This is a genomic window from Streptomyces sp. NPDC047000 (assembly GCF_040644295.1).
Taxonomy (GTDB): Bacteria; Actinomycetota; Actinomycetes; order Streptomycetales; family Streptomycetaceae; genus Streptomyces.
Genome location: NZ_JBEYWE010000010.1, coordinates 46,008 through 161,350, shown reverse-complemented (window position 1 = coordinate 161,350; position 115,343 = coordinate 46,008). Strand labels below are relative to the sequence as shown.

Below are 115,343 nucleotides of genomic sequence, written 5' to 3'. Positions count from 1 at the left end.
TCCGGTGGCCATCTCCACCTCGGCACCCTCAGACGGTGCGCCCGGCACCGACCCCCCGGCCGGGACCCGGACCGGCACCGGCGGGGACCGTCAGCGGCGCAGCACGCTGCTGCACCGCCTCGACCTCCGGGGCGCCCCGTACGCCTTCATCGCCCCGTTCTTCGCCGTCTTCGCCGCCTTCAGCCTCTACCCGCTCCTCTACACCCTGTGGATCTCCCTGCACCACGTCGAACTGTCGACCCTGAACCTCATGGAGTGGGTCGGCTTCGACAACTACACGGCCCTGTGGAACGACGACCGCTTCTGGAACGCGCTGTTCAACACCTTCACCATCGGCGTCCTGTCGACCGTGCCGCAGTTGCTGATGGCGCTCGGGCTGGCCCATCTGCTCAACTACCGGCTGCGCGGTTCGACGTTCTTCCGCGTCGCCGCCCTGACGCCCTACGCCACGTCGGTGGGCGCCGCGGCCCTCGTGTTCACGATGCTCTACGAACGCGACTTCGGCATGATCAACTGGATGCTGAGCCTGTTCGGCGTCGACGGCATCGACTGGGAGAACAACAAGTGGGCCGCGCAGACGGCCATTTCCACGATCGTCATCTGGCGCTGGACCGGCTACAACGCCCTCCTCTACCTCGCCGCGATGCAGGCGATCCCGCGTGACCGGTACGAAGCCGCGGCCATCGACGGCGCCTCGCGGTGGCAGCAGTTCCTGACGGTCACCGTCCCCGGCATCCGTTCCACCATCATGTTCACCATCGTCCTGTCCACGATCGGTGCCACCCAGCTCTTCGGTGAGCCCCTGATCTTCGGCCAGGGTCCGAACGGCATCACCGGGGGAGCGGACAACCAGTACCAGACGCTGGGACTGCTGCTGTACGAGGAGGGCTGGAAGAACTACCAGATGGGCCGGGCCGCCACCGTCGCCTGGGCGATGTTCCTGCTGCTCGTCGTCGTGTTCGCCGTCCAACGAGTCGTCCGGCGCGTCGTGGCGCGCAGGGCCGCCTGACCGGGAGATCTCCGTGACCACAGACAGCATCCCGGTCCGAGCGGCGGACGTACGCTCCGAAAACGCGCGGAGAATCCGCAAGGGCACCCCCTCCGGCGGACGGCGTCGGCGGCTGTTCGCGCACCCGCGCGCCGGACGTCAGCACCACGCGGGTCCCGTCGCGTACGTCCTGCTGGGACTCGCGGCGGTGTTCTCCCTCTTCCCGCTCTACTGGACGATGGTGGCGGCGTCGACCGACAACACACGCGTCACCCAGACGCCTCCGCCGTTCCTGCCCGGACCCCACCTCCTGGAGAACCTCGGCAAGGCGTGGCGGGACGCCGCGCTGGGCAAGGCCATGCTCAACAGCATGATCGTGGCCGGTGTGATCGCCCTGTCCACGGTGCTGTTCGCCACCCTCGCCGGTTTCGCGTTCGCCAAACTCCGCTTCAAGGGCCGCAACGTCCTGCTGATGCTGGTCATCGGCACGATGCTGGTGCCGCCCCAACTCGGCGTCGTACCCCTGTTCATGATGATGACCGAGCTGGGCTGGGGGCAGAAGCTGCCCGCCGTCATCTTCCCCACGCTCGTCAGCGCCGTCGGTGTGTTCTTCATGCGGCAGTATCTGACCGAGGCGCTGCCCGACGAACTCGTCGAGGCCGGGCGGGTGGACGGTGCGCACTCCCTGCGCATCTTCTGGAGCATCGTGCTGCCGATCGCCCGGCCCGCCATGGCCGTACTGTTCATGATCACGTTCGTGCACGCCTGGAACGACTTCTTCTGGCCGTTCATCGTGCTCGACATGACCAACCCGACGGTCCCCGTCGCGCTCACCCAGCTGAGCGCGGGATATGTGCGCGACCAGTCGCTGATCATGGCGGGCGCCCTGCTCGGCACGCTGCCCCTGCTCGCCATGTTCATCGTCTTCGGCCGTCAGATCGTCGGCGGGATCATGCAGGGGGCGGTCAAGGGATGAGCGTCCGGCCGTCCCCTCGCTGCCGCGGCCCTTCGGCCTCCGCGGCCCCCGGCCTCCGTCGCCCCCCGACTGTCTCTCCCCCGACTGTCTCTCCCGCCCCGCAGCACATCTGGAAGGACCTACGTGACCACCGTGACCCGACGTGTCGCCCCCGCCCCGGAAAACCCCGCCGTCATCAGGTTCCCGCAGGGATTCGTCTGGGGCACGGCGACCGCCGCCTACCAGATCGAGGGTGCCGCCCGCGTCGACGGACGTACCCCTTCGATCTGGGACACCTATGCGCACACGCCCGGCCGGGTGCGCAACGGCGACACCGGTGACGTCGCCACCGATCACTACCACCGTTGGCGCGAGGACGTCGCGATCATGGCCGATCTCGGCGTGAACGCCTACCGGTTCTCGCTGTCGTGGCCGCGGGTGCAGCCGACCGGCCGCGGCCCGGCCGCCGAGAAGGGGCTCGACTTCTACCGCGCCCTGACCGACGCCCTGCTGGAGAAGGGCATCGAGCCGGTCGTCACGCTCTACCACTGGGACCTGCCGCAGGAACTGGAGGACGCGGGCGGCTGGCCGGAGCGCGTCACCACCGACCGGTTCGCCGACTACGCGGCCCTGGCGGCCCGTGCGCTGGGCGACCGGGTGAAGACCTGGATCACCCTCAACGAGCCCTGGTGCAGTGCTTTCCTCGGATACGGTTCGGGCGTCCACGCACCCGGCCGCACCGATCCGGTCGAGGCCCTGCGCGCCGCGCACCATCTCAACCTCGCCCACGGCAAGGCCGTTCAGGCCCTGCGCGCCGAACTGCCCTCCGCCGCAAGGACGTCCATCACCCTCAACCTCCACCACGTCCGTGCGCTGACCGAAGCCGCCGACGACCTCGACGCGGCCCGCCGGATCGACGCGCTGGCCAACCGCGTCTTCACCGGCCCTCTGCTGGAAGGCCGTTACCCCCAGGATCTTCTCCAGGACACGGCCGGACTGACCGACTGGGCCTTCGTACGGGACGGCGACACCGCCGTGATCCACCAGCCGCTGGACTTCCTGGGCGTCAACTACTACACACCCACCCTCGTCTCCGCCGCCACCGGCGAGGGCGGCCACGGCTCCGACGGCCACGGGATGAGCGAGTACAGCCCCTGGCCGGGCGCCGACCGGGTCGCCTTCCACCGCCCGGCGGGCAGCAGCACCGCGATGGGATGGGCGGTCGACCCCAGCGGCCTGTACGACCTGCTGACGCGGCTCAAGGCGGACTTCCCCGCGATGCCTCTGATGATCACCGAGAACGGGGCGGCGTTCGACGACTACGTCAACCCGGACGGCGAGGTGGCCGACCCCGAGCGCATCGCCTACCTCCACGGCCACCTGTCGGCCGTGGAGCGGGCCATCTCGGCCGGAGTCGACGTGCGGGGCTACTTCCTGTGGTCCCTGCTGGACAACTTCGAGTGGGGCTACGGCTACAGCAAGCGCTTCGGTGCCGTCTACGTCGACTACCCGACCGGCAACCGCATCCCCAAGGCCAGTGCGCGGTGGTACGCCGAGGTGACCCGCACCGGCACGCTGCCCTAGGTGTTCTGTCCCGGGAGGTTGTGGACAGGTGAGCCAGATCTCAGCTGAGGGATCTTGAACAGGTGAGGGTCTTTCGGGGTCGGCGTGGATTGCGACGCCTGCACCGACCGAAAGGCCCTCGTGCCCCACCGTCATGCACCCCTGACCGAGACCGGACGCCTGCGCCTGGCCCGCTGCGTCGTCGAGGACAGCTGGCCCCTGCGCCGGGCCGCCGAACGCTTCCAGGTCTCACCCACGACGGCTCAGCGATGGGCCGGCCGCTATCGTGAATTCGGTAAGGCGGCCATGGCCGACCGCTCCGGCTGCCCGCGCCGCACCGAACGCCGGATCATCAAAGTCCGTGTTCTGTGCTGGTGGGGACGGGCCCGCATAGCCCACCTCCTGGCGGCTGAACCCGGCCACCGCGTCCTGATCCGCTACTCCCTGGCCCCGCTCACGCACCTGGACCGGGGCACCGGCCGGGTGATCCGCCGCTACGAGCGCGACCGCCCGGGCGAGTTGGTGCACATCGACATCATGAAGCTCGGCAACATTCCCGACGCGGCGGGCACAAGACCCTCGGGCGCCAGGCAGGCCGCAAGACCCGCTCCGGCGCCGGCTACAGCCACCTCCTCTTCGCGAGGGTCGTCGCCCAGCCCCTTCTCATGCAGAGGCGTCATGCCGTGCGGAGCCAGGAACCAGCCGATGTCCGCCACGCCGCCGAGCCGGTAGACACCGGCCATCTGGCCCACGTACCACCCGTCGCTCGCGGCGAGGAAATTCCGGTACGAGGGCGGCAACCAACCGCCGCCCCAGCCGCTCCTCGGCCTCGGTGATCACCGCGTCGTCCGCCCCGGGCCTGCTGGGGGAGCGGCGGCCTGTTCGCCACCCCCTGTCCCCCTGCGGAACCCACTCTTCCTGCCAACGCCGTCAGAAATAAGTCCAGTTGAAAGCTTCGTCACTCCCAGCCGGATGATCCCATCCAGCACTGACGATGGTGACTCAACCCAGGCGCGGCGGGTTGGCAGGCGCTCGCAGCACATGCGTGGGCGGTTCAGCCACTGGAGAGCCCACTGCACCGAAACGGTGCACGGCGGGTTCGGGCCGGGGCCACCGGAAAGGGATCCGCACAGCGGAAACCTACTGGTACCGGCCTACGGCCGTCTCCCGGCAGGGACTTCCGCATGACCTTGCTGTAGCCCCCGGACCGCCACCGCATCGAGGTCACCGATGCACCCCCGTGGCAGAAGAGTTCCGCGTGGACTCTGCCATCGTCGGCTCCGAGGCCTGCTCACGGCACCGTGGTCAACCATGTGGATGACGGCGCGATCTTCCGCTCAGAAGGCACAATCATCATGACCGAGCCTCCGGCCTCTGTACCGTCGCCCACCTGATCCGAACCACCCCACCTGGACCCCACAGGAGTAGGAATGTCCGAGACCGCCCCGGGCCTCTCGACGCAGCCGACCGCCACCACCTACGAACTCGGCGAGCTCGTCCCGTGGGCCTGGCAGGGCCGGATCAGGGTGCCGCATTTCCAGCGCGGCTTCCGCTGGCAGGCCAAGGATGTGCTGAGGCTCTTCGACAGCATCGTCTGCGGCTACCCGGTGGGCAATCTGTTGCTGTGGGTGCGGAAGTCTCCGGCGGAGACGATCAAGCTGGGGCAGCTGTCCATCGAGGCGCCGGCGCACGACGAGGCACTCTGGGTGGTGGACGGCCAGCAGCGTCTGACCAGCCTGGCGAACGCACTGAGCCCCGAGGGCAACAAACATGAGCCGTTCAACGTGGTCTACGACCTGGCCCGGGGCGAGTTCGTGGAAACGCCTCGGTACGGTCTGGAGCCTCACCACATCGATGTCCCCACGCTTTTCGACGGCCGGCGCCTGCTGACCTGGTTCCGGACTCAGGGACCGGAAGTGGAGGACTACTACGACAAGGCAGAGGAGGTCTCCACCAAGCTCCGCCAGTACAAGGTCCCCGCCTACCTCGTCCGTCAGGACGACCTGCACATCCTGACGGACATCTTCGACAGGATGAACAACTACGGTCGGCGGCTGAACCGGGCGGAGATCTTCACCGCACTGAACTCGGGCAGCGAGGAGGGCCGGGAAGGACGGCTGGACTTCTCCCGTATCGCGGACAATGTGGCCACCCGTACGCTGTTCGGAACCATCGATGTCAACACCATTCTCGCGGCGTTCCTGGCACGGCGCGGCCCGGACCCCATGCGGGACATCCGGACGGAGTTCAGCGCCGAGTCCCGGCGCTTGCAGCTCGAGTTCCTGGAGGACGAGCAGACGGCGTACCAGGAGGCCGAAGAGGCTCTGGTGCGTGCCGTCATGTTCCTCATCGAGACAGCGGGGGTGCCGCACATCGCCCTGCTGCCCTACCGGGCCCAGCTCGTCGTCCTCACCCGGTTCTTCGCACACTTCCCGGAACCGACGCCCAACAGCCTGAGGCTGCTGCGACGCCTCTTCTGGCGCCTGTCCATCGCCGGTCCGTCGGTCTTCAAGGGCAGCTTCACGCAGTTCAGCCGCATCTTGAGCAACAAGATCAGACCGGGCGACGAAGAGGGTTCTCTCCAGGCGCTTCTGGATACGATGAAGGACGCCGTGCACGCCCGTCCCAACCCGGACCGCTTCCGCACGAACGAAGCCACGGCGAAGATCGTGCTCAGCGCGTGGTGGTCTCTGCGCCCCCGTTCTCTCGCCTCGGGTGTCCCGGTGGACGTGCAGAGCCTGTCCAGCGTTCTCGGCGACGAGCAGACACCGGTGAGCGCCACCCCGTACGTCTTTCCCCGACTGAACGACCCGGGTGAGAAGGGCAAGCGCCTGTGGGCGGCCAACAGACTCTTCCTGCCGTTCGGCGAGGATCTGCCGTCCGAGATCTCCGGCATGCTCGTGGAGCCTCGTATCGATCTCGATGAAGCCACTTGGCGGGAGGTCGTCAAGTCGCACCTCCTCGACGACCACGCCCTCGATGCACTTGCGCGCGGAGACCGGATCGGTTTTCTCGAGGCACGTCAGACGCGCGTCCGTGACCAGTTGGACGACTTCCTCGCACGCATGACCGAATGGAGTTACGAAGACACGCCGTCCCTTGACGGACTGGACCTCGACGACACGGACGAAGAGGAGAACGAGCCGGAGACCGACTTCTCCGACGACCGGCTTCGTTAGTCTGCAGGATCCTGATAAGCGAAGGGATGGCCATGAGCGGTCGTCTGCCGGAGGTCTTCCATGCCGTGCTGCTCCACGGCGTACGAGTGGGCACGCTCTGCCAGCGGGGCGACCACACTCGCTTCGTCCTGAACCAGTCCTACGTGGAGAACCCGGCCAGGCCGGTGCTCGGCCTGCGCTTCGAGGAGATCCTGACCGGTTCGTACGCCGCGGCTCTTCGGCTGCCCCGCTGGTTCTCCAATCTGCTTCCGGAGGGCCCGCTGCGGGAGTGGATCGCTCAGGACCGCGGAGTTGCCCTGGACCGGGAGATGGAGTTGCTCGCCCAGGTGGGGCATGACCTGCCGGGCGCGGTACAGGTGCTTCCCGCGGACGGGCCGGACGACGGCTGGGAATGGAGCGAGAGCGGTGTCGCGCGGAAGGCCGACAGTTCCGCGCGCTTCGCCGACGGAGAGTCGCCCTGGAGGTTCTCCTTGGCGGGAGTCGCCCTGAAGTTCTCCATGCTGGCCCAGGGCGATCGCCTGACGGTTCCTGCCGGTGGGAGACTGGGGGACTGGCTGGTGAAGTTTCCCGACTATCGTCATCCCCACGTACCGCGCAACGAATTCGCGATGATGGCCCTCGCTGGCCATGTGGGACTGGACGTGCCTGACGTCCGGCTGGTGCACCGGGACGAACTGGACAACGTTCCCGACCGTATGTGGCCCAATGGTGAGGAGTGGGCATATGCGGTACGGCGATTCGACCGCTCCCCGCAGCCGGGCCGCGCGCGCATCCACATCGAGGATTTCGCCCAGGTGAAGGACGTCTACCCGATCGACAAGTACAACTCGTCGTTCGAGACGGTCGCCTCCTACGCCTACCGCGGCCGCGACCTGTCGGCGTTGCGGGAGACGGCCCGGCGCATCGCCTTCTCCGTCGCCATCGGGAACGGGGACGCGCACCTGAAGAACTGGTCCCTGATCTACCGCGATCAGATCACCCCGGCGCTGTCACCCGCCTACGACCTGGTATCCACCATCCCTTACACCCCTTCCGACGAGGTGGAGGATCTTGGTCTCAAGCTCGGGGGCAGCAAGCGGTTCGAGGCCGTGAGCGCGGCTTCCTTCGTACGCCTCGAACGCCGCCTCGGCCACCGGTTCGGCACCACAGGCGCCGGACTCGCGGAGATCGCCGTGAGAACGGCAGAGGACGTTTCGCAGGCATGGCCGGCACATGAGCATCTGCTGAGCGAGGTGCCGGACGTCCGGCGAGCGGTCACCGCCTGGATCCGGGAGTCGGTCACCCGGCTCCGCAAGGGTTTGCCCGCTGTCTGAGAGACCCGCATCACATGAGCAGCCCCCGTTCTCCACGACCACCGTCTCGTCCGGACGGCGCTGACCGCCGGTGCGCATCCGACCACCCGCTGATCATGTCCACGGACACCGCGGAACCGGACGCTTGCCGCAGACAGCACCCGGACCGTACCCACTGGCGCGGATGCCGACTCGACTGTTGCAGTGGCAAGCTGAGCGGCCGTTACCGTTACCGGAAGGTGTGTCACTTCGCCCATCTGCCCGGCGGCCCCCTCTGCGGCCGCACCGTCCCCGGCGAGTCCGGTGCTGATCACCCGTTCATCCGACGGGGTCCGCTCAACCTCCTCGGCCCGCACAAGCAGCATGGCGGCGTGGAGACGCGGACCTCGGCTCAGTGGGCAGGTGCCGCGGATCCGAACCTGCCCGTCGCCCGCCGCAGGCTCCGCTTCCGGCTGATCTACCTGGATTCCGGGGTCGGCGTGCGGCCGACCTGGCCCTGGCCGACGATCAGTCCGTCACCTGGGCCTGAGGGATCTGTCCCGGCGCCTACCGGTCTGCCGGGCGGGTGGACCCGTAGGCGCGTTCGACCTTGGCCACGTGGACGGAGAGCGAGGCGTACCACTGCTCGCGTCCCTGCGCACGGACCAGGACGTGCTCCGCGTGGTTGCGCCACGCGGCGATCGAGTCCTCGTCCCTCCAGTACGACACCGTGATCCCCAGGCCGTCCGTGCCGCGGGCGGAATCGACACCGAGGAACCCCGGCTGGTCGGTGGCCAGTTTCATCAACCGCTCGTCGGCCTCCGCGTAACCGTTGTCGCCCGCCGTCCGTACGGCGGTGAACACCACGGCGTAGTAGGGCGGGGCGGGCAGCGACGCGGGTGCGGGACGGGTCACGGGATCGGTCACGGGATCGGTCACGGGATCGGTCACGGGGTCCTCCGGCAGGTGGCGCGACAGTGTCGCCTCAGACGATCTCGCGCACCCGGGTACGTTCACAACTCCGTTTGTGCGGATCGGAACTCAGGAGACCGGCCGTCGTGTCAGCGGTCGTGTCAGCGGGGTGACAGGGCGGTGTCAGGGCAGGTCGGCACCGTGGGGGCATGAAGAGTTCCGCGATCGCAGTCTCCGGACTGCGCAAGGCATACGGCGACAAGGCCGTGCTCGACGGCATCGGCTTCGAGGTCGCCCCGGGATCGGTGTTCTCCCTGCTCGGGCCGAACGGGGCCGGCAAGACGACCACGGTGAACGTCCTCGCGACGCTGCTGAAGGCCGACGCCGGGGAGGTGAGCGTCGCCGGGCACGACGTGGCGACGGAGACCAGGCAGGTGCGCGCGGCCATCGGCGTGACCGGACAGTTCGCCGCCGTCGACGAACTGCTGTCGGGGCGGGAGAACCTGCGGCTGATGGCCGACCTGAAGCGGGTGCGCCCCGCCGATCAGGTGGTCGGGCGGCTGCTGGAGCGGTTCGACCTGACGGAGTCGGCGGACGCCCTGGCCTCCACCTACTCCGGCGGTATGCGCCGCAAGCTGGACCTGGCGATGACGCTGGTCGGCAGCCCGCAGGTCATCTTCCTGGACGAACCGACGACCGGCCTCGACCCGCGCAGCCGCCGCACGATGTGGGGGATCGTCCGCGAACTCGTCGCCGACGGCACCACCGTCTTCCTCACCACCCAGTACCTCGAGGAGGCCGACCAGCTCGCCGACCGGATCGCGGTGCTCGACCAGGGCCGTCTCGTCGCCCAGGGCACCCCCGAGGAGCTCAAGCGGCAGATCCCCGGCACCCACGTCCGGCTGCGCTTCGCCGATCCCGGCGACCTCGACACGGCGGCGAGGGCCTTCGCCGAGGCAGGGCCCGCCCGCGACGACCAGGAGCTGACCCTGCGGGTGCCCAGCGACGGCCGGTCCCGGTCGCTGCGGGCCCTGCTGGACCGGCTCGACGAACACCTCATCGACGCCCTGGAGTTCTCCGTGCACACCCCGGATCTCGACGATGTCTTCCTCGCCCTCACCGGGCGTCCCAGCGCAGAGGCGGTCTCCCGGTGAACAACGTATCGACGGCGTTCGGCGACTCGCTGATCATGCTGCGCCGCAATCTCAGGCACACCCTGCGCAACCCGCTCGTCGTCTTCAACGCGGTCCTCTTCCCGATCGTGCTCATGCTGATGTTCGTCAAGGTGCTCGGCGGCGCCTTCAGCGTCGGCGAGGACTACATCGACTACGCGACCCCGGGCATGCTCGTCATGGCCGTCAGCTACGGCCTCGGGTCCACCTCGGCGGCCGTGAACGACGACATGCGCAAGGGCGTCATCAACCGGTTCAAGGCCATGGACGTCTCCCGCGGCGCCGTACTGACCGGGCAGGTCGTCGTCACCACGGTGCGCTGTCTGGTGGCCTGCGCGGCCATCGTCGGCGTCGCCTACGCCCTCGGGTTCGACCCGCCCGCCGACGCCCTCGACTGGCTCGGCGTGCTGGGGCTGATCACCCTGCTCACCTTCGCCACCAGCTGGCTCACCGTCGCCCTCGGGCTGGCCGCGAAGACCGCGGAGTCGGCGGGCCTCGCCACCGTGCCGCTGGTCATGCTGCCCTTCCTCAGCAGTGCGATCGTGCCCGCGGACACCATGGGCGCCGGCGTGCGACAGTTCGCGCAGTACCAGCCCTTCACACCGATCATCGAGACACTGCGCGGACTGCTGGCGGGCCACCCGTCGAGCGGCGACGCGATCGCGGCCGTCGCCTGGTGCGCGGGGCTCTCCGTCATCGGGTACGCGTGGGCGGTCTCCACGTTCAAGAAGCGCGCGTGAGGACGTGTGTACGGCCGAGCGTGCGGCGCGGGTGATCCCGGGGGCCCGGCGGTCAGGGAGCGAGCGTGACCCCGGCCAGCCGGGACCAGCCGGTCCGGGTCCCCTCCCGCGCCCCCTCCCGGGCCGCCTCGGCGAACCGCGTGTCGCCCAGGCGGCGCCGTGCGCTCTGCTCGATACGCGCCCCGTCCGGGTGCGAGCGGTCCGGCAGCCCGCGCAGCGCCGTGCTCGCCGCGAGCAGCCGGACGGCCTGCTCGTCCTCGCCGCGGCGCAGCGCCAGGTCCGCGACCCCGACGAGCACCTGCGCGATCAGCAGTACGTACCCCGTCTCGGCCGCCGCCTCGCAGGCCGCCGCGCGGTGCGCCCGTACCTCGCCGAGGTCCTCGGAGAGATAGCCGAGCAGATCGTGCGTCACCGCGCGGAAGTGCGGCTGCCGCGCCTCGTCACCCAGTACGGCCGCCACGACGCCGAGTTGCCCGCGCGTCTCCTCGGCGTCGCCGCCCCACCGGGCGAGTTCCGCCTTGGCGAGGGCCAACTCGGCCAGCGCGTCAGGCCAGGTGACCCGCTGCGCGCATCGGTCCGCCTCGGCCACGGAGGCCGCGCAGGCGTCCTCGTCGCCCAGCAGCCGGTAGAGCCGCGCCTGCTGGGTACGCAACCGGATGACGTCCTCGGTGGCCCCCACCTTGGTGACGACCTCGATCGCCTCCTCGATGTGACCGCACGCGGCGGCGAACTCGCCGCGCACGGCCATCCGGTCCGCCAGCTCGCTCAACGCGAACGAGATCCCGAACCGCTCCCCGATCACCCGGAACTCGGCGAGCGCCGCCTCCAGATACGCGTCCGCGTCCCGCCCGCCCTGGCCGAGCACGATCCGCATCTTGCCCGTCTGAAGTCGTGCCAGCGCCCGCACCCAGGGGTCCTCGCTGCCGAGCAGCGGTTCGAACGCGGACGGGCCGGGCGCCCGCAGCAGACGTTCCAGGGCGCCGACGAGCCCCATCAGCGGGGAGCGGCTGCTGCTGCGCAGGCCGAGCCGGTGCGCCTCGCGGATCCATGTCGCCGCCTCCCGCTCGTCGCCCCGCCCGTCGCTCACGAACTGCACCAGCAGCGCGTACGCCATGGCCCGGACCTCGTCGGTCACCTCACCGGGCGTCCGGGTGGCCGCGGTGATCAGTTCCATGCCCTCGGTGCGGTGCCCGCTGAGCCACCAGTACCAGCCCGCGCCCGCCGCCAGCCGCATCGCCGCCTGCGCCTCGCCCGCCGCGAGCGCGCCGCGCATCGCCGCGCCGATGTTGTCGTGCTCGGCCTCCAGCGTGGCCAGCCACTCCAGTTGCTCCGCGCGGCGCAGATGCGGCTCCGCGGTCTCGGCCAGCTCCGTGAAGCAGGCCAGGTGGGCGCGGCGCGCCGCCTGTGCCTCCCCCGCCTCCGCGAGGCGCTGGGCGGCGTACTCCCTGATCGTCCCGATCATGCGGTAACGCGGGCTGCCGGTGCCGGCGTTCGTGCCGGTATCGATGCCGGTGGTGTCGCGCTCGGCGCGCAGCAGCGACTTCTCCGCGAGCGCGGTGAGCAGCTCGAACACCTCGTCCCGCCCGACCGCGCCGTCCCCGTGGTACCCGTCACCCGCGCAGACCCGTTCCGCGGCTTCCAGACCCGCCCCGCCGGAGAACACCGACAGACGCCGCAGCACGGTCCGTTCGGCGTCGGTGAGCAGCTCCCAGCTCCAGTCGACGGCCGCGCGCAGCGTCTTGTGCCGGGGCAGCGCGGTCCGGCTGCCGCCGGTCAGCAGGCGGAACCGGTCGTCGAGCCGGTGGGCGAGCTGGTCGACGGACATGGTGCGCAACCGGGCCGCGGCCAGCTCGATCGCCAGCGGCATCCCGTCCAGCGCCCGGCAGACGCGTGCCATCGTCGCCAGCGTGGCGGCGTCGGCGGGCAGACCGGCGCTCACCGCCCCGGCCCGGTCCCGCAGCAGCCGTACGGCGGAGGAGGAGCCGATCCCGTCCGGGCTCGCGTCCCGCTCCGGCAGGGCCAGCGGTTCGACCTGCCACAGCGCCTCGCCGGTGATGCCGAGCGGTTCCCGGCTCGTCGCCAGGATCCGCAGCCGCCGGCACTCACCGAGCACCCGGTCGGCGAACACCGCGGCGGGCTCGATCACATGCTCGCAGTTGTCCAGGATCAGCAGTGCCTCCCGCTCGCGCACGGCGGCGACGAGACGGTCGGTCAGCACGGTGGTCCGGTCCGCCGGCTCCGTGCCCGGCGCACCGCCGAACAGCGCGTCCCGCAGACCGAGTCCGGTCAGCGTGGACTGCGCCACATCGGCCGCACCGCCGTCCGCACCGACGGCGGCGAGCTCCACCAGCCATACCCCGTCGGGCAGTTCACCGAGCAGCGTGCGCGCGGTCTCCGTGGCCAGCCTCGTCTTCCCCGCGCCGCCCGGCCCGATCAGCGTGGTGAGCCGGTGCCCCGCGAGGAGCCCGCGCACCGCTGCGACGTCTGCCTCCCGGCCCACGAAGGTGGTGAGTTCGGCCCGCAGATTGGTCCTGCGGTCGCTCTCCTCCCGCCGCCTCGACCCGCCCCGCAGCAACGCGACGTGCAGTGCGGCCAGTTCAGGCGAGGGGTCGGCGCCCAGGGCGTCGGCGAGGGCCTCCCGGGTGCGGTCGTACACCAGCAGCGCCTCACTGTCCCGGCCGGCCGCGACGAGGGCGCGCATCAGCGCGCCGGCCAGCCGCTCCCGCAGCGGATGCGCGGCCACCAGGTCCGTCAGCTCCGTGACCAGCTCCGCACCGCGCCCGAGAGCGGCCTCCGCGTCGGCCCGCTCCTCCACGACGGTCAGGCGCAGCTCCTCCAGCCGTACGGCCGCGGCGTCGAGCGCGGCACTGTCCCGCAGCCCCACGTCCCGCAGCGCCTCCCCGCGCCACAGCCCGAGCGCCTCACGCAGCAGCCCCACCCGCCCGGCACCGCCCGTGCCCCCGCCGTCCCCGCTGTCGGCCCGGGCCGCGCCGACGAGGCGTTCGAACCGTACGGCGTCCACGGCGTCGGGCTCCACCGCCAGCCGGTAACCGTCCGCCCGCCCCTCGATCACCGCCTCCGGCACCGCCTTCCGGAGCCGGGAGACCAGGCGCTGCAAGGCGTTCGCCGCGTCGGCGGGCGGCTGCTCGCCCCAGATCCAGTCGACCAGCGACGCCCTCGGGACCACCTGGCCCGGCCTGAGCGCGAGAGCGACCAGCAGCGCCCGCAGCCGTGCGCCCGGCACGTCGACCGGTCCGCCGTCCCCCGCGCGGACCTCCAACGGCCCCAGCACCCCGATCAGCACCCGCTGATTCTGGCATGTGCCGTGCGACGCGGTGGGACCGAGACCCACCGGCCGCTCAGGAAGGGCAGTCCGCCGCCGAGGTGGCCGTGTCCCAGCGGACCATCTCGTAGGTCGTGGAGCCGAGTTCGGCCACCGCGTAGCGGGCGTACGGCCATGCGGTGCCCGTGTTCGCGCGTTCGCTCACGAGGGCCTGGCAGGCCACGCCCGCGGCCATCTCCGCCCAGGTGCCGGTCGCCTCCTGGTCCCAGCCGGTGTACTCCGACCAGACGTACATCGCGGAGTCGATGGGGTCGAAGCCCACCTTGATCTGGCTGTTGCCGAGCACGCGGTCGGTGCCGAGGGACTGGCGCATGGAGTTCGACCGCGTGATGATCTTCCGGGCCGCCGCGTCCGCGACGCGGATCTCGGCGCTGTCGGTGCTGGGGATCATCGCCTGGCCGAGGCCGCCCTCGTCCGGCTGCCAGTCGTCCGTCCCGGTGCCGGGGTCCTGCGTGGTTCCCACGTCGGCGGCCGTCTTGCAGTCGGCGTCGGTGACGAAGTCGTCCTGCCAGGTCACCTGCGGATCCTGACCGGTCTCCTCCTTCACCATGACATATGTGCGGTACGGCAGGTCCGGGTGGAGGCGGAGGACCGCGTCCCGCACCGACAGGCACATGTTCTGCGCGATCTTGGTCTCCGCGTACATCGCGTCCTCCTCCCCGGCGGTCAGCCGGTACGAGAAGTAGACCTCCTTGCGCGAGGGATGGAACCGTACGGCTTCCGGGGTGAAGTCGGCGTAGTCGCTCAGGTCCACGACGGCGACTTCGCCCTCGTCATGCATGAGCGAGCGCGCCACGTCGTGCTCGCCGGTGCCCTGCGCCGCCCGCGCCTCGCGCCAGCTGGCCGCCGTCGCCGAGCCGCCGGTCCCCGTCTCCTGCTTCGCCGCCGCCGTGGCGCTCGCCGACGGCCGCGCGGCTCCGGACGCGGAGACCGACGATGCCGCCCCGCTGTTGCTCCCCGTGTCGCCCGGCAGCAGCGCCGCCACCCCTCCGGCGAGGCCGCCGACGACACCTGCCGCCAGGACCACGGCACCCATGAGCCGTTTCTTCGAACGACGGCCGCCCGCGCCCGGGTTCGCCGCCGGTACCGCGGGCTGCCGCCACGTCGGGTCGTCAGCCGCCGGTACGTCCCAGACGGCGGCGACCATGTCCACGACCGTCGCGGACCTGGCGCCGCCCGCGTCCCCCACCTGCGTGGCCTGGACGGCCAGCGCACCCGCGCACTCCTGCGCCGCCTCGGCGGCCGACGGGCGGTCGTCCGGTTCCTGCGACAGGGCCCGCTCGACCACCGTACGCAGGGCCGCCGGGACACCGTCCAGGTCGTACTCGCCCGACATCGCCCGGAACGCCACCACATCCGGTGCCCCGGTCCCGAACGGCAGCCGCCCGGTGGCGGCGTACGCCACGAGCGCGCCCCACGCGAACACGTCGCCCGCCGGACCCGCGGTGCCCTGGCGGTACTGCTCCGGGCTGATCCAGCCGGGCGTGCCGGTCATCACCCCGGTCCGGGTGACGCTGGTGGTGTCGGCGGCGTGCGCGATGCCGAAGTCCAGCACCCGGGGGCCGTCCGGCGTGAGCAGCACGTTCTGCGGCTTCACGTCGCGGTGCGTCACCCCGGCGGCGTGGATGGCGGCCAGGGCCTGCGCGGTGGCGACGGCGAAGGCGTACAGGGCGTTCTCCGTGAGCGGGCCCCGCGCGGTGATGTGCTGGTTGAGCGTCGGCCCGGGAACGTAGGCCGTGGCCAGCCACGGGGTCGGCGCGTCCGGATCGGCGGCCAGCAGCGGCACCAGGTGCGGGCCGGAGACGCGCGACGACAGCTCCACCTCGCGCTTGAAACGCGCCCGGAACTCGGGCTCCTGCGCCTGCTCGGGGTGAATCACCTTCACCGCCACGCGCATTCCGTCGTCCGCGAGTGCGGCGTGCACGGTCCCCATGCCTCCGGCGCCGAGCCGGCCGACGATACGGAACGGGCCGATACGGGCGGGATCGCCGGGGCGCGCAGGCTGGACTCTGCCGCCGGGGGCGGTTTCGCTCACGAGTGTTTCCTTGAACTGAGAACTGACAGTGGTGCGGCTCGGGGGCCGTGCTGGGGGAGGGCCGGTGGTGGCGCGGGCGTCGCCGCGCACGGCGGGACGTCAGCGCCCCACGGCCGAGCGGGTGGCAGGGGCGGTCCGCGCCGGGTGTCCGGAAGACGGCATAGAGGGGTGCGGTTCAGGACCCCTGATGCCGGTGAGCCCGGTCCGGACGCGCCGCCCGCGCGGCGGACACCGACGCGCGCCGGGCTAACACCTCACAGGTCCCGCCGGTTCCGCCCATCACACCGAGCGCGCCGACGGCACCGGCGTGCCGCTCCGTCGCCCCCGTCATGAGCGGCCCCCCTCCCACGACCGTCCGATCTTGCTGCGAGCCGCAGCTTATGCCTCCCGTAACCCCAGGGACAGCCGGAATGTCGCTCTTCGGCGCTCTTTGGTGATCTCCGTCAACAATCGTTGCGGACTTGGCACGTGAGCCGGCGGCGAGGACCCGCCACCGGGTGGGGGACCGTGGCCTCGGGCGGGTCGGTCAGATCCGGTCCCGGCCGAGGCCCGTGACGAACCCGGACCAGGCGCCCCGCGTGAACGCGATCTGGGCGCGGCCGCGTTCCTTGGAGTCCCGTACGCGTATGGCGGCCGGGCCGGCGGCGACCTCGACGCATTCGCCGCCGTCTCCGCCGCTGTACGTGCTTTTGAACCAGTTGCGCTTGGCGGGCTGTTGGTTGTTCATCAGTCTCCCAGCAGCTTCTCGATCAGGGCTGAGGACTCAGCCGGGTTGAGAGCCTGCCCTCGGATGCTTCCGTAGCGTGCGGCCAGCATACGGACCTGTTCGGGATCTGTGATCAGACGGTTGACGCTCTGGAACTCTCCGTATCCGACCTGGGGTTTGCCCTTCGGTGTGAGGAGGACGAACGGCCCCTCCATGCCTGCGTGCCCCTCGCATTTCAGCGGCAGTACCTGGATCTCCACATTACGGAGCCGCCCCATCTCCAGCAGGTGGCGCATCTGCTCCCGCTGCACTGCGCGGCCCCCGATCTCCCGCAGCAGCACCGACTCCTCGATGAGCGCGGTCACCATGGGCGGAGGCCAGCAGGTCAGGATCTGCTGGCGGTCGAGCCGTGCGGCCGCCCGCTGCTCGATGGTCTCTTCGTCGAGGAGCGGACGCCGGGCCGTGAAGAGGGTTTGCGCGTACGCCCTTGTCTGCAAGAGTCCCGGCATGGTCAGCGTGCTGTAGAAGCAGAGCTCCACCGCCTCCGCCTCCAGACGCGCGTAGTCCCGGAACCACTCCGGATGCCGGACCCGCCGTCGGCTCTTGGCCCGCTCCACGTCCTCCGCGGCCGCTTCCAGCAGACCCCCGCAGTCCAGCTCCCGGTCCACCGCGACCAGCAGTTCCGGCTGAGGTGTCCTCCGGCCCCGTTCGACGGAGGAGATCGTCTCCTCGCCGTAGCCGATGCGGTCGCCGAGTTCCTTCCGGCTCAGCCCGGCGCGTTCGCGGGCGACGCGGATCTGCCGGCCGAGGGCGCGGAAGAGGTCGGCGACCTCGTCCGTACCCTCGGTCTCCTCGTTCGTGGGAGCCCCCGGGTTCGACTGTGCTGCCATGCCGTACCACCACCCTGTTTCCTGTGCTGAGGAGGAACGGCTGAACGCCCGCCCGGGTCATGGGCGTACGCCGGTACAGCCGTACCGTCCGTGCCGGGACAGTCACCCTGCGTACCGCCTCGTACGCTCCACAAAGTAGGTCATGTCCGTCACCCTCGGTGAGGTGAACCAGGAAATCGTCACCGCACCCGGTGAACCGACCGTCGTCGCCCGCCACTTCAGCACCCTGTTCCCCACGACCGCGAAGGGCGCGCACACCGCACGGCACGCCGCCGTGAGCTGGCTCGTGGGGGAGCGGGACCGCCCCGAACCGGACGACGGGAGCACGGCCACGGTCTCGCTGATCATCGCGGAACTGACCGCCAACGCGGCCGTGCACGGCCGGGCGGCGGGCCGGAGCGCGCGGCTGGCGCTGACCCTGACGGGTCCGGTGCTCCGGATCGAGGTCACCGACGCGCGCGGCGAGCGCCCGCCCCGGCCGAGGCCGGTGGCCGAGGCGGACGGCGAGTCGGGGCGGGGCCTGCTGCTCGTCGAGTCCCTCGCGGACGCCTGGGGCTGCGAGCCCCACCACCCCGGAGGCAAGACGGTCTGGGCGGACTGCCTCTGGCGGGGCGAAGCGGCCCGTTGAAAGAGGGCGAGCCGCTGGACCGGAAGCTACCGACCTGTGTGCCGCAGCGGGCGGTGCCTCACGGTGTCCGGAAGCCGCGGAACGTCACGGTTCTGCGGGGCTCGAAGCCGAGGCGGTCGTAGAGGGCCCTCGCCCCCGTGTTCGTCTCCGCGACGTGCAGGAACGGGCGTTCGTCGCGGGAGCGGATGCGGGAGACGAGCGTGTTCACCAGGCGGGCGGCGTGGCCCCGGCCGCGTGCCTCGGGGGCCGTGCAGACCGCGCTGATCTCCGTCCAGCCCGGCGGACGCAGCCGTTCGCCCGCCATCGCGACCAGGGTGCCGCCCTCGCGGACGCCCAGGTAGGTGCCGAGCTCCCGGGTGCGGGGCCAGAACGGTCCCGGCTGTGTCCGCGCGGTCAGTGCGAGCATCTCCGGGACGTCGGCCGCGCCCAGTTCGACCACGCCGGTGTCCGGCTGCGCGGGGCCGCGGGCGCCGGTCCAGATCAGTTGCCGACCGTCGAGGACGAACACCGGCTCCCAGTCCCGAGGCGGCGTCGCCGGGCAGCTGAACAGGTCGGCGAACGCGCCACGGCCGAGCAGCCGGGCCAGGTCGGCCCAGTCCGCCGGGCCGGGACCGGACGGTGGCGCGGCGAAGGTCGCGACCTCCGGCAGGTAGGTGGCGGCCCGGCCGGTGCGGCGCGCCAGGTGGGCGTGACGGCCGCGCAGCGACTCGCCCACCGGATCGTCGAGTACGGCGGTGGCGTGTCCCTTGGGCATGGTGTGTCCGCGCCTCACCTTTCCGGGGTCCGGTGCTGGTCCGGGGCCGTCCGCGGACCGGCCTGGCGGGGCCGGTGCGCCGACGGCGTCCGTCCGCCCGATCATCGCATCTCGGACAGGCCCTCCAGCCGGGTGCCTCATCCGCGGCTCCCGGCCACGGCCGACAGGCCGCACCTCCCGGGCGATCGATCAACACGCCGAGGGCTCAGCGGCAGCGTCACCCCGTGCCGCAGGTGTAGATTTCCGCCGACCGGGTTGACATGTTCAGAGCCGTTTCGGTGTCCTGAGAGCGCTCTCACCGCGGCCCGGCGGGCAGGGCCGTTCCCCCCAGCCGCCTCCGACGCGGCTCTGCCCGGACGCCGTCACGGTGCGGGCGCGGGTCCCGCCGCCACGGCGTCCGTACGGAGGCCGAGCAGGGAACGGGACCATGAGACTGACTCGCTTGTTGTCGGGCGTCGCCGGATGCGCGCTCTCCGGCGTCCTCGCCGCCGGGCTCTTCCTCACCTCCGCCGGATCCGCCGACGCGGCCCAGACCGGGCTGCGGGCCGCCGACCCGAGCGTGATCCGGGTCGGCAGCACCTACATCTCGGTGCAGTCGACCGGCGGCGGCATCGCCGTGCGCCAGGCGTCCTCGACGGCCGCGCTGGACTCGGCCACCGCCCGGCAGGTCTGGTCGGACACCCGGGGTCTCGGCGAGGTCTGGGCACCGGAACTCGTCCGGGACGGCGGCCGCTACTACATCTACTTCACCGCGGGCAGCGGAGCGGCCCACCGGATGTACGTGATCAGTTCCGCAAGCCCGGACAGCGGATACGGCGCGGAACAGAAACTGGCCCTCCCCGACGACAAGTGGGCCATCGACGGCACCCTGTTCACCTTCAACGGGCAGCGCTGGTTCGTCTGGTCCGGCTGGGCCGGTGACACCAACGTCGAGCAGAACCTCTACATCGCCCGGATGAGCGATCCCGCCACGCCGACCGGCGCGCGGTACGTCATCTCGCAGCCGCGCGAGAGCTGGGAGCGGGTGGTCGGCAACCCGTACATCAACGAGGGGCCGGAGGCGATCAAGGACCCGAACGGGCAGCTGCACATCGTGTACTCCGCGAACGGCAGCTGGAGCGACCAGTACTGCCTCGCCGACCTCCGTCTCCGGTCCGGCGGCGACCCGACGTACGTATGGGACTGGTACAAGTCCAACGGCTGCCTCTTCGGCTCCAACCGCGCCACGATGATGTCCGGCTGGGACCCCACCCTCAACGTCAACGGCCCCGGGCACCACAGCTTCGTCCTGCTCGACGGCGACATCAGCACCAGCCCGCCCGCCGGACCCACGTTCCCCCTGATGTTCCACGCCGTCCCCAAGGGCACCCCGTACTCCTGGGACAACCGTTACTGGTACACCGGCTCGTTCTGCTGGTGGGGCAACACCACCTACAGCCGCGCCAACGTGCCCGGTTCCACCACCGACACCGGGTGGAGCCTGAAGTTCTTCGAGTGACGGCGGCGTCGGAGGGGGCCGCGCAGCCGCCCATGGCGGGCTGCGCGGCCCCCGCGGACTGCCCCGTCGTCCCGCACCCGCGTCCATAGGGGCATCAACTTCATTCCTCCCGGACGGTGTTCAAGCCGGACACGCGGAGCGAAGCACCCGTCCTGGGCACTGAACTAGTTGAAACCTTGTACTGTCCTGACTGGCAATCACCGACTCGGTCGTTGACTCGATCACTGACTCGACCCATTCGATCGTCGACGCGATCACCGGGACGCCCGCGCGGTCATCTGCCACCGCGCCCGGACGTCCCGGCCGGTGGACGCGCCGCCGCAGACCGCCAGCCCGCTGCCGCGCAGGACAGAAGGGCGAGTGCGCAGACCACGTAGGAGGAGTCCCGCGCGTGCACCCTCTCACCGAAGCCGACCCCGGCCGGATCGGCCGCTACCGCCTCACCAGCCGTCTCGGGGAGGGCGGCATGGGCATCGTCTACTTCGGCAGCACCCCCGGCGGCCGCCCTGTCGCGATCAAGGTCGTCAGCGGCCGCATCCAGCACGCGGACGGCGCCCTGGAGCGGTTCCGCCGCGAGGTGCGGGCCCTGAGCACGGTACGCAGCGCCTACAGCGCCTCGCTGATCGACTGCGAACTGGACTCTCCGCCCTACTGGTTCGCCACCGAGTACGTGCCCGGCAGCACGCTGGACGCCGCCGTGCAGCAGTTCGGCGCTCTGCCGGTGCCGTTGAGCTTCGGGCTCATGGCGGCACTCGCCGAGGGGCTGTCCGACATCCATGTCCACGGCATCCTGCACCGCGACGTCAAACCGCAGAACATCATCCTGTCGCCCGTCGGCCCGCAGCTCATAGACTTCGGCATCGCACGGCACGACGACCAGACCGCGCTCACCCAGGTGGGCCAGGTCGCCGGAACCCCCGGCTTCATGTCCCCCGAGGCACTGAAGGGCGAAGCGGTGGGACCCGCCGCCGACGTGTTCTCGCTGGGCGCCACCCTGGCCTACGCCGCCACGGGCCGGGCCCCCTACGGCGAGGGATCCTCGCCCGCGGTCTCCTACCGTGTCGTCCACGGCACCCCCGATCTCGAAGGGGTCGACCCGCACCTGGCCGAGGTGATCGCCGCCTGCCTGGACCGGGACCCCGCCCGCCGGCCGACCCCGGCCGAGATCCTCGAGGCGTGCCAGCCCCACGCGTCCCTGCTGGAGGATCCCGCCTACCGCCGGATCGCCGCCACCCCCGGGGAGCACGACGCGGCCCTGGTCCCGGGCGCCTGGCCCACGGATCCGGACGCCACCTCGGTGCTCGCTCCCGGCTCGGCGACTCCGGCGACCCCCGCTTTCGGGTACCCCCCGCAGGGGGCGACGCCCACCGACGTCCTCCCGTCCGCCGGGCCGCACGGGACGTACTTCGCCGCGAGTCGGCCGACGGAGACCGGAACGGACCCGCGGACGGGCGACCACGCCTCCGCCGGAGCGCCCGTCCGCGGTCTGCGCGGCAAGAGCCTCTGGTGGATCGGCGGAGCCGTGGCCGCGGGTGCCGTCACGGCGGGCCTGCTGGTCCTGCATCCCTGGCAGGACGGACAGCACGACGCGCGCGCCGGCGGCGGGGCGCACGCCACGTCCTCCCGGGCCGACGCCACACCGGCCGGGAAGACGCTGCCCCCGTCGGAATCACCGTCCCCCTCCCCGTCCGCTCCCGACACCTCCCCGTCGGACACCCCCTCGGACACCCCGGCGGACCCTCCGGCGGAGAAGGACTTCGACGCACCCCTGAACCTGGAGCCCGGCGCGGAGGCCGTGGCGGCGAGGATCAGCCTCGTCTTCCAGCGGGACGGCAACCTCGTCGCCTACGACGAGAACAACCAGGCCCGCTGGAGCACCGACACCAGCGGCAAGGGCGCCCTCGCCGCGTTCCAGCCCGACGGCAACCTCGTGGTGTACGACGCCGAGCACAACGCGGTGTGGGCGAGCAACACTCCGGGCCACCCCACCGCACGGCTGATCCTGCAGAGCGACGGGAACATCACGATCATGGACGGCTCGACCGTCCTCTGGGCGGCGAACACGCAGCACTGAGCCGGGCGGCCGGCAGCCGCGGCCACCGGTCCTCCATCAGCGGGTGCGTCACCAGCCCGTCATCAGCAGGTGGTTGAGCAGCAGCGCGAGCACCGCCTGGGCGGTGAGCCAGACACGGGGACGGTCGAGGAACGCGCCCGACGCGAGGAGCCACATCGCGAAGGGCAGCCAGATGCGTTCCGTCTCCGCCTTGCTCATCCCGGAGAGGTCGGCGACCAGCAGGGCGAGCAGGGCGGCGGCCACGAGGAAGGCGAGGCGCACGGCGTCGCGGTCCACGGAACCGGGCCGCGGCAGGACGGTCCCGGAACCGGTCTGCGGCACCGAGGCCCCGGTGCGCCGCGGCAGCAGCACGGCCCCGGCGCGCCGCAGCCCCGCCGCCGTCGCCAGGCCCGTGATCAGGACCGTGCACGCGAGGTTGGCCCACACCCAGTACCCGTACGGCCGTACGCCTCCCGCGCCCTGCCCGTACCGGGTCACCAGCAGCCGGTACGCCTCCCACCAGTCGAACCCGGCGAGCGTGAACACCGCCGGGACGACGGCCGCTCCGGCGAGGAGGACGACCGGCAGCACCGGCCGCTCCCGCACCCCGCGCCGCCCCAGCCACAGCACCGCCGCGCCGATCAGCGCGACGAGCGTGAGGCCGTAGGAGAGGTGGCAGGTCAGGCCGAACAGCAGCCCGGCCGCCCCGGCCGCCGCCAGGGAACCCCTGGTCACGGCCAGTGCGAGCAGCGCCACCGACCACGCCGCCACCGCCGCGAAGTACGCGTCCGCCGACGTGCCCAGCCACACCGCGGCCGGTGCCAGGACCAGGAAGGGGGCCGCGCGCCGGGCCAGGTGCTCGCCTGCCAGGGCACGGACGGCGACCAGCACCGCCACGCACGCCGTCGCGCCCACCGTGACGCACCAGGTGCCGGCCCAGCCGCCGCCCCGCAGCCCGATCCGGTCCAGCAGGACGAAGGTGAGGGTGGCGGCCGGCGGATGGCCGGCGACATGGGCGGGCCAGTGGCCGGGGGACTGGATCAGGATGTGGTGGGTGAAGTCCCGCACGGTGGCCGGGATGTCGTGGAAGCGGTCGATGACCTGGAGGTACTCGTTGTGGGTGGTGAGACGGACGGCGATGCCGCGCTGCCAGCCGTCGATCAGGGCCAGGCCGACGATCCAGGCCAGTGACGTGGCCCAGGCCGCCGGGAGCAGGGCCCGCCAGGACAGCCGGGCGGCGAGGACGGGACCGTACGTCACGGTGGCGGCCGCGACGAGTACGGCCGCCGGGGTGCCGGGACCCAGATGCGGTCCCCAGGACGCCGCCAGCGGCGGCCAGCCGACGAAGAGCGTGTGAGCGGTGTGCTGGATGTGGCGGCCGATCAGGACGGCCGCCGTCACCAGCACGGCGGCGGCCGCGACGGCGTACAGATCACGGCGGAGACGGCGCGCGACGAGGATGCCGGAGCGCGGGGCACGTTCCTCGGCGGAGGACGGGGAAGGCAGAGTGCGGGTCACACCGGCACGCTAGGCCGACCGGACCGCGGCAGCCCGCGCTCCGGGCCGGACGTCAGCGTTTCGTCACAGGTCGCGGGGCCCTCCCGGCCGGTTCGCGGGCCTACGGTCGGCCCATGCGAGACGATCCGCGACTCCCCTTCTCCCCCCGTTTCTGGCGCAGCCCCCTGCGCGGCCCCTGGTTCACCTCGGTCCTGGGCCTCGTCCTGCTCGTCGGCATCACCGTGCTGTTCGTGACGGGCCTGGCCTCCTACGCCGCCTACAACCCGGGCCTGTCCCCGGTGAACGACAAGACACCGGACAAGGGGATCCTCGGCTTCTACCTCTTCGCCTGGCCGACGCACCCGTACTGGCTCTACCGGCTCACCCAGGGCGTCCACGTCACGCTCGGCATCACCCTGATCCCCGTCCTGCTGGCCAAGCTGTGGTCGGTGGTGCCGAGGCTGTTCACGCTGCCGCCGGCCCGTTCCCTCGCCCACGCCCTGGAACGGCTCTCCCTGCTGCTGCTCGTCGGGGGCGGCCTGTTCGAGTTCGTGACCGGCGTCCTGAACGTCCAGCTCGACTACGTCTTCCCGGGCTCCTTCTACCCGCTGCACTTCTACGGCGCGTGGGTGTTCTTCGCCGCCTTCACGGCCCACGCGCTGCTGAAGACGCCCATGGCGCTGCGCAATGTGCGGCGCCTGCGGGAGGAGAGGAACGTCGGGGAGGAGAAGGACGTCCGGGAGGAGAGGGACGAGCTGGTGTCCCCGGACCCCGCCGAGCCCACCGTCTCCCGGCGCGGCGCGCTGTGGTCCGTCGGCGGCGGCTCGCTGCTGCTGTTCCTGACCACGGCCGGCCGCAGCTTCGACGGGCTGCGCGGCACCGCCCTCCTCGCACCGCACGGCGGGGCCGACCCGGCCACCGGCCCGAACGGCTTCCAGATCAACAAGACCGCCGTGTACGCCGGTATCGACCCGGTGGAGACGAGCGAGGACGCCTGGCGGCTCGTCGTCACCGGACGCACCGGCACGGTCCGCCTCAGCCGGGCCCAGCTCGCCGGACTCCCCCTGCACAGTTCGGCGTTGCCCATCGCCTGCGTCGAGGGCTGGTCGACGTCCGACCAGTGGTGGCGCGGCGTACGGCTGCGCGACCTCGCCGCGCTCGTCGGCCACGACGGCGATCCCCCGGACCTGCTCGTCGAGTCCCTCCAGCGGCACGGCGCCTTCCGCCGTGCGGCCCTGCGCGCCAACCAGGTCGCCGACCCGCGCTCCCTGCTCGCCCTGTACGTCAACGGCGAGGACCTGTCCCCCGACCACGGCCACCCGGCCCGGATCATCGTGCCGGCCGCGCCCGGCGTGCTGAACACCAAGTGGGTGGCCCGGCTGACGTTCGGAGACCTGTGATGCCCCGCCCGCACCCGCCCCGCGCGCGCCGCGCGCCCCGCCTGCCCCGTCTGCCGGGGCTGCGGCGGATTCCTGTCGGGAATCCCTTCCAGCTCCTGCTGCTCGGCGCCTCGTTCGCTCCGGCCGCCTACGCGGGCGTACGACTGCTCGAAGACGACTGGTTCGGCGTGGCCCTGTGGATCGTGGGGGCGGCGCTGCTCCACGACCTCGTCCTGCTGCCCCTGTACGCGGCGGCGGACCGAGCCGTCGCGGGACGGCTCGGTCCGCGGACGATGTACCTGCGGGTCCCGGCCGCCCTCTCCGGGCTGCTGCTCCTGGTCTGGTTCCCGCTGATCAGCGGCACGGTCGACCGGCGCTACCGGTCGGCCACGGGCCTGTCGCCGGACGGCTTCACGGCCCGCTGGCTGCTGATCACCGCCGTCCTCTTCGGCGGTTCCGCGTTGCTGCTGGCGCTACGGCTGCTGCGGGTGCCGCGGCTGCGCAGGGCGAGGAAGTGACGGCCGCCGGCCGACCACCGGCCGGCCGGCTCCCACCCCCGGGCGTACCGCAGCAGGGCCGGGGTGCCGAGCCGTGCCCACGGGAAGGGCGCGCCCGCGCCGGTGCCGACCGAGGCGAGAGCGTGGGCGTGGACGGGGGAGCGGGCGTCGGTGAGCTGGACGTGCAGGCGCTCGTCGACGTCCACCGGCGCGGTCTCGGCCAGCAGCAGTCCCCGCGGACGCAGGAGCCCGGCCACCCGGTCGAGGAGCGCCGCAGGGTCACCCCCGATGCCGATGTTGCCGTCCATCAGCAGGACGGTGTCCCAGCGGCCCTCGCCCGGCAGCGGCTCGAACACCGAGCGCCGCAGCGCCCGCCCTCCGAGCCGTTCCGTGTGTTCGACCGCGGCCTCGCTCACGTCGACGCCGAGGGTGGTCCGCCCCCGCGCGGCCAGTTCCGCGACCAGCCGCCCCGGACCGCAGCCGATGTCCAGCACGGTGCCCTCGCAGCGATCCAGCACGTCCCGGTCGACCGGGTCCGCACGCGCGCACCACCGTTCCACCTCCAGCGGCAGCAGCCAGCCGTCGGTACGGCGCAGGAACAGGGGGCCGCGGCCGGTGCGCAGGGCCGCCGCGTAGGAGTCGGCGGCGGCCCACGGGGGGACGGCAGCACTCGTGGGAATGGTGGTGCTCGTAGGGACGGTTGTACTCGTGGGGACGGTGGCGCCCGGGGGGACCGTGGTGCTCATCGGCGGCCCGCCGCCGTCGTGTACCGGGCCAGGCATCCGGCGAACCGGCTGCCCGGGGCCAGGGCGGCGACCGCGTGGGCGTCGGCGGCGGTGTCGACGTCCCGGAGCCGGGGCAGGTCCCGCACCCGCAGGCCGGCCCGGACGAGCCGGTCCCGCTGGACCGCCCCGGTCACCGGCGTCGACATCGGCACACCCCGTACCAGCGCGGGATCGGGCTCGGCCAGCCCGAGAGCCCAGAACCCGCCGTCCTCGGCGGGGCCCCAGTACGCGTCGCAGTCCGCGAAGTCGACGGTGAGCAGGCCGGGCGTCACCTGCGGGGTGTCCATGCCGATCAGCAGGGCCGGGCCGGAGCAGTGCGAGAAGGCGTCCGCCAGCCGCTCGTCGAGACCGCCCGCGCACTGGGGCACGACCTCGAAGCCGGGCGGCAGCCAGTCACCCGGGGAACCGTCCAGGACGAGGACCCGCCGTGCGGCCGGGACGGCGGCGACCGCCCGCAGGGTGTCGGCGAGGGCGGCCTCCGCGAGCCGGGCCGCCTCCACGGGGGTGAACGGCGGGGTGAGCCGGGTCTTGACCCGGCCCGGCAGCGGCTCCTTGGCGATCACCAGCAGCGTGGTCACCGGGCGCTCCCCTCACGGACGGTCGCGTCCGCGCGCACCTCGCGGACCGGTGCCGGCTCCTCCCGGAGAACACGGCTCATGTCCCGTACCGCCTGCCAGGTGCCCCGCCAGGTGCCCGTCACCTTCGAGGCGCCGGTGCGCGGCAGATACGGCACGTCGTGCTCGGTGATCCGCCAGCCCGCGTCCGCCGCGCGCACCACCATCTGCAACGGGTAGCCGCTGCGCCGGTCGCCGAGGCCGAGGGCGAGCAGCGGCGCCCGGCGGGCGGCCCGCAACGGACCGAGGTCGTGCAGGGGCAGGCCGGTGCGGCCGCGCAGCAGCCGGGCGAGGGCCAGGTTGCCCGCGCGGGCGTGGACGGGCCAGGCGCCCCGGGCGCGCGGCCGGCGGCGTCCGAGGACCAGGTCGGCCGTGCCCGCGCGGATCTCGTCGACGAAGGGCACCAGCAGTGACGGGTCGAGGGAGGCGTCGCAGTCGCAGAAGCAGACGACCTCCGCGTCGGCGGCCGTCAGCCCCGCGTGACAGGCCGCGCCGAAACCCCGGCGCGGTTCGTGCACCACGGTCGCGCCGAGCGCGCGGGCGATCCCGGCCGAGCCGTCGGTGGAACCGTTGTCGACCACGAGGGCCCGCCAGCCGTCCGGGACGCGCGCGAGGACCCAGGGCAGTGCCTCGGCCTCGTTCAGACACGGAAGGACGATGTCGACGTCTGAGGGGGATGAAAGGGTCACGGCGTTCACCCTACGAACACGAGGGGTACATATCGGACTTCGGCTCCTTACGGAACGCTGACGTCGGAGGCCGGCGGGGCCCGGGAGGCGGTGCGCCACGCGGCGGGGTGCCAGGCTGGGGGCATGCAGCAGCCGTACCAGCCCCACCAGCCGTACGAGCCCCAGGGGCCGCCGGACGCGGACCGTTCCGCGCGGGTCCTGGTCGTCGACGACGACCCGACCGTCGCCGAGGTGGTCGCCGGATACCTCGACCGCGCGGGTCACCTCGTGGACCGGGCCGGCGACGGGCCGACCGCCCTCGCGCGGGCCGCCGAACACCGGCCCGATCTCGTGGTACTGGACCTGATGCTGCCCGGCATGGACGGCCTCGAGGTGTGCCGGCGGCTGCGCGGCCAGGGCCCCGTGCCGGTCATCATGCTGACGGCCCGCGGCGACGAGGAGGATCGCATCCTCGGCCTGGAGGTCGGCGCCGACGACTACGTCACCAAGCCGTTCAGCCCACGCGAACTGGTGCTGCGCGTGGAGTCCGTACTGCGCCGCTCCCGGCCCGGCACGAGCACCGGCAACGGCACGCGTACGCTCCGGGCGGCCGGACTCGCCGTCGATCCCACCGCCCGCCGTGCCACCCGCGACGGCACCGAACTCGCCCTCACCCTGCGCGAGTTCGACCTGCTCTCGTTCTTCCTGCGCCACCCCGGCAGGGCGTTCAGCCGGGAGGACCTGATGCGCGAGGTGTGGGGCTGGGACTTCGGCGATCTGTCGACCGTCACCGTCCATGTCCGCCGGCTGCGCGGCAAGGTCGAGGACGACCCGGCCCGGCCCCGCCTGATCCGGACCGTGTGGGGCGTCGGCTACCGCTTCGAACCGGGTGGTGAGTGACCGTGCGCGACACCCTGCTGATCGCCCTGTACGCCTTCGCCGGCGCCGCCGTCACCGGCCTCGCCGGGGCGGGCGTGCTGCGGCTGGTCCGGCGCCGCTCGCTGACCGCCTCGCTCGGCGTGGTCGCCGCGGTCGGTGTGCTGGCCATGCTCGCGGGCACGCTGACCGTCGCCTGGGCGATGTTCCTGTCCCCGCACGACCTCACCGTGGTGACGACCGTCGTCGCCATGGCGGCCGTCGTCTCGCTGGCCACCGCGCTGCTGCTGGGCCGCTGGGTCGTCGCCCGCAGCCGCGAACTCGCCGCCGCCGCACGCTCGTTCGCCGAGGGCAGGTTCGCCGCGCCGCACGGGCCGGCCACCGCCGAACTGGAGGCGGTGAGCCGTGAGCTGGCCGCCACCAGCGCGAGGCTGGCCGAGTCCCGGGAACGGGAGCGCGCGCTGGAGACCTCCCGGCGCGAGCTCGTCGCCTGGATCTCCCACGACCTGCGCACCCCGCTGGCCGGACTGCGCGCCATGGCGGAGGCCCTGGAGGACGGGGTGGCCGCCGATCCCGGCCGGTACCTCCGGCAGATCCGCACCGAGGTCGAACGCCTCGACGGCATGGTGGGCGACCTGTTCGAGCTCTCCCGCATCCACGCGGGCACGCTCCCGCTGACGTACACCCGGATCTCGCTGTACGACCTGATCGGCGACGCCCTCGCGGGCGCGGACCCGCTCGCCAGGGAACACGGTGTGCGGCTCGTCGGCGACGGGGTGGAGCCGGTGCCCGTGGAGGTCGACGGCAGGGAGATGAGCCGGGTCCTGGGCAACCTCCTGGTCAACGCCATCCGCCGGACCCCGGCCGACGGAACGGTCGCGGTCGCCGCGGAACGCTCGCCGGAGGGCGTGGTGGTGTCGGTGACGGACGGCTGCGGCGGCATCCCCGAGGAGGACCTGCCGCGCGTCTTCGACACCGGCTGGCGCGGCACGCACGCCCGGACGCCTCCGGCGGGTGCGGGGCTCGGCCTCGCCATCGTCCGGGGGATCGTGGAGGCGCACCGGGGACGGGCCACCGTGCACAACATCCCCGGCGGCTGCCGCTTCGAGGTGCTCCTCCCCACCCCGGCGTCCTGAACAGGCCACCCCACCGCCCCTCCCGCCCCACACCCCTGCGCTGCGGCCCCGGCCGTTGTGTCGCTGGGGGCGGCGATCCCGGCCGTTGTGTCGCTGGGGGTGTCGGTCCTGGCTGTGGTCCCACCGGGTGGTCCGGCTCGGCGCCGTTGTACCGGGGCTTTCGGCGTGGGCCGGGGGCCGCCGGGCTGTCCGGGGCCGGTCACCGGGTCGGTGGCCGGCCGTCCCGCATTCCCGCCCGTGCGAACTCCGCCATGCCCTCGCCGAACCCGGTCTCCGGCTTCCAGCCCAGCTCGGCCCGCAGCCGTGAGGAGTCCGCGGTGATGTGCCGGACGTCCCCGAGCCGGTACTCGCCGGTGACGACCGGCGCGGGCCCGCCGCATTCGGCGGCCAGCGCCCGCGCCATCTCCCCGACGGTGTGCGGCTCGCCGCTGCCGGTGTTGTACGCGGTGAGCGTCCCCGGCGCGGAACCCGCCTCCAGCGCCACGGCGTTGGCCGCCGCGACATCGCGCACATGGACGAAGTCGCGGCGCTGCCGCCCGTCCTCGAAGACGCGGGGAGCCTCGCCCCGGGCGAGTGCGGACCGGAAGAAGGACGCGACCCCGGCGTACGGGGTGTCCCGGGGCATCCGGGGGCCGTACACGTTGTGGTAGCGCAGCGACACCGCCGAGCCGCCCGTCGCGCGGGCCCACGCGGCCGCGAGGTGCTCCTGGGCGAGCTTGGTGGCGGCGTACACGTTGCGCGGATCCGGCGGGGCGTCCTCGCCGACCAGGCCGGGGGAGAGGGCGTCCCCGCAGCGCGGGCAGAGCGGCTCGAAGCGTCCGGCGTCCAGATCGGCGGCGGTCCGCGGCCCGGGCCTCACCACCCCGTGCCGCGCGCACACGTGGCGTCCCTCGCCGTAGACCACCATCGACCCCGCCAGTACGAGGCGCCGTACCCCGGCCTCCGCCATCGCGGAGAGCAGGACGGCGGTGCCGAGGTCGTTGCGGGAGACGTACTCCGGCGCGTCGGCGACCCCGTCACCGAGCCCCACCATCGCCGCCTGATGGCACACCGCGTCGGCTCCGGCGAGGGCCCGGGCCACGGCGACGGGGGCGCGCACATCGGCACCGGGGTCCTCCCGGACGTCGTACACGACCGGCTCATGCCCCCGCTCCCGCAGCACGTCGACGACATGGGACCCGATGAACCCGGCACCGCCGGTGACCAGTACACGCATACGGCCACGCTAGGGCCGCCGGTCCGCCGGACACCGCGACCTGCCGGGCACGTCACCACTCCGTAAGACGTGACGGAAGGCGTCACGGAAGATGCCACGGACGATGTCACGGGCGCGTCGGACCCGGACAAATCGCCCCGCGCGCGAGACGCTGCCCGCCATGAACGCATCCCCATCGCCCTCGTCGTCTCCCTACCGCTTCGACGACCTCACCGCCCTCTTCGTCAACTGCACCCTCAAACCGTCACCCGAGCGCAGCCACACCCAGGGCCTGGTCGACCGGAGCCGGGCCGTCATGGACGCCCACGGCGTCACCACGGACGTGATCCGGGCCGTCGACCACGACATCGCCACCGGCGTCTACCCGGACATGACCGAACACGGCCGGGCCACCGACGTGTGGCCGCAGCTCTACGAGCGGGTCCTGGCCGCGGACATCCTGGTGCTGGCCGGGCCGATCTGGCTGGGCGACAACAGCTCGGTGACGAAACAGGTGATCGAGCGCCTCTACAGCTGTTCCGGACTGCTCAACGAGCAGGGCCAGTACGCCTATTACGGCCGGGTGGGCGGATGCCTGATCACCGGCAACGAGGACGGCGTCAAGCACTGCGCCATGAACGTCCTCTACAGCCTCCAGCACCTCGGCTACACCATCCCGCCCCAGGCGGACGCCGGCTGGATCGGTGAGGTGGGCCCCGGACCGTCCTACCTGGACCCCGGCTCGGGCGGCCCGGAGAACGACTTCACCAACCGCAACACCGCGTTCATGACCTGGAACCTGATGCACTTCGCGGCCCTCCTCAAACGTTCCGGAGGCGTCCCTGCCCACGGCAACCAGCGCGCGCAGTGGGACGCGGGCTGCCGCTCCGACGCCCCCAACCCCGACCACCGCTGAGCCCCCGACCACCGCTGAGCCCCCGTCCGCCGCCACGCCGCCCATCCGCCGCCGACCCGCCCGGAGAAACATGGGGGTCGCTTCCCCATGCACCCGACCCGCCCCGTGTACCAGTATCGGAACCGGCAGGAGGCCGGCTCGCGGGACAGCGGAGGAGGGACGGCGGTGGCGGAGGACACCGGGCGGGACGGGCAGGAGCGGAACGGGCAAGGGCGTGACGGGCAGGGGCAGGACGGGGTTTCGCCGCAGGTGGGGGAGCGGTGGTGGGAGGCCGGGCTGGTCGGAGGGGGCCGGGGCGGTACGCGGCCGGACTGGGCGGCGCTGGCCGAGCAGGTGTGGGCCACGGCGGCCCCCCGGCAGGCCCCGGCTCCCGAGCGTGACTACCCGGGGCTGACCGGTTTCGCGTGGGTGCTGCGTCCCTTCACCGACCTCGCCGGACGGCGGCTGGAGCGCCGGCTGTCGCCCCGGGCGCGTTCCCTCGTCGACCTCGCCGCCGTCCGCGGGGACCTGGAGCGGCAGCTCGGCGGGCGGCTGGCGCGGGCCGCCGCCCGGGCGCTGGTGCTGGAGCTGTACGAGGCCCGGACGGCCGGCCGGCTCACCGGCGACGACTCCCGGGCCCGGTTCCGCGACTTCCTCGGCCGCACCGCGTCCCGGCGCGGCCTCGCCGACCTGCTCGCCGGACGGCCGGTGCTGGCGCGGATCCTGGGCCGGACCGCCCTCGACACCTCCGACGCCCTGGCCGAGGCACTGGAACGGCTGGCCGACGACCGGGCCCGGCTGGCCGCCGGACTCCTGGCGGACCGCCCCGTCCCGGGGCCGCTCGTCGGCGTCGAGCCCGGAGCCGGTGACGGCCACCGCGGCGGCCGGAGCGTGATGCTGCTGCGCTTCGCCGACGGCACCCGCCTGGTGTACAAACCGCGCCCCCTCGCCGCACACCGCCACTTCAACGACCTGGTCGACTGGTACAACCGGCTGCCCGGCGCCGTCCGCCTGCGCACCCTGCGCCTCCTCGACCGCGGCGCCTACGGCTGGGTCGAGTTCGTCGCCGCCCGCCCCTGCGCCCACCCCGGTGAGATCGAGACGTTCTACCGGCGCCAGGGCGCCCTGCTGATGCTGCTGCACCTGCTCGACGGCACCGACCTGCACCACGAGAACCTGATCGCCGCAGGCGCCCATCCCGTCCTGGTCGACGTGGAGACCCTGTTCCACCCCCCGCTGCCGGGCAACGACGGCACCGACGACCCCGCCGCCCGCGCCCTGCACGACTCGGTGTACCGCGTCGGACTCCTGCCCCAGCTGCTGGTCGGCGACCACAGCGCACTGGACGTCTCCGGCGTCGGCGGCGGCACCGACGCCGTGTCACCCCTGCCGAGGGCCGACTGGGAGGACGCCGGAACGGACCGTATGCGCCTGGTACGCAGGGCCGGCCGGTTCGGAGAGTCCGCCAACCGGCCGCGCCTCGCCGACGGCGGCCCCGCCGAACCGGGCGCCCACATCGAGGCGCTGTGCGCCGGGTTCCGCGCCGGGTACTCGGCCGTCAGCGCCGGAGCCAACGAACTGCTGCACGGCAGCGGCCTGCTGGAGGCGTTCACCGAGGACGACGTACGTGTCGTGGTACGTCCCACCTGGACGTACGCCATGCTGCTCGACGAGTCGACCCACCCCGATCTGCTGAAGGACGCCAACGACCGGCAGCGGTTCCTGGAGACCCTGCGCACCGAACTCCTCGGCACCGCCCTCGCACCCGGACTCGTCGACGAGGAGATCGCCCAGCTGTGGGCGGGTGACGTGCCCCTGTTCACCACGCGCCCCGGCGACGACCGGCTGCGGGGCGCCCCCGGGCGGCCGCCCGCGGGGCGCACCGGCGGACCGGGCATCCGGCGGGTCACCGCCAAGCTCACCGCCCTGGACGCCGTCGACCGCCAGGACCAGGAGTGGATCGTCCGCGCGGCCATGGCGACGACCTCCCGGACCCCCGCGCACCGCCCCGCCGAAGGGCGCCGCGTCCGTACGGCGGACCGCGCGCCGGAGCCGGAGCGGCTGCTGTCCGCGGCCCGCTCCCTCGGGGACCGGCTGGTCTCCCTCGCCTACCACGACGGGACGCGCAGCAACTGGATCGGCCTGGAACTCCTGGACGACCGCTACTGGCGGATCGGCCCGATGCCCGCCGACCTGGCGGGCGGCTACACCGGACCGGCCCTGTTCCTCGCCCAGCTGGCGGCGCTCACCGGGGTGGCGCACTACGCGGAGGCCGCCCGTGCGGCCCTCGCCCCGGTACCGGGACTGCTCGACGCGCTGGACGCCCGGCCCGCCGACCTCGGCACGCTCGGCTCGGGAGCCTTCTCCGGCCTCGGCGGCATCGCGTACGCGCTCACCGAGACGGCGCGGCTGCTGGACGACCCGGAGATCGGCTCCTGGGCCGCCGCCACCCTGCGGCTGGTCCGCGCGGCCACCCGGTCCGAGGACGAACTCGGCCTCGCCACCGGCGCGGCCGGAGGGCTCGCCGCCCTGCTCGCGGCAGACGAGGCCGGCCACGGCACCGCCACGGACGGGGACCGGGAGAACCGGCGGGCCGCCCGCGCCTGCGCCGACCGGCTCGCCGCCGCCGATCCCGCCCGCCTGGGCGGGGACTTCACCACCGGTGCCGCCGGAATCGGCTGGGCCCTGCTGCGGTTCGCCGACTCCGTCGAGGCCGCCGACGACGGTACGGGCGGGGGTGGCGCGGAGAGCGGGGACGGCGCGTGCGGCGCGCGGTACCGGTACGCGGGGCTGGCCGCGCTGCGGGCCGCCGTACGCCACCGGCCGGACGGCGGCACCGGGGCGGGCACGGACACCGGGGCGCGGACCGGAGCGGGGGCCGGAGCGGACGTTCCTGCCGGCAGCGGTACGTCCGCCGTGCCCGCCGACGCCCGGGCCTCGGCCTGGTGCCGGGGCCGCACCGGTATCGCGCTGGCGGTGCTGGACGCCCCGGGCGCGCTCGACGACCCGCTCCTCGCCGACTGGTCCCGGGCGACCGCCGACGCGCTGGGCCGGGGCCGCGTCGCCCCGGACGACAGCCTCTGCCACGGCGAGGCCGGGGTCTGTGAACTCCTCGGACACGCCGCACTCCCGCAGGGCCGCCCGCACTGGATCCGCCGCGCCGGAGCGCTCCTCGCCTCCGCCGAGGAGACCGGGGCCCGCAGCGGCGCCCCCGACGCGGTCCCGCACCCCGGCCTGCTCACCGGCCTCGCCGGAATCGGGCACGGACTCCTGCGGGCCGGGTTCCCGGACCACGTGCCGTCGCTGCTCCTGCTGCGTACCCGCTGCCCGGGACCCGGCCCCGGAGGCGGTCCCGGATGACCCCGGTCCGGCCGCCCCGGCCGCTCCGACCACGCCGCGTCACGGCGCACGCGTCGCGCATCACGCGTCACCGGTGACACGTGACACATGACGCACGGTGCACGGCACGTGTGACCGGCACCCCGTACCCCACACCCTCCGCACCCCGTACTCCCGCACACCCCGTACTCCCGCACACCCCGTACTCCCGCACACCCCGGCACTGCCGAACGGCCAGGTACCCGCGCACCAGGGCTCGGTACGACCCACACCCGGAAGCGAAGGACGGCGAGGATCATGCAGATCAGTGACACGGTCAAGTACACCGACGGCAACATCCCCGCGGAGACCGCCGCCCAGGACCACCCGCTGGGCGAGGCGAGGCTCGGCTCGACCGGCACGCTGGGACTGCGCAGCCGGCTTCTCAGGGCGGCCGGCCACGGCCCGATCGACACTCCTGACCTCCCCTACACCACCGGTACCTTCCTGCAGGCATGAACGGGAGACGCTGCCGCCGCCCGGTCCCGCACCGCAGGTGACACAGGCTCGGAACGAGCGGAGGGCCGGGGTTCCCGGCCCTCTGCCGTGCGTGAAAAGGATCACGTAACCTGCGCCCATGCGAGCGATGTCGTCGGTCATCGTGGGGCGGGGCGCCGAGATCGACCTGATGAACGAGGCACTGGAGAGCGCCCGAAGACGCGCGGGGCGGGCCGTCTTCCTCGTCGGGGAGGCGGGGATCGGCAAGTCCCGGCTGGCCGGTGAGTGCGCGCTGCGCGCCTACGACCGGGACATGCCGGTGCTGCGCGGCCGGGCCACCTCCACCGGCCTCGTCGTGCCCTTCCGGCCGCTGGTCGAGGCGCTGTCGTCCCGGTTCCGCGCGGTCGGAGTGCCGGACGACCCCGAACTCGACCCCTACCGGCCCGCGTTGGCCGGCCTGGTGCCCGAGTGGCGGGCCGGGGCAGGAGCCCCGGGGTACGCGATCTCGCTGGTCGAACTCGCGGAGGCCCTGCTCAGACTGCTGGCGGTGCTCGGCCGTGAACGGGGCTGCGTGGTCCTGCTGGAGGACCTGCACGACTCCGACACCGAGACCATCGCGGTCGTCGAGTACCTGGTCGACAACGTCGCGGGCCTGCCGCTCCTCCTGGTCGGTACGCTGCGGCCCGACCCCGGCCCCGCCCTGGACCTCGCCCTCGCGGCGGAACTGCGCAACACCGCCGACCTGCGGGAGCTCGGCCCGCTGGACGAGGCCGCCGTACGGAACATGGTGGACGCCTGTCTGGAGGCCGGGCGGGGCGAGGTCCCCCCGGCCGCCCACCGCCACCTCTCCGGGCGGGCGGGGGGCAACCCGTACCTGGTCGAGGTGATGCTGGCCGACCTGCTGGACTCGGGGCGGCTGAACCGGGCCGACGACGGCTGGCGGTTCACCGACCGCGGCGAGGCCCTGGTGCCGACCGGCGCGGTCCGCAGCTGGTCGCGACGGCTGGACCGGCTCGACGAACCGGTGCGCGACCTGCTTCTCATCGCCGCGACGCTCGGCGGCCGGTTCTCCGTCGGCGCGCTCAGGGCCGTGACGGGCCTCGACGACCGCGCCCTCTTCGCCCATCTGCGGGCGGCCTCCGAGGCGGGCGTCATCGCGCCGGACGGCGCCGCCCACGACCACTACACCTTCCGGCACGTCCTGACCGCTGACGCGCTCCGGGCCTCCCTGCCGCCCGCGGAGCGGGCCGCCCTGGCCCACCGGGCTGCCACCGCCATCGAGGAGTCCGCCGAGGAACTCTCCGGCGAACAGCGCCAGCTGGTGGCCACCCTGCGGCTCGCGGCGGGCGACCGCGCCACGGCGGCCCGGCAGTTCGCCGAGGTCGGGCAGCAGATGCTGGACGAGGGCGCGTCGGGCTCGGCGGCCGTGCTGCTGGCCCGGGCGCGCGGGCTGGCCGACGGCACGTCACGGGACCGGATCACCGTCCGACTCGCCGTCGCGGAGGCCGAGTCGGGACGGCCCGACGTGGCGTCCGAACTCCTCGACGACCTGCCGCCCGCGCCCGCCGGGTCGCCGGCCGCCGAGGACCGGGCCGAGGCGCACACCCGGGTCGCCTGGGTCGCCACCATGGCGGAGCGGCAGGAGGAGGCACACCGCCGGATCCGTGCCGCACGGGCCCTGCTGGGTGCCACCCCGCGTCCGGAGCAGGAGGCGGCGCTGGTGGTGGTCGAGGGACACCTCGCACTCCTGCCGGACCCCACCGGCGGCGGCGAAGTCGGCGCCGGCGGCGGCGATCACGGCCCCCGGGGCGACGGGGACGACCGTGACGTCCGCGGCCACTGCGAAGGCCCCGCCGACCGGGACACCCGGGACCCCGGGGAGGTTCTCGACGACCTCGACGACCTCGACGACCTCGACGGCCTTTACGACCCCGAGGGGTCGGAGCGCCTGAGGACGGCGGAACGTTCAGCCCGGCGGGCGGCGCTCACCGCCGAGGACCGGGGCCGGCCGGTGGTCGCCTGCCAGGCGTGGCAACTGCTGGCGCTGCTCGCCCGGGAGCGCGGCTTCGACGAGGCCGACGCCTGTCTGGCGCGGATGCTCGCCGTCGCCGAGCGGCACCGGCTCGCCGCGTACCGGGCCGAGGCGCTGGTACGGCTCGGCACCAACGCGTTCATGCGGACCGGTGAGGCGGCCCGCCTGGAGACCGCCCGCGAGGCGGCCCGGGAACTCGGCTCGCTGACGCTGCTCCAGACGGTCGACGGGCTGCTCGCCATGCAGAGCGCCCTGACCGGACGGTGGCAACGGGCCCGGGACATCGTCGAACGGTCCCTGGAGGCCAGCGCGCGCGTGCAGAACCTGTCGGCACACCGCTATCTGCTCCTGGTCGACGCCGTCCTCGCCGCCCATCAGGGGCGGCTCCGCGAGCAGGAGCGCGCCGTGGCCCGCTTCCGCCGCGCGGGCGGCGGCGCGTCGATGCTCGTACCCCTCCAGCACGGGCTGTGCCAGGCGGTCGGGGCGCTGATGGGCGAGGACCGCGCGAAAGCGTCGGCGGAACTCGACGCGGCGCTGGCCTGGGAACGGGAGCACCCGAGTTTCTTCTACCTCAGCGGCCGGTACGGGCTCCGCGTGCTGCTGCGCGTCCTCGACGGCGCCGCCGACGGACCGGAGGCGTACCAGGAGGCGCTGGCCTCGCCGGGCGGCCAACTGGCCTGGAACCGGATGTTCCTGGGCCTGGCGGACGCGGTGTTACGCGGCCGGGACGGCGACCGGGCCGGGGCACGGCGCGCCGTGGCGGAGACCGGCCGGCTCGCGGAGACCTTCCCCCAGGGATGGCACCTCGCGCTGCGGCTGACCGCGGAGGCGGCGCTCGAGGACTCCTGGGGCGAGCCGGCCGTCTGGCTGCGCACGGCCGAGGAGTACTTCCACGAGGCGGGCGTCGTGCCGGTGGCGGGGGCCTGCCGGGCGCTGCTGCGGCAGGCCGGGGTCAGCGTCCCGCAGCGCCGGGGCGGCCGGGAACGCATTCCGGCCCGGCTGCGCGCCGCGGGCGTCACCCCACGCGAGTACGAGGTGTTCGTCCTCCTCGCGGAACGACCGGGCAACCAGCAGATCGCCCAGCGGCTGTGCATCTCGCCGCGCACGGTGGAGAAGCACATGGCGAGCCTGATGACCAAGAGCGGCTGCGCGGACCGCGCCGCCCTGTGCGCGCTGTCCGCCGCGGGCGCCGACGAGGACTAGCGCCGCGGCAGGCGGCGTCCGCCCGCCCGTGAAGGAGCGGCGTCCGGTGCGTGCTCTCCGGGGTCCCCCTGCTCGAAGAGCTCGGGGGAGCGTGCCGGGCGTCGCGACGGGACGGACACCGCCTGCCGCGGCACTGGCCGGGGCGTGTTCCGGACGTGGCGCCGTCCGCCCGCAGGCAGGGGCCGGCAGTGTCATACGGGGTCCCCTGCCCGAGCGGGGCCGAGAGCGCGGGGGAGCGCGTGGCCGCAAGACGGCGGGCCCCGGTACCGGGCCCGTCGGGGCGATCCGGGCAGTGCGGCGAACGAGCGTGCCCAGGACGGCCCGAGCCCGTCGACGGCGCCGGCCCGGGGGCGGTGACGCCGGTCTGGGGGCGCGGTGTACCGGTCATGGGGGGCGGTGCGGCGGGACATGGGGGTCGGGACCCCCATGACGCGCGCCGCAGTCGTATGAGTGTGCGGGTCAGGTACCGATGTGCGGGGGAGGCGGGCGACGGAGGATCGGGGCAACGCACGCTCCCCGCCCCGCCACCCGACGGAGGTCCGCCAGATGGCGCGTTCGACCGCGCAGCACGCAGCGCCACCCGGCACGCTCCGGTTCACCGTCCTCGGACCGCTCGCGGTCCACCGCGACGGCCGGCCGCTGCCCCTCGGTCCCCTGAAGCAGCGCGTCGTGCTGGCCGCGCTGCTCGGCTCCGCCGGCAGCCCGGTCTCCGTCGACGCGCTGACCGACGCGGTCTGGCCGCACGACCCGCCGCGCACCGCCCGCAAGAACCTCCAGGTCTACGTCAGCGCTCTGCGCGCCCTGCTCGCCGACGACGGCCCGGACGGCATGCCCCGGCTCACCCACACCTGCGGCGGATATCTGCTCCGCGTCGCGGAGGACGAACTCGACCTGCTGCGCTTCCGGTCCCTGACACGGGCCGCCGAGGGACAGCCGCCCGCCCCGGCGGCGCGGCTGCTGCGCCAGGCCCTGGACCTGTGGCAGGGGCCGCCCTACGGCGGGGACCTGCGCGGCTCACCGCTGCTGGCCGAGCTGGCGGAGGGCCTGGAACTGCGCCAGGTCACGGCCTACGAGGGGTGGGCGGAGGCCGAACTCGCCCTGGGCGGCGCGGCGGCGGTCGTCGAGGGGCTGCGCGACCTGGTCGAGCGGCACCCGCTGCGGGAGCGGCTGCGGGCGGCCTGGATGTGCGCGCTGAGCGGCTGCGGACGCCGGGCCGAGGCCCTCGCGGTCTACGACGACTACCGTCAGCTGCTGGCCCGGGAGCTGGGTCTGGAGCCCGGCGGCGCGATGGCGGCCCGCTACCGGGCGGTCCTCGCGGACGACACCGGCGCCGGTCCCGCCGGTCCCGCCGGTGCTGCCACGCCCGGTGTGCCCGGTGCGGCAGGGGGGCCGCCGGCCGCCGCCCCGCGTCACGCGGCCCCGGTCGCGCTGCCGCCCGACCTCGTCGACCTCACCGGGCACGGCGAGGAACTGCGCGACCTGTGCGACCTGCTGGAGGACGACCGCGCCGGGGTGGTGCTGCTGTCCGGCCCGGCCGGGTCCGGGAAGACCGCCCTCGCGGTACGGGCCGCGCATCTCCTCGAGGACCGGTTCCCCGACGGCCGGGCGTACGTCGGACTGCGCGACGCCGACGGCCGCCCGCGCCCCCCGGCCGCGGTCCTCGCCAAGCTCGCCCGGTGCCTCGGCCTGAGCGCCCTGCCGGGGCCCGAGGCATGGCGGGACTGGCTGGCGGAGCACCGTGCGCTGATCGTCCTCGACGACGTGCCCGAGGAACGCGCCGTGCGGTGGCTGCTGAGGCCCGGCGGGCGGGGGCGGACCCTGCTCACCGCCCGCGGTCAACTGGGCGGCCTGGCACCCGTGCAGCGGGTCGGCGTACCGCCGCTGGGCACCGCGGAGGCCCTCCAGCTGCTCACCGGGCTGGTGGGCCGGGGCAGGGTGCGGGCCGACCGCGAGGCCGCGCTGCGCATCGTGCGGGCGTGCGGCGGTTCGCCGCTGGCGGTCCGGGTGAGCGGGATGCGGCTCGCCGTCCTGCGGCACCTGCCGCTGCGGGAGTTCGCCGACCGGCTCGCCGATCCCGCCGGGGCGCTGGACGAACTGACCTCGGGCGACGTCTCCGTACGACGCCGGCTGGCCCACGGCTGGGAGGGGCTGCCGGAGGAGTCCGGCCGGGACGCGGCACGGCTGGCGGCCGGGACCGGCGACGGCCCGTTCGGGCTGGCCGAGGCCGCCGAGGCGCTCGGCTGCGACGAGCGGCGCGCCGTACGGGTCGTGGAAGCGCTCATCGACGCCGGGGTGGTCACCCAGCCCGGCGGCGAGGTGACCGCGCACGCCGCCCAGTACGAACTGCCGCACCTGATAAGGCTCTACATGCGCTCGGCCCACCCCGCCGACCCGGTCGCGGCAGCGGGCTGACCGGACCGGGCGGCTGTCACGGGGCGGGGGGCGCCGGGGTGCCGGGGGGCGGGGCGGGGAGGCCCGTGTGTCCGGCCAGGAAGGTCAGGCATTCCGCCTGGAGCGCCACGGCGCGGGAGGCGGCGCGGTCGCCGTGGCCGACGCCCCGTTCCAGCCGCAGCAGGACCGGCCCGGTGCCGGTCGACGCGTGCTGGAGCGCCGCGCACATCTTGCGGGCGTGCAGCGGATCGGTCCGGGTGTCGCCGTCCGCCACGGACAGCAGCACCGCCGGATAGGCGACCCCCGGCGTGACCCGGTGGTAGGGCGAGTAGCCGAACAGCACCGGCAGCAGCCCGGGGTCGAGCGCGCTGCCGTACTCGGGCGTCCAGCTCGGCCCCAGCCCCGACAGCTCGTAGCGCACCATGTCCAGCAGCGGGGACATGCACACCACCGCGGCGTACCGCTCCGGCTGCTGGGTGAGAGCCGCGCCGACCAGCAGGCCGCCGTTGGAACCGCCCATGACCGCGAGCCGGCCCGGTTCCGTCCAGCCCGCCGTGACCAGCGTGTCGGCGGCGGCCGCGAAGTCGTCGAAGGTGTTCTGCTTGTGCTCCCCGCTGCCCGCGCGATGCCACGCCTCGCCCTCCTCACCGCCGCCGCGCAGCCCCGCCCAGGCGAACACGCCGCCCGCCCTGACCCAGGCCAGCACCTGCGCGCGGTAGCGGGGCGACATGGTGCGGCCGAAGCCGCCGTACCCGGTCAGCAGGGCGGGGCGCGGCACGTCCGGGCGGCCGGTGGGGGAGATGACGAACATCCGCACCGTCGTGCCGTCCTTCGACGGGAAGGCGATCTGCCGGGTGACGGCACCGCCGGTCTCCGGGGCGCGGGCGGTGTCGCGTTCCCAGCGCACCGCGCGCCCGGTGCCCGCGTCGAAGCGCAGCACGCGCGGCGGCGTGACGAAGTCCGTGTACGCGAACCAGGCCGTGCCGCTGCCCGGCGGCCCGGCGGAGAAGTCGCCCACCGCACCGGTGCCGGGCAGCGGCACGGTCGCCACCTGCCGGCCCTCGGCGAGGTCGTGCACCGTCACCTCGGCCACCGTGGCGCGGGTCCAGGCGGCCAGGCCCAGCGGGCGCGCCGGGTCGGGGCCGGACAGCACGACGAAGTGCGTCAGCACCGCGTCCGGGCGTTCCGGCACCACCTCCCGCCAGGCGGCGGGACCCAGCTCCAGCTCGGCGGGGCGGCAGGCGACGACCCGGCCGCGCGGGGCGCCGCGGTCGGTCCGCAGCCACATCCGGTCCCGCGGGCCGGTGCCGGGCAGCAGGTGCAGCCGGGTGGCGTCCCGCATGCCCTCCTGGACCGGCCGCAGCAGCGGGCGTTCCAGGGGTCCGGCGGTCAGGTCGGCCAGATACAGGTCGGTGCCGCGGCCGGTGCCGAGGGTGGCCGTGACGGCGAGCCAGCGGCCGTCCGGCGTCACCGAGAGGCTGTAGAACTGCGTCTTGTCCCGGTCCTCGCCGAAGACCACCGCGTCCGCCTCGGGCGGGGTGCCGACGCGGTGCAGCCGGACGCGGCGGTGGTAGCGCTCCTCACCCGGGTGCAGCGCGGGGTCCAGATGCCGTACGTAGTAGAACGCCTCGCCGCCGGGCAGCCAGCCGACCGACGAGCGCCGTACCCGGTCCACCGGGCCGTCCACGACCGTGCCGGTGGCCACGTCGATCACCTGGAGCAGCGAGTCCTCCGTGCCGCCCCGCGACAGCTGGCAGGCCACCAGGTCGCCCTCCAGCGAGGGCTCCCAGGAGTCCAGCACGGTGCCGCCGGACGGGTCGAGGGCGACGGGGTCCAGCAGCACCCGCTCCGCAGAGCCGGAGCCGGAACCGGGGCTGAGGCCGGGTCCGGACACCACCAGTACGGGGTGTTCCTGCCCGGCGTCCTGCCGCAGCCAGAACATCCGGTCGCCGCGTACCTCGGGCGAGCGGACCCGGTCCACGGCGTGCAGGGCCGCCACCTCGTCCGTCCACCGCCCCAGCCCGGTCCAGGACGACCGCTCCGCCGCGTAGAGGCCGTCCTGCGCCGCGCTCCAGCGCCGGGTCCGTTCGGACGCCGGGTCCTCCAGCCAGCGGTACGGGTCCGGGACGCGCAGTCCGTGCAGTTCCTCCACGAGGTCCTGCCGGTCCGCGCGGGGGTAGGCACCCCGGGCCGGGTGCGTACCGGGGACCGCACGAGGTTCCACCGTCATTCCCCCATCGCTCCTTCCTGGCCCTCGTCCCGCACCGCGCCCGGGACGGGCGGAGCGGTCGACGAGGTGTGCGGCGACTTCCTCCGGCGGGCGGTGCGTCCGTCCCCGTCGCTGTGCGCGACCACCTCCAGGTCGGTGACCTCGAGGTCGGTGACGCCGAGGTCGTCGGCGTCGAGGCCGGTGAGGTCGTCGGTGCCGTCCGGGCCGGAGGACTCCGCCCGGTCGCCCGGGCCGGCGGCGCCGACCGACGGCAGGGCGAGGCAGGCGTAGACCCCGGAGGCGACCACGACCAGGCCGGACATCGCGAAGATCATGTCGTACGGCCCGAAGCGGAGCCCGCCCACGGAACCTCCCACGTCCCGCAGCACCGAACCCGCCAGCCAGCCGGACAGCACCGCGGAGAGCATCGACGCCAGCTTCGTCACCGGATAGAACACGGCCATCACCCGGCCCCGGTACTCCGGTGGCGCCGCCGCCAGCAGCAGCGGGGCCATCGCGGTGTTGAGGACGGTCAGCGGCACGGTGAACACGAAGAGCAGCGCGATGCCGCCGACGAAGCTGCTCTGCCGGGAGTAGGCGACCAGCAGCACACCGCTCACCAGCAGGCTGATCCAGGTCGTGCGGCGTGCCCCGAACCACTTCACCACCCGGCCCGCGCACAGCGCGCCGGTGATGCCGCCGATCCCCATGGCGGTCCCGAGATAGCCGTACAGATGGGCGTCCGCGTGCAGGTTCGCCGTGGTGAAGAAGACATTGAGGGTGTTGATCGCGCCGATCCCGAACTGACCGATGACGGTGAGCAGCAGCAGCGCCATCAGGAACCTGCTGCGCGCGAAGAACCGCAGTCCGTCGGTGAACTCCCGCCGCACACCGCTCCGCCGGCTCTCCCGCGCGGCGCCCGTCCCGCCCGCGGAGCCCGCGCCACCGTTCCCGGCGGGCACCTTGATGGAGCGGATCGCGACGTACGACACCGCGTAGGACAGCCCGTTGAAGAGCAGCGCCCACTGGAAACCGGCGGTGAACATCAGGGGCGCCGCCAGCGGCGGTCCGATGATCCAGGCGGTCTCCCCGCTCGCCTGCGCGATCCCGGCCGCCCGCGCCCGGTCGGTGTCCGTGGTCACCAGGTCCGCGAGGATCGCGAACCGGGCGGGGGAGAAGAACTGCCCCGCGGTGTGCAGCAGCAGCACGGTGACGTAGACCAGGGCCAGCCAGACGCCGACCGGCAGGGCGCCGGACGGCAGCAGGGTGAACGCGGTCAGCACCGCCACCAGCACACCGCGCACCGCCTCGGTGCGCAGCATGGTGGCGCGCTTGTCCCAGCGGTCGACGAACACGCCCGCGAGCGGGCCCACCACCAGCACCGCCACGCTGGACGCCAGCACGATGCCGCTGACCGCCATCGGCGCCCACGCCCGGCCCTTGCCGAGGACGGTGGCCACCCACAGCACCAGGGTGGTGCTGAAGACGGCGTCCCCGACGGACGACACGGCCTGCCCGAACCACAGCCGGGTGTAGTCGGGGTTGATCACGGTCAGACGCGGTCGCACGACGGCCTCCCCGGCAGGACGGTCAGCGCCATCAGGGCGGTCACCAGGGTCGTGTGGTACGCGGCGGCGAAGAACTCCCCGGCGCCGGCGACGGGTTCGGCCGGCTCCGCCGCCCGGAGCGCGGCGGAGCGGCCCGGCAGCGCGCCGTCGGGGCGCTGGGCGCGGGCCAGGCACTCCACCGCCGCGGCGCCCGAGGCGGTACGCGCCGGATCCTCGCCCAGGACGAACTGGGTGAGGACCAGCTCCGCCGCCAGGTCCCACAGGTCGTGCTCGGCGCAGTGCCCCAGCATCCGGTCCGTCAGGTCGAGCGCGTGCGCGCGCGTCCCGTCGTCCAGGACGGGGGCGGTGCGGCCGAAGTCGCCCAGGTAGAAGGCGGTGTGGGTGAGCGCGTAGGCGCGTGGCACGGACAGCGGCGCGTTGTGCCCCGGCGCCGCACCGGCTCCGGGCGGCTCGGCGCGGAAGGCGGCCAGCGGGCTGCGGGGGAGGAGGTCGGCGTACGGCTCGACGGTGTGCGGCACCCCGGCCTTGTCCGCGTAGTAGCGCAACTCGACGCGCTGGTAAGGGGACTTGCCCGCCGGGGAGAGGACAGCGGGGTCGAGCGCGGTGACCGCGGCCCGGCAGAGCGCGGTGTCGATCCCGTCGGGTGCCAGCGCCGCGTAGGCCAGCGCGTAGGTGGCCGCCCAGCCGGGGGCGGCGGCGAAGAGGCCGGGGAACTCCGGGTCCTGCCACAGCTTGCGCAGCAGAGCCGTCGCCCCGTCCAGCTCCGCCGGGGCGCCGCCCGGGCGGGCGGCGGCGCAGTGGCACAGCAGCGCCAGCTCCAGCGCGGCCTTCGCCGCCTTCGCCGTCCTCGCCGTGCCGTGCGTCGCCGTGTCGTGCGTCGCGGTGCCGTGGGCCGCCGGGCGGGGGCCCGGCGGGAACGGGTCGAAGTGCTCCACGTGCCGCGCCAGCCAGCCCACCGCCCCGGCCGACAGGCGTTCCAGCGTGGCGGCGGTCGTCGCAGCCGCCGCGGAGGTGCTCGGCATCACCGCCGTGGAGGTGCTCGTCACAGCCGCCCCGTCTCGTCGAGGTGGTCGAGCAGCGCGGTGTCGACGCGGTCGCGGAACCGGGCCAGGGTCCGCGCGTCCTCGTCGTAGCGGTACAGGTCCTGGCAGGCGATCCAGCGGTCCCGGGTCACCGCGGACGGCAGATAGCCGTCGGTGACCGAGCCGACCTCCCAGTCCGGCTTGCCCGCGGTCTCCCAGCAGCTGGCGAGGGTGCCGTCGGCGCTCACCACCGCGCCGTAGCGGCCGTCGGTGTGGCCGCAGGTGACGCACGTCTTGCGGGGGCCGGGGCGGCTGACCGTGAACCCGAGGTCCAGGGCCCGGCGCTGCCACCGGGTGAAGGCCCCGGCCAGCTCCCCGGTGTGCAGCAGGCTGTTGGCGTAGCCGACGCCCACGTCCCCGATCCGCGCGAAGTACAGCGTGCACCGCCGCGGGTCCAGTTCCGCGGCGAGCCGGTCGACGAGCGCGTCGACCCCGTCGTACGTCTCCTGGGAGACGTTGACCCGCAGCGTCCAGCGCAGCGGGGACGCCTCGGTGGCCCGGGCGATGTTGCGGACGATCTTGTCGAAGGTGCCGCCGCCGTCCGCCCGGCCGATCCGGATCCGGTCGTGGTCGGCACGGTCGCCGTCGAAGGTGACCTGCACATGGGTCAGCCCGAGACCGGCGAGCCGCCGGGCCAGCGCCGGGGTGAGCAGGGTGGCGTTGGAGATCATCCAGGCCGACGCCGGCGCGATCCGCGCGGCCCGCTCCAGCAGTTGTGCGCAGCCGCGCGGGTTGAGCAGCGGCTCCCCGCCGAACAGCAGGATCCTGAGCCGGTCCAGACCGGCGGCGGCCATCTGCCGCCCGGTGAAGGCGAGGATGTCGTCGATCGTGTCCGCGGTGAGACGGCTCCGGGCGATCCGCGGCGGCCGGCTGCCGCCCGCCAGGTCCTGGGCGGTGTTCTGGAAGCAGTACCCGCATCCCAGGTTGCAGTGGGTGCTGGTGAGCACGGTCAGCGCGTACGCGCGGACGGGCGGCGCGGTCAGCATGCCGCTGTCGCGCAACTGCCGCTCCGCCCCGGGGCGCAGCGCGCCGTCCGCCGTCAGATGGCCGTCACGCAGCCGCGCCACCCCGCCCGGGCCGACGAACCACCAGTTGCGGGCCCCCTTCAGCAGCCGGGCGCCGCACGCGGCGGCGGACGTCCCCGCGGGGTCCGGCTGCCCGGACACCGCCGCCGTGCCCACGGCCGTCGCGCTCATGGCCGTCGCGCCCACGGGCACCGTTCCCACGGGCACCGCCCGGTCCGCGCTCATCGCCTGGTCGATGCTCACCGTGCCTCCCCCGTACCCGTCGCGGCTGCCGCGGCCGTCGCACCCACCAGGGCGGGCGTGCCGGGCCGGTCCCCGAGGACGGTCAGCGCGGCCAGCGCCGTGACCAGGGTGGCCTGGTAGGACCTGCGGAACCGGTCCGTCCCGGTCGCGTCCGCCGCGGCCCGCCGCCCGGCCGACCGTCCCGGGATCGCCCCGTCCGGGTCCTGGACTGCGGCCAGCAGCCGCAGTCCCGCCGCTCCCGAGGGCGTGTCCCGCGGGTCGGCGCCCAGGCAGTGCTGGGCGAGGACCAGCTTGCCGAGCAGGTCCCACTCGTCCAGCTCCACGCAGTGCTCGGTCAGCCGCGCCACGACGGCGAGCGCGCGCCGCCGCTCCTCGCCGGTCAGGCCGGGCTCGCGCAGGCCGAAGTCGCTCAGGTAGAACACCGTGTGCGTGACCACGCAGACGTCCAGTTCGGCCGTGGGAACGGCGTCCGCCCGGGCCAGGAGGCTCGCCGCGTACAGCTCCCGGTACGGGGCGAACTCGTGGTCGGCGTGCGCGAGATCGGCGTAGTACCTCGCCTCCAGATGGAGGTAGGGCGGCTTGCGGCGCGGGGCCAGATAGCCGTCCGACGCCAGCCGGTCCGCCACGGCGCGCGGCGCCCCCGGGCCCGCCCCGGCCGGGGCCAGGGCCGCGTACATCAGCTCGAACTGCCGCGCGTACCGGCGGTCCAGGGTGAGCTGGCGCGGGAACTCGGGCCGCAGCCACACGTGTTCGACCATCGAGGTGACGTCGTCCAGGGCGGGGTCCGCCGGGCCGGACAGCTCCCAGCAGCGGCGCAGCAGGGCGAGTTGCAGAAGGGCCTTGACGCGTGGGGTCACCGGCAGTTCGGCGTGCCCGGCCGGGGAGTCGAGATAGCCCGCGTGCCGCGCGATCCAGTGCCGCGCGCCCGCCGACAGAGTCCTCACGGCCTCATCGAGGCCGGCTGATCGCGTACTCATGGTCCTCCTTCGGGGTCACGGATACCCGGGCGACCCGTTCGACGATGTCGGCCGCGCGGGCCGGGCCGTCCACCGCGGCCAGCCGCTCGCCCAGCGCGCGCGCACGGGACCGCAGCCCGCCGTCGTGCCACACCCGCTCCAGCGGTTCCGACGGCGACGCGGCCGGCCGGTCCGGATCGGACGGCGGCGCGAGAGAGGCCGCGCCGGACCGCGGCGCGGCCGGTGAGGCCGTACCGGACGGCGGCCGGGCCGGGGAGTTCGAGAGGCGCGCCGCCACCCCGGCCCGGACACAGGCACCGGTGAGCAACGGCTGCTCGGAGCCGTTGGGGGACAGCACGAGGGGCCGGCCGCGCACCAGGGCGGCCAGCACCGGGGCGGAGGTCCCGTTGGCCAGCACCGGTCCGGCCAGGTCGACGAGCGGCCCCATCCACGGCTTGCGGACCAGCAGGACGTCGGCGTCCGGCGCGGGGCGCGGGTCGGTGGAACGGCCCTGCTCGACCACGGCCTGGAAACGGCCGCCGGTGAAGAGCTCGTTGAGCCTGGGCCACAGGCTTCTGCCGCCGAAGAAGCGGCCCAGATGGACGTAGACGACGGGTTTCGCGGAACGCGCCAGACGCTCCCGCACCGCCTCCACCTCCCCGGGCTCGGGCGCCGGCTCCCAGGGGAGCGGACCCACGTGGTGGACCCGGTCGGGAAGCGACGCGCCCGGATACTCCAGCGCCGGGTCACCGCGCAGCAGCAGCGCGTCGCCCGGCAGCGGATCGTCCGCCCAGCGGCGGGCCCGGCCCCCGAGACCCGCGGCCTCCCGGGTCTCGGCGAGGAGCCGCAGGCATTCCAGGGTGCGGCTGCGGCGGGTGCGGCCCAGGTGCGGTTCACCGGCACCGCCCGCCCGGTAGTCCCACAGATGGACCGTCAGCCCGACGACCACCACCGGCAGGTCGAGGGTCTCGGCGGCGAGCAGCGCGCCGTTGCACAGCACGGAGGTGACCAGCAGGTCGGCCCCGGTCTCCCGGGCCGCCCGCAGCGTCGCCCGGTACTGGGCCAGACCGGTCTCCCCCCACCAGGTGGCGGAGAACGCCCGCCGCCCGCCGTACTCCTGCGCCGGTACGAACGCCATCCCGGCCTCGGCCGCCACCGGACCGGCACCGGACCTGCCCAGCACGGTGACCCGGTGGCCGCGGCCTTGCAGGGCCCGGCCGACGGCGATCGCCGGGTAGAGGTAGCCGCCGTCGCTGAGCGGGCAGAGCAGGATCTTCATGGCGTGCGCGCTCCCTCGTGCGTGGCAGGTGGTACTGGACGGACACGGACACGGACGGGGCCGCGGGCCCCCGCCCCGGGCAGGAACTGCCAGGAGCCGGGGCCCGCGCGGTGCTCAGAAGCGACGGAGTCGCGTCAGTTGAGGTCGGAGGAGTTGTTGACGATGCAGCCGGCCTCGGCCTCTTCCTCCTCGCTGTGGGCGACGACCTCGATCTCCTCGTTGTCCTCGAGCGGCTTCGGGTCGGTGTTCTCGGCCATGGGAGTCCTCCTCGGTTGGACGGCGTCGCTGCGCCGGCTGAGAAGAAAGCTAGAACCGCCCGGTATGGGAACGCCTGGTCACCGGTTCGCGGCCGGTAAACGGCCACCTTCCGGCCCCGGTACGGCATCGGTACGGCCCGGGTCCGGTCCTCTCGGGAGGCCCGCGACCCCGCCCGCGGCCCGCCCCCGTCCGCGCACACCGGCACCGGCCTGCGCACATACCGATCACCAGGCGTCCGCGAACCGGAAGTCTGCCGCTCGCGGGCACGATCCCTCCATGGCTCCGCGCGCGGCACGGGTCCACCGGAGAGCACGGCAGCCCCCACGGCGGTCACGGCCGTTTCTTCGGCGGCGCCGCACGGGGACGACAGCCCCGCGCCCCCCGCGACCCCGTGCGCAGGGGCCCGGGGCCGGCCGGGGAAGAGGACCGAGGAGGCGACGTGGAACTGGCGGAACTCGTCGGACTGCGGCCGGTGCCCTGCGGCGGCCTCCTGGTGACGCTCACCCGCCGCTGCCCCCTGAGCTGCGCGCACTGCTCCACCGACTCCTCACCGGCCGCCGCCGAGCGCCCCGACCCGGAGCAGCTGCTGCGCTTCGTCGGCTCCTTCGGCGTCCACGACCGGCCGGAGGTGGTCATGCTGACCGGCGGCGAGCCCCTGCTGCTGCCCGAACTGACCGCCGACCTCGCCGCCCTGGCCCGCGCCAAGGGCTCCCGGGTCGCTCTGCTCAGCGGCATGTTCTTCGCCCGCGGCGGACACGTCCCGGCCCGGATCATGCGGGCCGTCACGGCCCTCGACCACTTCTCGGCCAGCATGGACGTCCACCACGAGCGTGAGGTCCCGCGCACCGCGGTGCTCGGCGCGCTGCGCACCGTGCTCGACGCCGGGGTCCCCGTCAGCGTCCACCTCACCGGGACCGGCCCCGACGACCCGTACCTCGCCGACGCCGTCGCGGACCTCCGGCGCGTCTTCGCCGACCGGGTTCCCGTGCTGGTCAACGAGGTCCGCCCGGTCGGCCGCGGCGCGCGCCTGGTCCCCGCCTCACCGCCCGGCCCGGACGGCTCGCTGACCGCTCCCTGCACCCTGGCGGCCTGGCCGGTCGTCGCCTTCGACGGCACCGTCGCCGCCTGCTGCAACCAGTGGACCGTGGACCTGCGCCCGGTGCCCGCACACCTGCGCCTCGGCCACATCGCCGACGACGACTGGCCCGCCGTCCGGGCCCGCTCCCTCGGCTCGCCGGTGCTGCGGATGCTGCGCTCCGTCGGGCCCCGCCGGCTGCACGCCCGGTACGGCACGTCGCCCGCCCCCGACGGCTACTGCCGCAGCTGCCACGCCCTCGCCGACCGGCCCGACGTGCTCGCGGGCGCGGCCCGCGACGCCGGCGGCAGGGTCGGTGAACTCCTCGACCGCCTCGGCGCGCAGGCACAGGTCGCCGCCGGCCCCGCCGCCCTGGTACGCCGTATGGGCTGCGCCGCCTACGCCCACCTGATCGATCCTCGTCCCGCGCCGCCGGCAGAGCCGGTGAAGCCGGTCGAGCCCGCCCGGCCCGCCCCGTTCGCGCGGTCCGCGCAGTCCGCGCGGTCCGTTCAGGAGAGGACACCCCGGTGACCGCCCCCGCGTCCCTGGCGCTCCGTACCAAACTCTCCCCGACAGCCCCCGTGCTGCGGGCCGCCACCGCCGCCCTGTGGCGCCCCGGCGGACTGCGCGAGCGCTACCTGCGCTACCTGACCGCCATGCACCCGCTGGTCCGGGCCTCCGTACCCCTGCTGGAGCGGGCCGCCGAAAGGTGCGCCGCGTACGGCGGGTCCGCCGCCGACGGCCTCTCGGCGTACTGCGCGCGGCACGCCGCCGAGGAGCGCGACCACGACACCTGGCTGCTGGAGGACCTCGCCGCCGCGGGAGCCGCACCGGCCGCCGTCCCCCACCCGCTCGTCGTGGAACTCGCCGGCGCGCAGTACTACCGCGTCGAGCACGGGCACCCGGTCGCCCTGCTCGGCTACATCGCCGTCCTGGAGGGCAACGCCCCCGCACCCCGGCTCGCGGACCGTCTCACCGAGGCCACCGGACTGCCCGCACGGGCCTTCCGCACCGTCCGCGAGCACGCCGAACTCGACGACGGCCACCTCGACGACCTCTACCGGGTGCTCGACGGACTCGCCCTGCCCCCGCACCTGCAGACCGCCGTCTCCGTCAGCGCCCTGCACACCGCCCACCTCCTCACCCGGCTCTTCCTCTCCCTCGCATCCCCCACCCCCGCGTTCCCCACTCCCGCAGCTGCCCCCACCGCACCCACCACCCCCGTATCCGCCGCCCTCGCCGCCGCATCCGGAGGACACCCGTGACCGACGACACCGCCCCGGCCGGGCCCAGCCTGGCCGCCCTGACCGCCGCCGGATTCAACGTCGACGCCCTCAGCGAGGAGCAGCACGAGGTGCTGCGCGCGCTGACCCCCGAGGAACTCGCCCTGCTCGTCGACATCCGGGGACGCCTCGACGCGGCGGCCCCCGAGGTGCAGGCGCACGCGGACGTGGCCGGCGGCGCCCTCTTCTGATCCGGCCGCCGCCCGCGGTCCCGCCCCCCACCGGAGGAAGTCATGCCCTGCGTCACGTGTCGCGGCGAGATCCCGCCCGACGCCCGGTTCTGCCCCGCCTGCGGCAGCCCGTGCGGTCCCGGGCCGGTCACCGCCCGGCCCACCGGACGCAAAGTGGTGACCCTCCTGTTCTGCGACCTGGTGGGCTCCACCGCGCTGTCCGGGACCCTGGACGCGGAGACCCTGCGCTCGGTCACGCTGCGCTGGTTCGACCTGATGCGTCGTCATATCGAGGAACAGGGCGGCACGGTCGAGAAGTTCATCGGGGACGCCGTGATGGCCGTCTTCGGCGTGCCCACCATGCGCGAGGACGACGCCCGCCGCGCGCTCTCCGCGGCCCTCGCCATGCGTGACGCCCTCGACGGCTTCAACGACCGTCTCGCGGAAGCGGTCGGCGTACGCCTCCATATGCGCATCGGCATCAACACCGGTCAGGCCGTGACGGGTTCGGCCACCCTGCGGCAGGCGATGGTCTCCGGCGAGGTCGTCAACGTCGCCGCCCGCCTCGAACAGAACGCCGCCCCGGGGGAGATCCTCATCGGCCCCGGCACCCTCGCCGCCGCCGGGCCCGGCGTCCGCGCCGAGCGGACGGGCCCGCTGCTGCTCAAGGGCAAGGCCGACCGGGTCACCGCCCACCGCCTGCTCGCCCTGGACGAGGCGGACGCGCCGGAGGCACTGCGCCGCTTCGACCTCGCCTTCGTCGGCCGGGAGCACGAACTCGCCCTGGCCGACCGGGCGCTGGCCCGCGTGCTCGGTGTCCGCCGGGCCGCCCGCCTGGTCGTCGTGGGGGAGGCGGGCCAGGGCAAGACCCGGCTGGTACGGGAGTGGCTGCGCCGGGCCGCGACCGCGTCCGACGGCCCGCGGCACGGTGCCGGCCGCTGCCGGGCCCGCGGCGAACAGCCCAGCCTCGCGCCGCTCGCAGACGCCGTCGCCGGCCTGCTGGACACCTGCGGCCCCGCCGCGCCCTCACCCGAACTGGACCTGCTCCACCAGGGGTTGCTCCTGGACGGCACACCCAGCCCCTCCCCGGCGGACACCTGCGCCGCCCTCGCCAAGGTCCTCGCCGACCTGTCCGCCGCGCACCCCGTCGTCCTGGTCGTCGACGACGCCCACTGGGCCGCCGATCCCCTCTTCGACGCCCTCGACCGGCTGCTGCGCGCCCTCACCGACGCCGCCGTCCTGATCGTCCTGCTCGGCCGCCCCCAGCTCCTCGACACCCGGTCCGAACTCGCCCCGGACGCCGTACCGCTCGGCGGACTCTCCGACGCCGAGGCGCAGCTCCTCGCCGCCGAACTCGCCGCGGAACGCGCAGACGAACCGGCCGGTGGACCCGGGGCCGGACCCCTGGGCGCCGGACCCATGAGCGAGGCCGCCGACGGCAGGGCGGCCGCCGTACCGCTCGGCCCGCAGGCACTGGCACGCGTCGGCGGCAACCCGCTCCACCTCGAACAACTCCTCGTCGCGGGCGACCCGGTGGACGGCGACAGTGTCCCGCTGTCCCTCCAGGCGCTCATCGGGGCACGTGTCGACGCGCTCGCCCCGTCCGAACACCGGGCCCTGGGCCTGGCGTCCGTGCTGGGCGGCGACTTCACCGTCGGCGAACTGACCGCGCTCGCCGGACCCCCCGAACCGGAGTGGACCGCCGCCGAACTGCGCGCCACGCTGCGCGGACTCGTCCGGCACCGCTTCATCCGTCCGGACGGCACCGCGTTCCGCTTCGCCGGGGGACTGATCCAGGAGGTCGTCTACGCCGGCCAGTCCAAACAGGACCGGGCAGACCGCCACGAGCGGGCGGCCCGGCTGGCGGCGATCCGGGAACGCGGCAGCGCCGTGGTCGGCGCCCACCTGGACCAGGCGTACCGCTACCGCACCGAACTCGGCGCCCAGGACGCGCACACCGACGGGCTGCGACTGCGCGCCGCCGACACCCTCGCCGACGCCGGGCGGTTCGCCCTCGCGCACGCCGACCCGGTGTGGGCCGCCGGTCTGCTGACCCGGGCCGCCGCCCGGTACGCCCCCGGAGAGCCCGGCGCCACCGCGGCCCGCCGCCGCCTCGGCCAGACCCTGCTGGACCTGGGCCGTGCCGAGGAGGGCATCGCGCTCCTCGAAGAGGTGCTGGCCCAGGACGGGTCCGGCACCGGGGCCGATGCCGCGTTCGGTGCCGGTGACGAGACCGTGGTGGAAGCCGCCCACGCCCGGCTCGCCCTCGCCTCGGCGGGCCGCTCCACCGGCAGCACCGAGTCACCGGCCGAGGCGGCCGCCGTCACCCTGCCGGTCTTCGCGGCGGCCCGCGACGACCTGGGCCAGGCCCGGGCCTGCCTGCGGCTCGCCCAGCGCGCCCAGGAACAGGGCCGCCACCGGCAGGCGGAGCGGCTGCTCGCCCGCGCCCTGGACCACGCGGTGCGTGCCGACGCCGAGCCGGAGCGGGCCGCGGTGCTCGGTGCGACCGGGGTCTCCCTGTGGCGCGGCCCGCAGCCGGCCGCCGACGCCGTGGCCCGCTGCCGGGATCTCCTCGCCGACCAGGGCGCCGGACGCCGCGCCGTCCGGCTCACCCTCAACTGCCCGCTCGCCGTCCTGCTCGCCCTGCGCGACGACCGTGACGGGGCGCTGGCCTGCCTCACCGAGGCCGGGCACCTCGCCCGGCGGCTCGGCTACGCCGAGGCCGACGCCTTCCTGCCGCTGTTCACCGCGACCGTCGCCGACCTCGCCGGACGCCGGGAGGAGGCGCTGGCCGGACTGGAACGGGCCGCCGCCGTCGCACGGCGGCTGGGAGCCACGGCACTGCTGCGCGGCGCCCTGCTCGACACCGCCCGTATCCGCCTCGACCTCGGCGACCCGCGCCGAGCGCGCGCCGCCCTCACCGAACTGGACGGCGAGGAGGAGGATCCGGCCCGGACGGACGAGGAACGGGCGCCGGACGAGACGTGGTCGGACGCGGACGGCGGCACGGCACGGCAGGGGCCGCGGTCCGACGGAACCCGGGAGGAGCGCGTCCTGCGGATGCGCGTGGAACCGGCGCGGGCGCGCGCCGAGGCCGCCGATCTCGACGGACTGCGCGCCCGGCTGGCCGCCGCCGACGGGCGGACCGGTACCGCGGCCCGGCTCGCGGCCCGCGCGGTCGCCACCGCCGACCGTACCGACTCGCCCATCGTCCGCGGTCTCGCCGCCCTCGACCTGGCCCGCACCCTCCTGGCACTGGGCCGGCCGGCGGAGGCCGCCGGGGCGGCGGCCCGGGCCCGCGGCCACTTCGCCGCCAAGGGCCATCTGCCCGCCGTACGACAGGCCGAGGCGCTGCTCGCCGACCGCCCGGACCGCGCCGACCGCCCGGATCGGCCCGGCCCCGCCGTCGCGCCCGCCACCGAAGGCGAAGACACCGAAAACGCCGGAAGGGGGAGCGCACGATGACGACCGTGCAGCCGCCGGCGGCGACCCCGCAGCCGCCGAAACTCACCTGGGGCCTGCGCGGCCGGGGCCCCGCCGACGTACCCGTGGAGGCCGACGGCCCGCCCGACCCGCCCGACCAGGGCCTGCCCGGCGGAACCGGACGCGGGGTACGGGTGTGTGTCGTCGACTCGGGCGTCGAACGGGACCACCCGCTGGTCGGGCCCGTCGCCCGGTCCTGGCGGGCCTTCAAGGACGAGGACGGCCTCCATGTGGAGGAGACCGAGGACGGGGACGCCTGCGGGCACGGCACCGCCTGCGCCGGGATCATCCGGCGCACCGCCCCGGAGTGCGAGATCTCCAGCGTCCGCGTGCTCGGCGAGCGGTTCTCCGGCGGCGGCGATGTCCTGCTCGAAGGGCTCCGCTGGGCGGTGCGCCGGCGCTTCGACGTGGTGAACCTCTCCCTGTCCACCAGCCGCGACCGCTTCGTGGAGGAGCTGCGCCGCCTCGCCGACGAGGCGTACTTCCAGCAGACCGTGATCGTCGCCTCGGCGCACAACACCCAGGTGGAGAGCTTCCCCTGGCGCTTCTCCTCGGTGATCTCGGTCGGCAGCCACCAGGAGGACGACCCCGACCTGTACCTCTACAACCCCGAGCCCCCGGTGGAGTTCTTCGCCCCCGGCCAGCGCGTCGAGGTGGCGTGGCTCGGCGGCGGGACCATCCGCAGCTCGGGCAACAGCTTCGCCACCCCGTTCGTCGCGGGACTCTGCGCCCGGCTCCTGTCCAGCAGCCCCCGGCTGACACCGTTCCAGCTGAAGAACGCCCTGTACCTGTCCGCAGCCAACGTCCGTGTCCACGGAAGCCGGTAAGGCCCGGCACCGGAAGGGAACCTCCATGGCTCAGCCGATCGCCGCCGCCGCGTCCGCCAGCCCCCGGCCGGACCCGGCCCGGGCGGAGCTCCTGCAGTCGGTGGTGGACACCGCGCGCGCCCTGTTCGGTGCCCAGGCCAGCTCCATCATGCTCCTGGAGACCGCGGCGGACGAACTCGTCTTCGCGGCCGTCTCCGGCCAGGGCCAGGAGTTCCTGGTCGGCCGCCGCTTCCCGGCGGGGCGGGGGATCGCCGGGTGGGTCGCCGCCGCCGGGGAACCGATGATCGTCGACGATCTCCGTGAGAGCGCCTCCTTCGACCGGGACATCGCCGAGTCCACCGGCTACGTCCCGAACGCGCTGATGGCCGTCCCGCTGCTCCACGGGGACCGCGTCCTCGGCGTCCTGGAGGTGCTGGACCCCTCGCCGCAGGCCCGTTCCGGCCTTCCCGAACTGGACCTGCTGTGCCTCTTCGCCCGCCAGGCCGCCGTCGCGCTGAACGTCGTCACCACCCACGCCCCGGACCGGCCGGTCCCGGGCACCCCCGGCGACCCCTCCCGGACCGAACTCCTGCGCCTCCTCACCGAGGCCCGCCGCCTGCTGGAGGACTGAGGAGGACGCGGGAGGACCGAGGAGGACCGAGGAGGACCGGGGACGGCTCAGGAACGGCTCAGGAACGGCTCAGGGACGACGCGGCGGGCCGCTCACGGCCGTTCCCGGGGCCGGCGCCGGCCGGCGGGCAGGGGTACGGGATCGGGGCCGGGGACGACGGTGTTGGACACGGTGCCGATGCCCTCGACGGTGAGCGTGACGGTGTCGCCGGGCCCGAGCGGCGGCGGGGTGCGCTCGCCCCGTACGCCCCACAGTTCGGCGAGGCAGCCGCCGTTGCCGCAGGTACCGGACCCCAGGACGTCACCGGGCAGCACCCGGGTGCCGCGGGACGCGTAGGCCACCATCTCCTCGAAGGTCCAGCTCATGTTGGACAGCAGGTCCCGGCCGACGACCTCACCGTTGACCTCGGCGGTGAGCGCGAGCCGCAGGAAGCCCTCGGCGTCCCGGTACGGCTCCAGCTCGTCGGCGGTGACCAGGTACGGGCCCAGGGTGGTGGCGGTGTCCTTGCCCTTGCACGGGCCGAGGCCCACCTTCATCTCGGCGGACTGGAGATCACGGGCGGACCAGTCGTTGAAGACCGTGTAGCCGACGATGTGGTCGCGGGCCTGCCCGGGCGTGAGGTCGCCGCCCTCGCGGCCGATGACGGCGGCGACCTCCAGCTCGAAGTCCAGGACGGCGGAGCCGGGCGGCATCGGGATGCCGTCGCCCGCCGCGTGGACGGCGTGCGGGTTGGTGAAGTAGAAGGTCGGTGCCGCGTACCACTGATCGGGCACCCCGCCGGTGCCCTCCACCGCGCGGCGCACCCCCTCGACGTGCTCCTCGAAGGTGACGAAGTCCCGCACCGAGGCGGGCCGCAGCGGCGGCAGCAGCCGTACCTCGGAGACATGGGGGCCGGGTGGCACGTCGAGGGTGGCGGCGCCGGCGTCGAGGAGCGCGGGGAGTCCGCCCCCGGCGTCGAGGAGCTCCCGGAGCGAGCGGACGCCCGGCACCGGGTACAGCACTCCGTCGTCGTCGACGACCGCGAGACGGGACCGGTCGTGGGGTGCGGCGTAGGCGGCGAAGCGCATGAGCGGCTCCTGGCTGGGCTGAAGGGGCGGAGGTCCGGAACGTGAGGGCCGGGGCGGCCGGCGGGCCCGGCCCCCGGGCCCCGCAAGTGCGTGAGCACGTATGCCCGGGACCCTGGGAGCCCGGCAGCCCGGGTGGGATCAGACGGGCGGGGCGACGAAGCAGCCGCGGTCGGGATCGTTGAACGACTCCTTCGCGACCAGTTCGTTCATCGGGTTGGCGGTGCCCCACTGGTCGGTGACCTCGGGCCGGGAGAAGTCGTAGACGTGCGGGTGCCAGGTGTCCTCGTCCAGGCACTCCAGCTCGGTCGTGTACTCGACGGTGTTGCCGTGCGGGTCGAGGAAGTAGGTGAACGTGTTGTCGCCGGCCAGGTGCCGGCCGGGGCCCCAGATCTTCTGGAAGCCCGCGCGCATCACCCGGCCGGAGCCCCGCATGTACTCGTCGAGGCCGCGCATCTCGAAGGAGACGTGGTGCAGCGAGGTGTGCGGGCCCCTGGCGATCGCCATGGAGTGGTGCTGGTTGCTGATCCGCATGAAGTGCATGACCTCGCCCATGTGCGGCGAGCTGAGCGTGTCGGAGAGCCGGAAGCCGAGGTGCCGCTCGTACCAGTCCCTGGTGCGGTCCAGGTCGGGGGAGTTGAGCACGACGTGGGACAGCTTGACCGGGATCGACTCCTTCTCCTCGATCCTGCGGTGCCGGCGCACCGCCACGTCGGCGGACACCTCGACGGTGCGGCCGTCGACGTCGAAGAAGCGGAAGCCGTACCCGCCGCCCGGCGTGTCCACCGTGCCCGGCCGGCTGATCAGCCGCACCCCGCCGGTGCCCAGCCGTTCGGCGAGGGTGTCGACGTCGGCCGGCGTGGCGGCTCCGTAGGAGACGAGGTCGAGGCGCTTCTCCTCGGCCCTGCGCAACCGGACCACGTACTGCTCGGGAGAGCCCTCGGCGGCGAGGAAGGAGATGCCCGAGTCCTCGGCGACCTGCGTCAGCCCCCAGACACCGGCGTAGAACTCGAGCTGCTTGTCGTAGTCGGGCACGGCGAGGTCGACGTGCCGCAGATGGGTGAGCAGACGTGCGCTCATGGTGTCACTCCAGGGAGAGGAGGGCGGTGGCGTTGCCGCCGCGTACGGCACGGAGGTCGGCGTCGGGCAGTTCTGCCGCGCGCAGGGCGGCCACCGGGTCCTCGGCGCCCATGTCGAAGGGGAAGTCGGAGCCGAGCAGCACCCGGTCCGGCCCCGCGGCCCGGACCAGCTCCCGCAGCACGTGCGGGTCATGGACGAGGGAGTCGAAGTACAGACGCTTCAGATAGCTGCTGGGCGGGTGCGCGCAGCCGGTGGCCGCGTCGGAGCGGGCCGACCAGGCGTGGTCGGCGCGGCCGATGTGCGTGGGCAGGTAGCCGCCGCCGTGCGCGGCGATCACCTTCAGCCCCGGGTGCCGGTCGAGCACACCGGAGAAGATCAGGTGGGACAGCGCGACGGCGTTCTCGACGGGCTGGCCCACGCTGTTGGACAGGTACCACCGGTCCAGCCGCTCGTCGAGGGTGCAGCCGAAGGGGTGCAGGAAGACGAGCGCGCCGCTCTCCTCGGCCCGGGTCCAGAACGGCTCGTACGCCGGGTCGGAGAGTTCCCGGCCCGGGGCGTGGCTGGAGATCTCCACCCCGGCCAGGCCCAGTTCCAGCGCGTGGTCGAGGGCCCGGACGATGTGCCGCGGGTGCTGCAACGGTACGAGTCCCAGGCCGCGCAGCCGCTCCCCGGCGGTCGAACAGTGCGCGGCCGTGGCCTCGTTGGCGAGCCGGTACAGCTTCTCGGCCGTCTCCTCGTCCGTCCAGTAGTGGTAGTGCGACGGGGACGGGCTGACCAGCTGCACGTCCACGCCCTGGGCGTCCATCGCGGCCAGCCGCGCGGCCACGTCGGTCAGCAGCGGGATCCGCTCGCGCACCATGGGGCCGCTGACCGCGAGGGCCTCGGCCCCGTTGCGCCGGGCGTCCAGGGCCTTCGCCTCCGCGAGGCCGGGCAGGTCCGCCACCAGGGCCTCGACCTCGGGCAGCAGCACATGGGCGTGCACATCGACGGTGGGGGAGGCGGGTGCGCCGGTACGCGGCGGGGGGCCGGCGGCGGTCACGGCAGCTCCCTGAGCATCGTCATCGTGCGGCCCATCAGACCGGGCACGTCCGCGTCGCGCACCCCGTCCAGCTGCCACCGGCCGATCTGCACGGATGCCTCGACGACGGGACGGACGCGCGCCATCCGCCGCTCGTAGTACGCCTGGAACAGCGTGTCGTCCCAGTCGTCCGTGCCGGTCAGCAGCTGCGCGAGCACCCACGCGTCCTCCAGGGACAGGGCCGCGCCCTGGGCGAGGGTGGGCGGGCAGCAGTGCGCGGCGTCGCCGACGAGGACGACCCGGCCGCGGTGCCAGGAGCCCTCGACCAGCAGCCGGTCGAACCAGGTGTAGTTGACCTTCGCCGGGTCGGTGATGTGCTCGGTGATCTCCGGCCAGCAGCCGCCGTAGGCCGAGGCGAGACGCCGCATCTCGTCGGCGTAGCTGTCCCGGGGGACGGCGGCGCGGTCACGGCCGGCCTCGACGACGTAGGCGTAGATCGTCGTGTCGCCGGTCGGGCAGTAGCCGGCGATGTAGGCGGGGCCGCCGTAGGCAAGGTCGGTACGGGTCACACCGGCCGGGCGCGGGGTGGCGACCCGCCAGATGGCCATGCCGGTGGGTTCCGGCGCGGCGGTGATGCCGACGGCCGCGCGCGTCGTGGAGCCGAGGCCGTCGGCGGCGATCACCAGGTCGTAGCGGCCCTCGGTGCCGTCGGTGAAGCGTACGGTCACCCCGGTGCCGTCCTGCTCCAGCGACGCGGCGCGGGTGCCGAGCCGTACGGAGGCGCCGCTCGCGCGGACGGCGTCGATCAGGATCCGCTGCAATCGGGGGCGCTGCATGCCGACGGTGGCGGGCAGGTCGTCGCCGCCGGTGCGGAGGTCGTGGGAGACGTGCAGGACCGTACCGTCGGGGGCGGTGATGCCGACCGAGTCGAAGCCGTAGCCGGACGCCTCGACCTCCTTCCACACGCCGAGTTCACGCAGCACGCGCAGGGCGTTGCCCTGCAAAGTGATGCCGGAGCCCGCGGTGGCGTTCCAGTCGTCCTTCGCCTCGATCAGGTCCACGGCCACACCGGCGCGGCGTAGCAGGACCGTGACGGCGTTTCCGGCGGCCCCACCGCCGACGACGAGGACCGAGCGGGCTGTGGTCATGGGGAACTCCTTTGTTCCGCCGGTCACTTGACGGCGATGGGATTGACGGGTGAGCCGACGGCCCCGGTGATGGGCAGGGGAGCGGCGGTGAGCCAGAACGCGTACGCGCCGTCCGCCGCGCAGTCCTCGGCGAGGGCGTCCAGGTCCCACATCTCGCCGATGAGGAGGCCGAGGTGGGGGATCGCGACCTGGTGCAGGGGCTGGAAGGCGTGTTCGAACTCGTTGGGACGGACCTCGAAGCCCCAGGTGTCGGTGGCGATCGCGGCGATCTCGGTGCCGTGCAGCCAGCCGGCCGTGGTGAACGACAGTCCGGGCGCCGGGCCGCCGGCGTAGTCGCCCCAGCCCTCGCGGCGCGTCCGCGCGAGCTGACCGGTGCGCACCAGCACGAGGTCGCCGCGTCCCACGGTCACCCCGTGCGCCGCGGCGGTCGCGGTCAGGTGCTCCTCGGTGATCGCGAAGCCGTCGGGCAGCTCTCCCGCCTCGCCGATCACGCGCCCCACGTCCAGCAGCACCCCGCGCCCGGCGACGTACGGCGCCATGTGCTCGATACCGGTGACGAGATCGCCGTCGGAGGTCACGACCTGTCCGGCCGGCCGCCCGTTCCACGCCCTGCCGTGGTCGAAGATGTGCCCGAGGCCGTCCCACTGCGTGGAGCACTGCAACGGCATGGCGATCACGTCGTCGGCGCCGCCGATGCCGTGCGGGAAGCCCTGGGTGCCGAGGGCGGCGTCGGAGCCGGTGTCCAGCATGGTGTGCACCGGGTTGGTGCGCCGCCGCCAGCCCTTCTGGGGGCCGTTCATGTCGAACGGCTGGGACAGCGAGAAGCTGACCCCGCGCCGGACGAGACCGGCGCCCTCGCGGCGCTTGCCCTCGTCGAGGAAGTTGAGGGTGCCGAGCCGGTCGTCGTCGCCCCAGCGGCCCCAGTTGGAGTACGCCCCGGCGGCGCGCGCGATCGCGCCTTCCGGGTCGTGACGGTCGAGGGCACTCGCGCCGTCGGGAGAGCGGTGCGCGGCCGGCGCGCCGTCGGGGGAGCGGTGTTCCGCCGTCGTCGCGCCGTCGGAGGGGCGGTGGTCGGCGGCCGTCATGCCGCCGGCTCCGCCACGCACCGGGTGCGCTGCGCGCCGAGGCCGGTCACGGAGCCCTCCATGACGTCACCGTCGCGCAGCAGCCGCCCCCAGTGCATGCCGTTGCCGGCCGGGCTGCCGGTGAGGACGAGGTCGCCGGGGAGCAGCCGCGCGCTCTGCGAGGCGTACGACACCATCCGGGCGACCTTGAAGATCATGTCCTTGGTCGACTCGTCCTGCATGGTCTCGCCGTTGAGCTTCAGCGTGACGCGCAGGTCGTCGGGGTCGCCGATCGAGGCGGCGGGCACGATCCACGGCCCGAGCGGGGTGAATCCCGGCAGGTTCTTGCTGCGCAGCCAGTCGGTGCCGATCTGCGGCATGTCCCGGCGGAAGACGGTCGCCCGGTCGGTGAGGTCGTTGGCGATCGTGTAACCGGCGATGTGCGCCGGAGCGTCCGCCACGGACACCCGGTAGGCGGGCCGGCCGATGACGACGGCCAGCTCCAGTTCCCAGTCGGGCTTCCCGGCCTCCGGCGGCAGCACCACGTCGTCGTACGGGCCGGTGATGGCGCTGGGCAGGCCGATGAACACGTACGGCAGGTCCTCGGCGGCCCGCCGGTCCATGATCTCCGCGGCCTCCGCACGCCGCTCGGCCTCGGGCCGCTCGTCACCGGGGGCGCGATGGGCCACGTGCAGGTCGATCACGTGCTGCCGGTAGTTCGCGCCCGACTGGAAGACCTGGCGCGGTTCCACCGGCGCGTGCACCCGCAGGTCCGCCAGCGGTGTGCGGGCACCGCCGGAGGCGGCGGCCAGCGTCCGCAGCCGGGGCAGGGCCGTCTCCCAGCGCTCCAGCAGGCCCAGGACGGTCAGCCGCTCGTCGTCGAAGGCGGCCCGCAGATCGAGAGCCCGGCCGTCGGGGGTGACGAGGGCCGGGAAGCGGGGCCCGGCCGGGGCCGAGAGGGTCGCGAGGGCGAAGGGTCCGGCGAAGAGCGCGGACGCGGGTTCAGGTTTCACGGCCATGTCCTCCAGATTGCGGTCCGACTAATCTGGACCCCGCACCCGTGATCAGGGAAATTGATTCTGTGGATGGCCGTCATCCATCATATGGATCGTTCTTTGATCGGCGCCGGAGCACGGAGGGAATCCCATGAACCTGGCCCGCCTCGACCTCAACCTGGTCGTCGCCCTGCGTGCCCTGCTCGAAGAACGCAACGTCACCCGTGCCGGGCAGCGGGTCGGCCTCAGCCAGCCCGCGATGAGCGCCGCCCTCGCCCGGCTGCGCCGGCACTTCGACGACGAACTGCTCGCCCGCGTCGGCGGCCACTACGAGCTGACGGCCCTCGGCCAGGTGCTCCTGGACCGCACCTCCACCGCCTACGACGTGCTGGAACGGCTCTTCGCCAGCCAGGCGGACTTCGACCCGGCCGAGGAACACCGGGAGTTCAAGATCGTGACGTCGGACTACGCCGTGGCGGTCTTCGGCACCGAACTGGCCCGGGTGGTGCACGAGGAGGCCCCGGGCATCCGGCTGCGCTTCTTCCAGACCCCGCCGACCGTCGTGGACGACACCGCCACCCTGCTGAGCGCCACCGACGGACTGCTCATGCCGCACGGTGTCGTCAGCGGCTTCCCCGCCACCGACCTCTACGACGACCGCTGGGTGTTCCTCGTCGCCGACGACCACCCCAGCGTCGACGACCGGCTCACCCGCCGCGACCTGGAACGGCTGCCGTGGGTGACGTACCAGCGCACCTACGACGCCCCGGCGGTGCGCCAGCTCGGCATGCTCGGCGTCGAGCCCCGGGTGGAGGTCTCCGTCGACAGCTTCCAGCTGCTGCCCCTGCTGGTCGCCGGCACCCGGCGCATCGCCCTGGTCCAGGCCCGCCTGGCCCGGCTGCTGGCCCCCATCGCCGCCGTCCGGGTGGTGGAACCGCCGTACGAGGCCGTACCGCTGCGGGAAGCCCTGTGGTGGCATCCGGTGCACACCCACGACGCCGCCCACATCTGGCTGCGCGAGACGGCCGCACGCATCGGTGCCCGCCTGCGCCTCCCGGCCTGAGCCCCGCCTCCTGCCTCCCGGGAGCCCCACCGGCAGGGCCCGCGCCGCCCAGCCGCGCGCCTGCCGGCTGCCTGCCGGCCCTGCTTCGTCCGGGGCCGTCCCGGACCGCTCGGGAGCTGCCGGGGGATGGCCGCAGGCCGCCGCCATCCACGTGCCGGATCGACGGCATCGGCACATCGGATGACGCGAGGACCGGGCCCAAGCACTTTTGAAAGTTCCTGGTCGGGCAGGACGGACCAGCGTGCTTGCGGCCCCGTCGACCAGGAACCTCCTCGCGTCCGAATGCTGACTTCATGCCGATGCGACAGGCGGTCAGCCCGCGACGGTGTTGTAGTTGACGATGCTGTCCACCAGGAGGGCGACCGCACCGGACAGCGGACTGTCCGCGCCCTTGCCCACCACGTCGGGTAACCGGTGCGCCTCCTCCGCCGTGACGGCCACCATGCCCCAGAACGCGTTGTAGCCCGAAGGGTCCGCCGGCTTGTCGGTGGCCGCCCCGACGGTCATGACGCCGCCCTCCTCGGCCAGCGCCAGCGCGCCCATCTGACGCAGCATGTCGGGATCCCGCTCCTCGGCGGCCACCACGCTCCAGCCCGCCACCTCCGTGTGACGCAGCGCGGCGAGAAGACTGCCGGCACTCCCCGCGCCGCTGATAACGATGTCGGGCAGGACGAGGACCACGGGCCCCTGAGTCATGGGCAGGCCGGACCGGATCGCTCCGTCGAGATCCGGTGCGAACGACTCGTCCTGGTAGACGAAGACGATCTGGAAGAGGCCGGCGTAGCGGGCGAGATAGCTCACCGTGTCCAGCTTGTGCGTCCTGAAGACGACGACCAGGCGGACGCTGAGCCCGCTCTTGGCCAGCTCGACGACGGCCTCCAGGCTGCGGTCCAGCACGGTGATCCCGGGAGCCAGACAGTGCAGCTCCTTCGAGTAGGGCGCCTCGAAGCGCGTACCGAATCCGGCGCAGGGCAGAATGATCGAGACATCGGGGACGGGTGCGGACGAACTTTGCATTGAGTCGCTTTCAGGTCGTGTTGACGATCGGAAGCTTCTGCACATCCATCTGCGCGAGAGTAAGGCGTGCCTGGGGCTCCGCACCCGGAAGATCACCGAAAAAGTTGCGAGTTGAGGCCATGGCCGGGTGACCGCGGGCGAACACCGCCCCTTCGGGCACCGGTTCGGGGACCGACCCGTGTCCGTGATCACCGCGACGTACACTGCTGCCGCGTATCCGCTGCGGCCGGCACAGCGCCGTCAGCGAACCGCTCGAAGCCTGGGCGGGCACGGACCGGAACGTGTGGGAAGTCAGGGCGAAAGAGGGCGCGGAATGCGGGTGTTGCTGTCCACGTACGGGACGCGGGGCGATGTCGAACCGCTGGTGGCGCTCGCGGTGCGGTTACGTGAACTCGGCGCGGAGGTGCGGATGTGCGCCCCGCCGGACGAGGAGTTCGCGCAGCGGCTCGCCGCCCTCGGCGTGCACCTGGTGCCGGTCGGTCCGCCGGTGCGGGAGATGATGCGCGGGGCGGCCCTGCCGTCGGCGGCGGACCTGGACCGGTACCGGACCGAGATGCTCGGCACCCAGTTCGACGTCTTCCCCGCGGCGGCCGAGGGATGCGATGTGCTGGTCGCGGCCGGCCTGGCGCAGATCGCCGCGCGGTCCGTGGCCGAGGCCGCGGGCATCCGCTACGTCCACGTGAGCTACGCGGCGGTCCACCTGCCGTCCCCGTACCACGCGCCGCCGCCCCGGCCGGGCTGGCCGGACCCGGACCCGGCGGTCACCGACAAGCGGGTGCTGTGGGAGCGGGACGCCCGCCAGGTGAACGCCCAGTTCGGTGAGAAGCTCAACGGCCACCGGGCCTCGCTCGGCCTGCCGCCGGTGGACGACGTCCGCGACCACGTCCTCACCGACCGGCCGTGGCTGGCCGCGGACCCGGCCCTGGGGCCGTGGCGGGAGACTCCGGGCCTCGACGTGACACAGACGGGCGCCTGGCACCTGCCGGACGAACGCCCCCTCCCGGCCGACCTGCTGACCTTCCTGGACGCGGGCGAGCCGCCGGTCTACGTGGGCTTCGGCAGCATGCGCCCGTCGCCGGACATCGCCCGCAGGGCCGTCGAGGCGATCCGCGCACAGGACCACCGCGTACTCGTCTCCCGAGGCTGGGCGGACCTGGACCTGACCGACGACCGGGACGACTGCCTCGCCATCGGCGAGGTCAGCCATCAGAGCCTGTTCCCCAGGGTGGCCGCCGTGGTGCACCACGGCGGCGCGGGCACCACGGTGACGGCCGCCCGGGCGGGCGTGCCGCAGGTGGTGATCCCTCTGCAGCTCTCCGACAACCCGTACTGGGCCGGCCAGGTGGCGGACCTGGACGTCGGCGTGGCCGTCGACGGTCCCACGGCGACCGCCGCATCCCTCTCCGCCGCGTTCAGGACGGCCCTGGCACCGGCCACCCGGGCCCGGGCGAAGGACCTCGGCGGCAGGATCCGCACCGACGGAGCGGCGGTGGCCGCGCGCCTGCTGACCGACGCCCTCCGATGAGCGGGCCCGGCCAGGTCCCGGACCGACGGCAGGAGCCCGCCGTCGGCGTGTATGTGGGCAACGCGGGCAAGGACGCGGCACTGGACCGGGGATGGCTGCTCGGGCATTTCAAGGAGCACGGCGATCCCCGCCACAGCCACGCCGTGGAGGTCAAGTGGGGCGTCCACCCGCGGGGCGAACGGCGGGCGCAGTGGGTGGAGGGCGAAGTGCGCACCGCCCTCCTCGTCCTCGTCACCGGCCGCTTCCGCATGGAGTTCCCCGGCCGCAGCGTGCTGCTGCGGGAACAGGGCGACTACGTCGTCTGGAGCCGGGGAGTGGACCACTCCTGGGAGGCGGAGGACGAGTCCGTCGTACTGACCGTCCGCTGGCCCTCGGTCCCCGGATACGCCGTACCGGAGGAGGAGAAGGAGGAGGCGCGGCCGGGTCCGGAGGGCGGCAGGTGACCGGTGCGGTGGTGGCCGGCCGAAGGGAGCCGAGCCGCACGACTCGCCGGATGAGCCACGTGGAGCGGGGTGACCAAGAGGGTTGCGGGTCGGGAGAGGTATCGCCCTTCGCCGGCTCGCCCGCTCGTTCGACTGTCAGAGGTCGTCGGGGAGCAGCCGGAAAGAAGGCTCCCCGGTCAGCGGCCGCATCGTGCGGAAGTGGCAGTCCGTCGTGAAAACGTCGACCGTCCGGAAGGCCGCCGCAAGGGCGACGTTCATAGCGTCCGCCAGACCCACTCCCGCACCGCCGTCCGCATCGACGTACCCCCGCATCACCGCCATGGCGCTTCTCAGGTGCGGTGCGGTGTCGGGGATCTCGAACCGGCGGACCTCCGCCTGGCCGGTGATGAAGTCCAGCGCGTTCATGGCGGCCTTGCTGCCGACTCGTGAGGTCAGCAGGTAGTCCAGTTCGGTGAGCACCATGGGTGAGACCACGAGGTGCCCCGTTCGTGCGAGAGCTTCCCGGTGGGCGGAGTGGCGGGGGTCCTTCGGCGTGAACAGCCGGTACAGGGCGTTCGTGTCGGCGATGGCGACCGGGATGTCAGGCATCGCTCCCACCAGCCATGTCTTCGCCCATCCCCCGTAGCGTCGCCCCGATCTCCTCGTCGTCGAGCACGGGGCCGCCCAGGTCGGGGATGTCGAGGTCGCCCATGGGGTCGGTGCGGAACGGGTACGCGGGTCGGCCCGTCAGCACGCCGCGGGGCACGATGTCTCCTATCGGGACGCCGTCCTTGGTGATGGTCACCGTCTCCCCGGCTGCCACGCGGGCCAGGACACGCGATGTCTGCTGGTTGAGCTCCCTCAGCGGGACCTCCGCGCCGTCGCTCATCCATCCACTGTACTACTCGTTCTACGCGGGGATGCGGCGGCCGCATCGGCAGTTACGCCGGTGTGGGTGAGCTGATCGCGGAAACCTCACAGGTACATGGCCATGCCGGGCGTACCGGTCCGCTTCAGACCGGGGCGTGGGCGTGACAGGTGGCCCGCTGTACAGTGAAGAACGCCCTTGACCTGCAGAAAGCGGGCAGGGAGCCGACCTGTAGGAGCACCGATGCTGCGCACCATGCACAAATCCAAGATCCACCGAGCCACCGTCACCCAGGCCGACCTGCACTATGTGGGATCGGTGACCATCGACGGTGAGCTGCTGGAGGCCGCCGATCTGCTGCCCGGTGAGCTGGTCCATATCGTCGACATCACCAACGGCGCCCGGCTCGAGACCTATGTCATCGAGGGGGAGCGGGGTTCCGGGGTCGTCGGGATCAACGGCGCCGCCGCTCACCTCGTGCACCCCGGTGACCTGGTGATCATCATCAGCTACGCCCAGGTCACCGATGCCGAGGCGCGGGAGCTGAAGCCGCGGGTCGTGCATGTCGACGGCGGCAACCGTATCGTCGCCCTCGGTGCCGACGCCTCCGCGCCGGTGCCGGGGACCGATCAGGTGCGGAGCCCGCAGGCCGTTTCCGGCTGAGCGGGGTCCGTCCGGCAGGAGGGTGCGTTCCGTGGGTGACATCGGGATCCGTGACGACCGGGCCGCCGGGCGGTTGGAGGCGCTCGGGGACGGGGGAGCCGTCGTCGGCCGGATCGAGTACTTCGTGCTCGGGCCGCCCGGGTCCCCGGAGCGCGCCCTCGTCCCCGTTCACACGATCGTGGAGCCCGCCCACGAGGGGCAGGGCATCGGCGGAGCCCTGGCCCGTGAGCTCTACGGCACGGCGGCGCGGGAGGGCGTCTTCGTCGTCCCGCTCTGTCCGTACGTCGCGGGGTGGGCCGAGCGGCATCCCGATGACGCTCCCGCCGCCCCGCCCGGACTGCGGCCCGCCGCGGAGGAGTGGCTGCGGGCGCACCCCGGGCGTTTCTGAGACCGGCTCGGCGCGGGGGCGGCGGACAGGTGCGGTGCCGCCGTGAGGCGGGTGCGGGTGCCGGGGGCGGTGGTGCGCCTCGTACGGGCTGACCGCCGGCACCCGTGGGTGACTGGTGGGTCGGGGGCCGGGTAGGCGGGGGAGTGAGAGATCCGGAGCCTGTGCCGGCCGACCGGTTGGAGGACACCGTCATGACGCACCCGCCGTATCCCGACCCCGTGCCGCCGGGGCCCACTCCCGGTCCCGGTCCCGAGCCGCCCTCACCGGAACCTGTGCCGGAGCCGCCGCCCGGCCCGATTCCGGGACCGCCTCCCGGGCCTCCGCCGCCGGGGCCGGGGCCCTTCCCGCCGGAGCCGGTTCCTCCGGAGCCCCCGCCCTCGCCCGTCCCGCCCGGACCCGAACCGGTACCCAGCCCCGAGCCGGGGCCGCCGCTCACCTGAGGCACAGATCACCTGAGGCACAGAGAGGCGGGGTGCCCGGAGACCACCGGCCTCCGGGCACCCCGCCCCGTCCCGTCCGCTGAAGCCCCGCGCAGCGGTCACGCGGTCACGCGGTGGCTACGCCGTCACCTCCGCGCGGTCCCCGCCCCACAGCGTGTGGAACGAGCCCTCGCGGTCCGTGCGCCGGTAGGTGTGGGCGCCGAAGTAGTCGCGCTGGCCCTGGGTGAGGGCGGCCGGGAGACGGTCGGCGCGCAGGGCGTCGTAGTAGGCGAGGGCGGCGGCGAAGCCGGGGGTGGCGACGCCCTGGCGGGTGGCCGTGGCCAGCACCTCGCGCCAGTCGTCCTGCGCCGCCGCGATCTCACCGGCGAACGTCTCGTCCGACAGCAGGCTCGGCAGGTCCGCCCGGGCGTCGTAGGCCGCGCGGATGCGGTCCAGGAACGCCGCCCGGATGATGCAGCCGCCGCGCCAGATCGCGGAGACCGCGCCCAGGTCGATGTCCCAGCCGTACTCCTCGCTGCCCGCCGCGATCTCGTGGAAGCCCTGGGTGTACGACACGATCTTCGAGGCGTACAGGGCCTGCTCCACACGGTCGGCGAAGGCACCCGCCTCCGTCTCGTCCAGCGGCACCGGCTTCGGGCCGGCCAGGCCGCGCGAGGCCTCCCGCAGCGCCGCGTGACCGGAGAGGGAGCGGGCGAAGACCGCCTCCGCGATGCCCGACACCGGGACGCCCAGGTCGAGGGCGATCTGCACCGTCCAGCGGCCGGTGCCCTTCTGCTCGGCCTCGTCCACCACCACGTCCACGAACGGCTTGCCCGTCGCCGCGTCCACGTGCGACAGCACCTCGGCCGTGATCTCGATCAGGTACGAGTCGAGGCGGCCCCGGTTCCAGGTGCGGAAGATGTCCGCGATCTGCGCCGGCTCGTAGCCCGCCACGTCGCGCAGCAGCTGGTAGGCCTCACCGATCAGCTGCATGTCCGCGTACTCGATGCCGTTGTGCACCATCTTCACGAAGTGACCGGCACCGTCCGGGCCGACGTGCGTCACGCAGGGCGAGCCGTCCGCGGCCTTCGCCGAGATCTTCTCCAGCATCGGGCCCAGCGAGTCGTACGACTCCCTCGGGCCGCCCGGCATGATGCTCGGCCCGTTCAGCGCGCCCTCCTCGCCGCCCGACACACCCATGCCGACGAAGTGGATGCCCTGCTCGCGCAGCGCCTTCTCACGGCGCCGGGTGTCGGCGAAGTGCGCGTTGCCGCCGTCGATGATCATGTCACCGGGCTCCAGGAGCGGCGCGAACTCCTCGATCACCGCGTCCGTCGGGTCGCCCGCCTTGACCATGATGACCAGCCGCCGGGGCCGCTCCAGCGCCGCCACGAAGTCCTTCGCGCTCTCGGCCGCGACGAACTCGCCCTCGTGCCCGAACTCCTCCACCAGGGCGTGCGTCCGCGCCGCCGTCCGGTTGTGCACCGCGACCGTGTAGCCGTTGCGTGCGAAGTTGCGGGCGAGGTTGCGGCCCATCACCGCGAGTCCCGTGACGCCGATCTGGGCTGTAGTGCTCATTCCGCCTGCTCCTCAAGAGGTCGAGGGTTCAAGAATCCAAGTTTCACGATGTCAGGACGATCACGTGGGTCGTGCCAGGGGTACCAGGGGGGCCGGTACCGAAACGGTCGTCCGGCCAGTATTGCCCACGGCCGGAGCCGTCCCCCGCACATACGGACCAGCCGGCCTCCTCCGCTCAGCCGCGCCGGAAGTCGACCGTGAGCGGGGTGTGCGGGGGGCGCGGCGAGGGGGCCCGCCATGATGCCGTGTCAACTCCCCTTCCACACAAGCGCCCCCACTTCACAACCCGTGCGCCCCCACGTCCCCGGGCGGCCGATTGCTGTCTTGTCATGGCCTGTTCGGGGCACTTACTTTTGGCCTTCCTGACGCATGTCGATGGGGGCACTCCATGGCCGTACGCGGCCGGCACCGCCGGTATCAGCCGAACAGGATCAACCGCGCCTCGCTCACCGTCACGGCGGGCGGTGCCGGGATCGCCCTGCCGCTCGTCGCCGCCGGAACCGCCCACGCGGCCGACGTGAGCACCTGGAACAAGGTCGCCGCGTGCGAGTCGAGCGGCAACTGGCACATCAACACCGGCAACGGCTTCTACGGCGGCCTCCAGTTCACCCAGTCCACCTGGGCGGCCTACGGCGGCGCCAAGTACGCGGCCCGCGCGGACCTCGCGACCAGGGACCAGCAGATCGCCGTCGCCGAGCAGGTCCTGGACGGACAGGGGCCCGGGGCCTGGCCGGTCTGCTCGGTGCGGGCCGGCCTCACCCGGGGCGGCGGCAGCCCCGGCGTCCACCCGGACAGCGCCGGCACCCGGCCCGCCGGCGCGGCGAAGACCGGTGCCGCGAGCCGGGCCGGCAGCGCCAGGACCTCCGCCGGGACGTCCGCGAAGACGTCTGCCAAGACCTCCGCCAAGGACGTCCAGCCGCAGCACACGCCCCAGTCCCGGGCGGGCACCGCCGAGATGTACACCGTCGTGCACGGCGACACGCTCTCCGGCATAGCCGACGAGCAGCACGTCACCGGCGGCTGGCACCGGCTCTACTCCGCCAACCGCGCCACCGTCGGGTCCGACCCCGACCTGATCATCCCCGGCCAGCGCCTCGCCCTGCACGGCAAGGCCGCGACCGCCCCCGAGACCCACGCCACGAAGAAGAAGGCGTCCACCCCGACCACGCACACCTCGCACACCTCGCACAAACCGGCCACCACGACCCACAGCCACACCCTCGTCGCCCCGGTCAGCGCGCCCATAGGCACCGCCTACCACGCCTCCGGGTCGCACTGGTCGAAGGGCTACCACACCGGAGTCGACTTCCTCGTCCCCACCGGCACCTCCGTCAAGGCCGCCGCGGCCGGGCACGTCGTCAGCTCCGGATGGGGCGGTGCCTACGGCTACCAGGTGGTGATCCGGCACGCCGACGGCCGCTACACCCAGTACGCCCATCTGTCCGCCATCTCCGTCAAGGCGGGCCAGACGGTGGCGGCCGGGCAGCGCATAGGGCGTTCCGGCGCCACCGGCAACGTCACCGGCCCTCATCTGCACTTCGAGGTGCGGACCGGGCCGGGGTTCGGCTCGGACATCGACCCGCTCGCCTACCTCCGCGCGGGCGGCGTCAAGCTCTGACCCGTGGCTCCCGCGACCGCCGGGGTTCCCGCGGCTCACGCGGCTTCCGGCGTTCGGGCTGCGCGGGCACCGGGACGAAGACGCCGCCGTGGAGGGAGCCGTAGGAGTAGCGCACCGGTTCGCCGTCGGGGGCCGGTGCGCTCGGCGGCCCGTCGGGCAGGGCGCCGGGGACCGCGTCCGGGACGGCCACCGGGGTGTCCGCCGGGCCGCCCGGTCCGCTCAGGTCGTCGAGGCCGGTCAGGCCGTCGGCGCCGGTCAGGCCGTCCGGCCCCCTGCCGTGCCGTCCTCGGCCGTACGGTCCGTATCCGTCCGCCCGCGCCTCCGCCCCAGTCCTGCCCGCCCCAGACCTCTGCGCCCCGGGCTCTCCCGCTCCTGGCGCTCCCGCCCCCGGCTTCCCCGGCTCCGGCTCCGGGGAGGCGGTGGACGCCACCCGCCCCGATGCCGGCCCGGCTTCCCCCCGCGGGGCCGTCGCCGTCCCCTCCGGTACCTCGTACGGTGTCCGCTCGATCCGTTCCGTCGTCAGCAGGATCAGCCCGCCCGCCGCCACCACACCGCAGCTCAGCGCGAGCGCGGTGCCCGTGCCGCCGTAGCGGAAGGTCTCGCCGAACATGGTGATGCCGACCGCCGCGGCCACCACCGGGTTGACCACCGTCAGCGTGGCCAGCGGGGCCGCCAGGCCGCCGCCGCGGTACGACGCCTGCGACAGCAGCACGCCCGCCGTCGCGAACACCGCTATGACGGCCAGCGCGGGCAGCTCGCCCGCCGCGATCCCCTCGTCCCAGTCGACCGCGACCGTCTTGGTGAACACCGACGACATGCCGAAGGCTATGCCGGAACCGGTCGCCAGCAGCACGCTGCGGACCGCTGGATGGTGGTGCGCGGCACGGCCCGCCGCCATCAGCGCCGCCACCGCGCCCCCGGCGACCAGGGCCACCGCGACGCGCTGCGCCGCGTTCAGGGAGTGCGCCTCGGAGGCGCCGACCAGGGACAGCAGACCGGCGAGACCGACCGTCGCCATGATCGCGCCCCGCCAGGCCGTGGCACCCGCCTTGCGCCCGACGAACAGGGCCGCCATCGGCAGCGCGAACACGATCGTCAGCGCGCCCAGCGGCTGGACCAGGCTGAGGGGGCCGTAGGCCAGCGCCGCCACGTGGAGCAGCCCGCCCAGGCCGTTCATCGCCAGCGCCGCCCACCACGCCGGCCTGCGCAGCGGGGCGTACGCCTGCCCGGGGCTGGTCACCGCCACGCGCTCCTGGACGATCGCCCCGCCCGCGTAGGCCACGGCGGAGACGAACGACAGCAGCACGGACAACGCGAGGGCGCTCATGAGCGGCTCCTCTGCGCGGGCCGGGGGCGTCTGGCCCGGCGCGACGGAAGCGAACGGTCAACCATGAGAACAACGGTGCCCGGTCGAACTGTTCCCGTCTTCGTACCTGAGCACGCAATGTCCCCTACTCCCGTTGGAGTACGCGACGCGTGGAATCCTCCCTCAGGCGGGTGCCCCAGGTATGACACCCCGGCTCCCGGACGTCTTCCTCTTCCCCCCACGCCACTCCTGGGTGAGGATGTGGGAGATCAACCACGACAGACTCAACCGTCACAAATGGGAGCCTTGGGTGCGAGTCGGCCTGCTGACCCGGGAGTACCCGCCGGACGTCTACGGCGGCGCGGGCGTCCACGTCGAGTTCCTGGCCAGGGAGCTGCGACCGCTGGTCGACGTCGCCGTGCACTGCTGGGGCGAGGGCCGCTCCGACGGTGTCGTACGGCACCGCTCCTGGCCCGTCCTCGACGGCGCGAACGACGCGCTGCGCACGTTCTCCGTGGACCTCTCCATGGCCGCCGCGGCCGAGGGCTGCGAGCTGGTCCACTCCCACACCTGGTACGCCAATCTCGCCGGGCACTTCGCCAAGCTGCTGTACGGCGTGCCGCACGTGGTGACCGCCCACTCGCTGGAGCCGCTGCGCCCCTGGAAGGCCGAGCAGCTCGGCGGCGGCTACGCCCTCTCCGGCTGGGCCGAGCGCACCGCGATCGAGGCCGCCGACGCCGTCGTCGCCGTCTCCGGCGCCATGCGCGACGACATCCTCGGCTGCTACCCGGCCCTCGACCCGGCCAGGGTGCACGTCGTGCACAACGGCATCGACACCACCCTCTACCGCCCGGACCACGGCACCGACGTCCTCACCCGCATCGGCCTGGACACCGGCCGCCCCTACATCCTGTTCGTCGGCCGCATCACCCGGCAGAAGGGCGTGCCCCATCTGCTGCGGGCGGCGCGGCACATCGACCCGGCCGCGCAGGTCGTGCTGTGCGCCGGGGCGCCCGACACGCCGGAGATCGACCGCGAGTTCCGCGAACTGTACGAGGAGCTGCGCCAGGTCCGCGAGGGCGTGCACTGGATCCCGCAGATGCTGCCGCGCACGGACGTCATCCAGCTGCTCACCCACGCCGCCGTGTTCGTCTGCCCGTCCGTCTACGAGCCCCTGGGCATCGTCAACCTGGAGGCCATGGCCTGCGGCACGCCCGTCGTCGCCTCCCGGGTGGGCGGTATCCCCGAGGTGGTGGACCACGGCAGGACCGGACTGCTCGTCGACGTGGACGACGACGGCGACGGCGGCGGCGGCGATTTCGAGACAGCCCTCGCGCGCGCCCTCGACACCGTGCTCGCCGATCCCGCCGCCGCCCGCCGGATGGGCGAGGCCGGGCGCGAGCGGGCCGTCGAGGAGTTCGGCTGGGACGCGATCGCGCGGCGGACGGTACGGCTCTACGAAGAGGTCCTCGGACGGCACGGCGGTCCGGTACAACCGGGATGATCCCGGGCAGGTTAGAACGCCCTGCTCAGGGGCATCCATCGGTCAGCAACCAGGGTGAGGGGAGCGACCATGCGTCGTGGTGGTCCTTCGGTGCTCGGCATCGTACTGGCGGGTGGTGAGGGCAAACGCCTGATGCCGCTCACCGCTGACCGCGCCAAGCCCGCGGTCACCTTCGGCGGCACCTACCGCCTCGTCGACTTCGTGCTCTCCAACCTCGTCAACGGCGACATCCTGCGCATCTGTGTGCTGACGCAGTACAAGTCGCACTCGCTCGACCGGCACATCACGACCACCTGGCGGATGTCCAGCCTGCTCGGCAACTACGTCACCCCGGTCCCGGCCCAGCAGCGCCTCGGCCCGCGCTGGTTCCTGGGCAGCGCCGACGCGATCCTGCAGTCCCTCAACCTGGTCCACGACGAGCAGCCCGAGTACGTCGCGGTCTTCGGCGCCGACCACGTCTACCGCATGGACCCGCGCCAGATGCTCAGACAGCACATCGAGGGCGGCGCGGGCGTGACGGTCGCCGGGATCCGGGTGCCGCGCTCGGAGGCGCCGTCCTTCGGGGTGATCACCGTGGGCTCCGACGGGCAGACGGTGGACAGCTTCCTGGAGAAGCCCGCCGACCCGCCCGGACTCCCCGACGACCCGCAGTCCGTCTTCGCGTCCATGGGCAACTACCTCTTCACCACGAAGGCCCTGATCGAGGCGCTCCAGCGGGACGCCGAGGACGAGAGCTCCGCCCACGACATGGGCGGCTCGATCCTCCCCCAGCTCACCGCGCGCGGGGAGGCGCAGGTCTACGACTTCAGCGAGAACCACGTCCCCGGCGAGACCACCCGCGACCAGGGCTACTGGCGGGACGTCGGCACCATCGACGCCTACTACGAGTCCCACATGGACCTCATCGCCGAGCGCCCCGCGTTCAACCTCTACAACCGCGACTGGCCCGTCTACACCCACTCCAACCAGCTCTCGCCCGCCCGGTTCAACGCCGGCGGCATCGCCAGCGAGTCGATCATCAGCGCGGGCTGCCTGATCCGCGGGCAGGTCACCCGGTCCGTGCTCTCGCCCGGCGTGGTCGTCGACTCGGGAGCGGTGGTGCAGGGGTCGGTGCTGCACGACAACGTGCACATCGGGCGGGGCGCGGTGGTGCGCGGCGCCGTCCTCGACAAGAACGTCGAGGTGCCGCCCGGCGCGACGATCGGCGTCAACCCGGAACGGGACGCCGAGCTCTACACGGTGTCCCGGGGCGGGGTGATCGTCCTGGGCAAGGGGCAGCGGGTGCCCTGACTGCGGCGCAGGGTGCCCTGGCAGCGCGGGTGATCGCCCCGACGGCGGCTGCGGGTGCCGGCGGTGCCGACGGGTCGCCCCGATGGTGGCAGCGGGTGCTCCATCGGCGCCACCGCGTGGCCCGGCGGCCGGTGCGACGGCTGTGACCTGCGCCGTTCGCCGCACTCCGGCTGGTACGATCGGCGGCGGATGCTGGCGCGGTGCTTTCGGGCGGTCGCCCGGAGTGGTTGGGGGTTTCACAGTGGTCACCGGTCGTGTGGTGAGGTTCGACAGTACGCGGGGATACGGGTTCATCACCCCGGATCACGGGCAGGAGGACGTCTTCCTGCACGTCAACGATCTGCTCATCCCCGAGGCCATGGTGCGTACCGGGCTGTCGGTCGAGTTCGAGATCGAGGAGGGCGAGCGCGGCCCCAAGGCGTCGTCGATCCGGCTGGCCAAGGGTGCCTCCTCCGGACGTTCCGTGTCGTCCGTGCCGTCGGTGGGCGGCGACGACGCGCTGTGCGACGTCCTGGCGAGCGAGGACTTCACGCACGACGTGACCGAGCTGCTGCTGCACGCGGTGCCCAGCCTCACCGGTCAGCAGCTCCTGCAGATCCGGCACGAACTGCTGGAGTTCGCGAAGAAGCAGGGCTGGATCGAGGACTGAGCGGTCCGGGCCCCACAGGGCCCCACCGGGTTCTCCCGGACGTTCCTGAGCGTCCCCGGGCGCTCCCGGCCGCCCCCCGGTGTTCCCGGTGTCCCGGGCCGGAGAGGCCCGGGCTCCAGGGGCCGGTGACGGCTGCCGGTCCGCGGGCTCCCGACGGTCCCCGGTTGGCCGAAAACCCTCCCCTCCACCCCACCCCCGTCCTTGTCATGCCCTGGACGCGGACCGGAGCGGCGTGCTGTCATGCCAACTGCTGTCCATGACAACGTTGTTATGGCGGGAGGACGCCACCGTGACCCGACCCGTGCCCACCAGACGCCACTTCCTGCAGACCGGATGCCTCGCCGCAGGATCCCTCGCCGCCGGCGTGGCCTTACCGGCGACGCCCGCCGCCGCCTCCGACGCCGCCCCGGCGCCCGCGGCGGCCACCGCCGCTCTCGCGGCCGACGCCTTCACCCGGCTGCCGCCCGGCAGCGTCACCCCGCGCGGCTGGCTCGCCGGGCAGCTGCGTCTCCAGCTCGCCGGCCTGTGCGGGCGCTACGCCGAGCGCTCCCACTTCCTCGACCCCGCCACCAGCGGCTGGACCCGTCCCGGCAACGCCGGCTGGGAGGAACTGCCGTACTGGCTGCGCGGATACGTCCCCCTCGCCGTCGCCACCGGCGACAGCGCCGCCCTCGACACCGCCCGCCGCTGGATCGACGCGATCCTCGCCACCCAGCAGCCCGACGGATTCTTCGGCCCCACGTCCCTGCGCACCTCCCTGAACGGCGGCCCCGACTTCTGGCCCTTCCTGCCGCTGCTCCAAGCACTGCGCAGCTACGAGGAGTTCACCCACGACACGCGTGTCGTGCCGTTCCTGACCCGCTTCCTCACCTTCATGAACGCCCAGGGCAAGGGTGCCTTCGACACCAGCTGGGTGTCGCTGCGCTGGGGCGACGGCATCGACATCGCGCTGTGGCTCCACCGCCGTACCGGCGACGCCTTCCTGCTCGGCCTGGCCGACAAGATGCACGCCTGGGGCGCGGACTGGAGCGGCCCGCTGCCGACCCCGCACAACGTCAACATCGCCCAGGGTTTCCGCGAGCCCGCCCAGTACGCCCAGCGCTCCGGCTCCGCCGACCTGACCCGGGCGACGTACACCACGTACGACCAGGTCATGGGCTCCTACGGTCAGTTCCCGGGGGGCGGCATCGCCGGTGACGAGAACATCCGGCCCGGCTTCGGCGACCCCCGGCAGGGCTTCGAGACCTGCGGCATCGTCGAGTTCATGGCCAGCCACGAGCTGCTGACCCGGATCACCGGCGACCCGGTGTGGGCGGACCGCTGCGAGGACCTGGCGTTCAACATGCTGCCCGCCTCCCTCGACCCCGAGGGCAGGGCCGTGCACTACGTCACCGGCGCCAACAGCATCGATCTGGACAACACCCCGAAGACACAGGGACAGTTCCAGAACGGCTTCGCCATGCAGTCCTTCCAGCCCGGCGTCGACCAGTACCGCTGCTGCCCGCACAACTACGGCATGGGCTGGCCGTACTTCAACGAGGAACTCTGGCTCGCCACCCCCGACGGCGGTCTCGCCGCCGCGATGTACGCCCCCGGCCAGGTCCGCGCCACCGTCGCCCAGGGCGTGACCGTCACCGTCACCGAGGACACCGGCTACCCCTTCGACGACACGGTCACCCTCACCCTGGCCCTCCCGGCCCCCACCGCCTTCCCGCTCCTCCTGCGCGTCCCCGGCTGGTGCACAGGGCCTCAACTGCTCGTCAACGGGCAGCCGTTCGCCGCCCAGGACGGCCCGGCGTTCGTCCGCGTCCAGCGCACCTGGCACGACGGCGACCGGGTCACCCTGACCCTCCCGCAGCGCACCGTCCTGCACACCTGGACCGGCAACCACGACGCCGTGAGCGTCCGGCACGGCCCGCTCAGCTACGCGCTGCGCATCGGCGAGAGCTACGTCCGCTATGCCGGCGACGACATCTTCCCCGAGTACGCGGTGCACGCCACCACACCCTGGAACTACGCCCTCGCCCAGGGCACTTCACCGGTCCTGCACCGCGCCTCGGACACCGTCCCCGACAACCCCTTCACCCAGGCCGGCACCCCGCTCACCCTCACCGCAGACGCCTACCGGCTGCCCGAATGGGTCGCCGACGACGAGCACGTCGTCGCCCCGCTCCAGCAGAGCCCCGCCCGCTCCACCGGCGCCACCGAGCAGATCACCCTGGTCCCGATGGGCGCCGCCCGGCTGCGGATCGCGGCGTTCCCGACCGCCGCCCCGGACGGCACACCCTGGACGCCCGAGCCGCCGTACCGCCGCATCCAGAACAAGCACAGCGGCAAGGTGCTCGCCGTGGACGGCATGTCCACGGCCAACAGTGCGCGCGTGGTGCAGTACGACAACACCGGCACCGGCGACCACGCCTGGCAGCTCGTCGACCAGGGCGGCGGCTGGTTCCTGGTGCGCAACGGCCAGAGCGGCAAGGTGCTCGGCGTCGACGGGATGTCCACCGCCGACAGCGCCGTCGTCGTGCAGTACGAGGACAACGGCACCGACGACCACCTCTGGACCCGCGTCGACCAGGGCGACGGCTGGTTCCTGGTGCGCAACCGGCACAGCGGCAAGGTGCTCGGCGTGGACGGCATGTCCACGGCCAACAGCGCCCAGGTGGTCCAGTTCACGGACAACGGCACCGACGACCATCTGTGGCGACTGCTCTGAGCGGGCGAACCCGGCCCGGCGCCAACCGCCGTACACCGCCGCGTCCTTGACGAGTACACGCCCTCACCCAAGAATGATCGCGCTGCGACAACGTTGTCCCAGCGTTCTGAGGAGGCCAGACCGCGTATGAGCGCGCCCCAGAGCACGTCCCCGAGCATGTCCCGGAGCAGATCCGGGAGCACTCCCGCACCATCGAGCCTCACCCCGCGTACGTCCCTGAACATGTCCCCGGGCACCCCGGGCCGGCCGTCCGGCAGGAGCACCTGGCTGCGCCGCGCCGTCCGCGCGGTGACGGCCGCCGCCCTCCTCGGCACCGCCCTCGCCGGGCCCACGGCACTGGCGGCCGACCGGCAGGGACCGCTCACCGACCTCGTCAACCCGTTCATCGGCACCGAGAACGAGGGCAACACCTACCCCGGCGCGGCCGTGCCGTTCGGCATGGTGCAGCTCTCCCCGGACACCGGTCACAACACCGGCTACGACTACTCCCAGAGCCGGATCCGGGGCTTCTCCCTGGTCCATCTCTCCGGCGTCGGCTGCGGCCTCGGCGGCGACCTGCCCGTCCTGCCCACCACCGGCGACGTCACCCAGACCGACTACGCCAAGTACGCCGCCGCCTTCAGCCACGACGACGAGACCGCGAGCCCCGGCTACTACCGCGTCGGCCTCGACTCCGGGGTCAAGGCCGAGCTGACCGCGACCGCCCGCACCGGCGTGCAGCGCTACACCTTCCCCGCCACTGACAAGGCCAACGTGCTGATCGACGCGGGCCAGTCACTGCACCGCAAGGTCTCCACCCAGGTCGAGATCCTCGACAGCCGCACCGTACGCACCGCGATCACCGGCCGCGGCTTCTGCGGGGACACCCAGCCCTACACCGTCTACACCGTCACCCGCTTCGACCGCCCCTTCACCGCCTACGGCACCTGGGACGGCTCCACGGTCACCGCGGGCTCGGCCACCGGGCACGACGGCGCCTACGTCCGCTTCGACACCACCAAGGACCGCACCGTCGAGGCGACCACCGCCCTGTCCTACGTCGACGCGCACGGCGCCGCCGTCAACCTGAAGGCGGAGGGCGGGCGTTCCTTCGACGCGGTGCGCCACGCCGCGCAGCGGGCCTGGGAGCGGCGGCTGGAGGACGTACGGGTCCAGGGCGGCGGCGACACCCTGCGCCGGGTCTTCTACTCCTCCCTCTACCGGTCCTTCCTCGCGCCCAACATCGGCAGCGACGCCGACGGCCGCTACACCGGCTGGGACCAGCGGATCCACACCGCCAAGGGCTTCACGTACTACCAGAACTGGTCGCTGTGGGACACCTACCGCACCCAGTCCCAGCTGCTCTCCCTGCTCGCCCCGCACGAGGCGCGCGACATGGCGATCTCCGTCATCAGGATCGACGAGGAGAGCGGCTGGCTGCCCAAGTGGGGCTACGGCACGGTGGAGACGAACATCATGACCGGCGACCCGGTCACCCCGTTCCTCACCAACGCCTACCAGCAGGGCCTGCTCAAGGGCTGGGAGGAGCGCGCCTACCGCGCCCTGAAGCAGAACGCCGACGGCGTGCCGCCCACCGCCTCCCCGGCCGTCGGCCGCGAGGCCAACCAGGAGTACATCGCGAACGGCTACGCGCCCTACATCGCCGGCCGCCCGCACGCCAAGCCCGGCGACTCGGACTACGACCACGGCGCCTCGGCCACCCTCGAGTACGCCCTCTCCGACGCCATGCTCGCCCAGATGGCCCGCGACCTCGGCCATGACGCGGACGCCGCCCGCTATGCCGCCCGCGCCCAGGACTACCGCTCCCTCTACGACCCCTCCACCGGCTTCTTCCGCGCCCGCGACGCCTCCGGCGCCTTCACCGGACCGGCCGACCCGGCCCAGAGCACCGGCTTCCACGAGGGCACGTCCTGGCAGTACCAGTGGCTGGTCCCGCAGGACCTGCCCGGCATGGTCGACCTGATCGGCGGCAGGCAGGCGGCCAACGACCGCCTCGACTCGTTCTTCGCCTACCGGCAACTGCTCGCCGACCCGGCGAAGACCGCCCGCGAGGTCTGGGTCAACGGCCCGTACGCCTACTACAACGCCGACAAGTACAACCCGCAGAACGAACCCGACCTCATCGCCCCCTACACCTATCTGTCCACCGGCCAGCCCTGGAAGACCACCGACGTCGTGCACGCCGCGCTGACCCTCTTCACCGACGGTCCCACCGGCATGACCGGCAACGACGACCTCGGCACCATGTCCGCGTGGATGGTCCTCTCGTCGATCGGCGTCTTCCCGGTGCAGCCCGGCTACGACACCTGGGGCCTGTCCACGCCCGTCTTCGACCGCGTCGACCTGAAGCTCGACCGCCGCTACTACCCGCGCGGCGGGTTCACCGTCACCGCGTCCGGCACCTCGGACACCGACCGGTACATCCAGTCGGCCCGCATCGACGGCAAGGCCTACGGCAAGACCTATCTGACGACCGGCGCGCTGCGCTCCCTGCACTCCCTGTCGTTCACGGTCGGCCCGCAGCCGTCGGAGTGGGGCACCTCCGCCCAGGCGGCGCCGCCCGCCCTGAAGTGACCTCGGTCGGCCCACACGTCCCGCCCCTTTCGGACCCTTCCGGTGGGGGCGGGACGTAATCCGTTGTTAACTGAGTGTAGCCTGGTCGTACTTGACCGTGATCGACCTCCGGCGCTTGACTGCTGGTCCATCCTCCGTCGACGTGAGGCAAGTCCGTGACGTCCGATCTGCTCGCTCCACTCGACCTGGTGTTCTGGCACATCGAGTCCGACCGCCACCCCATGCACCTGGGCGCGCTCGGCGTCTTCGCCGCGCACTCGCCCACCGCCGGCGCCCACGCGGCCGACCTGCTCGCCGCCCGTGCCGCCGCCGTGCCCGGACTGCGCATGCGTATCCGTGACGTCTGGCGGCCCCTCGCCCTCCCGCCGGTCCTCCCGCCCGCCTTCGGCGGAGCCACCCGCGAACCCGACCCCGCCTTCGACCCGCTCGACCACGTCCGGCTGCACGCCCCGGCCGACGACTTCCACGCCGCGGCCGGCCGGCTGATGCAGCGCCCGCTGGACCGGCGGCGCCCGCCCTGGGAGGCGCACGTCCTGCCCGGCGCCGACGGCATGTCGTTCGCCGTGCTGTTCAAGTTCCACCACGCCCTCGCCGACGGACTGCGCGCCCTCACCCTCGCCGCCGCCGTCCTCGACCCCATGGACCTGCCCGCCGCCCGGCCCCGCCCCGCCGAGCCGCCGCGCGCCCTGCTGCCGGACGTGCGCAGACTGCCCGGCCTGATGCGCGAGGCGGTCTCCGGAGCGGGCCGCGCCCTCGACATCTCCGCCTCCGTCGTCCGCTCCACGCTCCGGGCCCGCCCCTGCCCCGCCCTGGCCTCGCCGCCGTCCGGCACCCGCCGCACCGCGGGCACCGTGATCGACCTCGACGACGTGCACCGCATCCGCAAGAGCGCCGGAGGCACCGTCAACGACGTCCTCATCGCCGTCGTCGCCGGTGCCCTGCGCCGCTGGCTCGACGAACGCGGCGACGGCAGCGACGGCGTCGCGCCCCGCGCCCTGATCCCGGTGTCCCGGCGCCGCCCGCGCACCGCCCAGCCGCAGGGCAACCGGCTCTCCGGCTATCTGACGGAGCTCCCCGTCGGCGAACCCGACCCGCTCGCCCGCCTCAGTGCCGTCCGCACCGCCATGGACCGCAACAAGGACGCCGGCCCGAGCCGCGGCGCGGGCGCCGTCGCCCTGCTCGCCGACCACGTGCCCGCCCTGGGCCACCGGCTCGGCGGACCGCTCGTGGGCCAGGCGGCCCGGCTCTGGTTCGACATCCTCGTCACCAGCGTCCCGCTGCCCAGCCTCGGTCTGAAGCTCGGCGGCCACCCCCTCACCGCCGTCTTCCCCTTCGCCCCGCTCGCCCCCGGCCAGTCCCTCGCGGTCGCCGTCTCGACGTACCGCGGACAGGTCCACTACGGCCTGGTCGCCGACGCGGCCGCCGTACCCGACCTCGGCCGGCTGACCCGCGCACTGTCCCAGGAGGTGGAGACCCTGCTCACGGCCTGCGAGGCCGGACCCCGCCGGAGCACCGGCACCGCCCGTTCGCACACCGGGACGGGTTTGGAGGAGGGGCCGGGCGCTCCGTAGACTTCCCCGTTCGACGGCGGACGCGACCGGAGCGCCGCGCGGGAGAGCAGGGAACGGCAGCGCGATGACGGTGACAGAGGACGGCCCGGCCACGGGGGACGTGGTGTACGAGCCCGGTGCCGAGGAGGTGTCCGGGCCGGACGGCGGGCCGGCGCACGGGCCCGGCATCGACCCGGAGCGCCTCGCCGTCTGCCTCGCCGTGCTCGAGGAACTCGACCGGCTGGACGTGGACCACCCCGACGCCGTCAGGGTGCGCCGCGCCACCTCGCACATCTACCGTACGGTCAAGCAGCGCCGCCGCCAGGACCGCCGCGCCGCCAAGACCGCCCACGACAAGGCGGTCACCGAGGCCACCGCGACCGGCTCCGCGCAGCGCATCGACGACGAGACCGAGGGCATCCTGCCCTCCTCGGGCACCGCCGAGGGCCGGCTCGCGGGCATACTCCAGCGCCCCCGCTCCTGCTACACCTGCAAGCAGCGCTACGTCGAGGTCGACTACTTCTACCACCAGCTCTGCCCGGCCTGCGCCGCCGAGAACCGGGCCCGCCGCGACGCCCGTACCGACCTCACCGGCAAGCGCGCCCTGCTCACCGGCGGACGCGCCAAGATCGGCATGTACATCGCCCTCAGGCTGCTGCGCGACGGCGCGCACACCACCGTCACCACCCGCTTCCCCAGCGACGCGATCCGCCGCTTCAAGGCCCAGCCCGACAGCGCCGACTGGATCCACCGGCTGAAGATCGTCGGCATCGACCTGCGCGACCCCGCCCAGGTGGTGGCCCTCGCCGACTCGGTGGCCGCCGCCGGTCCCCTCGACATCCTCATCAACAACGCCGCGCAGACCGTCCGGCGTTCGCCGCAGGCCTACAGCGAGCTGCTCGCCGCCGAGTCCGCCCCGCTGCCCGCCGGTGAGCTGCCGGCCGCCGAGGTGATCGGCACCTTCGGCTCCGGCGCGGTCGCCGAGCTCCCGGTCGCCGGGGGCGGCGCGCTCACCGCGCGGGAGGTCACCGGCCTCGCCCTGGTGTCCGGGTCGGCGTCCCTGGAGCGGATCGCCGCGGGCACGGCCATCGACGCGGGCGGGCTCGTACCCGACCTGCACCACACCAACAGCTGGATCCAGCCGGTGGACGAGGTGACCCCGGTGGAGCTGCTGGAGGTCCAGCTGTGCAACTCCACGGCGCCCTTCATCCTCATCAGCCGGCTGCGCGCGGCCATGGCCGCCGCGAACGCCCGGCGGACGTACATCGTGAACGTCTCCGCCATGGAAGGCGTCTTCGACCGCGGCTACAAGGGCGCCGGCCATCCGCACACCAACATGGCGAAGGCGGCCCTGAACATGCTCACGCGCACCAGCGCGCAGGAGATGTTCGAGAAGGACCGCATCCTCATGACGGCCGTCGACACCGGCTGGATCACCGACGAACGCCCGCACCCGGACAAGGTCCGCCTCGCCGAGGCCGGTTTCCACGCCCCGCTCGACCTCGTCGACGGCGCCGCCCGCGTCTACGACCCGATCGTGCGCGGCGAGGCGGGGGACGACCTGTACGGCGTCTTCCTGAAGGACTACGCGCCGGGCAAGTGGTAGGCCGGACCCTCGCCGGGGCCGCGTGACGCCTGCCGGGGGAAAATGCGGTGACCCGGTGCCCCCTGCCTCAGCACAATGGTGCGACCGCCTGATCATGGGCGGGCGCACCATCGTGCCGAGGGGGCCATCACGGTGACCGCTGTTCCGAACGCCGCGGACATGCCCGGCGCCGCGCGGGTGCCGAGCGCTCCGGAGGTTCCGGATGTGCCGGACGCTCCGGACGCCGCGAGCGTCCTGCTGTCCGGCATCGTCGGCTCGACCGCGTACGGCCTGGCCCACGCCGGCTCCGACACGGACCGGCTCGGGCTGTTCGCCGTGCCCACCGAGCGGCTGCACGGCCTGCACCCGCCGAAGGAGTCGTACGTCTCCACGGACCCGGACCGGACCCTGCACGAGGCGGCCAAATGGTGCAGGCTCGCCCTCGGCGGCAACCCGACCGTCACGGAACTCGTCTGGCTGCCCGACGAGTTGTACGAGGTGCGCACCCCGCTCGGCGACGAGCTGATCGGCATCCGCGCGACCCTGCTGTCCGCCCACCGGGTGCGCGCCGCCTACCTCGGCTACGCCACCCGGCAGTTCCGCCGCCTGCGCGCCAAGGACCCGCGGGAGAGGGGCGCCCGGGTCGCCAAGCACGCCCGGCACCTGAAGCGGCTCTGCCACCAGGGTCTCGAGCTCTACACCACCGGCCGGCTCACCCTGCGGGTCGAGGACCCGCAGGAGTACCGGGACTTCGGCGAGCGGGTCGCCGCGGACCCAGAGGCGGCGCTGCCGCTGCTCAGGCACTACGAGGCCGCCTTCGGCACATCGGCCACCGTGCTGCCGGACGAGCCCGACGAGGCGGCCGCGGAAGCCTGGCTGCGCCGGGTGCGCGAGCGGTGCTGGACGGCGTGCGCGACCGGGTGACGCGACCGCGGGAGGGGAAGCCGCGGGCCGGTGTCGTCAGTCGACGGCGCCCAGCGCCGAGTGCCGTTCCGCGACCATCTCCAGCACCGTGCGCCAGTCCTCCAGCACCCCGGCGTCGAAGGGGGTGAGCCGGGCCTCCTCGGCCGCCTGGCGCAGCCGCAGCACATCGTCGTCGTCGGGCGCGGCGCCGTGGTCCGGGCGGTGCCGGGCGGCGTCGTCCCGGTGGTGCCGTACGAGGGCGGCGACCCGTCCGCCGAGCAGCCCGCGCACCGTGTCGGGCCCGAGCAGCCGGGCGACGTCCAGCACCAGGCCCGCGACCTGGAGCTCCTTGTCGGCGGGCCGGGCGCGGCGCAGCAGCGCGGCGGTCCGCAGCGCGAGCCGGCGCGGGTCGGGGGCCGGGACACCGTCCCGGTCCGGGGCCGCACCGCCGGTGCCCCGGCGGGCGTGCAGCAGGTCCATCAGCTCCTCGACGCTGCGCAGCTCCATGCGTCAGTCCTCCCGCGAGTCAGCCGTTGCGGTACGCCAGCAGATCATGGGGACCTTGCCGGGCAGCCAACGCCACCTGAACTGCGCCAGGTGGGCTTCTCGCCGTCTGCTCGCGGGCGTACGCGCCGCGTAGGCCGAACGAGTGAGGTAAAAATGGCGCATAAGTTAACAACTCATGTCAAAGTGTGAGCCGATGTAGCGAGTTGACGCGAGATAGTTACAGCTTGTTTGCGGCGCTATCGAGCGGGGCCGTGCTCATTTGGTTAATCTGGGAGGGACGGACAGCACCACGGGGTCCCACCCTCACCCACGGTCCGTCCCGGGCAGGCCGGTCCACAGCGGCTCGCCTCACGCACGAGTCGACCGGCGCCACCGCGTCCGAACTGGAACTTCAGCCGCACCCTAGCGGGCGTCAGGTACCGGCCCGGACAGTGACCGGAATGCCCCGCGGGTGACCCGACACATAAGGAGTGCGCGGTGACACCGGAGAAGACGAACAGCGAGCCACGGCCCAAGGAACGTACGGAGCGGGCGGGCCGTCGCCTGGGAGAGCTCCGCAGTATCGATGTATGGGCCCGGTCCGCCCCCATCCGTCTCGCGGGCTACGAGGACGATCTCGCCGAGGACCACATCCTGCCCAGCGTGGACTGAACCCGGCAGGACCCGAGGAACGCCGTGGAGCAGCCGCGGCCGGGGGCGACCGGCCGCGGCTTTGTCGTTCCCGGCCGGCCGCCCGTGCTCCGCCGTTCCCCGGTCCCGCGCCGCCCGTCGCGCCGCGTCCCTCAGGCGTCCCGCGCCACCCCTGTGCTGCCCCGCACGATCAGCCGCGGCACCGGCACCCGCACGGTCCGCGCCGGACCCCCGTCCAGCAGCGCCGTCAGCTCCCGGGCCGCCGTCCTGCCGAACTCCACGCTGTCCCGCGACAGCGCCGACAGCAACGGCCTGAGCATCCGGCACAGCGCCGAGTCCTCCCAGGACACCACCGACAGGTCCCCCGGCACGGAGAAGCCCAGCCCGGCCGCCGCGGCCACCCCGGCGACGGCCATCACGTCGTTGTCGTAGACGATCGCCGTCGGGGGAGCGGCCGACTCCAGCACCCGGCGGGTCACGGCGGCGCCCTCCGCGTCGGAGTAGTCCGTGGTCAGCGACCGCACCTCGGTGAGGCCGCGCCGGCCGGCCTCCGCGCGCAGGGCGCGCACCCGGCGCTCGGTGTGGGCCAGCTCCGGCAGCCCCGCGATGTGCGTGATCCGGCGGTGGCCCAGCGCGCACAGCTCGTCCACCAGCGCCGCCATCGCCTCGGCGTCGTCCGCCCACACCGTGGACAGTCCCGGGTGCCGCTCGTCCGTCGCACCCCCTATCACCACGGCGGGCAGGCCGAGTTCGTCCAGCAGACCGGGGCGGGGGTCCTCGGTGCGCGGGTCGACCACCAGCACACCGTCCACCCGGTGCTCGGCCCACCAACGGCGGTAGACGGCGCACTCGTCGGCGGTGTCCGCCGCGATCTGGAAGAGCAGCCCGAGATGCCGCTCCGCCAGCACCTCCTGGATACCGGACACCAGTTGGAGGAAGAACGAGTCCACCCCCAGGGTGTCCGCCGGGCGTGCCAGCACGAAGCCGACCGTCGCCGCGCCCTCCCCGGACAGGGCGCGGGCGGCGGTGCTGGGACGCCAGCCCAGGTCCTCGGCCACCCGGCGCACCCGCTCGCGGGTCGTCTCCGAGACCCCCGGCCTGCCGTTGAGCGCGAACGACACGGCGCTCTCGGAGACCCCGGCGCGGCGCGCGATGTCCTTCATCGTCGGCCGGCGGGCCGGGGAACGTCGTGCCGACAACCTTGTCCTCGTTTCCCGCGACGCTTGCACTAATGCGCTTGAGTGCGGTAACTCTAAAGCGCATTAGTGAGGGACCGCAAGGAAGCGGCAGGCGTGTTGTCCGGGCGTTTTGGCCTGCCATTTCTTACGGCCACCCGTGATGGGCTGCTCTTCCGTACGCCGCTTCGCGGTCGGCGTGCCGCCGAAGAATTCAGCCGGGTCGAACGCAGGGACACACCCGCCGCACCATCACTGCCAAGGAGTCCACCACCGTGCGCATCTCCCGCAGAGCCCTCGCCGCCGCCGCCGTCGCCCTCGTCCTGCCGCTGAGCGCCTGCGGCTCGGGAAACGACCCGGGCGGTTCCACCGACGCCTCGGGCCCGGTCGAGGGTGACATCACCTTCCAGACCTGGAACCTCCGCGCCAACTTCAAGACCTACTTCGAGGACGTCGTCGCCGGCTTCGAGAAGAAGTACCCCGGCACCCATGTGAAGTGGATCGACCAGCCCGCCGAGGGCTACGCCGACAAGATCAGCGCCGACGCGGCCGGCGGCACCCTGCCCGACGTCGTCAACGTCTCCCCGGACCTCGTCGCCCCGCTCGCCGAGGCCGGCCTCGCCCTCGACCTCGACAAGTCCGCGGCGCGCTACGAGAAGGAGTATCTGCCGGGCGCCTGGGCCAGCCACCGGATACCGGGCATGAGCGGGACGTACGCCTTCCCCTGGTACCTCAACACCGGGCCGCTGTTCTACAACAAGTCCCTGTTCGAGAAGGCCGGCCTCGACCCCGGGCAGCCGCCCAAGACGTACGACGAACTCTTCGCCGACGCCCTGGAGATGGCCGGCAGGAGCCACGGCAGGGTCGCCACCCTCGCCAACGTGCCCACCATCGAGGACTTCGGCCGCTACGGCGTCCCCCTCATGAACGCCAAGGGCACCGGCTTCGCCTTCGACGACGCCAAGGGCGTGCGCCTGCTGGCGAAATACAAGGAGCTGTACGACGCCAAGGCCCTCGACCCGCAGGCGCTCACCGCCACCCCGGAGTCCTCGGGCAAGAAATTCCTCACCGGTGCCGTCGCCATGAACCCCGGCAGTGCTCTGGACCTGGAGAACTTCAAGAAGCAGGCGCCGGACCTCTACAGGAACATCGGCATCACCGACCAGATCACCAGCACCGGCCACGTCAACATGTATGTGATGGGCGTGATGGTCAACTCCCGCACCAAGCACGCCCCGGCGGCCGTCGCCTTCGCCCACTGGGTCACCGACGCCGCGCACCAGATGTCGTTCGCCAGGAAGGTCGCCATCTTCCCCAGCACCGCCGGCTCCCTCGACGACCCGTACTTCACCGAGCAGGACGGCACCGACGTGACCCGGGTGCGGGTCGCCTCCGCCACGTCGCTCAAGAACGCCGTGAACTACACCCCGGTGCTGTTCAGCGACCAGATGAAGACCGCGCTGCGCAACGAGGTCGCCAAGGCGCTGCAGGGCAAGGAGAGCCCCGGGGCGGCGCTCGACAACGCTGTCAAGGCGTGCGACCGGCTCCTGCGGCAGCAGGGCTGAGGGACGCCGATGGCCACCGCCACCCCCCGTCCCACCCCCGCCGCGGCACCGGCCGGCGGCACCCGCACCGACCGGGTCCCGGCCCGCGTACGACGCCAACTGCCGGTCAGCCCCTGGCTGTTCGCCGCGCCCGGGCTGCTGGTCACCGGCGCGTTCATCCTCTACCCGTTCGTCTCCACCCTGGTCAACGCCTTCACCGACCGCCGCACCCTGGTGCCGGGCACCTTCACGGGTCTCGCCAACTTCCGCGAACTGCTCCACGACGACATGTTCTGGACCGGCCTGCGCAACAGCACGCTCTACGTCCTCGGCGTCGTCCCCGCCCTGGTCGTGCTGCCGCTGCTGCTCGCGCTGCTGGTGCAGAAGAACATCCCGGGCATCACCTTCTTCCGGTCCGCCTTCTACACCCCGGTCGTCGCCTCGATCGTGGTCGTCGGGCTGATCTGGGTGTGGCTGCTCGACGAACGCGGTCTGGTGAACGCCCTGCTCGCGGCGGTCGGCGTGGGACGCGTCGGTTTCCTCAGCGACCAGTGGCTGCTCCTGCTGAGCGCCATGGCGGTCACGGTGTGGCGGGGCCTCGGCTACTACATGATCATCTATCTGGCGGCACTCGCCGACGTGCCGCGCGAGCTCCACGAGGCAGCCGCCGTGGACGGCGCGGGCCCGGTGCGCCGCTTCCTCACCGTCACCGTGCCCGCCGTCCGCTCCACCATGGTCCTGGTCGGCGCGCTCTCCTCGGTCTCCGCGTTCAAGGTGTTCTCCGAGGTCTACCTGATGGCGGGCCCCGACGGCGGACCGGCGGGCGAGGACACCACGCTCGTGATGCTGGTCCGGTGCACCGGCACCGGCCTCACCGGCCGCGTCGGGTACGCCTCCGCGATCTCCGTCGTCGTGTTCGTCGTCACCGTCGCCCTGATGCTGCTCGTGCTGCGCGCCGACCGCAGGGAGGAGACATGAGCACCACCCGGCGAGGAGACACGAGCGCCACCCCGGGCAGCGCACGGCGCGCCCCGGCGGCCCCCGCGGCCGTACGCCGTCCCCGGCTCGCCGACGAGCACGGCCGCCGCGTCCCGCTCTGGGAACTCGCCCTGCGCTACCTGCTGCTGCTCGCCGTACTCGCGCTGACCGCGGGACCCTTCCTCTGGCAGCTGTCGACCTCGCTCAAGGGCCCCACCGAGAACATCTTCAGCTCGCCCCCGAGGTTCCTGCCGAGCCACCCCACCCTGCACAACTACCGGCGCGTCGCCGACACGATCCCCGTGTGGGACTACGCCCTCAACTCGCTGAAAGTCGCCTCGGCCAGTGTCGTGACCAACTGCGTCGGCTCGGCCCTCGCCGGCTACGCGCTGGCCCGGCTGCGCTACCGGGGGCGCCGCGCCGCCGGCCTGGTCTTCGTCCTCGCGATGCTCGTCCCGGCCGAGGGCATCATCATCGCCCAGTTCACCACCATGCGGGAACTCGGCCTCAACAACACCCTGGTGGGCGTCATGCTGCCCGGGTCGGTCGGCGCGATGAACGTGCTGCTGATGCGCAACGCCTTCCTCCGGCTGCCGTACGAGATCGAGGAGGCCGCCTACGTCGACGGCGCCGACGTGTGGCAGCGGTTCCTGCGGATCGCGCTGCCGGCCGTCAGGGGCACCCTCGCCGTGGTGGCGATCTTCGCCTTCATGGGCGCCTGGGACGACTTCCTCTGGCCGCTCATCGTGCTCAGCGACCCGTCCAGGTTCACCCTCACCATCGGCCTCGACTATCTGCACGGCACCTTCGCGGGCGACGAACGTCTCGTCGCCGCGGGCACCGTCATCGCCGTGGCGCCGCTGATCGCCCTCTTCGCCTGTCTGCAACGGTACTTCTTCCGCGGCGTGGGCGAGGGCGCCGTCAAGGGCTGAACCCCCCGACGCGCGCGAGGGACGCCCCGCCGTCCGGGAGTCCTCGCGCGCACCGCCGTCCGAAGGAACGGGACCCCGTATGCCCCCTGCCGTGCGCTTCGGCGTCAACTACACCCCCAGCGAAGGGTGGTTCCACCACTGGCTCGACTTCGACCCCGACTCGGTGCGCGCCGACCTCGACTCCGTCGCCGCGCTCGGACTCGACCACATCCGGGTCTTCCCGCTGTGGCCCTACTTCCAGCCCAACCGCACCCTCATCCGGCCGCGCGCCGTGGACGACCTGGTGCTGCTCGTCGACGCCGCCGCCGAACGCGGACTCGACGTCAACGTGGACGGACTGCAAGGCCACGTGAGCAGTTTCGACTTCCTGCCCGCCTGGACCAGGACCTGGCACCGGCGCAACCTCTTCACCGACCCGGACGTCGTCGAGGCCCAGGCCGCGTATCTGCGCACCCTCGCCGCCGCCCTCGCCGGGCGGCCCGGCTTCCTCGGCATGACCGTCGGCAACGAGATCAACCAGTTCTCCGCGGGCCCCCACCCCGACCCCGACCGGGCGAGCGGCGACGCGATCGACGCCTGGCTGACCAGGATGCTCGCCGCCTGCGAGGAGGGCGCCCCGGGCCGGACCCATCTGCACGCCGAGTACGACGCCACCTGGTACCAGGACGACATGCCCTTCACCCCGGCCCAGGCCGCCCGGCTCGGCGCCCTCACCGCCGTGCACTCCTGGGTGTTCGACGGCACCGCCCAGCGCCACGGCCGCGCCTCCGTCCCCACCGAACACCACGCCGCGTACCTGATCGAGCTGAGCAAGGCGTGGGCCGACGACCCGCACCGCCCCGTCTGGCTCCAGGAGGTCGGCGCCCCCGCGCCCCTGATCCCCGCCGGGCACGCCGCCGCCTTCACCGCCGCCACCGTCGCCCACGCCCTGGACTGCCCCGACCTGTGGGGCATCACCTGGTGGTGCTCCCACGACGTCTCCCGCGATCTCGGCGACTTCCCCGAGCTGGAGTACGGCCTCGGCGTACTGACCAACGACCGGCGCCCCAAGGACACGGCCGGGATCCTGTCCGCCTTCGCCCGCAGCGCCGCCCTCCCCGCCCCCGCCCCGCGCACCACCGCGCTGGTCGTCCCGGCCGACCCCGCCGTCCGCTCCCGCTGCGCCCCCGGCGGGCCCGTCTACGACGCCTTCTTCCGGCTGACCGCGGACCGCGCCCGCCCCACCACCGTCCTCGACACCCGCGCCGGCGACCGGGCACACCTCGCCGCGCGGGGCATCACCGAGGTCGTCACTCCCGAACAGGTACTCCCCACCCCACCAGGAGGCACCAGCTCGTGAACCCCACCAGACGCACGGTCCTGCTCGCCGTCACCGGCGCCGCCGCCACGGCCGCCGCCGGCCCGCTCCCCACGGCGTCCGCCGCACCCGCGACCGGCACCCCGGCCGCCGCACCCGCGGCCGACGCCGCGGCCACACCCCCGTACGCCTCGTACTGGTACCCCGACAGCCTGCCCTCCGGCACCCCCGGCACCGGCATCACCTGGCGCAGCCTGAAGACCTGGACCGCCGACGGCGACGCCGACCTCGCCTTCAACCGGGCCGCCGAGCCGCTCGCCGCCCGCTTCACGCCGGTCCCCGCCAACACCACCGCCCGTGCCGGGCAGGCCCGTGTCCAGTCACTGGTGTCCTTCGCCCCGACGTCCGCCAACCCCGCCCAGGGCGCGGCCACCGCCGACCACTACGCCCTCACGCACTGGGCCTACCTCGACGAACTCGTCTTCTGGGGCGGCTCGTCGGGGGAGGGCCTGATCCTCGCCCCGAACGCGCCCGTCGTCGACGCCGCCCACCGCCACGGCGTGCCCGTCCTCGGCAACATCTTCCTGCCGCCCACCGCCTACGGCGGCCTGCTCCAGTGGACCCGCGACCTGGTGCAGAAGGACTCCGCCGGACACTACCCGCTCGCCGCCCGACTGGTCGCGGTGGCCGCCGCGTACGGCTTCGACGGCTGGTTCGTCAACGCCGAGACCGGCGGCGGCAACGCCGCCCTCGGCACCGACATGCTCGGTTTCGTCACCGAGCTGAAGTCCCTCGCGGCGGCCCAGGGACAGCGGGTCACCTGGTACGACGCGATGACCGTGAGCGGCACGGTCAGCTGGCAGGGCGCGCTGAACACCCAGAACCAGGCGTTCTTCCAGGCTGCCGACGACCTGTTCGTCGACTTCCGCTGGTCCACGGGCACACTCGCCTCGTCCGCCACCAGGGCCGACCAACTAGGCCGCAGCCGCTACGAGTTGTGGGCGGGCGTCGACGTCGAGTCCAACGGGTCGAACAGCGGCGTCAACTGGGACGCGATCGTGCCGACCGGCTCGGCGCACATCGCCTCCCTCGGCTTCTACCGGCCCGAGTGGACCCGCAACCACCTGCCCGCCGCCACCCGCACCCCGGCCGACTTCCACGCCTCCGACGACCGGTTCTGGACCGGCCGTTCCCTGGACCCCGGGCAGCCGGACGCCACCGATCCCTGGCGGGCGCCCGCCGTGTCGGTCGCGGACCGCTCGACGGTGACCTCGCTGCCGTTTGCGAGCGTGTTCAACACCGGTCACGGGCTGCGGTGGTACGCGGACGGGGCGGTCGCCTCCACCACACCGTGGAACCACCTCGGACTCCAGGACCGGCTCCCCTCGCGGCGCTGGGCGGTGCGGACGGCGGGCGCCCGGCCCGCGGTGACCTTCGACTTCGCGAACGCGTGGCGGGGCGGCAGCAGCGTGCTGGTGAGCGGCGCCCTCGACCGGCCGGCGGAACTGGATCTGCACGCGGTACGGCTCCCGGTGACCCCCGACACGGTGGTCGAGCTGACCTACCGCACGGACGCCGGGGCCGCGGACGTGGAACTGGCCGTCGCCACCGACGAGCCGGGCGCGGCGGGACAGGCACCGCCGTACACGTACCTGCCGGTCACGGGCGCCGCACCGGTCGACGGCTGGACCACCGCGACCGTCCCGCTGGGCGGGCCGACCGGCACCGGCACCGTCCATATGCTGGGCGTCCGGCTCACCGCCACCACCGGCCCCGTGCAGTGGCGGCTGGGCCGCATCGCGGTGTACGACGCCCCGGCCGCCGCCTCGGCCGTCCCCGGCCCCCCGTCCGGCTTCACCGTCACCGCCGCCTCCGCCGGCGACCTCCGCCTCGGCTGGAGCGCCGCGTCCGGTGCCGTACGGCACTACGAGCTCCACCGCGTCCTGACCGACGGCACCCGCCGCTTCCTCGGCGGCACCTGCCAGCTCGCCTGGTTCGCCGCCGGGCTCCAGCCGGAGCAGGACGAGACGGAAGCACGGTTCGAACTGCGTGCCGTGGGGGAGCTCTACACCTCGTCGGACCCGGTGACCGTCACCCACCCCTGGTGACGGTGCCGCCACCTGCCCACCGGTCGCCCACCGGGTGACCACCCACCCCCGGTCACCCGCCCGGTGACCTCGCAACCCAGCCACGGGAGCACCCCACATGCATGACGACCGCACACTGGTCGAAGCCCGTCTCCGGCGCGTCCTCGACGAACGCATCCGCCCCGCCGTCTACCCCGAGTCCGTGCCGCTCGAGGCAGCGGTGTGGCACGCCCCGGGGGAGCCGGTGCCGGTCGCCGAAGGGCTCGCGGCCGAACCCGAGCCGATCGGGCCGGGCGCCCGGTGGGGTGCCCCGTGGGGCACCAGCTGGTTCCGGGTCACCGGGACCGTGCCCGAGGCGTGGGCCGGGAAGACCGTCGAGGCGATCCTCGACCTCGGCTTCGACGAGAACATGCCCGGCTTCCAGTGCGAGGGCCTGGTCTACCGGCCCGACGGCAGCCCCGTGAAGGGACTCAACCCGCGCAACCAGTGGGTGCGCGTCGCCGCGCCCGCCGAGGGCGGCGAGCAGGTGCGCCTGCACATCGAGGCCGCCTCCAACCCCGTCATCCTCGACCACCACCCCTTCCTGCCCACCCGGCTGGGCGACAAGGAGACCGCGGGCAGCGTGCCCCAGTACACGCTCGCCCGGACGGACCTCGCCGTGTTCGACCGGACGGTGTGGGAGCTGGTGGCCGACCTGGAGGTGCTCGGCGAGCTGATGGCCGAGCTGCCGCAGGACACGGCCCGCCGCTGGGACATCCTGCGGACCGTCGACCGGGCACTGGACGCCGTCGACCTCCAGGACGTCAACGGCACCGCCGCCCGCGCCCGTTCCCTGCTCGCACCCGCGCTGGCCGCACCCGCCGCGCCCTCCGCGCACCGGATCAGCGCCGTCGGGCACGCGCACATCGACTCGGCGTGGCTGTGGCCGCTGCGCGAGACCGTCCGCAAGGTCGCCCGCACCACGGCCAACATGACCGCCCTCATCGAGGACGAACCCGACTTCGTCTTCGCCATGTCGCAGGCGCAGCAGTGGGCCTGGGTGAAGGAGCACCGGCCCGAGGTGTGGGCGCGGGTGAAGAAGGCGGTCGCCGAGGGACGGTTCGTGCCGGCCGGCGGGATGTGGGTGGAGTCCGACACCAACATGCCCGGCTCGGAGGCGATGGCCCGTCAGTTCGTGCACGGCAAGCGGTTCTTCCTCGACGAGTTCGGCATCGAGAACGACGAGGCGTGGCTGCCCGACACCTTCGGTTTCGCCGCCGGACTCCCGCAGATCATCAGGGCGGCCGGCTCGACCCGGCTGCTCACCCAGAAGATCTCCTGGTCGCGGACCAACACCTTCCCGCACCACACCTTCCTGTGGGAGGGCATCGACGGCACCCGGATCTTCACCCACTTCCCGCCCGTGGACACCTACAACTGCGCCATGAAGGGCAGCGAACTCGCCCACGCCGCACGCAACTTCAAGGACAAGGGCCGCGCCCGGCACTCCCTCGCGCCGACCGGCTGGGGCGACGGGGGCGGCGGCACGACCCGCGAGATGGTCGCCCGCGCGGCCCGGCTGCGCGACCTGGAGGGCTCGCCCACCGTGGTCTGGGAGACGCCCGCCGCGTTCTTCGCCAAGGCCGAGGCCGACTACCCCGCCCCGCCCGTCTGGGTCGGCGAGCTGTACCTCGAACTGCACCGCGCCACCCTCACCAGCCAGGCGAAGACCAAACAGGGCAACCGGCGCAGCGAACACCTCCTGCGCGAGGCCGAACTGTGGGCGGCCACCGCCGCCGTACGCACCGGATTCCCCTACCCCCACGACGAGCTGGACCGCATCTGGAAGACGGTGCTGCTGCACCAGTTCCACGACATCCTGCCCGGCTCGTCCATCGCCTGGGTGCACCGCGAGGCCCGCGCCACCTACGAGCGCGTCGCCGCCGAACTGGACGCGATCATCGAGGCCGCCCAGCACGCCCTCGCCGGTGAGGGCACCACCCCGCTGCTGTTCAACTCCGCCCCGCACCCCCGCGCCGGGGTCCCGGCGGGCGGCGCACGGCCGCCGGCCGCCGAGGGCGCCACGAGCGTCACCCCCCGCCCGGCGGGCGGCCACGTCCTGGACAACGGCCTGCTGCGCGTCGAGATCGACGGGCGCGGCCTCGTCGTGTCGGCGTACGACCGCACCGCCGACCGCGAGACCGTCGCCCCCGGCACGGCCGCGAACCTCCTCCAGCTGCACCAGGACTTCCCGAACATGTGGGACGCCTGGGACGTCGACGAGTTCTACCGCAACACCGTCACCGACCTCACCGGCGTCGACGAGCTGGCCCCGGGCGAGGACGGGACCTCGGTGCGGATCGTCCGCACCTTCGGCGCCTCCCGGGTCATCCAGCTGCTGACCCTGCCCCCGGGGGAGCGGCGGCTCGTGGTGGACACGGAGGTCGACTGGCACGAGACGGAGAAGTTCCTCAAGCTCGCCTTCCCGCTCGACCTGCACGCCGAACGGTACGCGTCCGAGACCCAGTTCGGGCACGTCCACCGGCCCACCCACACCAACACCTCATGGGAGGCAGCCAGGTTCGAGGCCTGCAACCACCGGTTCGTCCATCTCGCGGAGCCCGACTGGGGCGTCGCGATCGTCAACGACTCGACGTACGGCCACGACGTCACCCGTACCGTCCGGGACACCGGCGACGGAGCCGACCGGGGCACCACCACCACGGTCCGCGTCTCCCTGCTGCGCGCCCCCCGCTTCCCCGACCCCGAGACCGACCAGGGCGTCCACCGCTTCCGCCACGCGCTGGTGCCCGGCGCGGACATCGCCGACGCGGTCCGCGAGGGCTGGCGCATCAATCTGCCCGAACGTCGGACCACCGGAGCCGCCGAAGTGGCCCCCCTGGTGTCGGTCGACCGGGACGCGGTGGTCGTCACGGCGGTGAAACTCGCCGACGACGGCAGCGGCGACGTGATCGTCCGCTTCCACGAGGCGCACGGCTCACGCACCCGCGCCACCCTCACCGTCGGGTTCGCATGCACCGGCGTCACCCCCACCGACCTGCTGGAACGTCCACTCGCCGACACCGCCGCACCCGACCTGGACGGTGACCGGATCGCGCTGCGGCTGCGTCCCTTCGAGCTGTGGACGCTTCGGCTGTCCCGTTAGCACCCACTCCGTACCGAGGAAGGGAGGCCCGGTGATGCAGAGTGCTCTAGTCAGGAAGTGATCGGACGACTAAGGTCGCAGCGCGGGAAAATTGCCGTCCGAGGCTGTCCAGCCCCTGAGGGCCGAACGGTCCGAGCGGTCGGACACATCTTTCCGGCAACTGCTCCCACGGCAGCACCGAGGACGCCGGAGGCCCCGGTCCGGAGGCCGCGGCGGTCCGCCCGCACGGGCGGACCGCCGCACCCCGGCACCCCGCGCCCCGCACCTCACCGACCGAAAGGCGCCCCGTGCCCCCGACCCCGACCCGGCCGACCCCCGCCCCGGCGGCCCCGCCCGCCCCGCTCCAGGCCCCCGCCCGCGTCACCGCGCTCGACACGTACGACATCCGCTTCCCCACCTCGCGCGAACTCGACGGCTCCGACGCGATGAACCCCGACCCCGACTACTCGGCGGCCTACGTGGTGCTGCGCACCGACGCCGCGGACGGCCACGAGGGGCACGGCTTCACCTTCACCATCGGGCGTGGCAACGATGTCCAGGTCGCCGCCATCGGCGCACTGCGCCGGCATGTGCTGGGCCGGCCGGTCGCCGAGGTCTGCGCCGACCCCGGCTCGCTCTTCCGCGACCTCGTCGGCGACAGCCAGCTGCGCTGGCTGGGGCCCGAGAAGGGCGTGATGCACATGGCGATCGGCGCGGTCGTCAACGCGGTCTGGGACCTCGCCGCCAAACGCGCCGCCAAACCCCTGTGGCAGCTGCTCGCCGACGCCGAACCCGAATGGCTCGTCGGCCAGATCGACTTCCGGTACATCACCGACGCCCTCACCCCCGAGGAGGCCCTGGCCATCCTGCGCCACGGCCGCACCGGCGCCGGTGAACGCCGGGCCCGGCTCCTGGAGCGCGGCTTCCCCGCCTACACCACCTCCGCCGGCTGGCTCGGCTACGACGACGAGAAGCTCGGCCGGCTCGCCGCCGCCGCGGTCGCCGAGGGCTTCACCCAGATCAAACTGAAGGTCGGCGCCGACCTCGACGACGACGTACGGCGCTGCCGCACCGCCCGCGCGGTCGTCGGACCGGACGTGCGCATCGCCGTCGACGCCAACCAGCGCTGGGACGTCGCCGAGGCCATCCGCTGGACCAGGGCGCTCGCCGCGTTCGACCCGTACTGGATCGAGGAGCCCACCAGCCCCGACGACGTCCTCGGCCACGCCGCCATCCGCGCCGCCGTGGCCCCCGTGAAGGTCGCCACCGGCGAACACGTCCAGAACCGCATCGTGTTCAAACAACTCCTCCAGGCCGGCGCCCTCGACGTCCTCCAGATCGACGCGGCCCGGGTCGGCGGCGTCAACGAGAACCTCGCGATCCTGCTGCTCGCCGCCAAGTTCGGCGTGCCCGTCTGCCCGCACGCGGGCGGTGTCGGGCTGTGCGAACTCGTCCAGCACCTCTCGATGTTCGACTACCTCGCGGTGTCCGGCACCACCGCCGACCGGGTCATCGAGTACGTCGACCATCTGCACGAGCACTTCACCGACCCGGTCGTCGTCCGCGCCGGCCACTACACCGCGCCCACCGCGCCCGGCTTCTCCGCGGCCATGCGACCGGAATCCATTGCGCGCTTCACCTACCCCGGGGGAAGCTTCTGGGCGGCCGACCCGCAGACCCAGCAGGACCGCGCGGCCCGGGACGCCGCGTGAGGAGCGGCACGAGAAGCGGCACGAGGAGCAGTACGGACATGGAAGGACGGACCCGATGAACGACTTCGTGGGACTCAGCGCCCTGGTGACCGGCGGCGCCTCCGGCATCGGCCGGGCCACCGCCGACCTCCTCGCCGCGCGCGGCGCCGAGGTCGTCGTCCTCGACCTCGACCCCTCCGGCATCGCCGCACCGCTACTCGGCCGCAAGGCCGACGTCACCGACGACGCCTCGGTACGGGCGGCCGTCGCCGACGCGGCCGCGGAGCTGGGCGGCCTCGACGTGCTGATCAACAACGCCGGGATCGGCGCCCAGGGCACCGTGGAGGACAACGACGACGCGGAGTGGCACCACGTCTACGACGTCAACGTCCTCGGCATGGTCCGCACCACCCGCGCCGCCCTGCCCCATCTGCGCCGCTCACGGCACGCCGCGATCGTCAACACCTGCTCCGTCGCCGCCACCGCCGGGCTGCCGCAGCGCGCCCTCTACAGCGCCACCAAGGGCGCCGTCCTCTCCCTCACCCTCGCCATGGCCGCCGACCACATCCGTGAGGGCATCCGGGTCAACTGCGTCAACCCCGGTACGGCGGACACCCCGTGGATCGGCCGGCTCCTCGACAAGGCCCCCGACCCGGACGCGGAACGCGCCGCTCTCGAGGCCCGCCAGCCCATGGGACGCCTGGTCTCCGCCGAGGAAGTCGCGGCCGCCGCGGCCTACTTGGCGAGCCCCCTGTCCGGCGCCACCACCGGCACCGCCCTCGCCGTCGACGGCGGGATGCAGGGCCTGCGGCTGCGCCCGGCGGGCCGGTGAGCCACCCGGCGCCCGGGTGACCCGGTGAGCGCCGTCCGGGCCGGCGGCCGGGGCGGCACGTCGTCGCGGGTGCGCACCCGGCGCCCTGAGCCCTGTGCCCTCCGCCCTCCGGCGGTGCTCTCACTCACCGTGCGCGGGTGGCGGCGCCCGGTCATCGACCGTGCCACGATCCGCCTCCTGTGAGACTCTCTCACTCGAAGAACCGGACAATTCCTGGCAAGGTGGCTCCATGGCTGATCGGGGAGCGAACGCCCCGTCACTCCCGGACGACTGGCCCGCCCGCCCGGATCCGTTCCTGGCGCTCAACGGGACGGGGACCTTCGACTGGGACCTCGACACGGGGCTGTCCCGCCTCGACCCCCGTGCCCACGAGATCTTCGACCTGCGTCCCGAGGAGTACGACGGCCACCCCGAGTCCCTGGCGATCCGCATCCCGGCGGCGGAGGCGAGCCGGCTGGACGCCGTGGTGTCCCAGGCCATCAAGGACGGCAGCGAGAACTACGGCACCTACCTCCGCATCCGCCGCCGCGACGGCTCCCCGCGCTGGACCCACGTCCAGGGCCACATCCGGCGGGACGCCACGGGCCGCCCGCGCCGGGTCCTCGGCCTCGTCCGCGACGCCACCCGGGAACTCGCCGACAGCGAGGCCCGCAGCCTGCGCACCGCCCAGGACGCCGCGCAGGACGCCACCGCCCGCCGCCAGCGGGACATCGTCCAGGCCGTCACCGTCGCGCTCTCGCACACCCGTACCGTCCAGGACGTCATCGACGTGCTCAACGACACCCACGGCGTCCCCCACCTCGGTGCCACCACCCTCGTCATCGGCCTGCTGGAGGCCGGCCGGATCCGGATGATCGCGCCGGGCCCCGCCGAGACCGTGGTCCCCGGCACCATGGTCACCCGTGTCGACGAGCCGTACCCGATGAGCGAGGTCGTCCAGACCCTCAGCCCGCGCTTCATCGAATCGCCCGAGGAGTTCGCCACCGGCTACCCCATACTCTGGACACGCATCGCGGACCTGGGGATCACCTCCGCCGCCTATCTCCCGCTCATCGCCCAGGCCCGCCCCATCGGCGCCATGGGCATCCTCTACGGCGACCGGCACGGCTTCTCCGCCGACGAGCGCACCACACTGATCGCACTCGGCAGCAGCATCGCCCAGAACCTCCAGCGGGCCATGCTCTACGAGCAGGAGCGGGACCTCGCCCGGGGCCTTCAGCAGGCGATGCTGCCGCGCACCATCCCCAGCGTCCCCGGCGCCGACGTCGCCGTCCGCTACCGTGCCGGATCCGCCACAAAAGCCCCCGGGCGGGACATCGGCGGCGACTGGTACGACATCGTCCCGCTGCCCGGCGGCCGGGTCGGCGCGGTGATCGGCGACGTCCAGGGCCATGACACGCACGCCGCCGCCGTGATGGGCCAGCTGCGCATCGTGCTGCGCGCCTACGCCGCCGAAGGGCACCCGCCGGCCACCGTGATGGCCCGCGCCTCCGTCTTCCTGCACGAACTCGACACCGACCGCTTCGCCACCTGTCTGTACGCGGAGGCCGACCTGGTCACGGGGGTGGTCCAGATGGTCCGGGCGGGCCACGTGGACCCGCTGATCCGGCACGGCGACGGCAGCTGCCGCCGGGTGGCCGTCGAGGGCGGACTGCCGCTCGGCCTGTCCGCCGCGTTCGGGCGGCTCGCCTATCCGGTCGCCACCGTCGAGCTCGATCCCGGCGAGACACTGCTGCTGTGCACCGACGGCCTCGTCGAACGCCCCGGCGCCGACCTCGACGACGGGTTGCAGGCGCTCGTCACGGCCGTCGCGACCGCCCCGGACGGTGCGCACGGCGGGGTGGAGGCGCTCGCGGACCGGCTGATCGACATGGCCGAGGAGCGCGGCGGGGACGACGACGTGGCCCTGCTCCTGCTGCGCCGCCGGGCGCAGGAGGCCCCGCGGTCCGGCGGACGGCTCCGGCAGCACGTGGCCCCGGGCGACCCCGAGGCGCTCCGGGAGGCCCGCCACATGATCCGGGCCGCCGTGCGGGCGTGGGGCGCCCGGGACCGCGCCGACGAGGTGGAACTGGTCGCCGACGAGCTGATCACCAACGCCCTGATGCACACCGAGGGCTCCGCGATCGTCACGCTGCGGATGCCGGGCGGCTTCGGGCAGCGGCTGCGCGTGGAGGTCGAGGACTGCTCCAGCGCCCTGCCCCGCCCCCGCCACGCGGGGGAGTCGGGCGTCTCCGGCCGCGGCCTGCTCCTCGTCGACCTCCTCAGCGACGTCTGGGGCGTGGAGGCGCGCGGCGGCGGCAAATGCGTGTGGTGCGAGTTCACGGTCCCGCCCCGGCCGTGAACCGGTGGGCCACCGCCCCCGACCGCCGCCCCGGCGTCGCCTAACGCTGCTTCAGCGTCACCAGTTTGTCGCCGTCCGCCGTACGGACGTCGTAGTGGTCGATCTCGTCCGAGTGCATCGCCGAGCCGCCCTGGACGGTGCTGGGGCCCGCGCCGCCGTCCGGCATGGTCCAGGTGGTCACCGTCTGCTCGTCGCCGTCCGCGCCGACGGCGATGAGCCGGCAGGCCCGCGGGCCCGTACCGTCCTTGATGGTGAGCCGCACATCGCTGCCCCACTCCGCGTCCTCCGTGACGACCTGTGCCCACACCCCCGTCGTGGCGTCGGTGGCCGTGACCCGCGCGGGGCCCGTGTCCGGAGCCGCCCACAGGGCCAGCCCGGGCCCGGCCACGGCGAGCACGACCGCGGCGGCGATCGCGTACAGCGAGCGGCGCCGCCGGGCGCGATGACGCCGTGACACCTCGGCCGCGAGCCGCTCCAGCAGCCGGGGGCCGGGCTGTGCCGCGGGATGCACGGAGTGCGGCGTCGCCCGGCGGTAGAGCAGCAACTGCCGTGCGGTCGGGCCGAATTCGGTCACGTCCGTCGTGCAGCTGGGGCACTCCATCAGATGGTCCTCGAAGCGGAAGGCGTCCGCCTCGTTCAGCACGCCGAGAGCGTAGGCGCCGACGTCGCGATGCCGTTCCAGGGACCTCATGCCGAATCCTCGTGCCGTTGGGTGGGGGTGGGGTCACTCCTTGCTCCCACCGGTACGCACCAGACCCCCGAATCACTCAAGGCCCTTGTCGAATCGCAACCTGGGGATTCGGAGCCGTCCGGCCCGCGGATTGGCCGCGGGCCGGAACAGCCGGGAAGCAGCCCCTGCCGACGGCCCGGAGGAGACGGCGGCGACGGGCCGGAGGGGCGGGTGACAGCGAGCCGGGAGGGGTGGACGGCGGCGGGTCGGGGCGGGTGGACGGTGCCGGTCGGCAGCGGTCGGCAGCGGCGGGTGCCGTGGGGTCAGAAGAGGTGGATCGCGAGGTGTCCCAGCGGCAGCCCGAGCTGCCAGGCGGGCGTCCACACCTGCGGTCCGTCGTCCTCGCCGGTCACGGCCGTGCCGTCCGGCACCGCGTCCAGGTCGGGCGCCAGCAGCTCGGTCTCCTCCAGCCAGCGCCAGGCCTGCTCGGCCAGTGCCAGGTCGGCCGACGGGGTGCCCGACTTCCTTGCGCCTTCGGCGAGTTCGCCCATGCGTGAGCGCACCCAGTGCTGCCACGGCTGGTCGTACGCCGTCAGTGAGAGCCAGGTCTCCAGCTGGGTGACCACCCGGATCCCGGACAGCTCGCCCTCGGTGTCGGACAGGAAGACGGTCAGCGCCAGCGCGTCGCGGCCGGCGCGGAACTCGAAGGACGTCGGCGGCATCAGATCCCCGGTGCGCAGCAGCTCGTCCGCGATGTACTCGGCGTACAGCCAGGCCATGGGGACGCTCAGTTCACCGCCGCCGGTGCCGTCCGTGCTCTCTTGACCTCTGTGCAGCATCGCTTCCTGCCTTCCTCCGGTGCGTGCGCGTCGCCCGGGTGCCGGAGCCGTGCCGTGCGGTTCCCCGCCGCCCGGGGGCGGGCGGGGGAACCGGCGGCGAGGCCACCGTCCGGAACACGGATGAAGACAGCTCATGGCCCAACCGCGATCCTCAGCAAGGCGCTTTACCGAGGTTTGACCTGACTCACGGTTTCAGCGCAGGTCGGCCGCATAACCCGGAAGCACCCGGCGCAGGGCGCGCAGCGCGTAGTACGCGCGGGACTTCACGGTACCGGCTGGAATTCCCAGCGTTTCGGCTGCTTCCGCCACACTCGCCCCGTGGAAGTACACGAGCACCAGGACTTCACGGTGCTCCGGAGTGAGGGTCTTCACAGCCTGCCGCACGTCCAGGGTCGCGGCGGACCGTTCGGCGTGGTCGGCGATCACCCGGGAGTTCTCCAGGACCGCGTCGCCGACCTCGGCGGGCCGTGCCTGGCGGGCCCGGCGCGCGTCGATCGCGAGCCTGCGGCCCACGGTCATCAGCCAGGGCCGTACCGAGTCGAAGGTGTCGGCGCGCAGCGCCTCGGGGTGCTGCCAGGCTCGTACGAGCGTCTCCTGCACGAGGTCCTCGGCGCGCTGCCGGTCGCCGTCGCACAGGCGCAGCAGCAGGGCGAAGAGGGGGCGACCGTGCTCGCGCTGGAGGGCGGCGAGTTCGTGCTCGGCGGTCGTCACGTCGGTGAGGGTGGTGGTTCCGGCCGTCATGGCCGTATGGCACCCCAGGGGGCCGTTCCGGGACAGAGTGCGCACACGGATGTGCGGCGGACGGTCGATCGCGTCGACGAACGGTACGACGAACGGTTACCGGCGGTCCGCCAAGGGTCCGGTCGGGTTAACCGGATGGGCTGATGGGGCCCTGGTGCCGTTTGGGGGTGTCTGCCGTGTCGTACCTATGCGTTCGTAATTCGTGCGTAATTCCTGAAATAGGAAAAGATGCGGTACGACTTCAGAGGTGACAGATGATCACACGTAGCCGGAAACTCGCCCTGGCCCTCACCGTCGTCCTCGCCGCGGCGGCCGCCTGCCAGGCACACCAACGCGAGCAGGCCCGCGCCGGGCACCCCGCGCCGCCCACCGCCCGCGGCTTCACCCTGGTCGCCTCCGGTGACGTCCTCGCGCACGGCTCCGTCATCGACCGCGCCCGCTCCGACGCCGGCGGCACCGGCTACGACTTCCGCCCCATGCTCGCCGGTATCGAGCCCGTCGTCTCCCGTGCCGACCTCGCCCTGTGCCATATGGAGACCGTCTACGGTGCCGACGGCGACTACACCGGCTACCCCACCTTCAAGTCCCCGCCGCAGATGGCCCGGGCCCTCGCCGCGACCGGCTACGACGGCTGCTCCACGGCCTCCAACCACACCCTCGACGACGGTGCCGACGGCATCCGCCGCACCCTCGACGCCATGGACGCCGCGGGTCTGCGGCACGCCGGATCCGCGCGCACCGCGCAGGAGGCCCGTACCGCCACCGTCCTGCGCGCCGGCACCGCGAAGGTCGCCCACCTCGCCTACACCTTCGACACCAACGGCTTCCCCCTGCCGCCCGGCGAGCCCTGGGCCGTCAACCTGACGGAACCCGCCCGCATCCTCGCCGACGCGCGCGCCGCCCGGAAGGCGGGCGCCGACGTGGTCGTCGTCTCCGTGCACTGGGGCACCGAGTGGCAGGACGAGCCCGACGAGACGCAGCGGACCCTGGCCCGCCGGCTCACGGCCGCCCGGACCGCCGGCCGCCCCGACATCGACCTGATCGTCGGCACCCACGCGCACATCCCGCAGGCGTACGAGAAGGTCAACGGCACCTGGGTGGTGTACGGCATGGGCGACCAGATCGCCGGTGAGATGACCAACGACGCGGGCGTCCACGACCCGCGCGGCAACCAGTCCACCGTCGCCCGTTTCGCCTTCGCCCCGCCCGCGCGGCCCGGCGCCCGCTGGCAGGTCACCCGGGCCGAGTTCGTCCCGCAGCTCTACGACACCGGCACCGGCCGCGTCGTGAACCTCAACCGGGCGATCGCGGGGGACGCCGGTCTCACCGCGGTCCGCGACCGCATCCGCGAGGTCGTCCTCAGCCGGGGCGCGGCCGAAGCGGGCCTCGTCATGTCCGACTGACGGCCCTGCCCGGCCCGCCGGGTCCCGGCCGAGGCGGGCGGTGGCGGTCAGGACCCGTGGCGGTGCTCCCGGGTTCCGGCCGATCCGCCGGACAGGCCTACGGCACCACCGTCACCGGCCAGCGGCCCGCCTTCACCAGGCGGATCGCGACCGAGCCGACGATGCGGTGGCCCGCCTGTTCCGAGGCGCCCACCACCACCGCGTCCGCCTTGAGCTCGTCCGCCGCCTTCACCAGCCCGCTGTAGGGGTCGCCGGGGAACGTGTGGAACTCCCAGCGGAGATCGAATATCCCCTTGGACTGCTCCGCCGACCTGCGGATGTACGCGATCAGGTCCTCGGCGATCCCACCCGTCGCCTCCGCGACCGGCGCGCCCATCGCCGCGCCCGCCGCCATCACCGGCTGCACGTACACCAGTGCGAGCAGCGCGCGCTGCCGCCGGGCCAGGCCCGCGGCGTACGCGGCGGCGCGAAGAGAGGACTCGGAGCCGTCCACACCGACCACGATGACCTTCGGGCCGTCCGTACCCCGTTCGAACCGGGGCGCGCGCTTTTCCATCACGGGGCGAGAGTATCCGAAGCTCAGACCCCCTAGAAGCCGCCCCGGGACCGTTCGACGGGCGAACGGTCCCGGCCCTTCCTACAGTCGGAGGCATGACTGCCACCGCGGGTTCCGCCGCGGCCCAGGGCCCAGACCCGCTGCGGTCGCCCGGCGGCGGCTTCGCCGGCAAGGTGCCCGAGGGCATCGCGGTCTTCTTCGGTGCCCTCGGGCTGCTCTGCCTGCTGCTCGCCCTCGTCGCCCCGCTGCGCGGTCTGCTGCACCCGGTCGTCCGCGACCTCGACGTGCTGATCGTGCCGGTCAGCGCCAACCTCGCCTACGCCGTCTTCCTCTTCCTGCTGGCGGCCGCCACCGCCGCCCGCAAGAAGATCGCCTGGTGGCTGGTGGTCGTCTATCTCGGCCTGGTCGTCGTGACCGACGCCCTCGGTCTCAGCCTCGGTCTCTACTTCGAGTCCGTGCCCTCCCTCACCGTCTGCGGCGTCGCCCTGGTCCTGCTCGTCGTCGCCCGCCGCGAGTTCTACGCCGCCTCCCGGCGCGGCGCCGTGTGGCGGGCGCTCGCCGTGCTGTGCGCCGGCCTCGCCGCGGCGGTCCTGGCCGGCTGGGCCCTGGTGTCGCTGTTCCCCGGCACCCTGCCCGAGAGCCAGCACCTGGCCTGGGCCGCCACCCGGGTGCTCGGCGGCCTGGTGTCCGCCCGCTCCTTCGACGGGCGCCCGCCGCACGCCCTCTACTTCCTGCTCGGCCTGTTCGGCGCCCTCGCCCTGCTGAACGCGGCGGCCACCCTCTTCCGCTCCCAGCGCCTGGAAGCCGCCCTGCACGGCGACGAGGAACCCCGCATCCGCGCCCTGCTGAGGGCCTACGGCGACCAGGACTCCCTCGGCTACTTCGCCACCCGCCGCGACAAGGCCGTCGTCTTCTCGCCCAGCGGCAAGGCGGCCGTCACCTACCGCGTCGAGGCCGGTGTCTGCCTCGCCAGCGGCGACCCCGTCGGCGACCGCGAGGCGTGGCCGCACGCCATCGCCGCCTGGCTGGACGTGGCCCGCCGCTACGCCTGGGCGCCCGCCGTGATGGGCGCCTCCGAGGACGGCGCCACCGCCTTCACCCGCGCCGGCCTCGGCGCCCTCCAGCTCGGCGACGAGGCGATCCTGCACGTCCCCGGCTTCGACCTGGACGGCCGCGACATGCGCGTCACCCGGCAGGCCGTCCACCGGGTCCGCCGCACCGGCGCGACCTGCCGCGTCCGCCGCCACGCCGTCCTCACCGACACGGAGACGGAGGAGATCGTCGGCAGGGCCGACGCCTGGCGCGACACCGAGACCGAACGGGGCTTCTCCATGGCCCTGGACCGGCTCGGCGACCCCGCCGACGGCGACTGCCTCCTCGTCGAGGCCCTCGCCCCCGACGGGACCCTCCTCGCGCTGCTCTCCTTCGTGCCCTGGGGTCGCGACGGCGTCTCCCTCGACCTGATGCGCCGGGACCGCGCCGCCCCCAACGGCGTCATGGAGTTCATGGTCGCCGAGCTCTGCGCCGCCGCCCCCCGGCTCGGCGTCCACCGGATCTCCCTCAACTTCGCCGTCTTCCGCTCCGTCTTCGAGGAGGGCGCCCGGATCGGCGCGGGTCCCGTGCTGAGGCTCTGGCGGCGGCTGCTGCTGTTCTTCTCCCGCTGGTGGCAGCTGGAGGCCCTGTACCGCTCCAACGCCAAGTACCGGCCGGAGTGGTACCCCCGCTTCCTCTGCTACGCCGAACCCGCCGCCCTGGCCCGTATCGGCCTCGCCTCCGGCATCGCGGAGGGCTTCGTCTCCGTACCGTCCCTGCGCAAGCTGTGGGGCAAGGGGCACCGCACCCGGCGCGGACCGCGGCCCGCCAGCACCGAGGGACTGCCGTCCCTGTCGGCCCTCGGCCTCGAAGGATCCGGCGCGCCGGAGGGCCCCGCCGGCGCCGCCCTGCCGGGAACGGCCGCGGCCCCGGCACCCGAGCAGGTACGCGAGCGGCACCGCAAGGCCGGCCTGCTGCGCGCCGGCGGCGCCGACCCCTACCCGGTGGGTGTCCCGCCGCCCACCCACGCCCTGGCCGCGGTCCGCGCCGGCGACGAGGTGCGGGTCGCCGGCCGGATCATGCTGGTGCGCGACTTCGGCGGCATCGTCTTCGCCGTCCTGCGCGACTGGTCCGGCGACCACCAGCTCGCCCTCACCCGCGACCGCACCGGCCCCGCCGCCCTCGACCGCTTCAGGACCGTCACCGACATCGGCGACCACATCACCGCGACCGGCCGCGCCGCCCCCAGCGACCGGGGCGAACCGACCGTCTTCGTCACCGGCTGGCAGCTCACCGGCAAATGCCTGCGCCCGCTGCCCGACAAACGCCACGGCCTCACCGACCCCGAGAGCAGGGTCCGCCACCGCTCCCTCGACCTGGTCGTCACCCCCGGCGCCCGTGAGGTCCTCCGCGCCCGCTCCACCGCCGTCCAGGCCCTGCGCCGGGGACTCCTGGACCGCGGCTTCCTGGAGGTCGAGACCCCGATCCTCCAGCAGATCCACGGCGGCGCCAACGCCCGCCCCTTCACCACCCACATCAACGCCTACGACCTCGACCTCCACCTCCGTATCGCCCCCGAGCTGTATCTGAAGCGGCTGTGCGTCGGCGGTCTGGAGAAGGTCTTCGAGCTGGGCCGCACCTTCCGCAACGAGGGCGTCTCCCACAAGCACAACCCCGAGTTCACGATGCTGGAGGCGTACCAGGCGTACGCCGACTACGGCGTGATGCTCGACCTCGCCCGCGAGCTGATCCAGGGCGCCGCCACCGCCGCGTTCGGCGCCCCCGTCGCCCGCCGGGACGGCACCGAGCACGACATCTCCGGGCGCTGGCCGGTCAGAACCGTGCACGACGCGATCTCGGACGCCCTCGGCGAGCGGATCGACGCGGACACCGGCCTCGCCGTCCTCCACCGGCACTGCGACCGCGCGGGCGTCCCGTACACCGCCGGTGACGGCCCCGGTGACATCGTCCTGGAGATGTACGAGCGGCTCGTCGAGGAACGCACCACGCTGCCCGTGTTCTACAAGGACTTCCCGACCGACGTCTCCCCCCTCACCCGGCAGCACCGCGGCGACCCGCGGCTCGCCGAACGCTGGGACCTGGTCGCCTTCGGCACCGAACTGGGCACCGCCTATTCCGAGTTGACGGACCCGGTCGAGCAGCGCCGCCGTCTCACCGCCCAGTCGCTGCGGGCCGCCGGGGGAGACCCGGAGGCGATGGAACTGGACGAGGACTTCCTCGACGCGCTCGAGTACGCCATGCCCCCCACCGGCGGCCTCGGCATCGGGGTCGACCGCCTCGTCATGTTCCTCACCGGCCTGACGATCCGCGAGACGCTGCCGTTCCCTCTGGTCCGCCGCCGCTGACCGCCCGCCACGCGCCGGGCGGCTGCCGGCCGGGCGGCTGACGTGCCGTCGGCGGAGGCACCGGGCCGGGCTGCCGGGGTGCTGGTCCGGGCGGGTGCTTTCCTGCCGCCGCTCCGGTGTCGCCGTGAAGAGTAACCCTCTTATCGGGTGACCAATTAATCATGAAGAAGGATCAGATGCTTACGCGTCGCCGGGTCTTGCTCGGCGGCGCCACCACCCTCGGAGCCGCCGGGGCCGGCGCCGCCGGGCTGCTGCTGACCGGCTCGTCCGGCACCCCCGCCGCACGCCCGGCCGCCCCCGCCGCCGGCCCCCAGGCGCGCGTCGCCCTCAGACCCTCCGCCTACCGTCTCCAGCCCCTGACCGGCTACGGCCCGCCGCACGCCGCGCCCGCCCCGCTCGCGGTGCGCCAGGAGGCGTTCGTACGGATGCCGGGGCGCGGCCGGACCATACTGCTCACCTTCGACGACGGCCCCGACCCCCGCTACACCCCGAAGATCCTCGACACCCTCGCCCGCTACGGCGTCCACGCGACCTTCTTCGTGTGCGGCGAACAGGCCTCCGAGAACCTGCGGCTGCTGGGCCGGATGGCCGACGAGGGGCACATCGTCGGCAACCACACCTGGTCCCACCCGCTGCTCACCGCCATGAGCCGGGACGGGATCAGCTCCGAGATGACCCGTACCAGCAAGGTCATCGAGAGCGGCTACGGCGAACCGCCCCGGTGGTTCCGCGCCCCCTACGGCGCCTGGAACCGCACCGTGTTCCGACTGGGCGCGGAACTGGGCATGGAGCCGCTGGCCTGGACCGTCGACACCAACGACTGGGCCACCCCCGGCACCGGCAGCATCGTGCGCAGCGTCGAGAACGGCGCCGCCCCCGGTGTCGTGGTGCTGTCCCACGACGCCGGGGGCGACCGCTCGCAGAGCGTCCAGGCGCTGAGCGACTACCTGCCCCGGCTCCTGGACTCCGGCTACCACCTGACGGTGCCCCGCCGGAACACCTTCTGACCCGGACGCCGTCCGCGCGGAGAGCCGCCCGGCCGGGGACCGCTGGACCGTTCAGCGGACCTCGGCCAGGCGGGCGAAGACGACGACGTTCCCGTCGTAGCCGTTCTGCTTCGAGAAACCGCCCCCGCAGGTGATGACCCGCAACTCCGGTGCGCCCTTGGAGCCGTAGACCCGGTCGCCGGGGAAATCGCTCTTCTCGAAGACCTCGATCCCGTAGATCTCGAAGACCGCCGTCCTCCCGTCCCGGCGCTCGACCTCGACGCGGTTCCCCTTCTCCAGCGCCCCGAGACCGTAGAACACGGCCGGTCCACGGGCGTTGTCCACATGACCCACCACCACGGCGGTGCCCTTCTCGCCGGGCGACACGGCACCGGTGAACCACCCCGCCATGTTCTGCTCCTCGGGCGGCGGTGCGCCCACCCACCCGTCAGGGTCCAGACCGACCGGCATGACCGGCGCGTCGACCCGGATCGCCGGGATCCGGACCCGGGCGGCGGGCGAGAAGCCCAGCGCCGCCGGGGCGCCCGTGCCCGGCGGCGCCTGGGAGCCGCGGCTGTCCGGGGCCGCGGCGGAGGCCGGCTGCGGCGGGCCCACGTCGAACTCGCCCGAACCGTTCCGGATGAGCGCGAGGCCGGTCAGCAGCACCAGCGCTATCACGCCCCAAGGAGCGCGCTTCCGGCGCCGCTCCTCCTCTTCGGCGATCTCGGCCAGCTCGGACGCAGACATTCGCTTCCCCTCTCGACGCGGCCGTCGCCACGTCCGTCGCGCATACGGAAACGCTAGGTGCCGCACGGAGAACCGGCGACGGGGAAAGGTACGAACGGGTGGCCGCGCCGCCGTCCCGGCGCTCTCCGGTGCCCGGCATTCCGGCATTCCGGCATTCCGGTTTTCCGGGTATTCCGGCGTTCACCGTTCCGGGGCTTCCTGCTCTCCCGGTTCCCGCTCTGCGTCTTCCGTCCGGGTGAGGCGGGATGCGCCGTCCGGGCCGCGCCGCCGAGAAATCTTCTGACGGTTCGTGACCTGCGGCGATATCAGATCCGGTGGCAGATGCCCGGCGTGTCGGCTCACCAGGACGGACGATCGCCGAAATGCGGTCGCCCGCACGTCATCTGAGGGTCTTTCCGGGAGGTGCTTACTCGCCGATCTACCGGGGACGGGTCCCGGGGCGCCTTCCGCGGAGGAACACATGCGTACTACTCGTGCCCTGGCGGCCTCGGCCGTCGCGGTCGCCGTTCTCGGCCTGGCCGCCCCGGCGGCCGGCGCCCGGGACGGCATGGGCGGCGGCGGTGGGGGTGCCGGACCCAGCAACATCGTCGCCCTGCCCAGCGTCATCGCCCGCGGCGGACAGCTCTCCGTCACCGTCGACAACTGCCCCACCGGCGGCACCATGACCTCCGACGCCTTTCCGACCTCCTCCCTCACCCCGGTCGGCGGCTCGAGCCGGATGGCCAGGGGCACCGCGACCGTCAGCCGCAACGCCGTCCCGGGCCCGCACAGCATCACCGTCAACTGCAACGGCCGCACCCTCACCAACCCGGCCGCCTTCACCGTCATCGGCGGTGTCCACGGCGGCCTCGGCGGCGCCAGCGGCACCGGGACGACGCCGACGGACATGGCGATCGGCGGCGGCCTCGTCGCGGCCGCGGCGGCCGGGGGCGGCCTGTTCTGGATGCGCCGCAGGACGGAGCGGAGGGTCTGACGGCAGGGTCGCGCGGAGGGGCGGCTCGTTCGCGCGGGTGTGACAGGCCGTCGGCCCGGATCCGGGCCCCCCGCCGGTCAAAGCCGGCGGGGCCGGGGGGGACCCCCCCCGCGCCGCGGATGCGGGAGTGGCGGGAAGCCCCCCCC

General features: G+C 73.5%; 88 protein-coding genes and 1 pseudogene. 53 read left to right on the top strand and 36 right to left on the bottom strand.

Features of this window, described 5'->3' with window-relative positions; all coding sequences use genetic code 11:
• Positions 1–4: 4 nt before the first annotated feature.
• The 6 genes and pseudogenes from ABZ862_RS18340 to ABZ862_RS18315 all read left to right on the top strand — a co-directional run bounded on the left by ABZ862_RS18340 (position 5) and on the right by ABZ862_RS18315 (position 7,998).
• A complete protein-coding gene (locus ABZ862_RS18340) occupies positions 5–1,009 on the top strand; it encodes a sugar ABC transporter permease (protein ID WP_360959176.1) in 1,005 nt (334 codons plus the stop codon).
• Between the two features lie 73 nt (positions 1,010–1,082).
• Complete coding sequence (locus tag ABZ862_RS18335) at positions 1,083–1,964, top strand: carbohydrate ABC transporter permease (RefSeq protein WP_360959375.1); 882 nt, start codon at positions 1,083–1,085, stop codon at positions 1,962–1,964.
• Between the two features lie 123 nt (positions 1,965–2,087).
• Positions 2,088–3,527 carry a GH1 family beta-glucosidase gene (locus tag ABZ862_RS18330; RefSeq protein WP_360959173.1) on the top strand — a complete coding sequence of 480 codons (1,440 nt, stop codon included), beginning with the start codon at positions 2,088–2,090 and terminating at the stop codon, positions 3,525–3,527.
• A 120-nt stretch (positions 3,528–3,647) separates the two neighbouring features.
• A pseudogene (locus ABZ862_RS18325) lies at positions 3,648–4,093 on the top strand (leucine zipper domain-containing protein); the annotation flags it as partial.
• Between the two features lie 843 nt (positions 4,094–4,936).
• A complete protein-coding gene (locus ABZ862_RS18320) occupies positions 4,937–6,685 on the top strand; it encodes a DUF262 domain-containing protein (RefSeq protein ID WP_360959170.1) in 1,749 nt (582 codons plus the stop codon).
• A gap of 32 nt (positions 6,686–6,717) precedes the next feature.
• Entirely contained in the window at positions 6,718–7,998 is a 1,281-nt protein-coding gene (locus ABZ862_RS18315) for a HipA domain-containing protein (RefSeq protein WP_360959167.1), read from the top strand.
• A gap of 525 nt (positions 7,999–8,523) precedes the next feature.
• Here the strand turns inward: ABZ862_RS18315 and ABZ862_RS18310 are convergent.
• Positions 8,524–8,907 (bottom strand): antibiotic biosynthesis monooxygenase, encoded by a 384-nt coding sequence (locus tag ABZ862_RS18310; protein ID WP_360959164.1) that lies wholly within the window; start codon positions 8,905–8,907, stop codon positions 8,524–8,526.
• A 170-nt stretch (positions 8,908–9,077) separates the two neighbouring features.
• On the opposite strand from ABZ862_RS18310, the gene ABZ862_RS18305 reads away from it, so the two are divergent.
• Positions 9,078–10,022, top strand: a complete 945-nt coding sequence (locus tag ABZ862_RS18305; protein WP_360959161.1) for an ATP-binding cassette domain-containing protein — start codon at positions 9,078–9,080, stop codon at positions 10,020–10,022.
• The gene (locus ABZ862_RS18300; RefSeq protein WP_360959159.1) at positions 10,019–10,780 is read left to right on the top strand and encodes an ABC transporter permease; all 762 of its coding nucleotides are present in this window, start codon (positions 10,019–10,021) and stop codon (positions 10,778–10,780) included. Before ABZ862_RS18305 ends, ABZ862_RS18300 begins: the two co-directional genes overlap by 4 nt.
• Before the next feature lie 52 nt (positions 10,781–10,832).
• Here ABZ862_RS18300 and ABZ862_RS18295 read toward each other — a convergent pair whose 3' ends face one another.
• The 4 genes from ABZ862_RS18295 to ABZ862_RS18280 form a co-directional block, all read right to left on the bottom strand.
• Positions 10,833–14,084, bottom strand: a complete 3,252-nt coding sequence (locus ABZ862_RS18295) for a BTAD domain-containing putative transcriptional regulator (protein WP_360959156.1) — start codon at positions 14,082–14,084, stop codon at positions 10,833–10,835.
• A gap of 55 nt (positions 14,085–14,139) precedes the next feature.
• Positions 14,140–16,158, bottom strand: a complete 2,019-nt coding sequence (locus tag ABZ862_RS18290) for a serine/threonine-protein kinase (RefSeq protein WP_360959153.1) — start codon at positions 16,156–16,158, stop codon at positions 14,140–14,142.
• A 526-nt stretch (positions 16,159–16,684) separates the two neighbouring features.
• Positions 16,685–16,885, bottom strand: coding sequence for a DUF397 domain-containing protein (locus ABZ862_RS18285; RefSeq protein WP_360959150.1), 201 nt, complete (start codon positions 16,883–16,885; stop codon positions 16,685–16,687).
• The gene (locus ABZ862_RS18280) at positions 16,885–17,754 is read right to left on the bottom strand and encodes a helix-turn-helix transcriptional regulator (protein WP_360959147.1); all 870 of its coding nucleotides are present in this window, start codon (positions 17,752–17,754) and stop codon (positions 16,885–16,887) included. The genes ABZ862_RS18285 and ABZ862_RS18280 overlap by 1 nt, the downstream gene beginning before the upstream one ends.
• A gap of 142 nt (positions 17,755–17,896) precedes the next feature.
• On the opposite strand from ABZ862_RS18280, the gene ABZ862_RS18275 reads away from it, so the two are divergent.
• The gene (locus ABZ862_RS18275; RefSeq protein ID WP_360959144.1) at positions 17,897–18,382 is read left to right on the top strand and encodes an ATP-binding protein; all 486 of its coding nucleotides are present in this window, start codon (positions 17,897–17,899) and stop codon (positions 18,380–18,382) included.
• Positions 18,383–18,440: 58 nt separating this feature from the next.
• Here ABZ862_RS18275 and ABZ862_RS18270 read toward each other — a convergent pair whose 3' ends face one another.
• The gene (locus tag ABZ862_RS18270; protein WP_360959141.1) at positions 18,441–19,136 is read right to left on the bottom strand and encodes a GNAT family N-acetyltransferase; all 696 of its coding nucleotides are present in this window, start codon (positions 19,134–19,136) and stop codon (positions 18,441–18,443) included.
• A gap of 427 nt (positions 19,137–19,563) precedes the next feature.
• Here ABZ862_RS18270 and ABZ862_RS18265 point away from each other — a divergent pair, with 427 nt between their 5' ends.
• Together ABZ862_RS18265 and ABZ862_RS18260 are read left to right on the top strand one after the other, a co-directional pair.
• A complete protein-coding gene (locus ABZ862_RS18265; RefSeq protein ID WP_360959138.1) occupies positions 19,564–20,634 on the top strand; it encodes a glycoside hydrolase family 43 protein in 1,071 nt (356 codons plus the stop codon).
• Positions 20,635–21,025: 391 nt separating this feature from the next.
• Entirely contained in the window at positions 21,026–22,708 is a 1,683-nt protein-coding gene (locus ABZ862_RS18260) for a protein kinase (protein WP_360959136.1), read from the top strand.
• Between the two features lie 48 nt (positions 22,709–22,756).
• Here ABZ862_RS18260 and ABZ862_RS18255 read toward each other — a convergent pair whose 3' ends face one another.
• Positions 22,757–24,148: a hypothetical protein gene (locus ABZ862_RS18255; RefSeq protein WP_360959374.1), complete on the bottom strand. Its 1,392-nt coding sequence runs from the start codon at positions 24,146–24,148 to the stop codon at positions 22,757–22,759.
• 170 nt (positions 24,149–24,318) lie between these two features.
• On the opposite strand from ABZ862_RS18255, the gene ABZ862_RS18250 reads away from it, so the two are divergent.
• The gene (locus ABZ862_RS18250; RefSeq protein WP_360959133.1) at positions 24,319–25,584 is read left to right on the top strand and encodes a molybdopterin-dependent oxidoreductase; all 1,266 of its coding nucleotides are present in this window, start codon (positions 24,319–24,321) and stop codon (positions 25,582–25,584) included.
• A gap of 355 nt (positions 25,585–25,939) precedes the next feature.
• Here ABZ862_RS18250 and ABZ862_RS18245 read toward each other — a convergent pair whose 3' ends face one another.
• Genes ABZ862_RS18245 through ABZ862_RS18235 form a run of 3 tightly spaced genes read right to left on the bottom strand, consistent with a single transcriptional unit; the run spans position 25,940 to position 28,157 of the window.
• On the bottom strand, positions 25,940–26,806 hold the full coding sequence (locus ABZ862_RS18245) for a class I SAM-dependent methyltransferase (RefSeq protein ID WP_360959131.1): 867 nt from the start codon (positions 26,804–26,806) through the stop codon (positions 25,940–25,942).
• The gene (locus ABZ862_RS18240) at positions 26,803–27,423 is read right to left on the bottom strand and encodes a DUF2064 domain-containing protein (protein ID WP_360959128.1); all 621 of its coding nucleotides are present in this window, start codon (positions 27,421–27,423) and stop codon (positions 26,803–26,805) included. Before ABZ862_RS18240 ends, ABZ862_RS18245 begins: the two co-directional genes overlap by 4 nt.
• The gene (locus tag ABZ862_RS18235) at positions 27,420–28,157 is read right to left on the bottom strand and encodes a glycosyltransferase family 2 protein (protein ID WP_360959123.1); all 738 of its coding nucleotides are present in this window, start codon (positions 28,155–28,157) and stop codon (positions 27,420–27,422) included. Before ABZ862_RS18235 ends, ABZ862_RS18240 begins: the two co-directional genes overlap by 4 nt.
• Positions 28,158–28,271: 114 nt before the next feature.
• Here ABZ862_RS18235 and ABZ862_RS18230 point away from each other — a divergent pair, with 114 nt between their 5' ends.
• The gene (locus ABZ862_RS18230; protein ID WP_360959120.1) at positions 28,272–29,027 is read left to right on the top strand and encodes a response regulator transcription factor; all 756 of its coding nucleotides are present in this window, start codon (positions 28,272–28,274) and stop codon (positions 29,025–29,027) included.
• 2 nt (positions 29,028–29,029) lie between these two features.
• Positions 29,030–30,139, top strand: coding sequence for a HAMP domain-containing sensor histidine kinase (locus tag ABZ862_RS18225; RefSeq protein WP_360959117.1), 1,110 nt, complete (start codon positions 29,030–29,032; stop codon positions 30,137–30,139).
• A gap of 199 nt (positions 30,140–30,338) precedes the next feature.
• On the opposite strand, the gene ABZ862_RS18220 is transcribed toward ABZ862_RS18225, so the two are convergent.
• Complete coding sequence (locus ABZ862_RS18220) at positions 30,339–31,355, bottom strand: NAD-dependent epimerase/dehydratase family protein (protein WP_360959114.1); 1,017 nt, start codon at positions 31,353–31,355, stop codon at positions 30,339–30,341.
• 160 nt (positions 31,356–31,515) lie between these two features.
• Between ABZ862_RS18220 and ABZ862_RS18215 the strand changes: the two genes are divergently transcribed.
• From ABZ862_RS18215 to ABZ862_RS18195, 5 genes are all read left to right on the top strand, one after another.
• A complete protein-coding gene (locus ABZ862_RS18215; RefSeq protein WP_360959111.1) occupies positions 31,516–32,250 on the top strand; it encodes a flavodoxin family protein in 735 nt (244 codons plus the stop codon).
• A 249-nt stretch (positions 32,251–32,499) separates the two neighbouring features.
• Positions 32,500–35,589, top strand: coding sequence for a type 2 lanthipeptide synthetase LanM family protein (locus tag ABZ862_RS18210; RefSeq protein ID WP_360959372.1), 3,090 nt, complete (start codon positions 32,500–32,502; stop codon positions 35,587–35,589).
• Positions 35,590–35,865: 276 nt separating this feature from the next.
• Positions 35,866–36,066: a hypothetical protein gene (locus ABZ862_RS18205; protein ID WP_360959108.1), complete on the top strand. Its 201-nt coding sequence runs from the start codon at positions 35,866–35,868 to the stop codon at positions 36,064–36,066.
• A 118-nt stretch (positions 36,067–36,184) separates the two neighbouring features.
• Positions 36,185–39,280 carry an AAA family ATPase gene (locus ABZ862_RS18200; RefSeq protein WP_360959105.1) on the top strand — a complete coding sequence of 1,032 codons (3,096 nt, stop codon included), beginning with the start codon at positions 36,185–36,187 and terminating at the stop codon, positions 39,278–39,280.
• Between the two features lie 546 nt (positions 39,281–39,826).
• Positions 39,827–41,692, top strand: a complete 1,866-nt coding sequence (locus ABZ862_RS18195) for a BTAD domain-containing putative transcriptional regulator (RefSeq protein WP_360959102.1) — start codon at positions 39,827–39,829, stop codon at positions 41,690–41,692.
• Between the two features lie 16 nt (positions 41,693–41,708).
• Here the strand turns inward: ABZ862_RS18195 and ABZ862_RS18190 are convergent, their stop codons facing one another.
• The 7 genes from ABZ862_RS18190 to ABZ862_RS18160 form a co-directional block, all read right to left on the bottom strand.
• Positions 41,709–43,901, bottom strand: a complete 2,193-nt coding sequence (locus ABZ862_RS18190; protein WP_360959099.1) for a prolyl oligopeptidase family serine peptidase — start codon at positions 43,899–43,901, stop codon at positions 41,709–41,711.
• Positions 43,898–45,448, bottom strand: a complete 1,551-nt coding sequence (locus ABZ862_RS18185) for an MFS transporter (protein ID WP_360959097.1) — start codon at positions 45,446–45,448, stop codon at positions 43,898–43,900. The genes ABZ862_RS18190 and ABZ862_RS18185 overlap by 4 nt, the downstream gene beginning before the upstream one ends.
• The gene (locus tag ABZ862_RS18180; protein ID WP_360959095.1) at positions 45,433–46,494 is read right to left on the bottom strand and encodes a hypothetical protein; all 1,062 of its coding nucleotides are present in this window, start codon (positions 46,492–46,494) and stop codon (positions 45,433–45,435) included. The genes ABZ862_RS18185 and ABZ862_RS18180 overlap by 16 nt, the downstream gene beginning before the upstream one ends.
• Positions 46,491–47,780: a radical SAM protein gene (locus tag ABZ862_RS18175; RefSeq protein ID WP_360959370.1), complete on the bottom strand. Its 1,290-nt coding sequence runs from the start codon at positions 47,778–47,780 to the stop codon at positions 46,491–46,493. Before ABZ862_RS18175 ends, ABZ862_RS18180 begins: the two co-directional genes overlap by 4 nt.
• Positions 47,781–47,794: 14 nt before the next feature.
• The gene (locus ABZ862_RS18170; protein ID WP_360959092.1) at positions 47,795–48,775 is read right to left on the bottom strand and encodes a hypothetical protein; all 981 of its coding nucleotides are present in this window, start codon (positions 48,773–48,775) and stop codon (positions 47,795–47,797) included.
• Positions 48,747–50,033 (bottom strand): glycosyltransferase, encoded by a 1,287-nt coding sequence (locus tag ABZ862_RS18165; protein ID WP_360959089.1) that lies wholly within the window; start codon positions 50,031–50,033, stop codon positions 48,747–48,749. The genes ABZ862_RS18170 and ABZ862_RS18165 overlap by 29 nt, the downstream gene beginning before the upstream one ends.
• Positions 50,034–50,167: 134 nt before the next feature.
• Positions 50,168–50,290, bottom strand: a complete 123-nt coding sequence (locus ABZ862_RS18160) for a hypothetical protein (protein WP_360959087.1) — start codon at positions 50,288–50,290, stop codon at positions 50,168–50,170.
• Positions 50,291–50,730: 440 nt separating this feature from the next.
• On the opposite strand from ABZ862_RS18160, the gene ABZ862_RS18155 reads away from it, so the two are divergent.
• From ABZ862_RS18155 to ABZ862_RS18130, 6 genes are read left to right on the top strand one after another with little or no spacing between them, the layout of a single operon-like run.
• The gene (locus ABZ862_RS18155; RefSeq protein ID WP_360959084.1) at positions 50,731–51,897 is read left to right on the top strand and encodes a radical SAM protein; all 1,167 of its coding nucleotides are present in this window, start codon (positions 50,731–50,733) and stop codon (positions 51,895–51,897) included.
• Positions 51,894–52,631, top strand: a complete 738-nt coding sequence (locus ABZ862_RS18150) for an iron-containing redox enzyme family protein (protein ID WP_360959082.1) — start codon at positions 51,894–51,896, stop codon at positions 52,629–52,631. Before ABZ862_RS18155 ends, ABZ862_RS18150 begins: the two co-directional genes overlap by 4 nt.
• On the top strand, positions 52,628–52,840 hold the full coding sequence (locus ABZ862_RS18145; protein ID WP_360959079.1) for an aroma-sacti cluster domain-containing protein: 213 nt from the start codon (positions 52,628–52,630) through the stop codon (positions 52,838–52,840). Before ABZ862_RS18150 ends, ABZ862_RS18145 begins: the two co-directional genes overlap by 4 nt.
• A 42-nt stretch (positions 52,841–52,882) precedes the next feature.
• Complete coding sequence (locus tag ABZ862_RS18140) at positions 52,883–56,284, top strand: adenylate/guanylate cyclase domain-containing protein (RefSeq protein WP_360959076.1); 3,402 nt, start codon at positions 52,883–52,885, stop codon at positions 56,282–56,284.
• Positions 56,281–57,129 carry a S8 family serine peptidase gene (locus ABZ862_RS18135; RefSeq protein ID WP_360959073.1) on the top strand — a complete coding sequence of 283 codons (849 nt, stop codon included), beginning with the start codon at positions 56,281–56,283 and terminating at the stop codon, positions 57,127–57,129. The genes ABZ862_RS18140 and ABZ862_RS18135 overlap by 4 nt, the downstream gene beginning before the upstream one ends.
• A 25-nt stretch (positions 57,130–57,154) precedes the next feature.
• Positions 57,155–57,739, top strand: a complete 585-nt coding sequence (locus ABZ862_RS18130) for a GAF domain-containing protein (protein ID WP_360959071.1) — start codon at positions 57,155–57,157, stop codon at positions 57,737–57,739.
• A gap of 92 nt (positions 57,740–57,831) precedes the next feature.
• Here the strand turns inward: ABZ862_RS18130 and ABZ862_RS18125 are convergent, their stop codons facing one another.
• From ABZ862_RS18125 to ABZ862_RS18100, 6 genes are all read right to left on the bottom strand, one after another.
• The gene (locus tag ABZ862_RS18125) at positions 57,832–58,806 is read right to left on the bottom strand and encodes a fumarylacetoacetate hydrolase family protein (RefSeq protein ID WP_360959068.1); all 975 of its coding nucleotides are present in this window, start codon (positions 58,804–58,806) and stop codon (positions 57,832–57,834) included.
• Positions 58,807–58,944: 138 nt separating this feature from the next.
• The gene (locus ABZ862_RS18120) at positions 58,945–59,883 is read right to left on the bottom strand and encodes a VOC family protein (protein WP_360959066.1); all 939 of its coding nucleotides are present in this window, start codon (positions 59,881–59,883) and stop codon (positions 58,945–58,947) included.
• A 4-nt stretch (positions 59,884–59,887) separates the two neighbouring features.
• On the bottom strand, positions 59,888–60,922 hold the full coding sequence (locus ABZ862_RS18115) for an amidohydrolase family protein (RefSeq protein WP_360959063.1): 1,035 nt from the start codon (positions 60,920–60,922) through the stop codon (positions 59,888–59,890).
• A complete protein-coding gene (locus tag ABZ862_RS18110; protein ID WP_360959060.1) occupies positions 60,919–62,049 on the bottom strand; it encodes an FAD-dependent oxidoreductase in 1,131 nt (376 codons plus the stop codon). The genes ABZ862_RS18115 and ABZ862_RS18110 overlap by 4 nt, the downstream gene beginning before the upstream one ends.
• 23 nt (positions 62,050–62,072) lie before the next feature.
• Positions 62,073–63,134, bottom strand: a complete 1,062-nt coding sequence (locus ABZ862_RS18105) for a cyclase family protein (protein WP_360959057.1) — start codon at positions 63,132–63,134, stop codon at positions 62,073–62,075.
• Positions 63,131–64,132, bottom strand: coding sequence for a fumarylacetoacetate hydrolase family protein (locus ABZ862_RS18100; RefSeq protein WP_360959054.1), 1,002 nt, complete (start codon positions 64,130–64,132; stop codon positions 63,131–63,133). The genes ABZ862_RS18105 and ABZ862_RS18100 overlap by 4 nt, the downstream gene beginning before the upstream one ends.
• Positions 64,133–64,259: 127 nt before the next feature.
• Between ABZ862_RS18100 and ABZ862_RS18095 the strand changes: the two genes are divergently transcribed.
• Entirely contained in the window at positions 64,260–65,171 is a 912-nt protein-coding gene (locus tag ABZ862_RS18095) for a LysR family transcriptional regulator (protein WP_360959051.1), read from the top strand.
• 312 nt (positions 65,172–65,483) lie between these two features.
• On the opposite strand, the gene ABZ862_RS18090 is transcribed toward ABZ862_RS18095, so the two are convergent.
• Positions 65,484–66,188, bottom strand: coding sequence for a hypothetical protein (locus ABZ862_RS18090; RefSeq protein ID WP_360959049.1), 705 nt, complete (start codon positions 66,186–66,188; stop codon positions 65,484–65,486).
• Between the two features lie 313 nt (positions 66,189–66,501).
• On the opposite strand from ABZ862_RS18090, the gene ABZ862_RS18085 reads away from it, so the two are divergent.
• Together ABZ862_RS18085 and ABZ862_RS18080 are read left to right on the top strand one after the other, a co-directional pair.
• Entirely contained in the window at positions 66,502–67,713 is a 1,212-nt protein-coding gene (locus ABZ862_RS18085) for a glycosyltransferase (RefSeq protein WP_360959046.1), read from the top strand.
• Complete coding sequence (locus ABZ862_RS18080) at positions 67,710–68,156, top strand: signal peptidase I (RefSeq protein WP_360959044.1); 447 nt, start codon at positions 67,710–67,712, stop codon at positions 68,154–68,156. The genes ABZ862_RS18085 and ABZ862_RS18080 overlap by 4 nt, the downstream gene beginning before the upstream one ends.
• 135 nt (positions 68,157–68,291) lie before the next feature.
• Here the strand turns inward: ABZ862_RS18080 and ABZ862_RS18075 are convergent, their stop codons facing one another.
• The gene (locus ABZ862_RS18075) at positions 68,292–68,744 is read right to left on the bottom strand and encodes a PIN domain-containing protein (protein WP_360959041.1); all 453 of its coding nucleotides are present in this window, start codon (positions 68,742–68,744) and stop codon (positions 68,292–68,294) included.
• A complete protein-coding gene (locus ABZ862_RS18070; protein WP_360959038.1) occupies positions 68,737–69,024 on the bottom strand; it encodes a type II toxin-antitoxin system prevent-host-death family antitoxin in 288 nt (95 codons plus the stop codon). The genes ABZ862_RS18075 and ABZ862_RS18070 overlap by 8 nt, the downstream gene beginning before the upstream one ends.
• A 222-nt stretch (positions 69,025–69,246) precedes the next feature.
• Here ABZ862_RS18070 and panD point away from each other — a divergent pair, with 222 nt between their 5' ends.
• The gene (gene panD / locus ABZ862_RS18065; RefSeq protein ID WP_360959035.1) at positions 69,247–69,666 is read left to right on the top strand and encodes an aspartate 1-decarboxylase; all 420 of its coding nucleotides are present in this window, start codon (positions 69,247–69,249) and stop codon (positions 69,664–69,666) included.
• A 31-nt stretch (positions 69,667–69,697) separates the two neighbouring features.
• Positions 69,698–70,054: a GNAT family N-acetyltransferase gene (locus tag ABZ862_RS18060; protein WP_360959032.1), complete on the top strand. Its 357-nt coding sequence runs from the start codon at positions 69,698–69,700 to the stop codon at positions 70,052–70,054.
• Positions 70,055–70,611: 557 nt separating this feature from the next.
• Here ABZ862_RS18060 and gndA read toward each other — a convergent pair.
• Positions 70,612–72,051, bottom strand: coding sequence for an NADP-dependent phosphogluconate dehydrogenase (gene gndA / locus ABZ862_RS18055; RefSeq protein WP_360959029.1), 1,440 nt, complete (start codon positions 72,049–72,051; stop codon positions 70,612–70,614).
• Between the two features lie 388 nt (positions 72,052–72,439).
• Between gndA and ABZ862_RS18050 the strand changes: the two genes are divergently transcribed.
• Positions 72,440–73,669 carry a transglycosylase family protein gene (locus tag ABZ862_RS18050; RefSeq protein ID WP_360959026.1) on the top strand — a complete coding sequence of 410 codons (1,230 nt, stop codon included), beginning with the start codon at positions 72,440–72,442 and terminating at the stop codon, positions 73,667–73,669.
• On the opposite strand, the gene ABZ862_RS18045 is transcribed toward ABZ862_RS18050, so the two are convergent.
• Entirely contained in the window at positions 73,659–74,996 is a 1,338-nt protein-coding gene (locus ABZ862_RS18045) for a DMT family transporter (protein ID WP_360959023.1), read from the bottom strand. The genes ABZ862_RS18050 and ABZ862_RS18045 overlap by 11 nt on opposite strands.
• Before the next feature lie 289 nt (positions 74,997–75,285).
• Here ABZ862_RS18045 and glgA point away from each other — a divergent pair, with 289 nt between their 5' ends.
• The 8 genes from glgA to ABZ862_RS18005 all read left to right on the top strand — a co-directional run bounded on the left by glgA (position 75,286) and on the right by ABZ862_RS18005 (position 87,767).
• Positions 75,286–76,479, top strand: a complete 1,194-nt coding sequence (gene glgA / locus ABZ862_RS18040) for a glycogen synthase (protein WP_360959021.1) — start codon at positions 75,286–75,288, stop codon at positions 76,477–76,479.
• 69 nt (positions 76,480–76,548) lie between these two features.
• Positions 76,549–77,769: a glucose-1-phosphate adenylyltransferase gene (gene glgC, locus ABZ862_RS18035; protein WP_360959018.1), complete on the top strand. Its 1,221-nt coding sequence runs from the start codon at positions 76,549–76,551 to the stop codon at positions 77,767–77,769.
• Between the two features lie 256 nt (positions 77,770–78,025).
• Entirely contained in the window at positions 78,026–78,418 is a 393-nt protein-coding gene (locus tag ABZ862_RS18030) for a cold shock domain-containing protein (protein WP_360959016.1), read from the top strand.
• A gap of 364 nt (positions 78,419–78,782) precedes the next feature.
• Positions 78,783–81,134 (top strand): RICIN domain-containing protein, encoded by a 2,352-nt coding sequence (locus ABZ862_RS18025; RefSeq protein WP_360959368.1) that lies wholly within the window; start codon positions 78,783–78,785, stop codon positions 81,132–81,134.
• 222 nt (positions 81,135–81,356) lie between these two features.
• Positions 81,357–83,708, top strand: a complete 2,352-nt coding sequence (locus ABZ862_RS18020) for a GH92 family glycosyl hydrolase (RefSeq protein ID WP_360959013.1) — start codon at positions 81,357–81,359, stop codon at positions 83,706–83,708.
• Between the two features lie 155 nt (positions 83,709–83,863).
• The gene (locus tag ABZ862_RS18015; RefSeq protein ID WP_360959010.1) at positions 83,864–85,279 is read left to right on the top strand and encodes a wax ester/triacylglycerol synthase family O-acyltransferase; all 1,416 of its coding nucleotides are present in this window, start codon (positions 83,864–83,866) and stop codon (positions 85,277–85,279) included.
• 64 nt (positions 85,280–85,343) lie between these two features.
• Positions 85,344–86,864: an SDR family NAD(P)-dependent oxidoreductase gene (locus ABZ862_RS18010; protein WP_360959007.1), complete on the top strand. Its 1,521-nt coding sequence runs from the start codon at positions 85,344–85,346 to the stop codon at positions 86,862–86,864.
• A gap of 132 nt (positions 86,865–86,996) precedes the next feature.
• Positions 86,997–87,767, top strand: coding sequence for a nucleotidyltransferase domain-containing protein (locus ABZ862_RS18005; protein WP_360959004.1), 771 nt, complete (start codon positions 86,997–86,999; stop codon positions 87,765–87,767).
• Positions 87,768–87,803: 36 nt separating this feature from the next.
• Here the strand turns inward: ABZ862_RS18005 and ABZ862_RS18000 are convergent, their stop codons facing one another.
• Complete coding sequence (locus ABZ862_RS18000) at positions 87,804–88,253, bottom strand: hypothetical protein (protein WP_360959001.1); 450 nt, start codon at positions 88,251–88,253, stop codon at positions 87,804–87,806.
• Between the two features lie 477 nt (positions 88,254–88,730).
• Between ABZ862_RS18000 and ABZ862_RS17995 the strand changes: the two genes are divergently transcribed.
• On the top strand, positions 88,731–88,904 hold the full coding sequence (locus tag ABZ862_RS17995) for a hypothetical protein (RefSeq protein WP_360958998.1): 174 nt from the start codon (positions 88,731–88,733) through the stop codon (positions 88,902–88,904).
• A gap of 131 nt (positions 88,905–89,035) precedes the next feature.
• On the opposite strand, the gene ABZ862_RS17990 is transcribed toward ABZ862_RS17995, so the two are convergent.
• Positions 89,036–90,082 (bottom strand): LacI family DNA-binding transcriptional regulator, encoded by a 1,047-nt coding sequence (locus ABZ862_RS17990; RefSeq protein WP_360958995.1) that lies wholly within the window; start codon positions 90,080–90,082, stop codon positions 89,036–89,038.
• A 251-nt stretch (positions 90,083–90,333) separates the two neighbouring features.
• Here ABZ862_RS17990 and ABZ862_RS17985 point away from each other — a divergent pair, with 251 nt between their 5' ends.
• From ABZ862_RS17985 to ABZ862_RS17945, 9 genes are all read left to right on the top strand, one after another.
• Positions 90,334–91,623, top strand: a complete 1,290-nt coding sequence (locus ABZ862_RS17985) for a sugar ABC transporter substrate-binding protein (protein ID WP_360958992.1) — start codon at positions 90,334–90,336, stop codon at positions 91,621–91,623.
• Positions 91,624–91,632: 9 nt separating this feature from the next.
• Positions 91,633–92,580 carry a sugar ABC transporter permease gene (locus ABZ862_RS17980; protein WP_360958989.1) on the top strand — a complete coding sequence of 316 codons (948 nt, stop codon included), beginning with the start codon at positions 91,633–91,635 and terminating at the stop codon, positions 92,578–92,580.
• Positions 92,577–93,512 (top strand): carbohydrate ABC transporter permease, encoded by a 936-nt coding sequence (locus ABZ862_RS17975; RefSeq protein ID WP_360958987.1) that lies wholly within the window; start codon positions 92,577–92,579, stop codon positions 93,510–93,512. The genes ABZ862_RS17980 and ABZ862_RS17975 overlap by 4 nt, the downstream gene beginning before the upstream one ends.
• 79 nt (positions 93,513–93,591) lie before the next feature.
• On the top strand, positions 93,592–94,851 hold the full coding sequence (locus ABZ862_RS17970) for a glycosyl hydrolase (protein ID WP_360958984.1): 1,260 nt from the start codon (positions 93,592–93,594) through the stop codon (positions 94,849–94,851).
• Positions 94,848–96,917, top strand: coding sequence for an endo-beta-N-acetylglucosaminidase (locus ABZ862_RS17965; protein WP_360958981.1), 2,070 nt, complete (start codon positions 94,848–94,850; stop codon positions 96,915–96,917). Before ABZ862_RS17970 ends, ABZ862_RS17965 begins: the two co-directional genes overlap by 4 nt.
• A 97-nt stretch (positions 96,918–97,014) precedes the next feature.
• Positions 97,015–100,041 (top strand): glycoside hydrolase family 38 C-terminal domain-containing protein, encoded by a 3,027-nt coding sequence (locus ABZ862_RS17960; protein WP_360958978.1) that lies wholly within the window; start codon positions 97,015–97,017, stop codon positions 100,039–100,041.
• A 383-nt stretch (positions 100,042–100,424) separates the two neighbouring features.
• Positions 100,425–101,732 carry an enolase C-terminal domain-like protein gene (locus tag ABZ862_RS17955; RefSeq protein WP_360959366.1) on the top strand — a complete coding sequence of 436 codons (1,308 nt, stop codon included), beginning with the start codon at positions 100,425–100,427 and terminating at the stop codon, positions 101,730–101,732.
• A gap of 55 nt (positions 101,733–101,787) precedes the next feature.
• Positions 101,788–102,543 (top strand): SDR family oxidoreductase, encoded by a 756-nt coding sequence (locus ABZ862_RS17950; protein WP_360958975.1) that lies wholly within the window; start codon positions 101,788–101,790, stop codon positions 102,541–102,543.
• Positions 102,544–102,772: 229 nt separating this feature from the next.
• Complete coding sequence (locus ABZ862_RS17945; RefSeq protein ID WP_360958972.1) at positions 102,773–104,884, top strand: SpoIIE family protein phosphatase; 2,112 nt, start codon at positions 102,773–102,775, stop codon at positions 104,882–104,884.
• Positions 104,885–104,924: 40 nt separating this feature from the next.
• Here ABZ862_RS17945 and ABZ862_RS17940 read toward each other — a convergent pair whose 3' ends face one another.
• The 3 genes from ABZ862_RS17940 to ABZ862_RS17930 form a co-directional block, all read right to left on the bottom strand.
• Positions 104,925–105,575, bottom strand: a complete 651-nt coding sequence (locus ABZ862_RS17940) for a zf-HC2 domain-containing protein (RefSeq protein WP_360958969.1) — start codon at positions 105,573–105,575, stop codon at positions 104,925–104,927.
• 302 nt (positions 105,576–105,877) lie between these two features.
• Positions 105,878–106,393, bottom strand: coding sequence for a hypothetical protein (locus ABZ862_RS17935; RefSeq protein ID WP_360958966.1), 516 nt, complete (start codon positions 106,391–106,393; stop codon positions 105,878–105,880).
• A 192-nt stretch (positions 106,394–106,585) separates the two neighbouring features.
• A complete protein-coding gene (locus ABZ862_RS17930; RefSeq protein WP_360958964.1) occupies positions 106,586–107,134 on the bottom strand; it encodes a sigma-70 family RNA polymerase sigma factor in 549 nt (182 codons plus the stop codon).
• A gap of 254 nt (positions 107,135–107,388) precedes the next feature.
• Here ABZ862_RS17930 and ABZ862_RS17925 point away from each other — a divergent pair, with 254 nt between their 5' ends.
• Positions 107,389–108,537: a CapA family protein gene (locus ABZ862_RS17925; protein ID WP_360958962.1), complete on the top strand. Its 1,149-nt coding sequence runs from the start codon at positions 107,389–107,391 to the stop codon at positions 108,535–108,537.
• Positions 108,538–108,634: 97 nt separating this feature from the next.
• On the opposite strand, the gene ABZ862_RS17920 is transcribed toward ABZ862_RS17925, so the two are convergent.
• Positions 108,635–109,096: a universal stress protein gene (locus ABZ862_RS17920; RefSeq protein ID WP_360958959.1), complete on the bottom strand. Its 462-nt coding sequence runs from the start codon at positions 109,094–109,096 to the stop codon at positions 108,635–108,637.
• A 92-nt stretch (positions 109,097–109,188) separates the two neighbouring features.
• Between ABZ862_RS17920 and lysX the strand changes: the two genes are divergently transcribed.
• Positions 109,189–112,491: a bifunctional lysylphosphatidylglycerol synthetase/lysine--tRNA ligase LysX gene (gene lysX / locus ABZ862_RS17915; protein WP_360958957.1), complete on the top strand. Its 3,303-nt coding sequence runs from the start codon at positions 109,189–109,191 to the stop codon at positions 112,489–112,491.
• 161 nt (positions 112,492–112,652) lie between these two features.
• A complete protein-coding gene (locus ABZ862_RS17910) occupies positions 112,653–113,498 on the top strand; it encodes a polysaccharide deacetylase family protein (protein ID WP_360958954.1) in 846 nt (281 codons plus the stop codon).
• Positions 113,499–113,549: 51 nt separating this feature from the next.
• On the opposite strand, the gene ABZ862_RS17905 is transcribed toward ABZ862_RS17910, so the two are convergent.
• Positions 113,550–114,224, bottom strand: coding sequence for a class F sortase (locus ABZ862_RS17905; RefSeq protein ID WP_360958951.1), 675 nt, complete (start codon positions 114,222–114,224; stop codon positions 113,550–113,552).
• A gap of 460 nt (positions 114,225–114,684) precedes the next feature.
• Here ABZ862_RS17905 and ABZ862_RS17900 point away from each other — a divergent pair, with 460 nt between their 5' ends.
• Positions 114,685–115,197 carry a hypothetical protein gene (locus ABZ862_RS17900; RefSeq protein WP_360958949.1) on the top strand — a complete coding sequence of 171 codons (513 nt, stop codon included), beginning with the start codon at positions 114,685–114,687 and terminating at the stop codon, positions 115,195–115,197.
• Positions 115,198–115,343 lie beyond the last annotated feature (146 nt).

Excerpts from the sequence above, each read along its gene's own strand:
- ABZ862_RS18320 (WP_360959170.1), top strand. The coding sequence starts at position 4,937 with ATGTCCGAGACCGCCCCGGGCCTCTCGACGCAGCCGACCGCCACCACC.
- ABZ862_RS18315 (WP_360959167.1), top strand. The coding sequence starts at position 6,718 with ATGAGCGGTCGTCTGCCGGAGGTCTTCCATGCCGTGCTGCTCCACGGC.
- ABZ862_RS18305 (WP_360959161.1), top strand. The coding sequence starts at position 9,078 with ATGAAGAGTTCCGCGATCGCAGTCTCCGGACTGCGCAAGGCATACGGC.
- ABZ862_RS18285 (WP_360959150.1), bottom strand. The coding sequence starts at position 16,885 with ATGAACAACCAACAGCCCGCCAAGCGCAACTGGTTCAAAAGCACGTAC.
- ABZ862_RS18280 (WP_360959147.1), bottom strand. The coding sequence starts at position 17,754 with ATGGCAGCACAGTCGAACCCGGGGGCTCCCACGAACGAGGAGACCGAG.
- ABZ862_RS18275 (WP_360959144.1), top strand. The coding sequence starts at position 17,897 with ATGTCCGTCACCCTCGGTGAGGTGAACCAGGAAATCGTCACCGCACCC.
- ABZ862_RS18270 (WP_360959141.1), bottom strand. The coding sequence starts at position 19,136 with ATGCCCAAGGGACACGCCACCGCCGTACTCGACGATCCGGTGGGCGAG.
- ABZ862_RS18265 (WP_360959138.1), top strand. The coding sequence starts at position 19,564 with ATGAGACTGACTCGCTTGTTGTCGGGCGTCGCCGGATGCGCGCTCTCC.
- ABZ862_RS18250 (WP_360959133.1), top strand. The coding sequence starts at position 24,319 with ATGCGAGACGATCCGCGACTCCCCTTCTCCCCCCGTTTCTGGCGCAGC.
- ABZ862_RS18245 (WP_360959131.1), bottom strand. The coding sequence starts at position 26,806 with ATGAGCACCACGGTCCCCCCGGGCGCCACCGTCCCCACGAGTACAACC.
- ABZ862_RS18230 (WP_360959120.1), top strand. The coding sequence starts at position 28,272 with ATGCAGCAGCCGTACCAGCCCCACCAGCCGTACGAGCCCCAGGGGCCG.
- ABZ862_RS18220 (WP_360959114.1), bottom strand. The coding sequence starts at position 31,355 with ATGCGTGTACTGGTCACCGGCGGTGCCGGGTTCATCGGGTCCCATGTC.
- ABZ862_RS18215 (WP_360959111.1), top strand. The coding sequence starts at position 31,516 with ATGAACGCATCCCCATCGCCCTCGTCGTCTCCCTACCGCTTCGACGAC.
- ABZ862_RS18205 (WP_360959108.1), top strand. The coding sequence starts at position 35,866 with ATGCAGATCAGTGACACGGTCAAGTACACCGACGGCAACATCCCCGCG.
- ABZ862_RS18200 (WP_360959105.1), top strand. The coding sequence starts at position 36,185 with ATGCGAGCGATGTCGTCGGTCATCGTGGGGCGGGGCGCCGAGATCGAC.
- ABZ862_RS18195 (WP_360959102.1), top strand. The coding sequence starts at position 39,827 with ATGGCGCGTTCGACCGCGCAGCACGCAGCGCCACCCGGCACGCTCCGG.
- ABZ862_RS18190 (WP_360959099.1), bottom strand. The coding sequence starts at position 43,901 with ATGACGGTGGAACCTCGTGCGGTCCCCGGTACGCACCCGGCCCGGGGT.
- ABZ862_RS18175 (WP_360959370.1), bottom strand. The coding sequence starts at position 47,780 with ATGAGCGCGGACCGGGCGGTGCCCGTGGGAACGGTGCCCGTGGGCGCG.
- ABZ862_RS18170 (WP_360959092.1), bottom strand. The coding sequence starts at position 48,775 with ATGAGTACGCGATCAGCCGGCCTCGATGAGGCCGTGAGGACTCTGTCG.
- ABZ862_RS18165 (WP_360959089.1), bottom strand. The coding sequence starts at position 50,033 with ATGAAGATCCTGCTCTGCCCGCTCAGCGACGGCGGCTACCTCTACCCG.
- ABZ862_RS18160 (WP_360959087.1), bottom strand. The coding sequence starts at position 50,290 with ATGGCCGAGAACACCGACCCGAAGCCGCTCGAGGACAACGAGGAGATC.
- ABZ862_RS18140 (WP_360959076.1), top strand. The coding sequence starts at position 52,883 with ATGCCCTGCGTCACGTGTCGCGGCGAGATCCCGCCCGACGCCCGGTTC.
- ABZ862_RS18135 (WP_360959073.1), top strand. The coding sequence starts at position 56,281 with ATGACGACCGTGCAGCCGCCGGCGGCGACCCCGCAGCCGCCGAAACTC.
- ABZ862_RS18130 (WP_360959071.1), top strand. The coding sequence starts at position 57,155 with ATGGCTCAGCCGATCGCCGCCGCCGCGTCCGCCAGCCCCCGGCCGGAC.
- ABZ862_RS18125 (WP_360959068.1), bottom strand. The coding sequence starts at position 58,806 with ATGCGCTTCGCCGCCTACGCCGCACCCCACGACCGGTCCCGTCTCGCG.
- ABZ862_RS18120 (WP_360959066.1), bottom strand. The coding sequence starts at position 59,883 with ATGAGCGCACGTCTGCTCACCCATCTGCGGCACGTCGACCTCGCCGTG.
- ABZ862_RS18110 (WP_360959060.1), bottom strand. The coding sequence starts at position 62,049 with ATGACCACAGCCCGCTCGGTCCTCGTCGTCGGCGGTGGGGCCGCCGGA.
- ABZ862_RS18105 (WP_360959057.1), bottom strand. The coding sequence starts at position 63,134 with ATGACGGCCGCCGACCACCGCCCCTCCGACGGCGCGACGACGGCGGAA.
- ABZ862_RS18100 (WP_360959054.1), bottom strand. The coding sequence starts at position 64,132 with ATGGCCGTGAAACCTGAACCCGCGTCCGCGCTCTTCGCCGGACCCTTC.
- ABZ862_RS18095 (WP_360959051.1), top strand. The coding sequence starts at position 64,260 with ATGAACCTGGCCCGCCTCGACCTCAACCTGGTCGTCGCCCTGCGTGCC.
- ABZ862_RS18090 (WP_360959049.1), bottom strand. The coding sequence starts at position 66,188 with ATGCAAAGTTCGTCCGCACCCGTCCCCGATGTCTCGATCATTCTGCCC.
- ABZ862_RS18085 (WP_360959046.1), top strand. The coding sequence starts at position 66,502 with ATGCGGGTGTTGCTGTCCACGTACGGGACGCGGGGCGATGTCGAACCG.
- ABZ862_RS18080 (WP_360959044.1), top strand. The coding sequence starts at position 67,710 with ATGAGCGGGCCCGGCCAGGTCCCGGACCGACGGCAGGAGCCCGCCGTC.
- ABZ862_RS18075 (WP_360959041.1), bottom strand. The coding sequence starts at position 68,744 with ATGCCTGACATCCCGGTCGCCATCGCCGACACGAACGCCCTGTACCGG.
- ABZ862_RS18070 (WP_360959038.1), bottom strand. The coding sequence starts at position 69,024 with ATGAGCGACGGCGCGGAGGTCCCGCTGAGGGAGCTCAACCAGCAGACA.
- panD (WP_360959035.1), top strand. The coding sequence starts at position 69,247 with ATGCTGCGCACCATGCACAAATCCAAGATCCACCGAGCCACCGTCACC.
- gndA (WP_360959029.1), bottom strand. The coding sequence starts at position 72,051 with ATGAGCACTACAGCCCAGATCGGCGTCACGGGACTCGCGGTGATGGGC.
- ABZ862_RS18050 (WP_360959026.1), top strand. The coding sequence starts at position 72,440 with ATGGCCGTACGCGGCCGGCACCGCCGGTATCAGCCGAACAGGATCAAC.
- ABZ862_RS18045 (WP_360959023.1), bottom strand. The coding sequence starts at position 74,996 with ATGAGCGCCCTCGCGTTGTCCGTGCTGCTGTCGTTCGTCTCCGCCGTG.
- glgC (WP_360959018.1), top strand. The coding sequence starts at position 76,549 with ATGCGTCGTGGTGGTCCTTCGGTGCTCGGCATCGTACTGGCGGGTGGT.
- ABZ862_RS18020 (WP_360959013.1), top strand. The coding sequence starts at position 81,357 with ATGTCCCCGGGCACCCCGGGCCGGCCGTCCGGCAGGAGCACCTGGCTG.
- ABZ862_RS18010 (WP_360959007.1), top strand. The coding sequence starts at position 85,344 with ATGACGGTGACAGAGGACGGCCCGGCCACGGGGGACGTGGTGTACGAG.
- ABZ862_RS18000 (WP_360959001.1), bottom strand. The coding sequence starts at position 88,253 with ATGGAGCTGCGCAGCGTCGAGGAGCTGATGGACCTGCTGCACGCCCGC.
- ABZ862_RS17980 (WP_360958989.1), top strand. The coding sequence starts at position 91,633 with ATGGCCACCGCCACCCCCCGTCCCACCCCCGCCGCGGCACCGGCCGGC.
- ABZ862_RS17975 (WP_360958987.1), top strand. The coding sequence starts at position 92,577 with ATGAGCACCACCCGGCGAGGAGACACGAGCGCCACCCCGGGCAGCGCA.
- ABZ862_RS17970 (WP_360958984.1), top strand. The coding sequence starts at position 93,592 with ATGCCCCCTGCCGTGCGCTTCGGCGTCAACTACACCCCCAGCGAAGGG.
- ABZ862_RS17960 (WP_360958978.1), top strand. The coding sequence starts at position 97,015 with ATGCATGACGACCGCACACTGGTCGAAGCCCGTCTCCGGCGCGTCCTC.
- ABZ862_RS17950 (WP_360958975.1), top strand. The coding sequence starts at position 101,788 with ATGAACGACTTCGTGGGACTCAGCGCCCTGGTGACCGGCGGCGCCTCC.
- ABZ862_RS17945 (WP_360958972.1), top strand. The coding sequence starts at position 102,773 with ATGGCTGATCGGGGAGCGAACGCCCCGTCACTCCCGGACGACTGGCCC.
- ABZ862_RS17940 (WP_360958969.1), bottom strand. The coding sequence starts at position 105,575 with ATGAGGTCCCTGGAACGGCATCGCGACGTCGGCGCCTACGCTCTCGGC.
- ABZ862_RS17935 (WP_360958966.1), bottom strand. The coding sequence starts at position 106,393 with ATGCTGCACAGAGGTCAAGAGAGCACGGACGGCACCGGCGGCGGTGAA.
- ABZ862_RS17930 (WP_360958964.1), bottom strand. The coding sequence starts at position 107,134 with ATGACGGCCGGAACCACCACCCTCACCGACGTGACGACCGCCGAGCAC.
- ABZ862_RS17925 (WP_360958962.1), top strand. The coding sequence starts at position 107,389 with ATGATCACACGTAGCCGGAAACTCGCCCTGGCCCTCACCGTCGTCCTC.
- lysX (WP_360958957.1), top strand. The coding sequence starts at position 109,189 with ATGACTGCCACCGCGGGTTCCGCCGCGGCCCAGGGCCCAGACCCGCTG.
- ABZ862_RS17910 (WP_360958954.1), top strand. The coding sequence starts at position 112,653 with ATGAAGAAGGATCAGATGCTTACGCGTCGCCGGGTCTTGCTCGGCGGC.
- ABZ862_RS17905 (WP_360958951.1), bottom strand. The coding sequence starts at position 114,224 with ATGTCTGCGTCCGAGCTGGCCGAGATCGCCGAAGAGGAGGAGCGGCGC.
- ABZ862_RS17900 (WP_360958949.1), top strand. The coding sequence starts at position 114,685 with ATGCGTACTACTCGTGCCCTGGCGGCCTCGGCCGTCGCGGTCGCCGTT.